Here is a 112,463-nt window from a genome sequence, read left to right as displayed (position 1 = left end):
CGGCATCGCCGGCTCCTACTTCGTCTACATGAAGTACGGAACCGACTGGGACCAGGCCGCACTCGGCTTCACCCGGGACCAGGAGTTCTCGAAGTTCGACGACGTGTTCGACGCCGACACCGAATGGGAGATCACCCTGCAGCCCTCGATCGGCGGCAACGCCTCGACGAGCGACGTCCCCTCGTTCTGATCGAGCCCATCGCACAGCTCGCGTGATTGTGAACTGTGCCATGGTGCGCCCGGTGGACGGGCTCGTCGGCTACCCTGCCGGGAGTCCGTCCCCCGAACGAAGGTGATCCATAGTGACTTCCGTGGCCGAAGCCCCCGATATCGCGTCGAAGGTAGGGCACTACTACCGGGTGGACGACATCTACGAGGTCGGCCGTGAGAAGGTGCGCGAATACGCCCGCGCGGTGCAGGATTTCCATCCCGCGCACTGGGAGGACGAGGCGGCCGCCGCGCTCGGGTACCAGGGTCTGGTCGCCCCGTTGACGTTCGTCTCCATTCCCGCGATGGCGGCCAACCGGCACCTGTTCGAATCGGTGGTCGTCGGCTACGACATGTTCGTGCAGACCGAGCAGGTCTTCGAGCAGCACAAGCCGATCGTCGCCGGTGACCGCCTGACCGTGGACGTGGAGCTGTCCTCGGTGCGCCGTATCGCGGGCAAGGACCTCATCACCGTCACCAACACCTTCGCCGACGAATCCGGCGAGACCGTGCACATCATGCACACCACGGTCGTCGGCATCACCGGTGACGACGGGGTCGATCCCGAGATCACGCGTGCGGTGGAGAACGTGATGGTGCACGGGGTGAAGGTCTTCAGCCAGGACAAGGACGCCGCCGCGTCCGACGTCGAGACCCCGCGCCGCCCCGAGGGCGACATCCACCTGTCCGCCGCCGGGGCCGCCCGGGTGCCGAGCACCACGCTCGCCTTCGAAGACCTCAGCGTCGGCGACGAACTGCCGCTGCGCGACGCGCGTCTGTCGCGCGGCGATCTGGTGAACTACGCCGGTGTGTCCGGCGACAGCAACCCGATCCACTGGGACGAGCGCATCGCCCAGCTGGCCGGGTTGCCCGACATCATCGCCCACGGCATGGTGACCATGGGCCTCGGCGCGGGCTTCCTGTCCGCCTGGTCGGGCGATCCGGGCGCGGTGACCCGCTACGGTGTCCGCCTGTCGAACTACACGATCGTCGGCCGCGAGGGCGGGCAGGTCGAGTACACCGGCCGGGTGAAGTCACTCGACCCGGTCACCCGCACCGCGGTGATCGCGGTTGTCGCCAAGTCGGCGGGTCGCAAGATCTTCGGTCTGGCCACCGCCGACCTGCGTTTCCGCTGACCGTCCGCCGCGGTGACTTCACCGCGGCGCCACGGCCGCCTCGGATCCGGTTGCGCTGCCTGCCTTCTCGACCCGGCCGATCCGCACCCAGGTGTTGTTCACCGCCGACGTGCCCGAGAGCGGGTCGGTGCGGGCCGGGTCGTGCAGCAGGTTGACGTTGGCGCCCGGCAGCGCGGCGGCCACCTGCCAGCCGACGCCGGGTTCGCGGTGGCCGTATCCGTGTGGCACGGCCACCACACCGGCGCGGATATCGGTGCTGATCTCCACCGGAACCTCGATGGCGCCGACCGGGGACTCGACGGTGGCCTGGTCGCCGTCGGCGAGGCCGCGGGCGGCGGCGTCGTCGGGATGCATCAGGATCGTGCAGCGGTCGCGGCCCTTGACCATCGACTCGATGTTGTGCAGCCAGGAGTTGTTGCTGCGCAGGTGCCGTCGGCCGATCAGCTGCAGGTCGTAATCAGCGGTGGGGGAGTCTGTTTCGTCGAGGACCGTGCGGACCGCCGCGAGGAAATCGGCGGGCGCCAGGTGGACCGCCCGGTCGGGAGTGCCGATCAGTTCGGGTAGGCGCGGGCGCAACGGACCGAGGTCGATGCCGCCCGGTGTGTCGCGAATCTTGCCGAGCGTCAAACCTTTTCGGCCGCGCCGCAAGACCCCGTACGGGCCCGCCGCCACCGCGGCCGCGGTCAAGCGCAGGGGGCTGAGTTGTTCGAAGACCGCGTTGAGGATCCGGCCGGTGAGCCGGCGGGCGGGCAGTGGGGTCACCTCGGTGACGAGGCGGGCCAGGATCTGCCAGTCGTCCTTGCCGTCGGCGGGCGGGTCGAACACCTTCGCGTCGTAGCGGGCGTTGTTGCGCACGCTGAAGATGGGGAACAGCAGGTTCAGCTCCTCCCGTTCCAGCGCGGAGACGGGCGGCAGGATGAAGTCGGCGTGCCGGGTGGTCTCGGTGATGTACATGTCGACGGCGACGAAGAAGTCGAGGGCGGCGAGGGCTTCGTCGAGCTTGCCCGCCTGTGGTGTCGAAAGCACCGGGTTGCCCGCGTAGGTGATCATCGCCCGGATCCGGTCCTCGCCTGGTTCGAGGATGTCGTGCGCGAGCGCGGCGACGGGCAATTCGCTGCGGAAAGACCGGTAGGTGCCGGTGCGGTCGGTCCACGCGCCGTGGCCCACGCGCAGGTACTTGGCGTACCGCGCACCGTCGACGACGGGCGTGGCGAACATCTGACCGCCGGGCCGGTCGAGATTGCCGGTGACGGCATTGATCGTGTTCACCAGCCAGTGGGTCAGCGTGCCGGTGACCTGCTGGCACACTCCGATGCGCGCGTACAGCACCGCCGAGGGCGCGGCCGCGTGGTCGCGGGCGAGGGTGCGGATGGTGGCGGCGTCGACCCCGGCGGGCCCGGCCATCCGCTCCGGCGTGGTGTCGGCGACCAGGGCGATCAGCTCGTCCCAGCCGACGCATTGCGCGCGGACCCTGCGTTCGTCGCACAGCCCCTCGCCGAGGAGCACGTGCAGCATGCCGAGCAGCAGATAGACGTCCCCACCGGGCCGCACGGCGATGTGCTCGTCGGCCAGCCGGGCGGTTTCGGTACGGCGCGGGTCGATCACGACCACCGTGCCACCCCGTTTGCGGACGTCCTTGATGCGCTGTTTGGCGCCGGGCATGGTGGTGATCGAGCCGTTCGACACCGCCGGATTGGCCCCGAGGACCACCAGCCGGTGCGTGCGATCGATATCGGCCACCGGCATCAGCACATTCGATCCGAACATCCGCCAGGCGGTGAATTCCTGCGGGAACTGGTCGATCGAGGACGCGGTGAAGAAGTTGCGGGTGAACAGGGCCGCTCGCAACAACCCGCCGTAGAGCACCGACGAACTGTGCGCTGCCGGGTTACCCATGTACATGGCGATCGCGCTCGAGCCGTGCGCAGCGCGCACGGCTCGCAGTCTGGTGCCGATCTCGCGGAACGCCTCGTCCCAGCTCACCGGGACGAATCCGGTTGCGGTGCGTCGCATCGGGGTGCGCAATCGGTCGGGGTCGTGATGCAGGCCGCCCATGGCGGTGGCCTTCGGGCAGATGTAGCCCCGGGAGAGGACGTCGTCGGGATTGCCTTCGATCCGGGTGACGCGGTCCTCCCGCACCGTCACCAGAATTCCGCAGTGCGCCTCGCACAGTGTGCATTGGCGCGCGATCGTCTTGCTGTCCACAGCTTTTCCCGCCTTCCGCAGAACGCCTGGTCCCACGCTAACCGGTCCGGACGCTCCGCAGATCCGACTACGGTCGGAAATCCGCGACCTGGACGCGTGCACGCTCCGCGCAGCGTGAGATCGAGGCCGTGCTCCCGCACCTGCGGGCGCAGCGCTCGGGTCACATCGTCCAGGCCGGGACACTGAAACGGGCGACGCCCACCAGGGGTGCTGGTGGGCGTCGCCGTGGGAGCTAGGTGGTGACCGGCGTGCGGGTGGCGCGGTCGATGAGGTACTCCACCAGGTGGGTGAGCACCGCCTTGGCCGACGGACGGTCACGGGCATCGCACAGGATCACCGGGGTGTTCGGGTCCAGATCCAACGCGTCGCGGACCTCGTCCACGGTGTAGCGGGGAGCACCGTCGAAGCAGTTCACCGCGATCAGGAACGGCAGCCCACGACGTTCGAAGAAGTCGACGGCGGCGAAGGAGTTGCTCAGCCTGCGGGTATCGGCGAGCACGATCGCACCGAGGGCGCCGCGGCACAGCTCGTCCCACAGGAACCAGAAGCGGTCCTGGCCGGGCGTGCCGAACAGGTACAGCACCAGGTCGCGGTCGATGGTGATGCGGCCGAAGTCGAGCGCGACCGTGGTCGTCGACTTCTGTTCCACCCCCGACAGATCGTCGACACCGGTGCTCACCTCGGTGATCAGCTCCTCGGTGCGCAGCGGGGCGATCTCGCTGATCGAGGAGACCATCGTGGTCTTGCCGACGCCGAAGCCGCCGGCGATGAGGATCTTGACCGAGGCGGCGAGGTGCCTGCTCATGGTCGGGTCAAAGTTTTCGGATGCCATCCAGAACCGCTCGCAATACGTTGAGGTCGCCGGCGCCTGCCTCGGCCGCTACCGGAGCCCGGAAGATGAGGTGGCCGTCGCCGATGAGATCACCGACGAGGATCTTGGTCACCGCAAGAGGAAGTTTCAGCACGGCCGACACCTCGGCCACCGACTGCGGACGTTTGCACAGCTGTGCGATCGTGCCGTACTCGGGTTCGGGCCTGCGCAGGGTCGGCGCGGGATGCACCGCGACAACCACTGTCAGCATGTCCAGGTCGTGCGCCGCACCCATGGTGCGGCCGCGGGTCACCGCGTACGGCCGGACCAGGGGTCCGGCCGCGTCGTCGAACCACGGATCGCCGAGTCGAGTCATGGTGTCGCGTCCTATATTTCGGCCAGCCCGTGACGCGGTTCCGCCGACAGGAAGCTGCCGACCCGCTGCACGGTGAGGTTCATCTCGTAGGCGACCATCCCGAGATTGGCCGACTCGGTGGCCTGCAACGCCAGACAGGCGTTGTCACCGGCGGAGGTCACGAACAGGACGGCCCGATCGAGTTCGATCACGGCCTGGCGTACGCCGCCGCCGTCGAACCGGTTGCCCGCGCTGCGCGCCAGCCCGTAGAGCGTGGACGACATCGCCGCGAAATGCTCGGCGTCCTCCCGCTTCATCTGGGTGGAGCGCCCGAGCAGCAGCCCGTCGGTGGACAGCACGACCGCGTAGCGGACCCCTGCCAGCCGGTCGACGAGATCGTCGAGCAGCCAGTTGAGATCACCTGGTTGGGGAGAGTTCACCTCAGCCTTCCTGTTCGTCCTGGTGAGAGTTCGACAGCGGCTTGCGGCCCTGTCGAGTGCCGATCTCGATCGCGGACATCAGGTCGCGGGCCTGCTCGGCGGAGCGGGGACGCGGCGCGGGCGCGGTCGTTTCGGCGGTGGTCGGTTCCTCGGCGAGTTCGGGTCGCAGATTCGTCTGCCGCTGACGGCGGGGCAGCAGGGGCCTGCCGTCGGGGCCGGTCTCCGGCTGCGGCGGGGCTTCGACCTCCACGACGCGGGTGTCCACGATCGGCTCGGCGGCGCGCGGTGCGGGCGGTTCGGCGACGAGGGTGGCCACCGGTGCCTGCTCGAGCGCGGCGGCGGGCGCCTGCTCGTGCGGGCGGGGCAGCCCACGGCGCAGCGGGCCGGTGGTTGCGGGCGAGCTCGGCATCGCCGCGGTCCCGGCGAGCAGGTTCTGCGGGATGAGCACGATGGCGCGGATGCCGCCGTAGTCGGATTCGCTGAGCCGCACCGAAACACCGTGCGCGGTGGACAGTCGCGCGACCACGAACAGGCCGAGACGCGAATCCGAGGACAGCGTGCCCACGCCGAAGTCCGGCGGATCGGCGAGCATGTCGTTGTAGCGGGCCAGGTCCTCGGGGCTCATGCCCATGCCCTGGTCGGTGATCTCGACGACCACACCCTTGCCGACGATGTTGCCGCCCGCCTCCACCCGCGACTGCGGGGGCGAGAAGGCGGTGGCGTTGTCGACCAGCTCGGCGAGCAGGTGTACGAGGTCGGCGACCACGGTGCCGACGACGTCGACCTCGGGCAGCTTGGTGACCCGCACGCGCGCGTAGTCGAGGGTTTCGCCGATGGCGCTGCGCACGATGTCCATCAGCGGAATCGGGTTGCGCCACTGGCGACCCGGGCGGCCACCGCCGAGAATGATGAGGTTCTCGGCGTTGCGGCGTTCGCGGGTGGCCAGGTGGTCGAGCCGGAACAGGGTCTCGAGCAGCGCCGGATCCTCTTGGCTGCGTTCGGCTTCGTCGAGGATCTCGAGCTGACGGTGCACCACGATCTGGCTGCGGTGGGCGATATTGAGGAACACCGCGCGCACACCCTCGCGGGTGCGTGCCTCGTCGACGGCCGCGCGCAGCGCCGCCGCGGCGGCGTGCTCGAAGGCGTCGGCGACCTGACCGATCTCGTCGCGACCGAAGTCGAGCTTCGGGGCGATGTCGGCGGGGTCGACCTCACCGCCCTCGCGCAGGGTGCGCATGGTGGCGGGCAGCTGTTCGTCGGCCAGGGCGAGGGTTTCGGTGCGCAGCCTGCGCAGGCGGCGGATGATCCGGTTGGCCAGGATCACCGCGACCAGGAACGCCAGCAGACTGACCACCACGACGCCGCCACCGGCCATCGCCGCGTTCACCTCGGCGCGCTGCGCGGTCTTCTCGGCCAGCTTCTGGATATGGCTGTTGTGAGCACCGTAGGCCTCGATCATGGCCCGGTTGACTTCGCCTGCGGCGGTGTGCCATTCGGGGATCGACATGGGCAGGGCGGTGACGGCCTGCGTCCGGGTCGACGAGCCGGTCGGCTGCTGCGGCGCGGCGAAACGGCTCACGATCGCCGACTCCATCGCGGCGAGCTGGGCGAAGTGCGGCGAGGACATCATCGCGGCGATCGGGGCGCGCTCGTCCTCGTCGAGCTCGGTGACGATGCCGGCCAATTCGGTGTGGTAGTAACCGATCTGGTTGATGAGCTCCTCGATCGGGATGCCCGTCGGGCCGTCGGCGGTGACCAGCGACAGGGAGATCGCGTTGCTGCGCGACATCGCCTCGGCGGCGTGCAGCAGACGCACGCCCTCGGCCACACCGGAGGCCACCTCCGCGTCGGGGGCGGCGCGCTCGGCCACCTTGGTGCCCTGGGTGAGCACGTCGAGCAGGCGGCTGAAGAAGGTGTAGGCGTCGTTGGCGGGCAGCATCCGCGCGTCGGCGCCCTGGCGCACACCGGTCAGATGCGTCTTGAGAGTGTTGAATCCGCCCTTGTCGTCACCGATTTCGGAATCGTCGACCGCGCGGATATCGGTGGAGATATCGATCAGGCCCTGGACGGCCGCGTCGAGGCGGGTCCTGGCCGGGCCGAGGGCGTCGGCGGCGGTGTCGTCACCGGCCAGATAGGCCAGGGTGAGCTGACGTTCCGACTGCACCGCTTCGATCAGCGCGCGGGTATAGGGGACGGCCGCCTGCATCTCCGTCGCCCAGGTCTTGGCCTTGTTGCTCTCCTCGACCAGGTAGCCCGCCGTGCCGACGCCGACCACCACCAGGGTCAGACTGGGGATGAGAGCGATCGCCAGAATCCGGGTGCGAACACCGAGTCTCGCTAAGAACATCGCCATAACGTAACGGAATTGTTGCAGTGTTGCCGCACGGGTCTCGCTGAGCGAGACGCGATTTGGCATTCGGGACGATTTCGAGCTCGCCCCGCCGGCTGAGCCGCGATGGCCCAGTCGGCGGGGGCTCGCCGTGCCCTGGCGTACCCGGAGGGGTGGGCCAGGTCAGGTCTTCTCCCGCGCCTACAGCGTGCGGTCGGCACCGGTGCGCGGTGGCGGCGCGGCCGCGAGCGCCGCGTTCTCCGCCGCGGTCAACTGCCGCGCGCGCAGGACGAATCGCAGGCCGTGCGAGGCTTCGAGGGACTGCTCGGAGGCGGGCCCACGGGTCACATCGATGGTGAGGTGGGTGTCTTTCCAGCACTCGAATTGTTCCGGGCTGACCCAGAATTCGGTGTGCCAGCTCAACCGGCCGAGCAGGATGTCGCTCTGCTCGATCGGGAACTGCCTGGTGGGTAAGCACATCGGCGCGGAGTTGTCCCCGCAGCAGTCGCCCGCCTGCCGGAACAGCACCGGGCCGTTGTCCTCGATGACGCGGCGCAGCAGGTCCTGGGCGCGTTCGGTGATATCCACGCGGTGGATCGTGTTCTGCATCAGAACATCCCTGGTGTCGTCGTCGAATGGCGCACCAGCAGGTTCTTGGACCGCTGGTAGCGCCCGAGCATCATGGCGGTGTTCTCGCCCGCGGCCTGCGCGGGATAGGGGTGATAGCAGTTGGCCCACACCCGCCGGGTGCCGACCGCGCCCGCGAACCGGTGCGCGGTGCCCAGATCGCGGGTCCACACGCCCGCACCGAGGCGGTGGGCGGTGTCGTCGGTGACCCGCACCGCTTCGTCGAGCGTGTCGAAGCGGGTCACCCCGAGCACCGGGCCGAAGATCTCCTCCTGGAAGATCCGCATCGAGTTGTCGCCTTCGAAGACGGTGGGTTCGATGTAGTACCCACCCGGCAGGCCGTCGACCTTGCGTGCTTCCCCTCCAGTCAGCACGCGGGCGCCTTCGGCTCTGCCGATATCGAAGTAGGACAGGATCCTTTCGTACTGGTCGTTGCCGGCCTGTGCGCCGATCATCGTCTCGGTGTCGAGCGGATGACCGGACACGACGGCCTCGGTGCGGGCGATGCAGCGGGCGAGGAACTCGTCGTAGATCGACGAGTGGATCAGCGCACGCGACGGGCACGTGCCGACCTCACCCTGGTTCAGGACGAACATCACGAATCCCTCGACGGCGCTGTCGAGGAACGTGTCGTCGGCGGCGAGCACGTCGGCGGTGAACACATTGGCGCACTTGCCACCCAGCCGCAGCGACACCGGGACGATGTTCTCGGCGGCGTGCCGCAGGATCAGCCGTGCCGTGGCGGTGTCACCGGTGAAGGTGAGCTTGTCCAGCTGCGGGCTGCGCGCCAGCGGGACGCCCGCCTCCGCCCGGAATCCGTTGACCACGTTGAGTACACCGTCGGGCAGCAGGTCGGCGATCAGCTCCACGACGAGCAGCAGCGAGGCCGGGGTCTGCTCGGCCGGTTCGAGTACGACGCAGTTGCCTGCCGCGAGGGCTGGCGCGAGTTCCCATGCGGCGGTGAGGATCGGGTAGGTCCACGGCAGGATGTGTCCGACGACGCCGAGCGGGCCGGACAGGTGGTAGGCCACGGTCTCGCTGTCGACCGTGGAGATCGTTCCCTCCTGTCCTCGCAGCACCCCGGCGAAATATCGGAAGTGGTCGACGGCGAGGGGCAGATCGGTGTGCAGGGTCTCCCGGACGGGTTTGCCGTTGTCCCAGGTCTCGGCTACCGCCAGCGGTTCGATGCTGTTCTCGATGCGGTCGGCGATGGCCAGCAGGATGCCCGCGCGGGCGGCCGGGGAGGTGGCGGCCCAGCCGGGAGCGGCGCGGCGGGCGGCGGTGAGTGCCAGGTCGATGTCGGCGGCGCCGGAGCGGGCCACGGCGCAGAACGCCTCGCCGTCGACCGGGGAGGTGTTGTCGAAATAGCGGCCTTCGACGGGGGCGACCCATTCGCCTCCGATGAAGTTGTCGTATCGGGCGGCATAGCTGACTATGCCGGTATCCGATCCGGGCTTGCCGTAGATCATGCGTCTCGCTCCTCGCGACCTCGTGCGTGGTGGGACACACTATGGTCGGCGAAGGTTGGTGCGAGGTTGGTCGTACCGTTTGCGCAGGTCAGCCCTGGCGCGCGGTGTACAGGCGGGCGGTGACGACGGCTCGGCGGACATCGTCGCGCGGCAGCAGTCGCAGGGCGTGTTCGTGCACGGCGACATCGGCGGGGCAGCGCTGCCCGAAGGCCACCGCGTGCTCGGGGCGATCGCTGGCCAGCACCGCGTCGCGCAGGCCGACATCGAGGTGGTCGCGCCACTGGTGCACGCCGGGCAGGTCCGAGCCGGGTAGCAGCGGTCCGCGATACAGCCACAGCGCCGAGGTGAGGTCGCCGCCCTCGATGGCCGCGAGCAGTTCCACCGCGTCGCACGACACCGCGCCGGTGAGCATGTACCGGCGGTTGGTGATCTCGCCCCTGGTCGCCCGGCGCAGGTGGGAGACATCGGCTTTGAGCGTGTTCAGCGATACCGCGCGATCGCCGTAGACGGCGGCGTGCAGCTGTTCCGGGGTGTACCCGTCGGGTTCGAGGGCGAGCAGGGCGAGGATCTCGAGCTGGCGCGGCGGCAGCGGGACGGGTCGGCCGTCGCGCAGCAGCCTTGCGGCGCCGAGACATTCGAGACGCACGCCGGGAACGGGGGTGGGTGCCTCGGCGCGCAGCATGGTCTCCACGGCCGTCACGAGGGCGCGCACCGAGGTCATCACCATCGGGTGCGAGCGTTCCCAGGTGGAGGACAGATCGAGGACACCGACGGTGCGGCCGTCTGGTCCGTGGATGGGCGCCGAATAGCAGACCCACCCGTGCAGGGCGGCCACCAGGTGTTCGGCGGAGAACACGGTGCAGGCCCGGTCGTCGTGCAGGGCGAGCGACAGGCCGTTGGTGCCCATATGGCTTTCGTCCCACACCCCGCCGGGGGCGAAGTTCACCTGCTCACCCTGGCGGCGCAGGGTGCGGTCGCCCGCTGTCCACAGGATGGTGCCCGATTCGTCACTGACGACGGCGAGGTAGCCGGAATCCTCGGCGATACCACGCAATTGGCCCGCGAGTTCGGTCACCGGCCTGCGCAGCGGTGACTCACGCCAGCGGCCGCTGATGTCGTCGAGCCCGGGGGCGACGGTCTGGGCTGGGTCGACGGTGTGCAGGGAACGCTGCCAGGATTTGGCCACCTCCCGGCGCACGGGTCCGGTGTCGCGGGGCAGTTGCAGTGGACGCGACGGGGCGGCGAGGCGGTTCCATTGCTTCTCGATCGCGCCGCGATAGTCCGCGAGCCCGTCGGGCCTGGGCGATCCGGGAATCGGATCGTCGGATGCGCCCACGTTCACTCCTGCTCGTCGGTGGCTGTTCCTGTCTATCAGGTGTGCCACCGGCGTGGGCCGGGATCGCTTGCGGACTACCGGGTCACCGGGGTGTGCCCTGTCGCGTCGGCTTGACGCGTGGTCGGTTATTTGTTCAGGAACAGGCCCGCGATATCGGCGTTCTTGATGGGGGTGTCGATATTGCGCTGGCCCGCGCACAGCAGATCGACCTGCACGATCATCGCGTCGACCACGGTGCCCGCCGGTTCGTTGTCGTTGCCCGTCTGCTCTTTGATCGCCTTGGTGATGGTGATCCGCTTGGTGTCCGGCTCCTGGTTGATGTAATCGCGGCAGGGGGTGTCGCCGCCCTGGTTGAGCAGGCGCTCGACATCGGAGCAGCCGGTCATCAGTGCCGCCAGCACCGCGAGTCCGACCGCGACGGCGCCGCTGCGGGTGGCGTGCATGGTTCCTCCTGAAAGGTCGCGCCCGGGACGACTCGCCGGGATCCGCTTCAGACTAGATGCCGATCGCGGCGGGCCCGGAGGCGGTAGCGGAGCGTGTCCACGCAGGGCCCTCGCGGGTCGGCACCATCGAACACAGCGGTCAGCTGCGGTGGATTCGCAACGGCACGAGCAGTTCGTCGGCGGTCAGCGACCCGTGATGGCCGGGCATCTGCGATTGCAGGGGTTCGGCACCGCTGCGGATCACCCCGCTCGTCCCGGTGGCGACCACCACGAGATCGCCGATCCGCGCCGCCACCTCGGGGTGCACGCGCGGGCCGAACCACCCGGCCTCGATGACCTGGGCCTTGGTACGCACCACGAACTCGTCACCGAGCGTGCCCGTCCAGGTGTCGGCGACCGACTCGGTGGCCCCCGCTTCGGTGTAGACGTGGCGGGCGCGCGGTTCGCCGCCGAGCGCGCGCACACCCTCGGACAGGTGCGGGTGGGTGTCGAAGTCGATGCGGTGCACCAGCGGCACCATGCCGTGATCGGCGGTGACGATCAGCGCCGAGCGCGGCGGTAGGTTGCCTGCCAGCTCGGCCGCGATCCGGTCGACGTTGGCCAGTTCGAACCGCCATGCCCTGGTCTGCGGGCCACGCGCGTGCCCGGTGGTGTCGAGATCCGAATGATAGGTGTAGACAAGGCTTTTCGGTGCCGAGCCGAGCGCGGTGAGCACCCCGTCGACCAGGTCGCCCACCGAGAACGCAGTCCGGAAACCGCCACCGCGCCAGCCGGCGCGGGTGAGACCCGAGCCGTCCTGGTAGCTCGGTGCCACCTGGACGGCCGCGATGCCCGCGGCGGTCGCGCGTTCGAAGGTGGTGCGGTGCGGCTGGATTCGCTCAGGGGGGAACTCGGCGATCGCGTCGACCTTCGGACCGTCGCCGGTGAGCTGCCAGCGCAGGCCGTTGAACAGACGGTCCTGCCCCGGCAGGTGGAAGGTGTAGCCGACGGTGCCGTGCTCACCCGGCGGCAGACCCGTGCCGAGGGTGGTCAGGCTGGTCGCCGTCGTACTCGGGAAACCGGCATCGAGGGTGGCCGCAGGCAATCCCGAAAGAAACGGCGCCGCAGCGCTTTCGGCGTCCAGCGCGGTGGCACCGAGACCGTCGACGAGCAGCACGCACACATGGTCGACATCCAGCTCGAGACCGAGGCGGTCGTGCTCGCCGGGCACGCCGAGGCAGGCCAGGATCGAGGGGAGCAGGTCGGCCAGCGACGCGTGGCCGTAACGCGGGAGGAGAAGTTCGTTCACGCCTGTCCGGTCTCGAAGCGGCTGATGAGGCCGTTGCGCACATCGAATCGCCAGGTGGTGCGCATGGAACCCCACCGGCTGTTGGTGTAGTCGGCGGTGAACTCGAGTCCGTCGGCTTCCACCGTGTCGACCTCCAGATGCCCGTTGGCGCTGAAGATCTCGGCCTCGGTCCACTGCGCGAGGTTGCGTTCCACGCCGTCGTCGGACATGGTGGCGTCTTCGGCGAGCACGCCGTAGAAGCGGTCGGTGTCCTGGGCGTTGAGCGCGTCGACGAACGCCTCGACCGCGGGATCGAGTTTCACAGTCTCAGCCATCGGGCCTCCTGCTCGTGTTCGGGCGCACTGGGGTAGAACAGCCTTACCCACTCTAGGGCCGCTGCCACACCCCGCACCGCAAAATTTTCAGGTACGGGTGGCCACGAGCGCGGTGAAGGCGCGCATGATCTCGTCGACGAGGTCGGGCGCGTTGGTTCCCAGCTGCTCACTGCGCTTTTCGAGGTGGCCGTCGAGCCACAGCGATGCCAGTCCGTGCCCGAGACTCCACCACGCCACGGCCAGCGTGTCGGCCTGGTTCGCGGGAAGCTGTCCGGCGGCGACACATTCGGTGACGGTGTCGGCGAGCACGCCGAAGGCGGTATCACCGGCGTGCGCGGCGTCGGGATGCTTGTCCGGTTGCGACAATTCGGGCCGGAACATCAGCCGGAACAGGGCCGGATTCTCGCGGGAGAACCGCACATAGGTGGCGGCGAGTTCGGTGAGCGCGGCCAGTGGGCTGCTCGCCTGCGCCCGCGTGGCGATCAATTCCTCGGCCAGGCGCTGGAAGCCCTCGACCGACAGCGCCGACAGCAGCGCGGCGCGATCGGCGAAGTGGTGGTACGGCGCACCGCTGCTCACCCCGGCCTCGCGCGCGACCCGGCGCAGGCTCACCGCCGCGAGCCCCTCGCTCTCGATCAGGCGCAGGCACGCCGCCATCAGGGTGGCTCGCAGGTCGCCGTGGTGGTAACTGGTGCGCTTCACTCCTCCGAGCCTAGGCGACGCGCCCGGGAAAATAGGCACTGGACAGGATATCTATGCGGTGCTTAGATTATCTGAGCACCGCTCAGATGGGTGGGCTCCTCCGAGGGAACGGAAGAACACCATGACCGCAAGGGTTCTCGTCACCGGCGCCACCGGCTTCGTCGCCGGACACTGCGTCGCCGAACTGCTCGAGCACGGATACGCCGTGCGCGGCACCGTGCGCGATCTGGGCGCCACCGCCAAGCGCGCCCACCTCACCGAGCCGGCCCGCCGCACCGGCGGCGACCTGGAATTCGCCGCCGCGACGCTCGACGACGATGCCGGGTGGGCCGAGGCGGTGGCGGGCTGCGACACGGTGCTGCACGTCGCCTCCCCGTTCCCCGACAGTCCACCGGAAAACGAGCGCGACCTCATCGAGCCCGCCGTGCAGGGCACACTTCGGGTGCTGCGCGCGGCCGCCGCGGCGGGGGTGCGTCGGGTAGTGCTCACGTCGTCGGTGGCGGCGGTCGCCTACGGACACGACAACGGCGACGTGCGGACCGAGAACGACTGGTCGGTCGTCGACCGGATTCCGGCCTACCAGAAGAGCAAGACCCTCGCCGAACGTGCCGCCTGGGAGTACGTCGAATCCCTCGGCGACACCGGCGATCTCGAACTGGTGGTGCTGAACCCGGGCATGATCCTCGGGCCGCTGCTCGAACCACGAACCAGCACCTCGCACGCACCGATCCAGCGCCTGCTCGCCCGCGACGTCCCGGGTTCGGTGCGCACCGGCTGGTCCCCGGTCGACGTGCGCGACCTCGCCACTGCCCACCGCCTCGCGATGGAAGTGCCCGCGGCAGCAGGCAACCGGTACATCTGTGGCGGTGAGCCGCTGTGGATGGGGGAGCTGGCAGGCATGCTCGCCCGCGACTTCGGCCCCCAGGGCTTCCGCGTGCCGACGCGGGTACTGCCCAACGCCCTGGTCCGCCTGGTCGCGCTGTTCGACAAGACCGTCCGCCTCACCGTGCCGGTCCTCGGCCGCGCCGAACGGGTGAGCGCCGAGAAGGCTCGCCGCGAACTCGGCTGGACCATGCGCCCGGTGGAGCAGACGGTCCGCGACACCGCCGACAGCCTGATCGCCTTCGGCGTCGTCACCGCACCGGGCAAGCGTCGATCAGCACCAGCCGTTCCGGCCGGAACACGCTGAGCGGGAGGGGAAGACGATGCTCATCACCGCTCTGATCCTGACCGTCGTCGGTGCGTTCCGACGGACTCGGCGCCGCCGCGCGGGTGGCGAAGAAGGCGCGGGATCTGTGGACACCGCGTCCGTATTCGGGGACCGGCTGCGGTCCGTAGCGCTGGTCGCGGTGTACCGCCGGGCGCGACGCGGGCTGGCCTCGGCCGCGCTGAGTGCTGGTGCGGCGGTGCGCGCCGTGGCGACGGGCGCAGGTGCCCGGCTCAACCGTCTCGGCCGGCGTATGCGGCGACAGGGACGGGCGCTGTCGACTGCGGTGGCGGTGCTGGCCTTGACCATCATGGGAGCCCAATTGGCCTGTGGGTGAGCCGGACCCGACGCCATGCCCCGCGCTGCGCGTCCTGGGTCACGGGGCGTATCAGGAGTAGGACCTCGGTCGGTCCTGGGACTCGGCGTGCGGCTGAACCGGATTCAGTGCCGTCCCGGCGATCCGGCTCACCGGGTTGTCAGGATCAGGACCTCGGTGTCGATGTCAGGAACCCGGCGTGCGGCGGGGCCGGGTTCAGCGCCATTCCTGGCGTTGGAGGTCGAGGATCACCGGGTGCATGAGGGTGGAGACCCCGGGGTCCTTCGGGCGGCGGTCCGGGGGGAAGACGGTGGCGGCGGTGAGGGTTGTCTCGTCCAGGGAGCGTAGGGGAGTGGGGGAGCGCAGGGTGGGGATCGGGGGCTCGTTCCTCGCCGCGAGGACGAACCCCCAGTCGCCGAAGCTCGGGACGTCCACATGGAACGGGGTGGTGTGCAGGCCGGCGGCGTGCAGGGTGGCATCGATGGTCCAGAAGGAGCGGGGCGCGAAGAACGGGGAACCGGACTGCACCACCAGGCGGGCGCCGGGAGCCAGGACGTTCGCGGTCATCGCGTAGAACTCCTGCGAGTACAGCTTGGCGACCGAGGTCTGGTCGGGGTCGGGCAGGTCGACGATCACCGCGTCGAAAAGCCCTGGTGCACCGCGCAACCAGTTGAAGGCGTCCGCGTTCACCACCCGCACGCGCGGATCGTCGAAGGCGTGCCGGTTCAGTTCGGTGAGCCGGTCGTCGGTGCGGGCCAGCTCCACCATCGCCGGATCGAGCTCGACCAGCGTCACCCGCTCCACATCGGGGTAGCGCAGGATCTCACGCAGCGCGAGCCCGTCGCCACCGCCGAGCACCAGCACCGAGCGACGTGACCCGGCGAGCACCGGATGCACCAGCGCCTCGTGGTAGCGGTACTCGTCGACGGAGGAGAACTGCAGGCCGCCGTTGAGGAACAGCCGGGTGTCGGTGGTGGCGAACGGCGAGAACGACTCGGTGAGCACGATCTGCTGATAGGGCGTGCGGGTCTGCCACACGATCGGATGGGCGAACAGCGCCTGCTGCGCGGTTGCCTCGAAACGGTCGGCGTACAGGTAGGCGCTCGACAGGCCGCAGGCGACGACGGCGGTCATGGCGATCAGTGTGTGCCGGGTGGCGCGGGTCATCCGGTCGCGAAAGAAGAAGAACGCCAACGCCAGACCGGCGATCGCGTTCACCACACCCACCACGAGGCTGCCGCGGATCTGCCCGAACACCGGCAGCAGGAGGAACGGGAACGCCAGACCACCCAGCAGCGCGCCGACATAGTCCGCGGCGAACAGATCGGCCACCGCGCTGCTGGCCTCCTGTTTGCGCACCTGCTGCAACAGCTCCATCAGCAGCGGGATCTCGGCGCCGACGAGCATCCCGATCACCGCCGCCGCCACGACGAGCGCGGCGGTGTACACGTTGAGCCAGGCATAGCTGGCGTAGAGCGCCGCCACCGACAACCCGCCGATCACCGCGAGTGCCAGCTCCACCGCGACGAACGCGGCGGCGGCGTACGGGCGCAACGGTTTCGCGACCAGCGCACCGACACCCATCGCGCACACCATCACGCTCAGGGTGATCGAGGCCTGCGCGGCGGTGTCACCGATCAGATAGCTGCCGAGGGTCACCAGCGACAACTCGTACACCAGACCGCAGGCGGCGCAGACGAATACCGTCGCCAGCAGCGCCGCCCGCGCCAGGCGGTGGGTGGGCATCAGGTGAGGCCCGCGGCCACCACCAGCGCGACGGCGACATGGGCCGATGCCGTCACCCAGACCGCCGGGTGCGGTTCGGGATCGGCGACAACGGTCCGGAAATCACCGGGGGTGAGCGCGTCGAGCAGCACGAACGCCAACGCCATCGCGGCCAGCCCGATCACGCCGTACACCGCGCTCGCCAGCAGTGCCTTCACGATCTCCCCGTCGGAGGTCCAGATGGCGGTGGCGACGATGATGCCGGTGCCGAACAGGTTCGAGGCGAGCAGGGTCGCGGCGTTGCGGTTGCGTTCGATCCAGATCTGAGCGCGCAGATCACCGGGGGTGAGCAGGTCGACGAGCCCGAATCCGACGGCCATCAACACGATTCCCACCGCGGAATAGGCGAGCGCGGCGCCCGCGTCCGCCCCCAGTTCGGCGAGCATGAGTGTCCTCCTGTGCTTGTGAGGCGAGATGCCCCGAATGAACTACTTGCCGCCGCTGTCGCTGCCGCCACCGCGGTAGTCACCCGCCGCGGAACCGCTGGTCCAGCCGTAGCTGCTGGTGTGCGAGTGGTGGCGGCGGGTGCCGTTGGCCCAGCTGTCGACCAGCACGAGCGAACCGCCCGCGTGCGGCGACACCGCGACGAGGTCCTTGTCGAACCGCAGATAGTGGTTGTCGCCGGTGTTGCGCCGGTCGCGCGGCTCGGTGGCCTTGGCGATGGCGGCCGCGACCGCGGCTGGCGCGGCGGCCGTGGTGAAGGCGAGGCCGTCGTTGGCCTGGTCGAGCTGGCGGGCACGCTGGTACTTCTCGGCGACGAACTCGCGCGGATCCTTCGGCCCGGTCACCGCGACGACCGTGACCACCGCGACGATCACCGCGACCACGGAGGCCAGGATGCCGACCACGATCCATCTTGTCCGCGTCACCGTGGCACCCCGAAACCGGTGCGCCACAGAACTGTCGGCGTTGTGCTGATGAGAATCCCTCCCCGTCGAAAAACTGGCCGGACTGTATCACCGGGTTCGCGCCGACGCCCGCGGTGAGTTGAGCAACTGCGATTCAGATCACAGCGGGCTACCGGGCCAGGTGCGGTGATCGGGATCGGCGGGTCAGCGGGGTCGTTGCCACAGCAGCGTGTACCGCCACAGCAGGCGGCGGCGAATCCGCGAGCCCGGCAGGAATTCCTCGGCGGCTCGCCGGATCTCGCCGAGCGTTTCCTCCGGATCGCGGATCGTCGCGTTCGGTCCGCCTGCTTCGCGGCGGTGGCGACGGTCGGTGGCCCAGACGACCGGTAGCAGTGGGAGGTAGCCGATGTCGGTGAGCGGGTGCATCTTCCAGAGCCCGACCACCGCGAGCGTGCCGCCGGGAGCGACGAGGTCGCGCAGCGCCGCCATGCCTTCGCGGACGGGGACGTGGTGCAGGGTGGCGACGGCGGTCACCATGTCGAAGGTGTCGTCGAGGTCGCGGAAGTCGGCCTTGTCCAGATGCACGTGGGGCGTCGACGGTGCGTTCGCGATGACCTCGGGGTCGATGTCGATGCCGAGCACCGCATCACAGCGGGTGGCGAGTTTGCGGGCGAGCAGGCCGTCGCCGCAACCGATATCGAGGGCGGTGCGGGCGTGCACGGGCACCTGTTCGAGCAGCCAGGGGTGGTAGTGCGTGTTGTGGTTCCAGTAGGGGTCCGTCGACATGATCGGTCAACGCCCGCGCGACCCGCAGGGTTCCGAAAGGTTCATCGCACAGGCGTTTTCGCGGATCAGGCGGCGGTATGGCCGGCCAGCCAGTCGGCGAAACCGGTGAGACCGTCGAGCACCACATCGGCGCCGGCCGCGCGCAGTCCGTCGGCATCGTAGGGGCCGGTGGTCACACCGACCGCGAACGCACCGGCCGCTTTCGCTCCGCGCATGTCACCGGCGTGATCGCCGACGAAGATCGACGCCGATTCCTCGCGGAGCACCGCCGCTTTCCCGGTGGACCACAGATCACCGGCCACCCGGTCCACGTCCCACCCCAGATGTTCCACATGCAGACGGGCGTGCGGTTCGTATTTGCCGGTGACGACGAGGGCGCGCCCGCCGCCCGCCCGTACCGCTTCGAGCGCGTCGCCCGCGCCGGGCAGAGCCGGGATGCTCGCGATGACATCCGGATACAGCTCGCGGTACCGGGTGACCAGATGCGGGACGAGGTCGTCGGGTGCGCCCGCGTCACCGAGCAGGGTGGCCAGCGGCGGGCCGAGGTGCTCGGCGAAACGCGCGCCGATCATCGGCAGGTCGAACTCCTGCGCGAGCGTGTCGATCGCCACGGCCACGCCCGGCCGCGAGTCGATGAGCGTCATGTCCAGGTCGAAGCCGACGGTGATGGTCACGGCGCCGAGCGTATCGCCGCCGGGCTGGACGACCGTTCAGGCATCGGTGCGAAGCCGCCGGTAGAGCCCTGATTCACGTGGAACCGCCGCTGCACTCGATGCCGAAATCGCTTGGGGGAGTGGGTGTGCGCGGTGCACGGAGTGCGGGCGAGCAGTGACAGCCGGAAAATTTCGAGTACGGCGGGCGTCGTGGTCGTGCAGGTCGGGGCGAATTCGCCCGCGCTGCGCACGCGGAATCCTCAGTTACTCGCATCGGGTGCAGCCGTGCATCGAGTGCAATATTCCGGCCGTGGTCGTGCCTACACCGCGTGATCGGGGTGCTCGATCGGTCTCGGTTCAGCGCACATCGCGGGCCAAGTCGAGGAGGGATTCCGGCGGGCGGACCGAAAAGCCTCGGCGGCCACGGAAAGAGTTCGGACAAAACAATGGCAAGGAGGTCGAACCACTCCCTGCCACTCTCAACATATAGCGCACCCCGGGTCTTGCCACAAGCCCCCGGTCGTCCTGCACAATCGCCTGCCTGAGTGTATGACCAGCGGAAACAGAGGTGGATTGATGATCGACGTGATTGTCGTCGGTGCGGGTCCGACGGGAATGATGCTGGCCGGTGAGCTGCGGTTGCAGGGTGCCGGGGTGGTCGTCCTCGACCGGGATCCGGCGCCGACCCCGGTCGTGCGCGCCCTCGGCCTGCACGCCCGCAGCCTGGAAGTCCTCGCCCAGCGTGGGCTGGTCGACCGGTTCCTCGCGCTCGGCTCGCGCCACCCGCTCGGCGGCTACTTCGCCGGCATCGCCAAACCTCAGCCCGCCGGCCTGGACACCACCTACCCGTTCGTGCTCGGGCTACCACAGCCCGTCACCGAACGCCTGCTCACCGAACACGCCGTGGCGCTGGGCGCCGAGATCCGGCGGGGCACCGAATTGGTCGGCCTCACCCAGGACGAGCACGCGGTGACCGCCGAACTGGCCGACGGCTCCAGTCTCGTCGCGCGCTACCTGGTCGGCTGCGACGGTGGCCGCAGCACGGTGCGCTCGCTGGTCGGCATCGGCTTTCCGGGCGAACCGAGCCGGGCCGACACCCTGCTCGGCGAGATGCGATTGACCGCGCCGCCGGAAACGGTAACCGCCGTGAACACCGAGGTGCGCCGGACCCAGCTGCGGTTCGGCGCCGGGCCGATCGGCGACGGCTTCTATCGCGTGGTCGTGCCCGCCGCCGGTGTAGCGCGGGACCGCACCGTCGCACCCACCTTCGACGAACTGCGGCAGCAGCTCATCGCGATCGCGGGCACCGATCTCGGTGCGCACGCCCCCCGCTGGATTTCGCGGTTCGGCGACTCCACCCGCCTGGCCGACGAGTACCGCCGCGGCCGTGTGCTACTCGCCGGCGATGCCGCGCACATCCATCCGCCGCTCGGCGGCCAGGGCCTGAACTTGGGCATCCAGGACGCGATGAATCTCGGGTGGAAACTCGCCGCCGAGGTCGCCGGCTGGGCACCACCAGGACTGCTCGACAGCTACGCCGCCGAGCGCCGCCCGGTGGCCGCCGACGTCCTGGACAACACCCGCGCCCAGATGGCGCTGATCTCGCTCGATCCCGGCGCCCAGGCGGTTCGCCGGGTGCTGTCCGAACTGATGGACTTCGAGGGGGTCACCCGGCACCTGATCGAGAAGATCATCGCCACCGGCATCCGTTACGACCTGGGCGACGGCCACGACCTGCTCGGCAGGCGGCTACCCGACAGGGAACTGGCCGACGGCCGCCTCTACGACCACCTGCACGCGGGCCGTGGCCTCCTGCTCGACTCGTCCGGCGGGCGGTCGGTGACGGGCTGGGCCGACCGCGTCGATCACCTGATCGACGAGTCCGTCGACCTGCCCGCCGTGCTGCTCCGCCCGGACGGACACGTCGCCTGGGTCGATGACGGCGGGCACGACCTCACGGCGAGCCTCACCCGCTGGTTCGGCGAGGCCACGGCGACGATCGGCTGAAACGTCAGTGGGCCGCCGCGGTGAACGGGGTGACGGCCGGTGGCGCGGAAACCTGGGAAGGGTGCTGCCACAACCCTTTTCGTTCCAGAATCGGCAGCACCCCCTCGCCGAACCAATACGCCTCCTCGAGATGCGGATATCCGGAGAGGATGAAGTGGTCGATGCCGAGTGCGGCGTACTCGAGCAGCCGTTCGGCCACCTCCGCGTGCGAGCCGACCAGTGCCGTGCCCGCCCCGCCGCGCACCAGGCCGACGCCGGCCCACAGGTTCGGGGCGATCTCGAGGTTGTCGGTGCGCCCGTTGTGCAAGCGCGCCATGCGCCGCTGCCCCTCGGACTCGCTGCGGGCCAGGCTCGCCTGCACCCGTTCGATCTCGCCGGGCGCGATGCCCGAGAGCAGCCGGTCGGCCTCGGCCCACGCCTCGGCGGCGGTGTCGCGGGTGATGACGTGCACGCGCAACCCGAAGTCGACCGACCGGCCTTCGAGCGCGGCGAGACCACGAATCCAGTCCAGCTTCTTCGCCACCGCGTCGAGTGGTTCACCCCAGGTCAGGTAGGTATCGGCATAGCGTGCCGCGACCGGACCCGCCGGGCCGGACGATCCACCGAAGAACACCGGCGGGACCGGATCGGGTCGCGCGCTGAGCAGCGCCTCGGTCACCCGTAGATGCTCGCCGGTGAACGTGACCGGCTCGGTCGAATGCCACAGTTCACGCACGATGTGCAGGAATTCCCCGGTGCGCGCGTACCGCTGTTCCTTGTCGAGGAAATCGCCGTAGGCCTGCTGCTCCTTCGGTTCGCCGCCGGTGACCACGTTGAGCAGCAACCGGCCGCCGGAGTGGCGCTGGAAGGTCGCGGCCATCTGCGCGGCCAGGGTCGGGCTGACCAGGCCGGGCCGCAGGGCGACCAGGAATTTGAGCGTCTCGCTGGTCTGCACCAGCATCGCGGTGGTGAGCCAGGCGTCCTCGCACCAAGCCCCGGTGGGGGTCAGTACGCCGGTGAAGCCGTTGTCCTCGGCGGCGGCGGTGAGCTGATTGAGATAGCGCAGGGTGGCCGGCCGGTCACCGGACATGAAACTGCCGTGCCCGCCCGCGACCAACCCCCGCGAATCGCCGTAGGTGGGCAGGAACCAATGGAACGACAGTGGTTGCTTACTCATGGCAACATGCTGACCGGCGCATCCGATGAGGTCACGCATTATGCTCACCGTGCGCACAACTCCCACCCGCCGCACGGAACTAGACGTAACCATGCGAAACACGTAACCTCGTGGCAGGCTCGGGCGACGGTGCCCGGGCGGCGACGACCCTACGAAACGAGTTTCCTCAATGACGCGGCATGTCGACGTACTGATCATCGGCGCTGGCCTGTCCGGAATCGGCACGGCCTGTCACCTCATTCGCGAGCAGACCGGACGCAGCTATGCGATCCTCGAGCGCCGCGAGAACATCGGTGGCACCTGGGACCTGTTCAAGTACCCCGGCATCCGCTCCGACTCCGACATGCTCACCTTCGGCTTCGGTTTCCGCCCCTGGATCGGCACCAAGGTGCTGGCCGACGGCGCGAGCATCCGTCAGTACGTCGAGGACACCGCCAAGGAATACGGCGTCACCGATCACATCAACTTCGGCCGTAAGGTCGTGCACCTGGACTTCGACCGCGACGCCGCGCAGTGGACCGTCACCGCCCTGATCGAGGCCACCGGTGAGACCGAGACCTGGACCGCGAACTTCGTCGTCGGCGCGAGCGGCTACTACAACTACGACAAGGGCTACCAGCCCGAGTTCCCCGGTCAGGACGACTTCAAGGGTCAGATCGTGCACCCGCAGCACTGGCCCGAGGACCTCGACTACACCGGCAAGAAGGTCGTGGTCATCGGATCCGGCGCCACTGCCATCACGCTGATCCCGTCGATGGCCGACAAGGCCGCCCACGTCACCATGCTGCAGCGTTCGCCCACCTGGATCCAGGCGCTGCCGTCGGACGACCCGGTCGCCATCGGGTTCAAGAAGACCCGCGTGCCCGACATGATCGCCTACAAGATCGGCCGCGCCCGCAATATCGCCCTGCAGCGCGCCAGCTTCCAGCTCTCGCGGACCAACCCCGAGCTGGCCAAGAAGCTGATGCTGGCCCAGGTGCGCCTGCAACTCGGCAACAAGGTCGACCTGCGGCACTTCACCCCGTCCTACAACCCGTGGGACCAGCGGCTGTGCGTGGTCCCCAACGGCGACCTGTTCAAGGTGCTCAAGAGCGGTAAGGCCGACATCGTCACCGACCGCATCGCCACCTTCACCGAGAAGGGCATCCGCACCGAATCGGGCCAGGAGCTCGAGGCCGACATCATCGTCACCGCCACCGGCCTCAACGTCCAGATCATGGGCGGCGCGACGATGTCGATCGACGGCAACCCGGTGAAGATGAACGAGACGGTCGCCTACAAGAGCGTGCTGTACTCCGACATCCCGAACTTCCTGATGATCATCGGCTACACCAACGCCTCCTGGACGCTGAAGGCCGACCTGGCCGCCGCCTACCTGTGCCGGGTGCTCAACATCATGCGCGACCGGGGCTACAGCACCTTCGAGGTGCACGCCGATCCGGAGGACTACGCCGACGAGTCGCTGATGGGTGGCGCCCTCACCTCGGGCTACATCCAGCGCGGCAACGGTGAGATGCCGCGCCAGGGCAAGCGTGGTGCCTGGAAGCTGGTGAACAACTACTACCGTGACCGCACGCTCATGCACAAGGCGCCCATCGAGGACGGTGTGCTGCGGTTCAGCAAGACCCGCTCGGCCGCACGACCCGACGAGCAGGTCGCCAGCGCCTGACCGGCCGGCCACACGGGCCCGTCGCACCGGAAGGTGCGGCGGGCCCGTCGCTTTTTGCCTGGTGAATCGGGTTGCGCGAGCGCCTTTCCCGCGCGCGGGCGAATTATCGGCCGCTCCCGTAGGATCGCGATCGAAGACACCGCCCGGGGAGAAGTGAGGAGGACGGTGTGGGATCTCGCCTACCGGCGACCATCCGTGACGCGGGGACGTGGTTGCGGCGGTTCGCCGCGACGACACCGGGGGTGATCGGGGTTGTCCTCGTCCTCACCACCCTGGCCTGTCTGATCGCGGGATCGACTGCGGGACAACAGCTCGACGCCAAGATCGTCCGCTCCGAACAGGTGCTCGATCGCACCGAACCACTGGCCTTCGCCGCGCAGAGCCTCTACGTGTCGCTCTCTGCCGCCGACGCGGGTGCCGCCACCGCCTTCCTGTCCGGTGGCATCGAATCACCGCAGGTGCGCGACACCTACGAGCAGGCGCTCGCCGAGGCCGCCGCCGCCCTCGCCGAGGCGACGGCAGGCGCCACCGACGCCAAGACCAGGGCGATCGTGGCTCGCATCGCCGCCGATCTGCCCACCTACACCGGTCTGGTGGAGACCGCGCGCGCCAACAACCGCCAGGGTTTCCCGGTCGGCTCGGCCTATCTGCGCCAGGCCTCCGATCTCATGCAGACCTCCCTGCTGCCGCACGCCGAACAGCTCAACGAGGCACGCTTCGCCGCCGTCCGCGACGATCAGCAGCGCATCGGTGCCCTGCCGCTGACGTCGATCCTGTTGCTGCTGCTGGTGTTGCTCGCCTGCGCGGTGGCCTCGGTGATCCTGCTGCGCCGCACCAACCGCCTGGTGAACCCAGGTGTGGCCCTGGCGGCCGCGGCGGCCGCGCTCGCCCTGCTGTGGACCGTCGGCTCGACGCTCACCGCCGCCCAGCTGCTCGACACCGGTGACTCCGGTGCGGGCGCGCGGGTGGAGAACCTGGCGGGCGCGCGCATCCTCGCTCAGCAGGCTCGCACCGACGAGACCCTCGCGCTCATCACCCGAGGCGACATCACCGCACCCGAGGCATCCTTCCGCACCCACACCGCCGACCTGGAACAGCGCCTGGCCGCCGCCGGTGCCGCCGACTCCGATGCCGCACGCGCGCTGACGAATTGGAACGCCGGACACAACGCCCAGCGCACCGCCTACGAGAAGGCCGACTTCACGGGCGCGGTCACCCAGGCCATCGGTACCGGCCCCGAGAGCTCGGCCACGAGCTTCACCCGCCTCGACAGCGAACTGCGCGACGCCCTCGCCCAGGCACGCACCGATCTGCGCGACGGCGTCGACGACGCGCGAACGGCCCTGACGCTGAGCCCCTTCGGCACCCTGCTGCTGTTGCTCGCCGCGGCCGGTGCGGTGGTCACGGGCCTGTGGCCACGGTTGAAGGAGTTCCTGTGAGCATTCGTCGTTCCCGGTTCGCGCTGGTTCTCGCCGCGACGGCCGTCCTGCTCGCGGGCTGCGGTGACGCACCCGCGCCGTCATCGATCGAGGCCACCGCCGTCGCGCCACCGCTGCCGGGCGCCGAGGCGATCACCTCGGCACCGACCGCCGAGGGCACCGGCTCCTGCGATACCGAGGCCACCTTGGCGCCGCGCGCACAGCCGCGACCGGGGGCGATGCCCGCCGGATCGGCGATGGCCGCGATCGTCGCCAACGGCAGGTTGCGGGTGGGTGTCGACCAGAACACCTACATGTTCGGGTTCCGCAATCCGTCCACCGGGCGGCTAGAGGGCTTCGACATCGACCTGGCCCGCGAGATCGCCCGCGATCTGTTCGGCGACCCCGATCGCATCGAGTTGCGTTCGGTGACCGCCGCCGACCGCATCCAGCTGCTGCAGGAGCGCAAGGTCGACATGATCGTTCGCACCTTCTCCGCCACCTGCGAACGGCGCCGCGACGTCGACTTCTCGAGTGTGTACTACCGTGCGGCCCAACGCTTCGCGGCACCGCGCGGCGCAGGCATCGCCTCCGGCGCCGACCTGGCGGGCAAACGGGTGTGCGTCACCAAGGGCACCACCGCGGCCGCGCCGCTGTTCACCCTGCCGACCCCGCCGACCGTGCTCGGCGTGACCAACTGGACCGATTGCCTCGTCGCGCTGCAGCAGGGCACCGTCGACGCGATCAGTGGCGACGAACCGATCCTGTCCGGTCTGGTCGCCCAGGACCGCAACCTCGAACTCGTCGGTGCGCCCATCGGTTCGGGGGCCTACGCGGTGGGTGTGCCCAAGGGCAGCGACGAGTTGGTGCGTTTCGTCAACGGCGTGCTCGAACGGATCAGCGGCGACGGCACCTGGGAACGGATCTACGCCCAGCATCTGTCGGCGCTCGGTCCGTCGCCCGGCGCACCCGCGCCGAGGTACGCCGGATGAGTTCGCCGATACTCGGCACCGCCGAGATCGATCGTGAACTGGCCGGGCGCATCGCGGAATTGGCGACGGTGAGCAGCGCCCTGCTCGAACTGGACCGGCACCCCGGCATCGCCCTGGTGCGCCGCTACCCACCGGAGGGGGAGACCGCGCGCCGATGGGCGCCGGTGGAGAAGGCGCTCGGCGAACTCTTCGACGACCTCGCCCGCGTGCGCGCCATCCTCACCGAGGCCGAGACGGTGCGTGGGCGCGGCCGGATCGATGACCGCGCCCGCGCCCGGCTCACCGACCTGCTGCGGGGGCGTCCGCACGAAATCGCCCGTGTTCCGGTGCCGTTGGCACAGCGCGGGCTCACCGGGCCGAGCGAAACCGTGGTGACGGTCGGGATCGCCGACTGCCTCGACCGCATGCGCGCGGCCTTCGCGTTCGTCGCACCGTTCGCCGAGGAGGTCGAGGCCGTCGACCGGCAGGTACTCGGCGCCCTCGCGCCCTTGCAGCAGCGGGTGGAGCGGGCCAACGGCGCCTTGGCCGCGGCCACCGAACCCCTGACCGCCCTGCTGCGCCGCGCGGGCACCGACCCGCTCGGCTTCGCACCCGGTGAGATCACCTCGGCACTGGCCTCGCTCACCGAGCTGATCGAGACCGAAACCGTCCGCAATGCCGAATTCCTCTCGGTGGCAACCGATCTCCCTGCCGCCATTGCGGCACTTCGGGCCCGGCTCATCGACCTGGCCGATGCACAGCGTCGCGCCGACGACACCGCCGCCCGCGCCGAACGCAAGGTCAACACCGGAGCGCTGCCGCCCGGCGGCGCGCCGGTCGCGACCTTGCTCGCCGAGCTGTCGACCCTCGGCGAGGAACCGACCCGCTCGACCGTCGAACACCTGCTCGCCCTGCGCCTACGTGCCGACGACGCGGCCGACAAGACCGCGCGTCGAGCGGAATTGGCGCAGGGGTTGCTCGATCGGCGGGCCGAGCTGCAGGGCAGGCTCGCCGCCTATCGTGCCAAGGCCTCGCGCCTGGGTGTGGCCGAAGAGCGCGATGTGCTCGCCGCCGACCGCATCGCCGCCGGCCTGCTCACACGCACACCGTGCGATCTGGCCGCCGTCACCCGGGCCGTCGCCGACTATCGTTCGATCATCGGGGAGAAAGCGGGGCGGACAGCATGATCTGTAGTGAACCGGGTTGCGGCGGTGTGATCGAGGACGGCTACTGCGCCGTCTGCGGCACCGCGCCCGTGGCGGCCGCCGTCCACGGCGCCGCACCGGCCCCGCCCCGGCGTTCGGGCCACACCACGGCCGTCCGGCGAACACCTGCCCCGACGGTCGGCACCTCGACCGGTGCCGCTCCGAAGGTCACCGCGCCCGGACTCTGTGCCGAAACCGGCTGCGGCGGAACGATCGTCGACGGTTACTGTGACACCTGCGGCACCGCGCCCGCCCCGATCAGCGCCCCCGTGCACAGCCCTTCGGCGGCGACCATCAGCGCCAATCGCACCTCGAGCCGTTCGGTGCGCACCCGCTCGGGCTCGGCGCGATCGGCGGCGCGCGGTCGGCTCGGCGCCGGACTGGTGGAGGTGCCGCCGGTACCGCGCGTGGATCCCGCGTCGGCGGTGCTCACCGACCCCAAGGTCCCCGAATCCGACCGCTACTGCGGCCGGTGCGACAAGCCGGTCGGCCGGACCAACGACGGAATCCCGGGCCGTACCAGCGGTTTCTGCCCGCACTGCGGTACCCGCTACTCGTTCGTGCCGCGCCTGCAACCCGGCGACCTGGTCGGCGGACAGTACAAGGTCGAAGGCGCCCTGGCGCACGGCGGGCTCGGCTGGATCTACCTGGCCACCGACATCCGCGTCAACGACCGCTGGGTGGTGCTCAAGGGCCTCATCGACACCGGCGACAGCGACGCGCAGGCCGCCGCCCTGGCCGAACGGCGCTTCCTCGCCGAGGTCGATCACCCCAATATCGTCAAGATCCACAACTTCACCGAACACGCCGACGCCGACGGCGAACCGGTGGGCTACATCGTGATGGCCTACGTGGGCGGCACCTCGCTCAAGCAGATCCTGCGCGACTACCGCGCCGCGCACAACGCCTACCTGCCACCGGCCAGGGCCATCGCCTATGTGCTGGAAATGCTGCCCGCCCTGGGCTATCTGCACGCGCGTGGCTGGGCCTACTGCGATTTCAAACCCGACAACGTGATGCAGACCGAGGAACGCCTCGAACTCATCGACCTCGGCGCCGTGATCGCCATGGACGACACCACGTCCCCGATCTACGGCACCCTCGGCTACCAGGCACCCGAGATCGCCGAAACGGGCCCGACCGTGGCCACCGAGATCTACACAGCCGGCCGCACCCTCGCGGTGCTGATGATGCGGGTGCCCTCGGTGGACGGCCGCCTCGGACCACTGCCCACGCCCGACACCGAACCGCTGCTGGCCCGCCACGATTCGCTGTACCGGTTCCTGCTGCGTGCCACCGACCCCGATCCGCTGGCCCGGTTCGCCTCGACGAGTGAGATGGCCGACCAGCTCACCGGTGTGCTGCGCGAGGTCCTCGCCGCCGAGGACGGTGTACCGCGCCCCGGTATGTCGGCCGTCTTCGGCCCGGCCCGCGCTGTCTTCGGAATCGAGGGCGCCACACCGGAACCCGCCGCGGTCGTCGCCGCCCTGCCCGCGCCGCTCGTCGACCCGGGCGACAGCGGTGCCGCGCTGCTGGCCACCACCGACGCCGCGACCCCCGCCGAACTCGAGCAGGCACTCACCGCGGGCCTGCGCGCGGTGGTGACCGGCGCCGGGGAATCGGTGGAGATCCCGCTGCGCCTCGTGCGCGCCGAACTCGAGGCAGGCGACGCCGACGCCGCCCTCGCCCGGCTCGCCGGCCTGGATCTGGATTTCGACTGGCGCACGGTGTGGTATCGCGCCCAGGCCGCCCTGCTGAAGGGCGACTACGGCAGCGCCGCAGCGGATTTCGAGGCCGTCTACGCGGCGCTGCCCGGCGAACCGGCGCCCAAACTCGCCCTGGCCGTCGCGCTCGAGCACGGCGACCGGCCCCGCGAGGCGCTCGCCCTCTACGACCTGGTCTGGTGCACCGACCACACCTATCTGTCCGCGGCCTTCGGTGCCGCCCGGTTGCGCCGCGCGGACGGCGACCGCGCCGGTGCGGTGCGGGTGCTCGACCAGGTCGAACGCACCTCGTCGATGTACACCGAGGCCCGCGTGCGCGCCGTGGAGACGCTGCTGGCCGATCGTGGTCCGGCCGAACTGGACGAAGCCACGTTGCGCGAGGCGGGGGAGCGGGTCGAGCACCTGCGCCTCGACTCGCGTGCGCGCACCGCGCGGGTGCGCATGCACGTGCTCGAGGCGGCACTGAACTGGATCCGGTCGGGACATCGGCCGAGTGCACCAGGCAAGCTGTTGGATGTGGAATTCACCGAAGTGGGAGTGCGGACGGGGTTGGAACGATGCTTGCGGACATTGGCGCGCGAAGCCGACGACATGTGGACCCGCTTCGTGCTGGTGGATCAGGCCAACAACGTGCGCCCCAGGACCACGCTGTGACCGCCGCGGGCTGCCCGGACTGCGCGGGCGCGGCCAGAGCGGGATACCGGTACTGCGAGAGCTGCGGTCGCGAACTCGGGGTGCGCAAGGCGGCCCTGCCGGTGCACGATCCGGTCACGGTGCCGCAGTGCCCCACCTGTGGGGAACGACGCTACGAGGCCGGGCTGTGCGTGGTGTGCCGCACCCCGAAACCGGTTCCGGACCGTTTCGAGGAAGACCTCGGCCCGGTGTACATCCTCACCGATCGCGGAATCAGCCACTCCCGCAACGAGGACGCGGTCGCCGCCGCCGTACGCGACGGTGACGGCGTGCGGGTGATCGTCGTCAGCGACGGCGTCTCGACCTCCCAGGACCCCCAGGCCGCCTCCGGCACCGCCGCCCGCACCGGCGTCGACGCGGTGCTGGCCGCGCTCGCCGACGGCCGCCCCGCCCCCGATGCCGTGATGGCCGGACTGGCCACCGCCGTCGCCGCGGTGCGCGGCATGTCACGCACCCCCGAGTACGCGCCCTCGTGCACCTACGTCTCGGCGATCCTGCGCGACACCCCTGAGGGCACCGAGATCACCGTCGCCAATGTCGGTGACAGCCGGGCGTTCTGGCTCGCCGCGGGCGATCCGACGGCCTCGCGCAGGCTCAGCGTCGACGACTCGTGGGCCCAGGCCCTCGTCGACGCGGGCGCCATGGACGAGGAAGCCGCCATGCGCGACCCACGCGCGCACACCCTGCTGCGCTGGCTCGGCGCCGACGGCGGCGAGGCACCGTGGTCGGCGAACTGCCTGCAGAGCATGCTCGTCACCGAACCCGGCACCCTGCTGTTGTGCACCGACGGGCTGTGGAACTACCTGCCCGATCCGGTCGCGCTCGCCGGGTTCACCGTCGAGACCACCCCGCAGGCCGCGGCCCGCGCCCTGGCCGACTTCGCGCTCGACAGCGGCGGCAGCGACAACATCACGGTCGCGCTCGCCCCCGTACCCGCGCGTGCCGCTGTACCCGATCCAGGAGTGTCATGAGTTCCCCTGACAGCGCAGGCATTTCGGTCGCCGTCGACCAGAACGAATTCCTCGCCGAGGGCGCGAGCGTGGTCGACGCGGTGCTCACCGTCACCACCGGCCCCGAACTGGCCGCCGTCGCCACCCCGCCGCCCCGGCTCGAGATCCTCATCATCGACTGCTCCGGGTCGATGGGGCACAAGCGCAAGTTCGAGAACGCGCGCACCGCGACGCGCGCCGCGCTCGACGAGATCCCGGACGGCACCGCCTTCGCCATCATCGAGGGCACCGAGTCGGCGCGGATGATCTACCCCACCGGCGCGCTGTCGGCGCCCGCCGACCACACCCACCGCACCGCCGCCAAGCGGGCCCTCGATCGGTTGCGGCCCGACGGCGGCACCGCCATGGGGTCCTGGCTCGCCCTCGCCCGCCAGGTCGCCGCCGGGCATCCGGGTGCTCAGGCGCACGCCATCCTGCTCACCGACGGTAAGAACGAACACGAGACCCCCGAGCAGCTGGCCACCGAACTCGACCGCGCTGAAGGGCTTTTCGTCTGCGACTGCCGTGGTGTCGGTGCCGACTGGGCGGCGGCCGATCTGCACAAGATCTCCTCGAAGCTGTCCGGCGGCGCCGATATCGTCGCCGATCCCAAGGACCTGGCGGCCGATTTCGCCGCCATGATGCGCTCGTCGGCGGCCCGGGTGATCCCGGAACTCACCCTGCGCGTGTGGACTCCGGCGGGTGCGCGGGTGCGCATGGTCAAGCAGGTCGCGCCCGTGCTGGAGGACCTCACCGGGCGCCGCACCGATTCCGGTGCGCAGGTGGGGGACTACCCGCTGTCGTCGTGGGCGGCCGAGGAACGCGAATACCACCTGCAGATCGAACTGGAACCGGCCGCGCCCGGGCGGGAGAAGCTGGCGGCCCGTCTCAGCGTGCTCGCGGGTGAGGACGTGCTCGGTCAGGGACTGGTTCGGGCGGTGTGGACCACCGACTCCACCCTGTCGACCAGGATCAGCACCCGCGTCGCCCACTACACCGGCCAGGTCGAACTCGCCCAGGCCGTCCAGGAAGGCCTTGCCGCGCGCCGCGAGGGCGACTTGTCCACGGCCACCGCGAAATTGCGCCGCGCGGTGGAACTGGCCGCCGCCTCGGGACACGAGTCCACCGCCAAACTGCTTCGCACCGTCGTCGAAGTCGACGAGAAGGACGGGACGGTGAAGCTGCGCGGTCAGGTCGCGGCCGCCGACGAACTCGCGCTCGACATCCGCTCGACCAAGACCACCCGATTGCGGTCGGAGGGTTCCTGACATGGCGGTGTGCGCGGACGGTCACCAGACGCAGGCCACCGACTACTGCGATGTGTGCGGGTCGGCACTCTCCGGTGCCCCGGCAACCGATCCGGCCGATCTGCGCCTGTGCCCCGCGTGTTCGGTGCCGACCAGCGGACGCTTCTGCGAGAACTGCGGATACGACTCGGCCCTGCCCGCGCCACCGCCATCGCACACCGACGCACCGCCCGTCGGTGCACCCGACGTCGCCGGTGAACGCGCAACCGTGTGGGTGGCCAGGGTTTTCGCCGACCGCGAGTTCTACGACCGGGTGCAGGCCCGCAAAGGTCCCGACGCCGACCGGGTGGCGTTCCCTGGTTTCTACCCCGAACGCCGGATCGAGTTGCGCGGCACCGAGTTCCTGATCGGCAAACGTTCGGCGTCGCAAGGCATCGTGCCCGAGATCGACCTCGGCATCGCCCCGGCCGACCCGGGTGTGTCGCGTGCGCACGCCCTGTTGCGCGTCGGGACCGACGGCTCGCTCACCGTCACCGACCTCGGCTCGACCAACGGGACCAGCCTCGACGGCACCGAGACACCGCTGTCGCCACAAGTTCCGGTGCCGTTGCGGGCGGGTAGCCGCCTGCACGTCGGCGGCTGGACGACCATAACCATCGATACCCTGTCGTAGACGGGAACATCGAGCGAACCGTAGGGTCGGGGCCATGACGAAGTTCGACGGGAAGACCTGTTTGATCACCGGCGCCGCCAGCGGTCTCGGCCGGGCCACCGCCTTCGCGGCCGCCGCCAAGGGCGCGTCGCTGGTGCTCACCGACATCACCGCCGACACACTGGCCGCCACCGCCGAGGAACTGCGCGCCGCCGGTGCCACCGTGCACCTGGCCCATCCCGCCGACGTGAGCGACCATTCGGCCGTCGTCGGGCTGGCCGCACACACCTTCGAGGCCGTCGGGCACGTCGACATCGTGATGAACGTGGCGGGCATCGCCACCTGGGGCACCGTCGACAAACTCACCCATCAGCAGTGGCGGCGCACCATCGACATCAACCTCATGGGCCCCATCCACGTCATCGAGGAGTTCCTGCCACCGATGATCGCCGCGCGGCGTGGCGGTCACCTGGTGAACGTGTCCTCGGCGGCCGGACTGTTCGGGTTGCCGTGGCACGCGCCCTACAGCGCGACGAAGTTCGGGCTGCGCGGTGTGTCGGAGGTGCTGCGGTTCGACCTACGCAGGCACAAGATCGGCGTCAGCCTCGTGCTTCCCGGGGCGATGGCCACCCCGATGGTCGACAGCGTCGACATCGCGGGCGTCGATCGCGACAACGCCGCGCTGCGCAAGGCCATCGGCCTGTTCCTGCGCCATGCCGTCACGCCGGAACAGGCCGCCGACGCGGTGATCCGCGGTGTGGAACGCAACCGCTACTGGGTCTACACCTCCCGCGACATCCACCTCGCCCATTGGGGCCAGCGCTACGTCCCGTATGGCTACACGCTGGCCATGCGCGGCCTCAATGCCGCGATGACCAACTACGCCACCAAGAACGAACTGGTGCGCTGAGCACCCCTCACACCAGGTCCGACGGGTCGGTGTTGGCCCCGCACAGGATGACGCAGACCCGCTCGCCCTCGGCGGGTCGGTAGGCCGCACCGGAACCGGTGTCGCGCAGCGCCGCCAGCGCGGTCGCGGCACCGTTCTCGACGGCGATCCGGTGCTCGTCCCAGAGCTGTCGGCGCGCAGCGCGAATCGTGTCGTCCTCGACGAGTACCGACACCACGTCCGGGTGCTGGGCGGCGGCCAGCGCCATCTCCGACACGTTCGGCGCGCCCAGCGAATCGGCGGCGATCGAGTCGACGCTCACCTGCACCGGACGGCCCGCCTCTAGCGCGGCGTTGAGCGAGCGGCAGCCCACCGGTTCCACCGCGACGGTGCGGATGCCGAAATGCTGTGCGGCGACAGCGGTTCCGGTGAACAGTCCGCCGCCGCCCACCGCGACGACCACCGTGTCGAGATCGGGCACGCGCTGCTGGATCTCGCGCATCAGTGTGCCCGCGCCCGCCGCGATGAGCGGGTGATCGTAGGCGTGCGAGAACAGCGCTCCGCTGTCGGCCGCGAACTCCTGACACGCGGCCAGCGCCTGCTTGTACTCGGGACCGATCAGTCGTACATCGGCGCCCAAGTCACGAAGTCGACGGATTTTGACCGGCGGCGCCGATTCGGGCAGAAACACGGTCGCGGGCACGCCCGCTTCGCGCGCCGACCACGCGCACGCGAGTCCCGCATTGCCGCCTGAGGCGATCGTCACACCGGCGGCGGGCAACTCCCCGGCGGCGCGCAGGAAGTTCTGCGCGCCACGCGCCTTGAAAGTCCCGGTGAACTGCAAGAACTCCAGCGCGAACCAGAGCGGGGAATCCCCAGGTCCAGCGGGTGCAACCGTCACCGGGCGAACCCGGCCCTCGATCCGCGCGGCGGCGGCCTCGATGTCGTCGAAAGTGGGCATCACCCCGTCGACTATGCCACCGCGCGCAGCATCCCGACCGACCTACGGAACCGTACAAATCGGGCACGAATTGTTACGGCGGGTTTACGCGACGAGTGCTCTGGGTAAGTAACGGATTGGTAACAAGCTCGAAAGCGGGATGTCGTGTCGGTCTGGGGACGCGAATTCCCCAGGTGTACCGGCCGCACGCACGAGCGTGTCAGCAAAGGAAGTGCACATGAGCGAGCATTGGCAGAACACAGCCGCATCGGCGGTCACGGTCGCGCCGGGCGGCAGCGAGGTGCGAGGATGACCGCCAACTTGATGATCGTCGACGACGATGTGCAGATGCGGGGCGATCTGCGCCGCGCGATGGAAGACGAGGGCTACGCCGTGGCTGAGGCAGGCGTCCCCGAGGACGCCCTCGACCGGCTCCGCAACGACGGCCCGCCCGACCTGATGATCGTCGACCTGATGCGCGGGGCCACCGACGGCTTCGACTGCATCCGCGAGATCCGCCGCGACCACGACGTGCCGATCATCGTGATCAGCACCAGGTACGACACCCACGACGTGGTCGCCGCCCTGGAAGCCGGTGCCGACGACTTCGTCAGCAAACCGTTCGAGATCAAGGAGATCACCGCCCGGATGCGCGCCCTGCGCCGCCGCGCCAGGATCGCCGCCGAACGCGACGCCACCCCCGAAGTCGTCCTCGACGACGACCCGGTGCGTCCCCTTGTCCTCGCGGCCGACGCGGGCGCGGTGCGCCGTGGCAGCGAGGAACTGCACCTCACGGTCACCGAGTTCCGGTTGCTGTGCGAACTCGCCGAGACCCCCGGCCGCGTGCTCAGCCGCGCGGTGCTGCTCGAAAGAGTCTGGGATCAAGGCTTTTTCGGTGACGAACGCATCGTCGACGTCCACGTGCGCCGGCTGCGCACCAAGATCGAGCGCGACGCCTCGGATCCGCGCATCGTGGTGACCGTGCGCGGGCTGGGCTACCGGCTGGATATCCAGCCGCAGTAAACGATTCGTCATACAACCGCAAAGAGCTCGACACAAAGACCGTAAAGTCTCTTAGTCAAGGTGGAATGTATGCCGAGTCCGACTATGTCCACGGAGCCGACCGATACCGCGGCGGCTCGAGGTTCGGAAATTATTCTCAGACACCCGAGATTGGGTGACGGTGCCCAATTGTGGCGCATCGCGCGCGATTCCCGCGTACTCGACGTGAATACGAGCTACGCCTATCTGCTGTGGTGTCGGGATTTCGAGGCGACCTCCATGGTCGTCGAATGTGGCGGGCAGGCAGTGGGATTCGTGATCGGGTATGTTCGTCCCGATGCGCCGGACACGCTTTTCGTCTGGCAGATCGCCGTCGACGCCGAATTCCGCGGCCGGGGTCTGGCCGCGAAACTCCTGCACGCCCTGCTCGATTCCGTGGCACCCGCCGGGATCAACACCCTGGAAACGACGATCTCTCCCGATAATTCCGCTTCCCAGGCGTTGTTCTCCGCGGTGGCCCGCGAACGCGGCGCGCAATTGCGTACCGAGGAACTATTCGAAGCACATCATTTTCCGGATTCCCACGAAGCCGAGCACCTCTACATTATTTCGCCCGCTCAGCGCCAGGAGGCATGATCATGATCACGACCACCGACACCAGTATTTTCGAAGCGATGGAATCGAACGTGCGTGGCTACTGCCGCGACTGGCCCGCCGTGTTCACCACCGCCGAAGGTGCCTGGATCCGCGATGAGCAGGGCCGCGACTACCTCGACTTCTTCGCAGGCGCAGGCGCGCTGAACTACGGCCACAACAACCCGGTGCTCAAGAAGGCGCTGCTGGAATACATCGGGAGCAACGGCATCACCCACGGTCTCGACATGTCGACCGTGGCCAAGCGTGAACTGCTCGAGACCATCCGCGAAACCCTGCTCACCCCGCGCGGGCTCGATTACAAGGTGCAGTTCCCCGGCCCCACGGGCGCCAACGCGGTCGAGGCGGCGCTGAAGCTGGCCCGCAAGGTCACCGGCCGCAAGACGATCCTGAGCTTCACCAACGCCTTCCACGGCATGACGCTGGGCGCGCTGTCGGTCACCGGCAACGCGGCCAAGCGGGCGGGTGCCGGTGTGCCGCTCGAGCACGCCACCCCGATGCCCTACGACGGCTACTTCGACAACACCATCGAGGACTTCGGCTGGATGCAGCGGGTGCTCGACGACAGCTCCTCGGGTTTCGACCGCCCTGCCGCGGTGATCGTGGAGACCGTGCAGGGTGAGGGCGGTGTGAACCTGGCCCGCGCCGAGTGGCTGCGCCACCTGGCCGGCCTGTGCGCCGCGCGCGACATCCTGCTCATCGTCGACGACGTGCAGATGGGCTGCGGCCGCACCGGTCCGTTCTTCTCCTTCGAGATCGCGGGCATCACCCCCGACATCGTCACCCTGTCCAAGTCGATCGGTGGCTACGGCCTGCCGATGGCGCTGGTGCTGCTCAAGCCCGAGCACGACCAGTGGGCTCCCGGTGAGCACAACGGCACCTTCCGCGGCAACAACCCTGCCTTCGTCACCGCGACCGCCGCGCTGCGCGAGTACTGGTCCGACGACAAGCTGGCCCGGCTCACCGCCGCCAACGGCGAGTACATCGGCCGTACGCTCTCGGCCGTGGCCGAGCGGCACGAGGGCATCACCACGCGCGGTCGCGGCATGGTGCACGGCATCGTCTTCGACGACCCGTCGCAGGCGGGCAAGGTCTGCCGCACCGCGTTCGAGCAGGGTCTGCTGGTGGAGACCTCGGGTTCCATGGACGAGGTCGTGAAACTGCTGCCGCCGTTGACGCTGCGCAGCGACGAGCTCGACCGTGGTCTTTCGGTGCTGTCGGACAGCATCGATACCGTCTGTGGTGGTGCCGCATGATCGTGCGCACCACCGCCGAGATCACCGGAACCGACCGCGATGTGGCCGGTCCCGGGTGGCGAAGCAAACGTATCGTGCTCGCGGGCGACAAGGTCGGGTTCTCGTTCCACGAGACCACGATCGAGGCCGGGACCGTGCACAAGTTCCACTACCAGAACCATGTGGAGGCGGTGTGGCTGGTCGAGGGCGAGGGTGAACTGCTCGACCTCGAGGACCAGACCGTGTACCCGCTCGGTCCCGGTTCGATGTACCTGCTCGACGGCCACGAACGTCATCAGGTCACCGCCCGCACCACGCTGCGGATGTTGTGTGTGTTCAATCCGCCGGTCACCGGCCGCGAGGTACACGACGAGAACGGGGTGTATCCGCTGATTATCGAGGAGGATGCCAGTGTCTGATCGGTCCGACCGCTACCCCACGCGGTTGTCCGAGCCCGCCCCCCACATCGAGCGCACCGATCCGACGGTGTGGGGGCAGGTGCGTACACCCGAGCTGGCCGAGTTCGACGCGAACGGTTTCGCGACGATCCCGGATCTGCTCAGCGCGGACGAGGTGGCGGCTTTCGGGGCCGAGATAGGGCATCTGGCGGCCGACCCGGTGCTCTACGGCGACGAGCGGGTGATCGTGGAACCCGTTGCCGGACAGGTTCGTTCGGTGTTCCAGGTGCACCGGCTCAGCAAGCCGATCGCGGAGCTGCTCGCCGAGTCGCGCATCGTCGGGCTCGCCGAGCAGATCCTCGGTTCGCCGGTGTATCTGCATCAGAGCCGGGTGAACTACATGCCGGGTTTCGGTGGCAGCGGGTTCGGCTGGCACTCCGATTTCGAGACCTGGCACGCCGAGGACGGGATGCCGACCCCGCGTGCGGTGAGTCTGTCGATCGCGTTGACCGACAACTACCCGTTCAACGGGTCGCTGATGGTGATGCCGGGTTCGCATCGCACGTTCGTGCCGTGTCTGGGTGAGACGCCGGAGGGTCATTACCGGGAGTCGTTGCGCGAGCAGCGCATCGGGATCCCGACCAACGACGACATCACCTTCCTCGCCGCGCGCTACGGCATCACCCAGTTCACCGGCAAGGCCGGCTCGGCGCTGCTGTTCGATTCCAACCTGATGCACGGGTCGTCGAACAACATCACGCCGTATGCCAGGTCGAACATCTTCCTGGTGTTCAACAGTGTCGAGAACGCCCTGGTCGAGCCGTTCGCGGCGCCGCAGCGCAGGCCGGAGCACATCGCCGCACGTGATTTCACGCCCGTGCGGTCGTTATCCGCCGAGCGGCACCTGGTGGATCAGGTGCGCTGAGGCAGCTCGGCCAGGCAGGCCGCGGCCCGGGGATCCTCATGGGCCGCGGCCTGCCACCAGGTGCGGGCGGCGCCGATATCACCGACGTGCAGGGCGAGCAGGCCCAGGTCATAGGCGGCGGCGCTGTTTCCGGCCTCGGCGGCTTGTGCCCAGAGCACACGAGCCGAGTCGTGTTCTCCCCGTGCGAACATGGCCGAGCCCAGGTCGTGCAGCGCGCGTCCGACATTCTGCTCCGCGTATGGCTGCCCGGTCGGTTCGGCGGCGACGGCCGGCTGCACACGCGCGGTCGGCCGGGCGTACAGGGGCGGCTCTGCCTGCACGAGGGGCTGGGCGCCCATTCGTGGCAACTGATCGGTCGGTGCGGGATCCGTGTCGGCCCGGGTGAGTTCGACGACGAGTTCGTTGAAGTCGGGGGTACCCGGGCCGGTGCTGCACCACAGCGTCGACGTGCCGTCGGGCAGCAGATCGACGACCATGCCGTAGTTGCCGGTCCACGACTGCTGCGGGCCCGCACCGGCCACCCAGACGGGCGTGAGGGTGAACAAGGCCTCCGGCGCCTCGGCGGTGACGGTGATGTCGATGCCCGCCGCGAGCGCGTCGGACCAGATGTCCACCCCGCCGAGGGTCCGCCCGCCCAGATGCACGTGGCCGTCGGTGACGGTGAGCCCCAGACCGAGACCGGACACGTCGGCGGGTGGCATCACCGACAGCGCGCGCAGCCGTAGCGCGGTCGTGCCGGTCGGTAGTGCCTCGGTGTACATCGGGTACACGTCGGCGCCGCACCAGTCGATGGGATCGGCCCCGGTGTAGCGGTGCTCGAGCGGCACGTCACCGGGGCGTTGTGCGCCAGGACGATTCATCGGTGCAGCCCACCCTTTCCGACGTAGTACCCCCTGCATCGGTCGCGCGCTACACCGTACCCGCGTCCCACCCCGAACGCGGCCGGATTCATGACACGGAATCGGTCATCTCACCTCGTCGTAATCCGCCCGCGGCCCGCCGATCCGGCGCTCCGCTCCCCAGTTCACCGAACCGATCTCGGCCCGCGCTCGCTCGATCGTGGCGCCGTCACCACGGTTCAGACGGCGGCCGATTCGCCGATCTCCTCCTCGACCGCACGCTCGGTGACGGGTTCAGGCGCATGCCGCGCCTCGTACTTGCCCGCGACGGCGACGAGCAGCACGCCGACCGCCAGCCACACGAACAGCCCCCCGAGGCGGGCGCTGAAACCGGCGCCACCGTCGAAGTACAGCAGGCTGCGCAGACCTTCGACGAAATCGGCACCGTTCCAGAACGAATGCAGCGCGCCGAAGAATCCGTTCTGCAGTTCCGGCCGGTAGACACCGCCGGAGGTGGTGAAGTTGAGCATCACGAAAAGGGTGATCAGGGCGAGCGTGGTCCAGCGCTTCAGGAAGGTGTGCAGGCCGACACCGATCAGAATGATGCCCGCGGAATAGAGCCAGGCGATGCCGAACACGCTCGCGAAGTCGCTGTCGATCACCCCGAACACCGGGCCCGCTACGACGACACCGATCAGGCTCACCACCATCGCCGTCACCACGCCGATCGCCGCGCGCACCCGCATCCGCAGCATCGCGCCCGCGGCGCCGATCACCGCGACACTGCCGTAGGAGCCGACACTCAACGCCACCAGCAGGAAGAACAGGCCCTGCCCGGTCGGATCGCCCTCGGCCTTGCTCGTCACGTCGGTGACGACCAGCGGCACGCCCTGATGGTCGGCAACCGAACGAAACGCCACCTCGGCGGCCATCGCGCTGGTGTCCGAACCGGCGGTGGCCACGAGCAGTTCGGGGCGCGCGGCATCGGGCACATAGGCGCCGACGAGGTCGCGCTCGTGCAGCAGGTCCGTCGCGGCCTCTCGGGTGGGCACGGTGATGACGTCGACGCCCTCACCGCCCCGGTCCTGCATCGTCTGGGCGAGCACCATCGCCTGCGGGGAATTACCGACGACGGCCAGCGCCAGATGGTTCGGCGTGGGCTGATGGAAGGCTCCGAGATAGGCCAGGGCCATGCCGAGGCACATCAGCAGGGGAGTGAGCAGGTGGCCGGCGAGGTGCCGCAGCTGGGTGACGGTCATCGAGGGAAGTCTCCAAGAAGGTTGGTAAATGCAACTATAATTGTTGTATCGTACAACCATGAGTGAGTCAGAGGCAAGGGACGATGCCGTCGATGTCATCCAGCGGGAGCTGACCGCCTTCTCCCGCCGCGCCCGTGGCCGCGCCGCCGAACTGCACCCGGAATTGAGCCTGGTCGCCTACAGTATCCTCGACCTCGTCCTCGAACGTGACGGCTGCCAGGCCGCCGACGTGGCCGCACAGTTCCTGCTCGACAAGTCGACCGTCAGCAGGCAGGTCGGGGCGCTCGAGCAGCTCGGTTACCTCGAACGCGAAATCGACCCCGCCAATCGGCGCAACCACATCCTGCGCGCCACCCCCGAGGGTCGCGCCGTCGCACGCAAGGCCGAACGCACCCGCCGAGCCGCCTTCACCGCCCGGTTCGCGGACTGGCCCGACGAGGATGTGCGCACCCTGGCCCGCCTGCTCGTCCGCTACAACCAAGGCTGACCGGGGTGTAGTGCGCGTCACTGTCGCCGAAGGTCGGTGCCCCGACTCGGGCCCTCGGTCGGTATAGTCGCCGCGGATGAGTAGTGACACCACCCACCCCGCGCAACCGACCCCACGCCCGATCAATCGAGCCTGGTGGCTGGTGCCGGTGTTGCTCGGTGTCGTCGCGGTGGTGTGCATGCGCACCCCGCTGTGGCCGTTCGAACCGTACTCCGGCGCCTTCATCGACCTGCAGGTGTATCGCCTCGGGATCGAGGCCATGCGCGACGGCGCCGACATGTACGGCCAGCTCCCCAAGACCAGTGTCGGTATCGGCCTGCCGTTCATCTATCCGCCGTTCGCCGCGATCGCGCTCGCGCCGTTCGCATTGCTGCCGTGGGGTGCGGCCAAAACCCTCTACGTCGCGGTGTCGGTCGCCGCGCTGGCCTGGACCCTGTATCTGGTCGCCCGCCGCTACAACCCCGATCGCAAGCAGGTCGCCCTGCTGATCACCGCCTGCGCGCTGCCGGTCGCGATGCTGCTCGAACCGGTGCGCGCCACCATCGACTTCGGCCAGGTGAACCTGCTGCTGATGGTCCTGGTCGCCACCGACTGCCTGCTGCCCAAGACCCGCTACCCGCGCGGCATGCTCATCGGCCTGGCCGCCGCCGTCAAGCTCACGCCCGCCGCGTTCGTGCTGTTCTTCCTCGTCCGCAAGGACTACAAGGCCGCCGCCACCGCGGCCGCGACCGGTGCGATCGCCACTCTCGCCTCGTTCGCGATCCTGCCGACGGAGTCCGTGCGCTATTGGTTCGGCGGCCTCGGCAATGTCTCGGGGCTGAGCGGTTCGGCCTTCCACACGAACCAGTCGATTCAGGCGGTGCTGGCCCGCCTGCACGTCACGGGCCTGCCGTTCGACGCCCTGTGGTTGTTCTTCGGCGGCCTGCTGCTCGCCCTCGTCGTGGTCGCCATGCGCAAGGCCGCGGACGCTCCCGCGATCGCCCTCGCCCTCAACGCCGTCTTCACCCTGCTGCTGTCGCCGATCTCGTGGTCGCACCACTGGGTGTGGATCGCCCCCGCGCTGCTCGCCATCGTCTGCCACGCCCGCACCCTGCCCGCCGCGAGCGCGCGCGGCTGGTATGCCACGGCCGTCGTGGTCGCCGCCGTCTTCGTCATCGCGCCGCACAGTTTCCTGCCCGACGGCGAACACCGGGAAACGTCGTGGACCTGGGATCAGCACCTCATCGGCGATACCTATGTGTGGTTGGCGGTGGCGCTGGTGGTGCTGTTCCTCGTCACCGGCAGGCGCGCGGATCGCAAGTCCGTCGCCGTGGAGCCGGCCCGCCCGGAAGTCATCCCCGCCGCCTGAGGACCGCCCTGTTTGAGGCCGGTCCGCCCGGGTATTTCGGCAGCCGTTCGAGGAAACTGACGAAGGTCGCTTCGGCGCCCGGAAAGGTTCCGTGATGGTGACTACCGATGTGCAGCGGGTCGAGCGAGCGTTGTCGGAGGTGGATTTCCCGGCGAACAAGGACGACCTGGTGCGGTGCGCGACCGACGCGAAAGCCGACCAGGACACGGTGCGCGCCCTGCGCGCCATCCCGCCGGTGGCCTACGCGAACATGACCGAGGTCCTGCAGTCGGTGACCCTCGACGACGGACGATCCGAGGCGCAGCGAATGGCACAGAGCCGCGATCACGCCCACCCCGGTGTGGCGGAGCGCGATCGCGAGGTACCGCCGAACCCGATCGTCGAGGAACTGGGGGAGAACCGCGACAGCTGACGCGGGCGTTACTCCCCGGCGCCGGGCGGGATCCTTCGCGCATCCGCCAGCCCGGTGCCCGTCACCAGCGGTAGGTCGAGCGTGGTGCGGATGCCCGGCGGTGCGGCGACGACGGCGGGGATGGCGTTGACCAGGCGCATCGCGGTGCCGACGAGGCTGGCGTGGTTGTGGTCGCCGTGGTCGCTAAACATGGCCAGATCGAGGGTGTAGTTCGGCTCGCCGGTGACCTCCACCCGATAGGAACCACCGGTCCGGGCGGGCTGCGGCCAGCCGGGCGCGAGATCGGCGCGCAACCGGGTGACGTGCTCGAGCACCGTGACAGCGCGATCACCCACCATGCCGCGCACTTCGAACCGCAGCGCCGCCGCCGTACCCGCCTCGATGGTGCCGGAGTCGATGTCGAAGGTCTCCGGGGCGGGCAACCGCTGGTACTCCTGGGTGACGGCGTCGAGTTCGATGCCGAGCCCGGCCGCGAGCTGCCGCACGACGCTGCCCCACGCCAAGGACAGCACCCCCGGCTGCAACAGCAGCGGCGTCTCGGTCATCGGCTTACCGAACCCCATGATGTCGAACATGACCGCCGGGTTGTCGTAGGTCGAGTAGTCGACGATCTCGAGGCAGCGCACCTGCTCGACGTACCGGCAGGTGCCGAGCAGGGCGAGGGGGAGCAGATCATTGGCGAACCCGGGATCGATCCCGTTCACGAACAGCGACGAAGCACCTTGTGCCGCGGCCTGTTCGATGGGATCGAGCAGTTCTGCCGGGAGTACACCCCACGGGTACTGCAGGAACACCGGCGCGCTCGCCACCACATTGATGCCCGCGGCGAGCAGCCTGCGCAGGTCTTCGAGCGCCTCGGGTAGCCGGTTGTCGGTCATCGCGGTGTAGACGACACAGTCGGGACGGCGAGCCAGTACCTCCTCGATGCCGGTGGTGGCCCGCACGCCGGACGGGGTGGCGAGTCCTGCCAGTTCGGCCGCGTCGAGGCCGACCTTGTCAGGTCCGGAAACATGGACCCCGATCAGCTCGAACCGCGGGTCGGCGAGCACGCCCGTCAACGCGTGCCGCCCGACATTGCCTGTACCCCAGTGGATTACGCGAAAAGTCATGGTGTGGTCCTCACAGATCGGGAAGCGGAATCGTCAGATTGGGTGCGATGAGCCCGCCGTCGACCTCGAGCACCTTGCCGGTGAGGAACGACCCGGCAGGGGAGGCGAGATACACCGCTGCCGCCGCGATATCGGCGGGCTCTCCGAGGCGCCGCAGCGGCGTCGCCTGTTCCATCTGGCCGCGCATCTGCTCGTTGCCCGCGACGATCGCCAGCGCCGAGGTGAGGATGGAACCGGGTGCGATCGCGTTGACCCGCACCCGCGGGCTCAGATCGGCCGCGGCGGTGCGCGTGTAGTGCGCCAGCGCGGCCTTGGCCGTCGCGTACGCGGCGAACGCGCGTCCCGGCAACCGGCCCATGGTCGAGGTGATGTTGATGATCGAGCCGCCCTCGGCCGTGGCGAGCATCCTCGGCACCGCGGCCCGCACCAGGGCGTGCGCGGTGCCGACATTGAAGGTGAAGGCCTCGGCCAGGTCCTCGGGAGTGGTGTCGAGCAACGGTTTCGGCAGGGCCCCGCCCACATTGTTGACGGCGATATCGAGGCGCCCGAACCGCTCGACCGCCACCTCGGCGAGCGCGGCGGCGGCCGCCGGGTCGGCGAGGTCGGCGACGACGATCTCTGCCCGCCGGCCGGTGGCCGCCACCTGTTCGGCGACCGCACGCAGATCTGACTCGGTCCGCGCCGCGATCACCACATCGGCGCCCGCCTCCGCGAATCCGACGGCGATCGCGGCCCCGAGTCCGCGTCCTGCTCCGGTGACGACGGCGACCCGGTCGTCGAGCCGGAAGTGATCGAGAATCATGAAAGCCCCTCAGGCGTCGAATATTCGACTAATGTGTGGCGAATAGTCGAAGCAGTGTAGGGCGGGGTGACCCCGCGGACAAGGGGTTGTCATGGCGCAGTCGGCATCGCCGCCGACCCGGCGGGTCATCGAGGTGATGGAGTTGCTCGCGAGTGTGGGCAAGCCGCTCACGGCCTCGGAGATCGCGACGGCGCTGTCGCTGGCGCGCGCCACGGTCACCGCCGTACTCACCGAACTCGCCGCGGCCGGCTGGGTGCGCCGGGACGGGGAACGCCGCTTCCGCCCCGGCCCGGCCTTGGCGGCGCTGTCCCCAGCGGAATCCGAACTGCCCGAGGCGGCCGTGCGGGCCGAACTGCGGGCGCTCGCGGTCGCGGCGGGCTGCGGGGTGACCCTGAGCAGAATCGAACGCACCACCCTGACCGTCGTCGCCAAGGAGTACGCACCGGACGCCCGTGTGGTTCCGGGACTCGCTGTGGGTCAATCGATTCCGCTGGCCTACCCGGCGGGCGCGGCCGTGATGCCGTGGCGCGCAGAGGCCGAGCGTGCCGCGTGGTCGAAGACCGCTGCTGGCGAGGCCGCGGCGCTACTGAGGTTCGTGCGAGCCAACGGGTGCGCGGTCTTCCGTCCCGACTCCGACGACGCGGGCGTGGTCGACGTGCTCGCCGACCTGCTCGGCGCCGTCGGCGCGGAACTCCTGCAACCCGACCTGCGCGCCCGCGTCCTGCGCCAGCTCGCCCGTCTCACCGCCCGCCCGTATCGCGACACCGAATTCACCGGCGACGATCCGCTGCCCGTGAGCTACCTGTCGGCCCCCGTGTTCGCCGGTGGCGCCGCACCCTACGAACTGCAGCTCGGCCCGCTGCGCCCGGCCGTCGGCCGCGCCGAGCGAATGGTCTATGTCGAGGCGATAACCGCAGGGGCCCAGGCGATGTCGGTCGTACTGGGAAGGTAGTTCTCAGGCAGGCCGAGGCGTCAGGATCACCACCGGTATCCGGCGTTCGGTCCACGCCTGATAGGTGTCGAAATCGGCGTACAGGTCGACCAGCGCCGGCCACAGCCGAGCCCGCTGCTCGTCATCGGCGACCACCGCCCGCACGGCCCGGCGCTCACGTCCGATCTGCACGTGCGTGTCCGGGTGTGCGCATAGGTTCCGGTACCACTGCGGATGATTCGCCAACCCGCCCTGGGAGGCGACGACCACGATGTCGGCGCCGTCGACGAGGTAGAGCAGCGGAACAGTGAACTGCTTGCCCGACTTACGGCCGCGATGCTCGAGCAGCAGGGTGGGCACCGGCTTGCGGAAACCCGCGCCGATGCGCCAAGTGCCGCCGATGCGTCCGCCGGTGCGCCGGTAGATCGCCACCTGTGCGCGGCCGACGATCCGGAAGATCTTGGGCAGTACCGGATGATCGAGCTGACGCGGTCGCGGCGGTGTGGTCACGCGCCAACCATACATAGCGCTGCCTGATTGTATGGTCTGTTTCTCGTGCCCCGCCGCGAGTCGGCGCGGGATCCGCGGCTGCTGCCGGTGAATAATCACCACGGAAGCCCGGTAGGTCCGGACGGCGGCGAGAGGTGCGACGATGACCGCGATCGGTTTGATCTTCACCGGGGTGGCGGTGCTCCTGCACGCCTACATCTTCGTGATGGAGTCGCTGCGGTGGACGGCGGCGAGCACCCGGCGGACCTTCGGGATGTCGGCCGCCGAGGCCGAGTCCACCAAGGAGATGGCCTTCAACCAGGGCTTCTACAACCTCTTCCTGGCTGTCGTCGCGGCCACCGGAATGGGGTTCACCGCCTTCGGTGACAAGGGCATCGGGCTCGCGCTCGTGCTCGCGGGAGCCGGTTCGATGGTCGCGGCGGGTGTCGTGTTGCTCGCGTCCTCGCCGAGCAAGGCGCGCCCGGCCCTGATCCAGTTGGTCCCGCCGCTCATCGGCTGCGTCGCGCTGGTGATCGCCCGCTTCTGAACTGGGCGGGTAACCACACCTTCCGCTTGGGTAGTAACAGTGTTACTCTTCCCCGCGGCGCAGGTGTGACGGGCCTCATGGTTCCTTCCCCCTGCGGCGTGAATCACTCCGGCGACGTCGCCGGGCGGTGGAAGGAAAGGTTCTCGATGGATCAGCAGGGTATCGGGCGACGACGGCCGAAGACAGGCCGCGTAGTCCTGGGAGTAGCCGTGGCCTGTGCGATGGCGGCCACCGTCATGGTCGCGCAGACCGATGCCTCGTCGGCCGAGCCGGTCGGCTCGTTCTACACCCCGCCCGCGCAGATCCCGCAGGAACCCGGCGCCATCGTCAAGACCGCTCCGATGACCCTGCTCGCCACCCCGCCCACCGAGAAGGGCTGGCCGGGCGCGGCCCAGCACGTCATGTACACCTCGCGCCTGCAGGACGGGTCCCCCGTCGCGGTGTCTGGTACCTACATCGAACCGACCGGCCCCTGGCTGGGTGCGGGCCCCCGCCCGACCGTCGTCATCGCGCCCGGCACCTCGGGCCAGGCCGACCGGTGCGCCATGTCGCAGGCGTTCTCCACGGGCCTGAGCGTGCACACCGACCCGGCGCTCGGCTTGTCGGCGAACCAGGAACTGCCGTCCTCGGCGGTGTGGAGCCAGCTCGGCGCGCGCGTGCTCGTCACCGACTACATCGGCCTCGGCACACCCGGCATCCACACCTACGCCAATCGCATCGAGAGCGCCCACGCGGTGCTCGACGGCGCCCGCGCGGCACATCGCCTGGCGGGTGTCGGCCCGGAGACGCCGGTGGTGCTGTGGGGCTACTCGCAGGGCGGCGGTTCGACCGCGGCGGCCGCGGAGATGGCGCCGGACTACGCACCGGAACTCACGGTGAAGGGCACCTGGGCGGGTGGCCCCGTCGCCGACCTGTCCGCGATCCTCGCCAAGATCGACGGCGCCCTGATCAGTGGTGCCATCGGCTTCGCGGTGAACGGCATGGTCGCCCGCTACCCGGAGCTGAACGCGGCCATCGACCGGGTCATCAGCCCGTCGGGCCGCGACATGCTCGCCACCCTGAGCGACTCGTGCATCGCCGACCTCATCACCCGCCACCCGTTCCTGAAGACCACGACGCTGACCAAGGACGGTCGCACGCTGACCGAGCACCTGGCCGAAATGCCCGAAGCCACAGCGGCTCTGGAAGAACTGCGGGTCGGGTCGATGACCCCGGCCACGCCGGTGCTCATCACCAGCGGGCTCAACGACGACACCGTCCCCTACGGCCAGGCGCGCGCGCTCGCCGAGACCTGGTGCGCCAAGGGCGCAACGGTCACCTTCCGCACCAACGAGCTGCCGCCGATCCTGCCCGGGACCACCATCCCGAACCATTTCGGCCCCGAGATGATCGACGGTTTCGGTCCCGACAACGCGATCACCTATCTGCTCGATCGCCTCGCGGACAAGCCGGTCACCGGCTGCACCTTCGACTGACTTCTTGCGAGGAAATCCCCGTGAATACGTTCTCTCGCCGCAGCATGCTCGCGGCCGGGGCGGCGCTTGGCGGCATGCTGCTCGGCGCCCGCCCGGGCCTCGCCGCGCCGATCCCGGTGCGCACCGGCACCATCCCCCTGACCCGTGAGGACCATCGGGTCGTCGTCGTCGGCTCCGGATTCGGTGGCGGTGTCAGCGCTCTGCGGCTGGCGCAGGCGGGCGTGCCGGTCACCGTGCTCGAACGCGGGCTGCGCTGGCCGACCGGCCCGAACGCCGAAACCTTCCCGCGCGCGTCCGCGCCGGACAAGCGGATGCTGTGGTGCCGATCGAGCCCGAACCTGTTCGGGCGCCCCCTGCTCGTCGAGCCCTATGCCGGGTTGGTCGAGGCGGTGCCCGGTGAGAACATGACCGCCCTGTGTGCCGCCGGTGTCGGTGGCGGTTCGCTGGTCTACCAGGGCATGTCGCTGCAGCCGGCCCAGGAGGTGTTCGAGGCGCACTTCCCGCAGGAGCTGGATTGGGCGCGGATGAACCGGGTCCACTACCCGAGGGTGGCGGCGATGCTCGGCCTCGCCGAGGCACCCGACGAGTTGGTGAACACCGAGAACTACCGTGTCGCGCGGATTTTCGCCGAACGGGTGCGCCAGGCCGGGCTGCCGCTGTCGAAGATCCCGATGCCCATCGACTGGAACTTCGCCCTCGCCGAACTGCGCGGGGAGATGAAGGCCTCCTACACCAACGGCGACGGCGCGATGGGAGTCAACAACGGCGGCAAGCATTCCGTCGACGTCACCTATATCGCCGCCGCCGAGGCCACCGGCAACTGCCGGGTGGAAACGCTGCACGAGGTCACCGACGTCGAGCGCGCGGCCGACGGCCGCTGGATCGTGCACGTGCAACGGCTCGACACCACGGGCGCCGTCGTCGAGCACAAGATCCTTTCCACCGGCGCGCTCATCATGGCCGCGGGCAGCCTCAACACCACCCGTCTGCTGGTCCGTGCCGGCGCCAAGGGACTGATCCCGGACCTGCCCGACGACCTCGGCCGAGGCTGGGGAACCAACGCCGACCGCATCTACGTCTGGCGCGATCCGGCCGCGAATTTCGGTGCGGCACAGGGTGGTCCGGTGGTCTACGGCAGCAAGAACTGGGACGACCCGCACACCGCGCACACGGTGATCCAGGCGTCCATCCCGCCCGTGTCCTTCGACGCGGGCAGCACGATGCTCGTCGGCTACGGCGTGAGCGACAGCCGTGGCGCCTTCACCTACGATGCCGCACGCGACGAGGCCGTACTGCGCTGGCCCGCCGACGGCGACCGGACCATTCAGGACAACCACATCGGACCGACGGTCGCGCGCATCGCGGGCACGGGCGCCACACTGCTCGACACCAACACCCTGTTCCCCTCCACCTGGCATCCGCTCGGCGGGGCCAATATGGGTGCGGTGTGCGACCTGAACGGCCGCGTACACGGCCAGCCGGGGCTGTACGTACTCGACGGCGCATTGCTGCCGGGCAGCGCCGCCGCGTGTAATCCGTCCATGACCATCGCCGCCGTGGCCGAACGGGCCATGGACACCGTGGTCGTCGAAGACATCGGGACTCGCATCTGACCTCCGTGCACTACCCTGTCCGGGTGGCACGAAGGGGCGAAGGCGGTCCGGCGCGCAGGATCACCGAGGTGACCCTCACGCTGCTCGAGACCGAAGGGTACGAGGCGGTGCAGTTGCGCACCGTCGCCCGGCTCGCCCACGCGTCGCTGAGCACCGTCTACAAGCTCTACGCCACTCGCGACGAGCTCGTCCTCGCCGCCGTCGCGCAATGGATGGCCACCAACACCTACACCGAACTCGAGCCGCCGCGCCCGGGGGAGTCGCTCGCCGAAGTGCTCATCCGGGTGATCCGGTACGTATTCGAACCGTGGGAGCGTCATCCACGGATGCTGGCCGCCTACCATCACGCCAGGTCGGGTCCCGGCGGCCAGCGCCTCGACAACCAGGGCTTCGCCGCCATCCTGCCCGTGGTCGCCCCGATGTTCGCCACCCTCGACAAGGACTACGCCGCCGATCTCGCGCTCGTCCTGTCGAACATGGTCTTCGCCTTGCTCGCCCGCTTCGCGCACGGCGATCTCGACATCACCGACATCGTGCCCGCCCTCGAGCGCGCCATCACCCGGCTCACCGGAGACAACACGCCGCTGGCCGCCGCCGCGCTCCGGGTGACCACCGCCGACAGCGGTGATTTCGCCTGGAACTCCGGTTTCGGTTCGCCCTACTCGCCCGGCACCGCGGCCGACGAGTCGTAACTCCACCTTCCGCACCCCTTCACGCACACCGATGGACCATTGCTGTCCGCGCGCGTCGATGATACTGTCCAGACAGGTGTCCAGCTCGGTGTCTCGAAGCTGAGAACACCTGGGCGACAGGGGAAGGCGGGCGACGAGATGAGCAGACGCATCGTCGTTGATCTGGATCTGTGTCAGGGGCACGCCGCGTGCCAGGAGGAAGCGCCGGAGGTGTTCACGGTGCCCAAACGCGGGAAGGTCGAAATCCTCGTCGAACGGCCGTCGAGCGCGCAGCACGCGGCCGTCGCCGACGCGGTGACCTACTGCCCCACGCGGGCGCTGTCGATCGTGGACGACAGCACGGCCGACGACGAAGGAGAATGACATGACCGGTTTTTCGCGCGGCGAACTGGAAGAGATGGTCCAGCGCTGGCTGGACGCGAACAAGCGCTGTGAGGCCGAAGGCGACTGGCGGCCGCTGGCCGACATGTACACCGAGGACGCCACCTACGGCTGGAACTACGGACCGAACCACGAGTTCATGGCGGTGGGTCGCGAGGAGATCCGCGAGATCGCGGTCGGCCAGGAGATGGACGGCCTGGACGGCTGGACCTATCCCTACCAGCACGTGGTGATCGACGAGAAGACCGGTGACGTGGTCGGCTTCTGGAAGCAGACCTCCAGCGCGACCCGCCCGGACGGCAGCAACTATCAGGTGCAGGGCATCGGTGGCAGCTGGTTCCGTTACGGCGGGGACTTCCAATGGTCCTGGCAGCGCGACTTCTTCGACTACGGCAACGTCGGCGCCCTGTTCATGGAGATGATGACGAACAAGGCGATGACCCCCGGCATGCTCACCCGCATCAAGAAGGCGACGACCGAGCAGCCGCTGCCGGGGTGGTACCCGATCGGGAAAGCGCCGGTTCCGCTGTGGTGACACCGGATTCGCGACGGTCCTACGCCGGGCTGTCGCGCGCGCAACTGGCCACGCTCGTCCCGGAACTGCTGCTGTGCGGTCACCTGATCGACCGGTCGGGTATGCCGCACACGATCGGCGCGTTCGGTCGCGAGGGCATGACCGAGGTCGCCATCGACGAGTGGCAGGTCGCCAGTCCCGTGTACACCCGGCGAATGCAGGCCGCGCTCGGCTTCGCCGGTGACAGCGTCGAGACGATCTTCAAAGGCCTGCAGCTCGATATCGGTGCGCCGCCACAGTTTCTCGACTTCCGCTTCCGCGTCGACGATCACGATCACGGCGAGTTCTGGCTCGACCACTGTGGCGCGCTGGCCGATGTGGAACCGCTCGGCGACCAGTTCGTGCGGGCGATGTGTCACGACATCGAGGACCCGACCTTCGACGCGACCGCCCTGGCCACCAACCCGCACGCCCAGGTCCGCCCGATCCACCGCCCACCGCGTGCGCCCGCGGACCGCAAGCCGGTGTGCGCCTGGCGGGTGAGTATCGACCCGGCCAACGAACCGCCACCGATCCCGCGCAATGCGGGGCTGGTGGCCGGGTCGGTCGCGGCGATGGTGGCGTTGTCACCGATCGACCCGGCCGACGACGGCACCGCCGACTACCGTGGCCCGTTGCTGAGCGATCTGCGGTTCGCCGACTTCTCGCGTTCGGCGCTGATCCGCATCGCCGAGGAGGTCGCGCTGCAACAGCACCTGCTGGTCGCCGGTTTCCTCGTCGCGATCCGCGAACGGGTCGACGCCGAGCGTGCCGCCGAGATCGGCCGCAAGCAGTTCGCCGGCGTGGCCGGTGTGGCCGCGGAACGGATCAGATCGGCCATGGGTCTTGGCGGTGACCCGGAGTCGCTCGCGCGCGTGCTCGACCTGCATCCGGCGCTCAATCCGCAGCAGTACGTCGGCGCGCGAGTCGAAACCTCCGGCGCGAAAGTGACTCTCGTGCTCGAGCGCGGGTGCGGTGCGATCACCGACGGCGTGTGGCCCGCTCTGCTCGACCCGGACCATCTCGCACCGCTCGACGCGCTGGTGCGCGGGGTTGACCCGCACTACACCTGCCACACCTCGAAGATGACCGACACCGAACTCGTCGTCGATGTCGTGCGTGCCGAAGAGCCGGCCGTCGAGGCGGTGGAGGTGGCGCTGACCAGGATCAGCACCGGTGCCGCCTTCACCTTCGCCGATCGTGGAATCCCGTTGCCGTTGACCGTCGTAGATTCAACTGGAGTGCGCAGTGACCGTTGACATGGAGACCTCGATCCCGTTCGACCCGTACGACTACTCCTTCCACGAGGACCCGTACCCCACCTACGCCCGGCTGCGGGCGGAGGCACCGGTGTACCGCAACGCGTCGATGGACTTCTGGGCGCTGTCGCGGCACCGCGATGTGCGGGCGGCGCTGCGCGACAGCGCCCGCCTGTCCAACAGCTGGGGTGTCTCGCTCGACCCCACCGCCTACGGTCCCGAAGCGCACCGGTCCATGTCGTTCCTGGCGATGGACGACCCCAAGCACGCGCGCATCCGCAAACTGGTGTCCAAGGGTTTCACCCCGCGCAGGCTCGCCGACCTGAGCGAACGGATCGCCGAACTCACCCGCAGCCACTGGGATCGGTGCCTGCAACTGGGCGAGTTCGACTACATCCGCGACTTCGCCGGGCTGCTGCCGATGGACGTGGTCTCGGAGATGCTCGGCGTCCCCGAATCGGACCGCGCCCATCTGCGCATCCAGTCGGATCTGCTGCTGCATCGTGAGGAAGGCGTGCTCGACGTGCCGCAGGGCGCGATCATGGCCTATCTCGAACTCACCGGTTACTACCGCGACCTGCTCGAAGGGCGCCGCAAGAACCCCGGTGAAGATCTGGTGTCGGTACTGATGGACGCCGAGATCACCGACGGCGACGCGGGCACCACCCGCCTGTCCGACGCCGAGATCATCGGCTTCCTGATCCTGATGGTCGTCGCGGGCAACGAGACGACGACCAAACTGCTCGGCAACGCCATGTTCTGGGGTTCACGCTTCCCCGACGAGATCGCCAAACCACTGGCCGACCCGTCGCTCGTGCCGGACTGGACCGAAGAGACGCTGCGCTACGACAATTCGACCCAGATCCTGGTGCGCCGTGTCCTCGCGGATGTCGAATTCGGTGAACACACCATCGCGGCGGGGGAGCGGGTGCTGTTGCTGCTCGGCTCCGCCAACCGCGACGAGGACGTCTTCGACAACGCCGCCGAGTACCGTATCGGCCGCGACAGCTCCCAGACCCTGCTGAGTTTCGGTCTCGGTGTGCACTTCTGCCTCGGCGCGCACCTGGCGCGGATGGAGGCCAATATCGGCCTCGGGCAGATCGCCGCCTCCATCCGCGGCTACGAGATCGACACCGCCGCCGCCGAACGGGTGCACTCGGTGAGTGTGCGCGGCTTCGCCACGCTGCCGATGTCGGTGCGGGCGAGGTAGGTCACTTCAGCGGCAGGGCGTTCTGCAGCCCACCGACATCGGCGATTTGCCAGTCCGCATTGCGGTCGACCGTGAGCGAGTAGGCCACGGTGGTGAGGGTGCCGGTGGGATTCTGCACGCTGGTGGAGTTGACGGTGAGATAGGCGTTCACCTTGTATACCCCGCCGGATTCGGACACGACGCCCGCCGACAACGGTGTCGCCGTCGAGGTCCACTGCAGCGGCAGCAGGATCTGCTCGAGTTGCGGTGCTGTCGCGTCGAACTTGCCCGAAAGCTGCGGTGTGGTCCCGGTTTTGAGCCGGGCCAGCCACGCCTTGGCGTCGCGGTAGTCGATGGTCGATGCCCCGAGTGCGTAGTCGAGGGCGACCTGTTCGACCCGGCGATCCTCGGCGGTGCGCCGGTCGTGGTCGGCGATGGTGGTGCGCGCGGACAGATACAGCATCCCGAAGGTGGCGGTCGCGACCACGAGCACTGCGACGGCGCACCCGGTGAGCACGCTCGACAGCCGGATCGACACGGTACGTGGCCGGGGTTCGCCGGTGGCCGGGGTGTTCTGGCGGTTCTCGAGGTCAACAGTCATGGGGTGCCGGTCCTTTCGTGCCTATTTGATGCCGATGCGCAGATGCACCGTGTCGTCGCCGAGGCCGTGCAGGGCCTGGTCGAGCAGGGCGCCGAGGTCGAGATCGGGTGCGGTGGCCACCGCGTCGCGCACCACCGGTTGCAGCATCGGGCCCAAGGCCGCGGCGCTCGGCCCGATCTTCGCGAGCAGGGCCTCGAGTTCGCGTACGAACACCAGCACCCCGCTGCCGGAGAAGTAGTCGGCGACCGGGCGGCTGTCGACCAGCGCCGACCCGGACTGCACGATGGCACTGAGGGTGATGCCGAACTCGCCGAACAGCGGGCCCGCTGTGCCGAGTGACGGCCCCATCCAGTCGATATCGGCGCCGAGGAATTGCAGGTCGGCGAACAGCTGACGCAGCCGATCGGTGCGGCTGAGCAGCGTCGCCGCCAGCAACGTGGTGGAGCGGCGCAGGGTCTGCATGGTCGCCTCGGTGTCGGCGAGGGCGCGGTCGAAGGTGTCGACCAGGCCTGCCATCACCTCGGGGCGGATCTGATCGAGCAGGTCGATCAGCCGGGTGGACAGGGTGGTGATGGTCATCGGCGCGGGCACCCGGTGCGCCGGAATGTGTTGTCCGTCGGTGAGATACGGCCCGGCGTCGTCGATGGGGTCGAAACCGATGTAGGGCTCGCCGAGTGCCGAGAGCTGTTCCACGCGGATCCGGCTCGACACGGGAATCGGGTACCGCTCGTCGATCCGCAAGGCGACGAGCACCCCGCTCGCCTGTTTGCGCACCGACTCGGCCCGGCCCACCGCGATCCCGTTCAGCAGCACCGGCGCGCCGGGACCGAGTCCACCCGAGGTGCTCAGCTCCAGCTCGACGGCGAGGTAGTCGCGGCGCGGATCGATGTTCAGTACCCCGAACGTCATGTACGCGACGCCGAGGACCAGCACGGCCGCGATGGCCGACAGCGACAGTGCGGCACGGGTATTCATCGGACGGCTCCGATCATCCGCAGCAGATCGACGATCCGCGCGGTCTGCTCGTCGGTACCCATCGCCCCCGTGACCCCGATGTCGACCACGTCGACCTTCGGCCCGCGTTGGGCGAAGGGCAGCACCTTGGTGTGGATCAGGTCGACCAGCGTCTTCAGGTTCGACGGTGACGAAGTGTCGAGTGGCCTGCTGCCGAACAGCATCGGCACCACCGCGGCGGTCGTGGCGTCGAGCGAACCGAGCAGCGGCCCGAGCCAGGCGGCGCTCGGCGCGACCGGGCCGAGCGCGGTGAGGACGAAGATGACGCCGATCTGGGCGTTGATCGCATCGGTGGTCTGGGTGACGCCGTAGGGCGTGAGCAGCTCGGCCAGCACCGGGGCGTTGTCGAGGACGCCGTCGTCGAGGGTGGCACCGAGACCGTCGAGGACCGCGTCGACCGAGTCGAGGTGGTCGGCCAGGTCCGACAGGTCTGTCCCGAGGGTTTCGGAGAGGCGGGCGGTGTCGCGCGGATCGGCGGGCAGCACCCCGTTCATCGTGGTGACGATGTCCTGCAGATCGGTGACCGCGCCGGTGCCGATGAACACCGACAGGGTGGCGAGAATGTCCTCGATGGCCGGGGCGCGGGCGGTGTCGGCCAGCGGGATCGTCGCGCCCGGTCCCAGTGTGCCGGTGGTGGGTTCGCGCGGTTCGGTGAGCGCGATGTGCACGTCGCCAAGCGGGGTGTTCTGGCGTAGCTCGGCCGTGGTGCCAACCGGCAGTCGAACCGCGTCGTCGATGTCGACTTCCGCTGTGGCATAGCCCTTCTCGCTGAGAGTGACCGAAGAGAGCTTGCCCACGCGGACACCGTCGGCGATCACCTTCGCGCCCTGCGGCAGGTTGAGGACACTGGCGAATTCGATGTGCAGCCGATAGGTGGGTTCGCCGGTGCCCGGCAGAGCCGTTCCGCATCCGAGCAGGGTGCAGGTTACGACGATCAGGAGCAGGTGTCGGAGCCGACCGCGCCTCCTGAGTGGAAGCTGGTTCCGCACCCGGCACGTCGTCGACTTCATCGCGCACTCACCGCCGCGAGCAGGGCCGGAAGCGCGGGCAGGGCGACCGTGCCGTCCGGCGCGAGAGCACACGGTCGCCCGGTGACCGCCTGGATTGCCGCACAGACGTGTGGTGAGTCCGCTTGGGGCACAGCCAGTTTCGGGGGCGCGTATCCGATGGTGGGGCGCCCGCTGTCCGGATCGATACTCGCGGCGAAGCCCGAGGTGAGAGCGGGGGTGAGCCGGATGACCTCGGCAACCGAGCCGAATCCCGCCGTCAGCAGTGCGGGTAGGTCGGCGATCTTGTCGAGCGCACGGACCGCCGGCGTGCCGATCATCATCATCACGTCGTTGAGCTGGGGCAGCACCTGGATCAGGTACGTGACGATGTCGATGATCGGCGGGAACGCGATGGTGACGATGTCGTTGAACGTCCGCGGCAGTTCGATCGTCATCGCCCGCACGGTGTCCCACCCGTTGCGGGCGTGTCGTACCAGCTCGGTGAGGGCATCGATGAGACTGCCGAGATGCCCGATCGCGGCATCGGGGGCGGCCAGTGCCCGGCCGAGCTGGTGCAGGACCGCGTTGATGTCGTCGCCGGTGCCCGCGGTCGCCCGATCGAGCGCCGACAACCCCGAGCCGAGAGCGGTGCGCTGCGCGGGATCGTCGGTGGCGTTCAGTTCGTCGGCCAGCCCGGCGAGCGCGTCGAAAGTTTCCGAAAGACTCAGCGGTGTCAGTGTTCTGGTGATGCACGTGCCCGGCTCCCAGCCGCCGGTAGCCGGTTCGTCGCCGACGAGAGCGAGATGGCGATCGGCCACCAGGGTGTCGCTGACGGTCACCGCGCCCACATCCAGGGGCAGCCGGCGATCGGCGCGCACCGTGAACCGCACCCGCGCCGAGGCGCCGTGTGGCTCGATGCCGGTGACCTCACCGACCGGGATGCCGAGCACGGTGACGGAGCTGCCCCGGTAGAGCCCGATGCTGTCGGGCATGTCCGCGCAGTAGGTGTGCACCGGCGGCGCGGGTCGTGACAGCTGTAGTGCCGCCGCGCCCGCGAGGACGACGACAAGCACCACCGCCGTGGACATGAACCCGCGCGAACCGAGCAGGCGGGTCACCATCAGCACCCACCTCCCGGCACCGGCACACAGATACGCTCCGGCACGATCGTCACCGCCGAATGGTCGACGCTCACCCCGTCGCCACCGGCGAGCAGCGGCGTCAATCGCTGTTCCAGCGCCACCAGTGCTTCGAAGAGCGAACCCAGGTGCGTGCCGAGGTTTTCCAGACCCGCGACGGCGTCGGCGAGCGGTTGCGCACGGGCCCGCAGGTCGCGGTCCCAGGCCCGGCCGAGCGGGGACGCCTTGCGCAGCACATCGGACAGGTCGCCCAGAGCCTGGCTCACGATGGCCTTGTTGGTCTGCACCAGCGTTTCCAGGGTGTGCAGGTTGCGCACCAATTGGGCGAGCACCTGTGAACTCCCGTTCAGCGCGGTGAGGTACTCGTCGGCGAAGGCGAGCGCGCGGGAGATGTCGGCGTTCTGGGTGTTCAGCACTGCCACGAGGTCACCGGCTGCCCGCAGCGCCGCGCGGAAAGCGTCGGGACTGTCGTCGAACGAGGTGGACAGGGCGGCCAGGTTCTGTCGCAGCACCGCGCCGTCGATCTCGCGCACGGGTCGCACCGCGTCCTGGAAGACCTCGGTGAGGTTGTAGGGCAGGATCACTCGCTCCCGGGGGATCACGGCCGAACCGAGCGCAGTGGTGCCCGCCGGTCGCAGGGCGACGTAGTAGCCGCCGACCACCGTCAGCATGCGGATCTCCAGGATCGTCTGATCGCCGACGGCGACGTCCTCGCGCACGGTGAACGTCATCCGCACCCGATCCGCCAGCAGGTCCAGGGTCCGTACCCGGCCGACACCGATCCCCGCGATCCGCACATCGTCGCCCGCACGCAGGGCCCCCGCGTCGGCCAGTTCGGCGTGGTACACCCGTTCAGCCTCCGTCCCGACTACCGCGACCACACCCAGCGCGATCATGAGCAGCACGGCACCGCACACCCCGGCCAGCCCCCAGCGCAGGTCACCGGCCCTCCCGTCGGTGGGCCGACCGAACAAGGCCCGCAGTCGTGTCATCGGGTGCGGCACAGCGTCACCCCCTGCCCGTCGAACAGCACACGCAACGGCTCCGGCGCCTCCGCGACCCCATGGGTGCACGTGCCTACCCGCCCGTTCGCGGGCACGGTGGCCGCCATGGTCCGGAGCAGCCCCGGCAGCCCGGCGAAGACCTCGGCCGCCACCTGTGGGTCGGGAAAAGCATTGCGCAACACCAGGTCCAGATCGCTGCCCTCGTCACCGGTGATGCCCGCCGCGGTCAGCATCGACCGGATCGGTTGCAGCACCGGGGGAATGGCGACGGAGAAATCGACCAGACCCGGCAGCTTCTCGGCGATGGCCGTGAACAAGCCCGTGAGGTTGGTCAGCATCCGCACCGCCTGCGCCGACTTACCGCCCAGGCGCTCCGCGATCACGGCCAGATTGCGCACCAGCGTCGACAGCACGACCTGCCGGTCGGAGGCGTAGCGGCTGAGGGTGTCGACCGCATCGAGCGCGGGACCCAGACCGGCGCCGTCACCCTGGATCACAGCGAGCAGACTGGTGGTGAACCGGTTGATCTCCTCGGTGGACAGCTGCGCGAGCACCGGCTGCAAACCCTTGAACAGCGTGGTGATGTCGAACGAGGAAACGGTTTCGGCGGTCCCGAACACCTGCTCGGGCGCGCGCGGTGTGCTCGGCCGCTGCGGCGCGACGAGCTCGAGATAGCGGAAGCCGGTGAGGTTCTGGTACCGGACGGCGATCGTGGCGGCGGTGTCGACCGGGTGCGCACGCAGCACGGTGAACCGGACGCGGGCCAGGGCGCCGTCGAGCTCGATCCCCGACACCTTGCCGACCGTGACACCGTGCAACCGCACATCGTCGCCCGTGCGCAATCCGTTGGCATCGGTGAACAGCGCGGTGAAGGACTCGGTGTCGCCGCGCACCGGTCGCTCGATCAACCGGAAGATCCCGGCCAGCGCGACGGCGGTGAGCGTCAGTGCGATCGCCACCCGCACGGCGAGTCCGCGAGTTCTCATCAGCGGCCTCCGTTCGGCAGCAGGGCGGCCAGCGGTCCGGCCAGCCCGGGCACGGTGTCGAGTTCGACCGAAACCCGGAGCACGGGGCCGTCGGGGGTGTCCCGGAACGCGGCGCCGAGGCGTTCGAGCAGCGTGGCGAGCTGATCCGCCGAACGTCCCGGTGGACCCATGGTCGCGGTCACCTCGTCGAGCAGGAGCGTGGCCATCGGCATCATGTCGCCGAAATGTGTTCGCGCGGTGGTCATCAGCGCGGTGACGGCAGGCAGGAGCTGATATTGCATATCGCCCCAGAACTGCCCGAATCGTGCGATGTTCGCCGGTGAGCGCAGGTACTCGTTGGTGTAGGCGGCTTCGAGCACGTCGACGGCGCCGGTCAGCATCGGCGGCATACCGGCCAGCACCGAACCGAAGGAACTCGCCAGCTCCGACGGCGGCAGTTCGCGGGTGTCGGCGTAGGCGCGCAGAGTGGCACCGAGCGCCTCCAGCAGCGGGGTGAACGCACGCAGGTCGCCCGCGATGGTGTGCAGCAGCTCGGCCAGTTTCGGGGTGAGTACCTGCTCGACGAGTCCGCCGGTCGAGCGCAGCAGCGCCGCCAGCGTGGCGTCGCGGACGCGTCCGTCGTCGAGGTCGACCGAGGCACCGTTCCCGAGCTCGGTGCCACCGGGCCGCGCGACGAGATTCAGCGCGCTGATGCCGAACAGATTGCCGGGCGCGAACTCGACATCGACGGTGTCGGTGAGCCCGAACAACTGCGGCCGGTCGAGCACCAGGGTGAGGTGCTCGCGCCCCCGCCCGGCCGGCGTGATGGCCTCGACCGTGCCGATCCGCACCCCGTCGAGACGGACATCGGTGCCGGGGGCGATGCCCGCACCGACCCGCTCGGTCCGCAACGTCACCCGGATCTGCTCGGCGGCAAGAGATTCCGGCCACACCTGCCAGGCCAGCGTGCTCGCCAGCGCGACCAGGATCGCGCAGATACCGAGGACGCGGGCACGCAACGGCCCCACCTCGGTCCCGGGAAGTGTGTACGGAGGCATCCGCGTCACCCCGTGAACGTGATCGGGGAGCGCCAGCCCCACAGGACGACGGTGGCCACCATGTCGAGCGCGATGATCGCCACCAGGCTGGCGCGGATGGCCCGCCCCGAACCGATACCGACACCTTCGGGCCCGCCGACCGCGAAATAGCCCTGGTAGCAATGGATCAGGACCACCGCGACGGCGAACACCACCACCTTCACGGTCGCGGCGAACACATCCCAGCCGAGGACGAACTGGTCGAAGTAGTGGTCGTAGGTGCCGGTCGGCACATCGTGGATCGATGTCACGATCAGCTGACACGACAGATAGCTCAGGATCAGGGCCACCACGAAAGCCGGTGCCACCGCGACGATCCCGGCCACCACCCGGGTGGTCACCACGAACGGCACCGACCGGATCCCCATCGATTCGAGCGCGTCGATCTCCTCCGAGATCCGCATCGACCCGATCTCCGCCGTCATCCGGCAGCCCGCCTGCGCGGCGAAACCCACCCCGGCCGCGATCGGTGCCAGCTCCCGGGTCACCCCGAACGCGGAGATGAGCCCGCTGAGCTGACCGAGTGCCAGCGCGTCGAGGGCGTGATGGGCCTCGATGCCGATGGAGGCACCCATAGCCGCGCCCATGAGCAACATCAGCGGCACCACCCCGCCGCCGACGATCACCGAACCACGCCCCCAGGTCATATCGGTGATCGCGGTGAGTGTCTGGCGCCGGTAGTGCGCGAGGGTGTACGGCACCGACGACACCACCTGCCAGCAGAACCCGATCACGAACCCGAGCGACTCCACGGGGCGCACCGGGCCGATGCGGCGGCGCAGCCGGCCGATCCAGCGCACTCCGAACGGCAGATACGGGCTCGCGGTCATCAGGCCGCCCGCAGTGGAACGAAGACCGTGACCACCTGGGTGACAACGGTATTGAGCACAGTGATCGCCGCGACCGACATCACCACCGCGGCGTTGACACCGTCGGCCACCCCGCGTGGTCCACCCCGTGCCTCCAGCCCGCGCTGACAGGCGATCACCACCACGAGGAACCCGAACATCAGCGACTTCACCAGCGACACCCACACATCGAGCGAGGTGGTGAACGCGCCGAAGGAGTCCCAATAGCTGCCCGGCGTCACGTCGAGGGCCGTGACCGCTACGCCGTATCCGGCGGCGATCCCGACGACGATGATGAGCACGTCGAGCAGCGGCGCGATCAGCATCATGGCGGCGATGCGCGGAACGACCAGGCGCTGTACCGGATCCACGCCCATCACGCGCATGGCGTCGACCTCCTCGCGCACGGTGCGCGCACCGAGGTCGGCGGCGATCGCGGCGGCGCCCGCCCCACCGAGCAGAATGCCCGCGGCCATCGGCGCGCCCTGTTTGATCACCCCCAACCCGCCCGCGGCGCCGATCATCGAGTCGGCGCCGAGTTGGGAGACGATATTGCCGACCTGGGTGGACAGGATCACCCCGAACGGCACGGCCATCAGCACGGCCGGAATCGCGGTCACCTTCACCAGGAACCAGGCCTGTTCCAAGGCCTCGTGCACCGGAAACCGCAGGCGCACGGCATCGTTCGCACCGATCCGAACGGCCGAGGTGCCCATGCGCAGGGCGCGGCCGAAGGTGGCCAGCGCCGACAGCACCGTGTCGGCGAAGTTGCGGCGCAGCACCGCGCCCGCTGTGCGTGGCTGCGCGGGTGGCTCGGCGTCGGTGGAATGGCCGTGCCCGGCTCGCGATGTGGTCCGCCCGAACAATGCACACCCCCTTGGTGTTCGAATGCCCGTTCAATTGCCTGGACACCAGTCTGGACGGTACTACACACACCTTCGGCGGAAGGTCGCAATCGCGAATCACCCCGAACGAGCGGGATTCTCCGTATCATGGACACCTGTCCGGACAGAAATTCAGAAATAGCGAACCGGCATCGAGTTGCGAGGCACTGCATGGTTGGTTTCAGTTTGTCGAACGTATTCGCGACCGTGGCCGCGGCCATTCCGGAGCGCGAATTCCTCGTGCACGGTGACCGCCGGATCTCCTATGCCGAAACCGACCGCCGGGTAACGGGATTCGCTCGGTTCCTGGCCACGCGGGGGATCGGCGCCGAGGTCGAGCGGACCGCCCGGCATTTGTCCGGGCAGGACCATTTGGGCGTCTATTTGCGCAACGGCACCGAGTACCCGGAGATCTTGATCGGTGCCTACCGAGCGCGCGCGGTGCCGTTCAATATCAACTACCGCTACGTCGAAGAGGAATTGCTGTACCTGCTCCACGACGCCCGGGCGCGGGTGCTGGTGTACCACGCCGAATTCGCCCCACGCGTGGCCGCGGTACTGCCCACGCTGACCGACCCGCCACTCCTGATCCAGGTCGCCGACGGCAGCGGCAACGACTTGTTGCCGGGCTCGATCGACTACGAGACCGCCGTCGCCACCGCCGAGGGCGAGCTGCCGGAACCCGACGGCGACGATCTGTACCTGCTCTACACCGGCGGCACCACCGGGATGCCCAAGGGTGTGCTGTGGCGTCAGGACGACATCTACCTCGCCGCCATGGGCGGCACCCGCTTCGGCACCGGCGTGCAACTGAGTTCCTATGCGGAACTGGCCGATTCGGCCACGGTCACCGGCGGCGCCTACCGCTTGGTCGTCGCCGCGCCGTTCATGCACGGCGCCGCCCAGTGGTTGCTGTTCCAATGCGTCACCAACGGCGGAACCCTCGTGCTGCCCACCGTGGTCGACCGCTTCGACGCTACCTCGGTACTCGAGGCCGTGGCCCGGGAGAACGTGATCGCCCTTCCACTGGTCGGTGACGCCATGGCGCGACCGATCGTCGCCGAACTCGAGCGGCGCCACTACGATCTGCCGTCGCTGGCGGCCGTGCACAACGCAGGCGCCCCGCTCACCCCGGCCGTGCGACAGCGATTGATCGCGGCCTTCGGCAAACCCGTACTCGTCGTCGACTCGGTGGGCTCCTCGGAGTCCGGCATCCAGATGACCCAGGTCTACGACGCCGACGCCCGAACCACAGCGGGCAGCTTCGTCCCCGCCGATACCGACACCGCCGTGATCGACGAGGACCTCACCCGGCTGCTCGACGAACCGGGCGCCTCGGGCTGGCTGGCACGCAAGGGCCGCATCCCGCTGGGCTATCTGGGTGACGAGGAGAAGACACGGCGAACCTTCCCGGTCGTCGACGGTGTGCGCTGGTCGATCGCGGGTGATCGCGCGAAGGTGCTGGGCGAGGGGCGGATCGAACTGCTCGGCCGCGACAACCTGACGATCAATTCCGGCGGCGAGAAGATCTTCGTCGAAGAGGTCGAGCGCGCCGTGGCCGCCCACGCGAGCGTGCTCGACGTGGTCGTGGTCGGCAGACCGTCACAGCGCTGGGGTAGCGAGGTCGTCGCCCTCGTCCAGGTGGACGACGAGACCGTCACCGATGCCGAACTGCTCGACGAATGCGCCAAGCACATCGCCCGCTACAAACTGCCCAAAGCCATCCTGCGCTGTCGCGAAATCCTGCGCTCACCCACCGGCAAGGCCGACTACCGGTGGGCGCGCGGCGTCGCGACGCGGATGTGAGGAGATCCCGATGCCCCCACTCACCCTGCCCGCCGGCCTCGACTTCTCCGACCCGGGACTCTGGGCACAGCGCACGCCCGTCGAGGAATTCGCGATGTTGCGCAAGGCCGCCCCGGTGTGGTGGAACGCGCAGTCCGACGACATGTGCGTGCCCCACGACGACGGCGGATTCTGGGTCGTGAGCCGTCACGAGGACGTGCGAACGATCTCCCGCAACCCCGCCCTGTTCTCCGCGAGCACCAAGGGTTCGGTGATCCGCTTCCCTGGAACCGTCACCGCCGATACCTTCAAGGCGACGAAATCCATGCTCCTCAACATGGATCCACCCAAGCACTCGGCCGTGCGCCGCATCATCTCGCGCGGGTTCACCCCACGCGCGGTCGAGGCGCTGCGCGCCGCGCTGGCCGAGCGCGCCGAGGCCATCGTGCACGCCGCCCGCGCGACCGGCGGCGGCGACTTCGTCCACCAGGTCGCGCGCGAGCTGCCGCTGCAGGCCATCGCCGAACTGTTCGGCATCCCGCAACCGGATCGGCTGCGCCTGTTCGACTGGTCCAACCAGATGCTCAACTTCGACGACCCCGAATACGGTGACCCCATCGGCGCCACCGCGGATCTGCTCGGCTACGCCTGGCAGCTGGCCGAATCGCGACGCCTCGACCCCGCCGACGACCTGGTGTCGAAACTGGTCACCGCCGATATCGACGGCGGCTCACTGACACCCGACGAATTCGGGTTCTTCATGATCCTGCTGACCGTCGCGGGTAACGAGACCACCCGCAATGCCACCACCCACGGCATGAAGGCCTTCGTGGACCATCCCGAGCAGTGGGAACTGTTCCGCGCACAGCGCCCACGCACCGCCGCCGACGAGATCGTCCGCTGGGCCACCCCGGTGATCGCGTTCCAGCGCACCGCCACCGAGGACACCGAACTGAGCGGTCAGCCGATCGGCGCCGGACAGCGGGTGGCGATGTTCTACAGCTCGGCCAATTTCGACGAATCGGCCTTCGGCAACCCGTTCACCTTCGACATCCTGCGAGACCCCAACCCGCACTTGGGATTCGGTGGGACCGGCCCGCACTACTGCGTGGGCGCGAATCTGGCACGGCTGCAACTGGAGCTGATCTTCGGAGCCATTGCCGACGCCATGCCCCGGCTGCGGCAGGTGGCCGAGCCGACCAGATTGCGGTCGAGCTTCGTCAATGGGATCAAGCACTGGCAGGTTGCCTACGAGTGAGGCGGATCGCCGGTCGGCACGACTGATTCGTAGTAATGTCCAGACAGGTGTCCAGGTACCGTCTGGACGGAAGGAAGGTGTGGCCATGCCACGATTCGAACCCCACCCACCGGTGCGACCCGCCGTGGTCACCGGCGGCTCGTCCGGCATCGGCGCCGCCACCGCGAAAGCCCTTGCCGAACTGGGTCATCCGGTCGCGCTCGGCGCACGGCGCGAGGCCGAGTGCGAGGCCGTCGCGGCGGCCATCCGGGAGAAGGGCGGCACCGCGTTCGCCCACCGGCTCGATGTCACCGACGACGACTCGGTCGAGGAGTTCGTGGCCGCCGCGCAGCGCGAACTCGGCGATATCGAGATCCTGGTTTCGGCCGCCGGGGTGGTGAAATTCGGGTGCGTGCACGAACTGTCCTCGGCCGACTTCGTCCGCCAGCTCGACGTGCATCTCGCGGGCCCACAGCGCCTGCTCCGCCTGCTCGTGCCCGGCATGATCGAACGGCGGCGCGGCGACGTGGTGCTCATCGGCTCGGACTGCTCGGTGACCCCACGGCCGCGCACCGGTGCCTACAGCGCCGCCAAAGCGGGCATCGAAACGCTGGCCACCCAGATGCGCATGGAGCTCGAGGGCACCGGGGTTCGTGTGTCGCTGGTCCGGCCCGGTCCCACCGCCACCGAGATGGGCACCGATGCGACGGTCGAGGACATCGAGCCGCTGCTGAAGGACTGGTCGCGCTGGGGTTTCGCGCGCCACCCCTACATGCTGCGTGCCTCGGACCTGGCCGACGCCGTCACCGCCGTGGTGAGCACACCGCGGGGTGCCCACGTGATCGTCAGCGAGGTCCAGCCCGAATCCCCGTTGCGCTGACCCACGACGCCGAACGCCGCCCCGAACTTCGGGGCGGCGTTCGTGTGTGTGTGTTCTCAGCGTCGCCTGCGGTAACGCACCCGGCACGGCTGCTGCAGCTGCACCACCATCTTGGAGTGATCGTTGCGATAGCTCTCCGACGGCTGCGCCATCTCGAACTCCCAGTCGCGCAACAGGATCGAGAAGATCGCCTTCATCTGCATGAGCGCGAACGCGGCGCCGACGCAGCGGTGCCTGCCCGCGCCGAACGGGATCCAGGTCCAGCGGTTGACGATATCGGCCTGTTCGGGGTCGATATAGCGGCCGGGATCGAAGGTATCGGGGTCGGGGAAACATTCGGGCAGCCGGTTGGACACCGCCGGGGTGGCCGCCACCAGGTCGCCCGGCGCGATGCGGTGCCCACACACCTCGAACTCGTCCCTGGCCACCCGCATCAGGATGATGAGCGGCGGATGTAGTCGCAGCGTCTCCTTCAGCGCCGCCTCCAGTCGCGGAATCTGGCGCAGCGCACGGAAACTCACCTCGGTGTCGCCGGCGAAGAGGCTGTCGAGTTCGCCGACCACGTCGGCGAGAGTGTCGGGGTGGCGCAGCAGTTCGATCATCGTCCACGCCGAGGTCCCCGAGGTGGTGTGGTGACCGGCGAACATCATCGAGATGAAGATGCCGGTGACCACCGACGCCGAAAACCGCGGGGCGCCCTGTTCGTCGCGCACCGACACCAGCACATCGAGCAGATCGCGTTCCTCCTTGCCCTGGGGAGGTGCGGCGATGCGACGGTCCATGATCTCGCCGACCAATTCGACGAGTTCGCGCCGCGATTCGTCGCGTTTACGGAAACTCTCGATCGGCATATACGGGTCGACATAGGCCAGCGCGTCGGTGCCGCGCTCGAGATCGTGATAGAGCTCGGCGAAACGGCTGTCGAGTTCGTTGCGGAATTTGGTGCCGATCAGACAGGCCGAGGATGTGTAGATGGTGAGCTCGGCGAAGAAGTCGAGCAGATCTATTTCGCCGGATTCGCCCCAGTCCGCGATCATCCGGTCCACCTCGTGCGAAATCGTCGCCGCGTGGCCGCGCATGTAATCGGCGCGCAACGCCTGATTGTGCAGCATCTCTTTGCGCCGCTCCGGGCTGGCGTCGAAGACGACGCCCTCACCGAAGATCGGCTTCATGAAGGGGTAGGCGGCCTCCTGGTCGAGGTCCTCGTCGCCGGCGCGGAAGAAGAATTCATTGGCCTCGGCGCCCGAGAGCAACACCACGTCGCGCCCGGCCAACTCGAAAACGCCCACGTCGCCACATTCCTCGCGCACCCGCCGCATGAGGGCGATCGGATCGGAACGCAATTCCTCGAGGTGACCGTGCTCGTGTTCGCCGCCGGAGACCCGTCGCGGTTTCAGAAGCGTCATCGAAGACCTCTCAATCTCTGGGTCATATAGACACGTGTCCAGACGGTACTACAGTTCTCGGGCGTGGCGCAATGCGCGAAAAAGCCGCCACCCGGCTATCCGGATGACGGCTTCTGTTGTCGCGCAGACTATTCCAGGATCAGATAGACCGATTTCTCGATCCGGTCCGCCATTTCGTCGTAGGTCCCGTATCCCATCCCGGCACGCACCAGCGCGCCCGCGTAGAGCAATTCGAACGCCTCGAGCACATCCGGATCGTGGTCGGGGCCGAGCGCCCGCGCGATCCGCTGCCGGATCTCCAGGCCGATCCGCACCCGCAGATGCGACACGTCGGGATCCTGGCCGAGCAGGGCGCTGGTCACCGCACCCGCCAGCTCGTTCTCCCCGCCGACCATCAGCGACACCTGCCGCAGCGTCTCGACGACCCGCTCGGCCGCCGACTTGTCGTCGTCGTGGTCGAGCTGCGGCGTCTGCAGCAGGCGACGCCAGAACACCTCGGCGACGAGGTGTTCCTTCGACGAGAAATAGGTGTAGGCGGTCGCGGTTCCGACACCCGCGGCGGCGGCCACCTGGCGCACGGTGAGTCCGGAATAACCCTGCTCGGTGATGACGTCGACGGCGGCGCGGGTGAGCCGGTCGACCGTATCGGCCTGTTTCTCGGTCAGGCGCCTGCGCGTGGCCTCGAGAATCGCGGGATCAGAATGGTTTTCGGACACAATTCCATATTAGTCGCAGGTACATGGGATACCTATTTGGGCCTGCGCATGCGCGGTTCGCCGCCCCCGCGCGCCCGTTCGGAAACGGTGCTGATCGCGGTATCGAGCCGGGTCCCGTTGGGCCAGCCGACATAGTGGCACAGGAACAGGGCGATTTCGCGGAGCTGTTCCTCGGTGAGCTCCTTGTTGTGCAGGGCGGCGTGGATCTGGATTTCGGCGGTTTCCATGCGGCCCTGGGCGGTGAGCGCGCCGAGCAGCAGCAGGCGGCGGTCGCGGTCGGTGAGGCCGGGGCGCGACCAGATCTCGGCGAAGAGGTGATCGACGGTGGTGGCGAAGAACGCGCCGTCGATCTCCGGCGGTTGCCAGCCGTAGACCTCTTTCATGCGGGCCAGGCCGCGGGCGCGGGCGTCGTCGGTCATGTGCTGCTCCTGTCGGATGTGGGGACCCGAAGGCCGAGGCCTTCGGCGAGATGCTCGAAACCCATTCGGGCGAGCGGTAATTCGACGCCGAGCCGGGCGCCGAGGCCGAGGGCCAGCGCCAGATCCTTCTCGCCGAGGTCGCGCACGTGCGACATGATCGGCAGCCACGGATCACCGTCGACGAGGCGAGCGGTGCTCTCGCGCCACAGGATCGCACCGGGTCCGCCGGTGACGGCGTCGGAATGGCGCACCACCTCACCGAGGCGGCGGATGTCGAGCCCGGCCGACTCGGCCAGGCGCGAGGCCTCGGCGGCGGCGGCGAAGGCGACGAAATGCACCAGATTGCGGGCGAGCTTCATCCGGGTACCCGCACCCACCGGGCCCGCGTGGACCACGAGATCAGCGAAGCGGGTGAACGGGGCTCGCACCGCCTCGAACGCGGTCTCACTGCCGCCGACCATCACCGCGAGGCGCCCCTGTTTCGCGCCGGGCGCACCGCCGCTGACGGGTGCGTCGACCAGCTCCACCTCGTGGCGCGCGCATTCCTCGGCCAATTCTGTTGCCGTGCTGTCGGCGATGGTCGAATGCACGGCGACCACCGTGCCCGCGGCGGCAGTCGACAGAATTCCCTGCGGACCCGTCAGTACGTCGCGGACCTGGGCATCGTCGAGGACGGTCACCGAGATCACCGCCGCGCGGGCCGCGACCTCGGCCGGTGTCGCGGCCACCGCCACGCCCGCGGCGGCGAACTTCTCGGTGGCATCGGCCCGCGCGTCGCACACCACCAGCCCGCCCGGCCAGTCGACGAGCCTGCGCGCCATGGGCGCACCCATATTGCCCAGCCCGATGTAGCCGAGGCGTGGCGCGTTCTCGGTGGTCATGAGCGGATCACCTGACCGCCGTCGACATTGAAGATCTGCCCGGTCACCCAGGCGGCGTCGTCGGAGAGCAGATACAGGCAGGCGCCGACGAGATCCTGCGGTGTGCCCATCCGCTTGAGCGGCAACCGCTTCACCATGTCGTCGACGATGACCGACGGCGTGATCGTCTTGGTCGCCTCGGTGTCGATGGGGCCGGGAGCGATGGCGTTGATCCGGATGCCGGAACTGCCGAGCTCGTGGGCCAGCTGCTGGGTGAGACCGTTCACGCCGACCTTGGCCAGCCCGTAGAAGCTCGAATAGGTCCATGCGGCGGTGGAGGACTGGTTCACGATGGACCCACCACTGGCGCGCATCGTCGGCCAGACCGCGCGGGTCACGTTCAGCGCTCCGTCGAAGTTCACGCTCATGAAGTGCTTGTAGTAGTCCCACGGCACCGTGAGCAGCAGGTTCAGCTTCATGGTCCCGTAGATGGCCGCGTTGTTCACCAGATGGTCGATGCCGCCGAACTTCTCGACGGTGAACGCGGCGAGCGCGGCCGCGGAATCCGGGTCGGCGACGTCGACCTCGCGGAACGCGGCGACACCGCCTGCCGCGGTGATCTCCTTGGTGACCGATTCACCCGCCTCGGCATTGATGTCGGCCACCACCACGCGGGCGCCCTCGGCGGCGAGCGCCTTGGCGTAGGCCGCGCCGATTCCCTGTGCCGCGCCGGTGACGATCGCGGTCCGGTCGGTGAAACGTGTCATGTCTGTTCTCCTTCAGGCCGGGTAGGCCACGAGTTTGGTTTCGAGGTATTCCTCGAAACCGGCGACGCCCATCTCGCGTCCGATGCCGGATTGCTTGTAGCCGCCGAAGGGCGCGTCGACCGAGTACCAGGTGCCGCCGTTCACGCCGAGCGTTCCGGTGCGGACGGCGGAGACGACCTTGTCGATACGGGCGGGATCGGTGCCCCACACCGAGCCAGAGAGGCCGTAGGGGGAGTCGTTGGCGATGCGGATCGCGTCGTCGTCGCCGTCGTGGGGCAGGATCACCAGCACGGGCCCGAAGATCTCCTCCCTGGCCACCCGGGACTGGTTCGTCAGCCCGGCGATCAGGGTCGGCTCGACGAAGTAGCCCGCGTCGCGTCCGGTCGGACGACCGCCGCCGACGACCACCTCACCGCCTTCGCTGCGAGCCAGCGAGATGTAGCCCTCCACGCGTTCGCGCTGTCGCTCGGAGATGAGCGGACCGCACACGGTGCGTCGATCGTCCGGGTCACCTGCGCGGATGCCGGACATGGTCCTGGCTGTCGCTTCGAGAGCCGCCTCGTAAGCGCTGCGCGGCACCAGCAACCGGGTGGACAGCGCACAGCCCTGACCGGCGTGCACACACACCGAGAAGGCGGCCATCGCGCAGGCCGCCGCGATATCGGCGTCGTCGAGGACGACGAACGCGGACTTGCCGCCGAGCTCGAGGAACACCTTCTTCACCGTGGCCGCCGCCGCGGCCATCACCGACTTCCCGGTGCGGGTGGAACCGGTGAACGACACCAGATCCACGTCCGGGTCCTCGGCGAGCTGGGCGCCGATCCGGTGGTCGGAGCCGGTCACCACATTGAACACACCCGCGGGGATATCGGTGTGCTCGGCGGCCAGAATCCCCAGCGCCGCACCGCACCACGGGGTATCGGGGGCCGGTTTGAGCACCACGGTATTGCCCGCCGCCAAGGCGGGCCCGATCTTGGCGAGGTTGATCTGATGCGGGAAGTTCCACGGCGTGATCGCCCCGACGACGCCCATCGCCTCGCGCCGCAACTCCCTGCGGGTACGCATCCCCATCGGTTCGGCGATCGGCATCTCGGTGCGCCAGGAATAGGATTCGGCGAGATCGGCGAAGTAGCCGAGATCGTTCACCGGCCCTTCCAGATGTGGTCCCGCCGTGAGCATCCGGGGGGCGCCCGCCTCCTCGATGGTGATCTCACGCAGTTCCTCGATGTGCTCGCGCATCGCCTCGCGCAACTGGCGCAGGCAGCGCGCCCGGAACGCGGGATCGGTCGACCACCCGGTGGTGTCGAAGGCGGTGCGGGCCGCGGTGACGGCCGCGCGCATGTCCTCGGTCGTGGCATCGGCCGCCCAGCCGAGGCGCTCGCCGGTGGCGGGGTTGCCGGTCGCGAACACCCCGCCCGATCCCCGGCTCAGTTTTCCGTCGATCAGCAGCGTGCAGCCGTCCTCAGGACGCAGATTGCTCGGCACCGTGTCTCCCTCACTGTCTGGACAGGTGTCTAGACTGTATTTCACCGTACCGTCGGTGAGCAAGGGCGCATCGGTCGGAACCGTTGCCCGCGAGAGGAAATGCCATGAAGACCAGACTGCGATGCCCCTGTGGAGACCTCATCGTCGGCGCCGACGAGGACGACCTGGTCGAGCACGCGAACGCGCACCTGGCGGCGAACCATCCCGACCACGACTACACCCGCGAGGAGATCCTGCTGTTCGCCTACTGACACGACAGCGGGCCCGCACCGTGTGCCGGTGCGGGCCCGCTGTCGTGGTCGGTTCAGGGTTTGCGGGCGACCCCGCCGTACGCGGAGATCGGCTGGACCTCGCCAACCTGGGCATCCTCGGGACGCCACTGGGTGATCGAGGTGAAGCCGGGCTCCACGAACTCCAGGCCGTCGAACACCGCCTGGATCTGGGCCTGCGTGCGCGGAATGTAGGGGGTGCCGCCGGTGCCGGTGTAGTTCTCGCACAGCGTCACATAGGCCTGGCTGTCGTCGGTGCCGTCCCACATGATGAGGTAGCTGCCCGACGGGACCGCCGCCAGCACGGTGCCGACGATGCGGAGCAGGTCCTCGTAGGTCTTGGCGTGGCCGAGAACGCCCATGAACATCACCGCGATGGGTTCGTTGAAGTTCAGCACGTTGCGGGCGTCGGCGACGATCTTCTCGGGCTCGTGGAAGTCGGCGTCGATGTAGGTGGTGACACCCTCGGGGGTGGTGCTGGTGAGCAGGGCCCGCGCGTGGGTGAGCACCAGCGGATCGTTGTCGACGTACACCACGCGGGCGTCGGGGGTGACGCCCTGGGCGACCTCGTGGGTGTTCTGCATGGTCGGCAGGCCCGTGCCGATGTCGAGGAACTGCCGGATACCGCGCTCACGGGCCAGGAACCGGACCGCCCGGATCAGGAACTGCCGCGACTGCACCGCCATGGTCGAGATGTCCGGGTCGACGGCCAAGCCCGCGTCACCGGCGATCTTGTCGATGTCATAGTGGTCTTTGCCCCCCATCCAGTAGTTCCAGATCCGCGCCGAATGCGGGATGTCGGTCCTGATCTGTGGGGTGTCTACGTCGGCCATGGGTCTCGTTCCTCTGCGAATCGACTGCGAATTGGCCGGCCCGCCGGTCCACACCGCCGGCGCGGCACAGCATCTGATCTGGTTGCGACAGTACAAGATTGATGCCGTGCTCGAGCAGATTCGTGGTTCACCTGTTCGGGCCGATCGAAACCGTTCCTCGCACTGCGGATCTCGGGTCCGACAAGGCGGTGCCGGACGGGAACGGTCAGGTCGTTTTCCCGCCGGTAACCCGATTCGCGGCTCCCTACGGTCGGTCGAGTGAACCCTGATACCTGGGCAGAGACCCCTGTGGCCGACCGGCTCCACCGTCCCCTGATCCTGTTCATGGCACTCGCGGCTGCCGTCGGTACATCGACGATCTATCCGATGCAGCCCGCCATCGCGGACGTGGCGGATTCGCTGGGCACCCAGATCACCGCTGTCGGATTCGCCCTGGCTTGCGGGCCGATCGGCTACATGCTGGGACTCGGTCTGCTGGTGCCGCTGGTCGACCGCTTCGCTCCCGGCCGTGTCCTCGCCGCTCAGTTCGGGGTACTCGCGTGTGCGCTCGCGGCCAGTGCCGCCGCGGGCAGCGCCACCGTGCTGGCTCCGATGATCGGTCTGGTCGGCGCCTGCTCGGCGGTCGGGGCCGGGCTGAGCTCCGTCGCCGGTCGGTTGGCGGACCCGCACCGGCGCGCGACGGTCCTTGGGATGGTGACCGCCGGCATCTCCGTCGGCATCCTCGCCGGCCGGATCGTGGGTGGGTGGCTCGCGGACGAGATCGGCTGGCGCGCGATGCTGCTCGTCTTCGCGGCCGGCTGCGCCCTGCTCGCCGTCTGCTGCCTCGCCGCGCTGCCCGCCGTGACCGGCACCGCTGAGCGCGGCTACTTCTCGACATTGCGGTCCCTGCCCGGATTGTTCGTCCACCACGCGACGCTTCGTGTCGCCGCTGTGCGTGGCTTCCTGTGGTTCTTCGCCTTCTGCGCGGTCTGGGCGGGCATCGCCGTGGCACTCTCGGAGCCCCCGTACTCCTACTCGGCCGAACGGATCGGCCTCTACGCGCTGGCGGGTCTCTCGGGCGTCCTGGCCACCCGGATCGCCGGCACACGGACCGACCGCGACGGTGCTCGCCGGGTGATCCTCGCCGGCCTCGTCCTCGCCGGGACCGCCACCGTCGTCATGGGTTTCAGCCTCGCGAACACACTCGTGACGCTGGTCTGCCTGGCGGCCTTCGACGCCGGGCTCTTCGCTGCCCAGGTGGCCAACCAGAGCACGGTCCTGGCAATCGAACCCGACGCACCGGCACGCTTCAACAGCGCGTACATGCTGGTCTACTTCATCGGCGGCAGCCTCGGGACCGCCTTCGGCGCCGCGGCGGTCGAGTGGTTCGGGTGGTCGGCCACCGCCCTGATCGCGGCGACAACCATCGTCGTCGCCGCGATCAGCACAGCACGATCGCCGCGCGTATAATATGAAACTCGTATGGTTGTTCGGTGAGTAGGAGAAGAGGGCGCTGATGGCGGCGGACGGAGCGGCTCGGCGACGCAAGCTCACGGTGGAGGTCAAAGACGCCCTGCGTGACTTGAATATCGAAATGTCGCTGCTCAATCGGCGATTCGGTGGGCAGGTGGAGCTGCGGGAAGTGGACTTCACCTGCCTCGATCTGATCAACCGGCACGGGCCGATGTCGCCGAAGGAACTGTCGCGCCGGGCCGGCCTGCACCCGGCCACGCTGACCGGGATTCTCGACCGCTTGCAGAACGGTGGATGGGTCGTGCGCGAACGCGACCCGGACTCGGCCGACCGCAGGGCGGTCACCGTCCGTGCTGTGCGCGAACGCAATTCGGCGCTCTACGAGGTGTTTTCCGGCATGAACAACCGGATGGACGCGCTGTGTGCCGACTACACCGACGACGAGCTCACGGTGATCGCCGACTTCCTCCGGCGCACCGGTGGTGCCGGGCAGCAATCCGCCGAGGAACTCGCCCGCTGAACGGTTGCCGCTGGGTTCGAGGTCATCGGCAAGTCCTCCGGTCAGCGGGTGAAGACGGCGGCATGGTCGGTGACCCAGGTGGCGAAATCCTGTGCGGGACGGCCCAGGATGTCGGCGACCGTGGTGGTCGTCGGGCCGGGGACGCGGGCGTAGTCCGCGAGCGAGCCGAGCAGCCGGGCCGGGATGTCTTCGGGGAGTCCCTGTGCCGTCATCGCGGCCCGCACCTGGTCGGGGGTGAGTTCGAGGAACGAGAGGTCGCGACCGGTCACCTCGCCGAGAATGCGGACCTTGTCGGGATGGGTCAGCGACAGGGGACCGGTGAGGACATAGGAGCGGTTTCCGTGTCCGTCCTCGGTCAGTGCGCGCACGGCGACGGCGGCGATATCGCGTTCGTGGATCGGTGAGGTGGCCGCATCCCGATACGCACCGCGCACCACGTCACCGGCGCGTAGCTGCGGCGCCCAGGCCAGGGTGTTGGCGGCGAAATCGCTGCAGCGCAAGGCGGTCCACGCCATGCCTGAACTCTCGGCGGCGGCTTCGAGGGCTCGGAACCCCGCCATGAAGCGCGGTTCCCCGGCGGGGTACTCGACGGTCGCCGCCGAGATGACCACGACCCGCTCGACCCCGTGATCCGCTGCGGCGGCGAGGATCTCGGCCGCGGAGTCGAGGGCGCCACGCGAGCTCAACAGCACTGCCTCCGCGCCCTTCCACACGTCGTCCGGAATGCGCGCACCCGCCGGATCGCCTTGCGCGACAACAACTCCGCTGGGCAGATCGGCATCGCGATCGCGGGTGACCGCCGTGACGGGTGCGCCTGCGGCTACCAAGTGGGAGATGACTTCCCGGCCGACGATCCCGGTGGCTCCGATGACGACGAACATGATCTACTTCCCTTCCCTTTCGGTACCAACAAGTACCGAGTACGTATGATATGAGAAGAATATCAACTAGCAGGGGAGAGATATAGTACGGAAACCGAACTACTTCGCCGTGATGCTCGTCACCGAGGCAAGGGCTGATCTGTCGCGGCCGGACACACACTTCGCCCGCACGTTCCAGCTCATCGCTCGTCTGTCGCGTACACGCTGAAACTCTCACCGTCGGCGATCCGGCGCATCGCCGCCACCTGATAGGCGATCGCGTCACTCGGAATCTCGCTCATCTCCCGCCATGTCAGCTCGGAGCACTTGTGCGGTTCGCGGTTGACCACGTCGTCGTCCCACCGCTCGGCGCGGAAGAAGAACCCCACCCTGTGCGGCTGATTCCCGTACCGGTGCTGCATGACGTGCACACACGTCAGATCCTCGGGGCGCAGCCGGATCCCCACTTCCTCCTCGGCCTCCCGAATGGCCGTCTCGACCACGTCCTCGCCCTCCTCGAGGTGTCCGGCCACCAATCCCAGTTCCCCGTCGGCGAATCCGGTGTTCGACCGCCGTGACCACAACAACTTCCCGTCACGCACCAAGACCAGATGCACATCCACCACGCTCCGAAACCGTTCGACCACGCTTGTCTCCCAACAGCTCCCGGCATCGCACCCCGGTGGACGCGACCGAGCACGATCGTATTTCCCGCAGGCGCCGGGCGGTCCGGGAACGCACGTCAATTCATGGGTCGTCGGTCAGCGGTACTCGGGCGCCCATCCGACGAACCGGTGCACGACCGAAGGTCGATCGCGCCCCCACACCTTCGCTGACGTGTCATCATTCCCGCTGGTCAACCCCCACGCCGCCGCTGATCGGGACGACACCCCGACTCGACCGCTACACGCCTGATCCAGGGTAGCGATTGCTGGATGATTGCGGTTGCGCGCGCCGGACGGAGAGCAAACTCCGGACCCGGAGGCAGGCGATCAGTGTTCGGCTGTGTCCGGAGTCATGGAGGAGTCCGACGGTATGGGTGTGCTCAATTCTACTGCCCCGAAGGGCATTCCGTGTGGCCGTGGGCCGCCGGTGCGGTCGGTCGTTCGTGTACGGGACCGGGGCCGCGCCGTTGTGCTGGTGCGGATTCTCCCCGGACATCGGATCGGGTGTCTCCCCGCGAGCACGGGGAGACACCCGAAAGAGCTCTGCGTGGCGGTCGCCACCGCCGCGCGGAGCAACGCAGACACTGGGAGAGCGCTGCTGTGACCACACTAGATGTTCCTGTTGTTCCCGTGTGCCCGGATTCGGCCCATCGGCCGCTCACGGCACCGGCCGACCTGACGGTCGAGTCGTTGCGAACGGCGATTCTCGGCGATTCGCGTGCGACGCACCGCCGGGTGCGTGCCACGACCATCGCCCTGAACGACCGGCCGCGATCGGGGCTCACCTCGTCGGCCGAGGCCGCGCTGGCACCGGATCTGCTGCGCGCGACGATCGCGGCCCTCGGTGGATCGGCGACCGCCATCGCCGCCGACTCCGAGTTGCGCGGTGCGCTGTGCGAGTGGGCGGCGGTCTACGCCCCGCACCTGTTGCCCGTGCTCACCGGCCATCTCGACCTGGCGATCGGGGCGATCACCGCACTCGGCAACGGTTCGGCGTACCAGCGGGAACTCCTCGCCGAGCTCGACACCGGGGAGGCGATCGGCCTGCTGCTGCTGACCGAGCTCGGTGGCACCAACGGCGCCGACCAGCAGACCACCGCCACCTGGGACGGCGCCCGTGGTGGGTTCTGGCTCGACTCGCCCGATACCGACAGCTGGAAGTTCATGCCGAACATGGCCGATCCGACCACCCGCAAGACGGGTGTGGTCACCGCCCGCCTGATCGCCGACGGTCGCGACGAAGGCGTGCTGCCTTTCCTGCTGAGGTTGCGTACCGGGCAGGGGCTCGTGCCCGGGCTGAACGTCGCGCCGCTGCCCGACAAGGGCTGGGCGCCGATGGATCACGCGCTGATCCGGTTCGACGCGGTGTTCGTCCCGGTCGACGCACTGCTCGGCGGTCGGTGGGCGGTGCTGGGCGCTGGTGGATTCGAATCGGAAGTTCCGGTGCGGCAACGCTTTCACCGCGCGATCACGGCCTTGGGGGAGGGCAGGCTCGACTTGGCCGGTGCGGCTGCCGCCGGTGCGCGTGCGGCGTTGGCGGTGACGGTGAACTACGCCGGTCAGCGCCGGCCGGGTGGCCGGACCTCGATGGCCGCCCGGGGAACGGTTCGCCGTGATCTTGTCTCCGCACTGGCCTCCACCTACGCCACCAGCATCCTCGGCCGCCGCATCCAGGACCTGCGCGTGGCCGCCGCCGAACCGTTCTCCGCGCTGTGGTCGATGCTGGCCAAACCGTTGCTGGCCTACACCGCCCACGACGTGCTGCTGACTTGCCGTCAGCGCAGTGCGGCGCAGGGGTCGCTGCGCACCAACTGGATCGTCGACTGGATCGGCAACACCGAAGGCATCATCACCGCCGAGGGTGAGTCCCAGCTGCTCTGGAAGCAGGCCGGGCACCTCATCGCCCGCGCGGAATCGGCCTTAACGCTGCCGGCCACGCCGGACCTTCTGCCCTGGTACATCCGCATGCTCGCCGAGCGGGAGTCGGCGCTCGCCGCCGCACTGCGCCGTGGTGACATCGCCGTCGCGAGCACCGCGGTCGACTGCGACACCGCCGCCGTCGAGCTCGCCGCCGCTACCAGCGAAAGGCTTGCCGCCACCGCGTTGTTCCAGGCCTGTGTCACGGCCGACGACGCATCGGCCCGCCACCTGCTCGAGTCCGCCTGCGTTGTGTACTCGCTGGAGCGAATCCGCGCGCACGGCAGCTGGTTCGCCGCCCACGGGCAGCTGCCGCCCCGGCACGCCCACCGTGTCCACGAGGAATTGCGTTGTGGCATCGACCATCTCGGTGCGTACCTGAGTGTTCTGGTCGACGGCTTCGACATCGAACTCGATCCCTTCGACGCGCCGATGGCATCCCCGGACTATCTGCGGTGGTGGGAGACCTGGGCGGGCGGGCAGGCAGCCCCGTTCGGCGAGGTGCTGCGCTCGATCGCCGGGCAGGTGCGGCCATGACCGGACACAGTGTCGAATACGACGTCGTCGTTGTAGGGGCCGGGTTTGGCGGGCTCACCATGGCGTGGGAACTCAAAGAGGCGGGCGTGCAGAACTTCCTGATCCTCGAGGAGGGTTCCGAGGTCGGCGGTGTGTGGCGGGAGAACACCTACCCGGGCTGTTCCTGCGACGTGCCCGCGCACCTGTATTCGCTCGCCTTCGACCCCTACCGTGACCCTCGGGTGCGTTACCCCGACGCGCAAGCGATCCTGTCCTATCTGGGTGCGGTCACCGACCGGCACGGGTTGCGTCCCCATCTGCGCTGTGACACCGCGGTGGTGAGCGCCGATTACCGCGACGACGACCGCACCTGGTCGCTCACCACGTCGGCGGGCGAGCTGATCCGCACCAGAGCGGTGGTGTGGGCGGTCGGCCAGCTGCACCGGCCCGCTGTCGCACAGCTGCGCGGAGCCGACACCTTCGGTGGCCCGATGTTCCACTCCGCGCGCTGGGATCACACCGCCGACCGCACCGGACACATCGCGGTGGTCGGCACCGGATCCTCGGCGGCACAGATGATTCCGGAGCTGGCGCGCACCGCTTCCTCGGTCACCGTCTATCAGCGGAGCCCGTCGTGGGTACTGCCCAAGCCCGCCGCGTCGTTCGGAACGGTGTCGCGGTGGGCGCTGACCCATGTACCCGGCCTGCACGGCTTGTACCGCGCCGGACTGTACCGCGCCGCCGACCTTGTCCTGGCCCCGACCACTCATGCCGGATGGTCGGCCAGATCGCTGGAATTGGTTGCCCGGGAACATCTTCGATGCCAGGTACGCGATCCGGAGCTGCGCCGAAAGCTCACCCCGGACCACCGGATCGGGGAAAAACGCATCCTCATCGACAGCGGGTACTACCGGGCGCTCACCGAGCCCCACGTAGAACTCGTCACCGATCCGATCGACCGGATCGTCCCGGGCGGCATCCGCACCGTCGACGGCATCGAACGCCGCGCCGACCTCATCGTCCTGGCCACCGGATTCCGCGCCCGGGAGTTCCTCGACGGCGTCCGGGTCAGTGGGCGCGGTGGGGTCGAGCTGCACGACCGGTGGCGAACGGAGGGCCGCCCGACCGCCTTCTACGGACTTGCGGTGCCAGGCTTTCCCAACCTCTATCTCATCGCGGGACCGCACTCGTTCACCCCCACCAACAGCAATCCCGCCGTCAAACAGCACCAGGTCCGCTACATCATGCGTTGCCTGGCACTCAGTGCCCGGCTTCGCGAACCGATCGAGGTCACCGACCAGGCGATGGCGACCTACCTGGACCACCTCGACGACGCGCTCGACCGGACCGTCTGGCGCGACGGCAAGGCAACGACCTGGTGGAAAACGGCCGACGGCACCGTCACCAACGCCTGGCCGGGAACGGTGGCAGCTTTCGGAAAGGCGCTTGCCGGAAACAACCCGGCCCTCTCGTTCACGGTGCCGGACTCGCAGGGACGACTCTCGGGCGGCCCGCAGCCACGTCCACACGACGAACCGTGCCGAACGGGATAGTGGCCTCGATTCGCGGAACCAGCACCGAGCGGATCTGATCGCCCGGTGCATGCCCTCGAGGAGATCGACTCCTCCTCGAGGGCATCGCCCGATCACTCTTCGGCAGCTCCGGATCGTGCATGCTGTGAACCGATGTTCGCGACCGTCCACATGACGTCGTCCAACGGTTTACGCCGACGATCCGTACCAGTGGCGTCGGCGCCCGGCCGCCCGACGGCCGCCATCGTCGCGATCTCCCAATGATCAGGCAGCTCGAACTCCTGGTGCAGTCCGTCCCGGTCGAATGCCCGGAACTGATGCACCTGGAGTCCGAGTGCGTTGGCCTGAAAGGTCAGGTGCGCCACAGCCTGTCCGAGGTCGTAGTCGGCGAACTCGGAGTACTCGAAGTCCGTGTCCTCCACCCGCCGCTGCACGAGGTTGGCGACGAGGAGGCTCGCATCCGATGCCCACGCCGCGGAACTTCGCGCGAGGAAACCGGTGAGCCGCCGATGGACAGCGTCACCGCGCATACCGGCGATGAACCGCCACGGTTGCGAATTGCCTGCCGAAGGCGCGCGTCGAGCAGCCTCGAAAAGGGAGTGGACTTCGGCCGACGACAGTGTGTGCTCTCGACGGAAACCCGTGGGGCTGTAGCGCTCGAGGACGAAAGGGTGCAGGGCGGTGGCGTGGACAGTCACACGAAGGGCAACCACTCGAGCAGGCCCGACCTTCCCGGGCACGCTCGCGGTTCGGACGGTCCGACCGTCCTGGGCCGCGGGGGACCGGGCGGGCATGCGACCATACAGGGGTTGTCGGAGGTCGTCGCTATGCTCGGTGTCACCACGGCTCGAAGCCACTCCCAGGGGGAATCCATGACCGACCTACACCCGCGCACGTCCGGCCGTCCTCCGGAACCCGCCCGAACCGACGAGGTCGAGCTCACCGTGTCTTCGAACGCCGTCCCGTTGTTCAGTACCCCCCACCACAACGAACCCACGGCGGCAACGCCGATCACCACCGGTCACCAGTTCCCGACCTTCCTCGCCCCCGCGCACCACCAGTCCGACGACGACCCGCAACGCTAGAGTCTTTCCCGGCTCGCGTCGGCCGTACCTGAGCGGGACCAGCGGTGCTGTCATAGTTGCGGGCGGCCGAGTGCTTCACCCAGCGCAAGCCCGTATCGAGCGGCGAAGACCTTCCGTGCTCGCACCTGGGCACGAGTGCGTGGCCGGAACTTCGGTTCACGCCCGCACCCGCACGGCTCGAACCCTTCGTATCGCAGTCCTGCACCGACCACGACGCCGACGACGGACCACCCGTCGACATCACGGCGCGCAGGAGCGGCAAAGTCACGCCCCGCGCACGACATCGGCCGGGTACACCGTGGGCAACGATGCGGCACACCGTCTTCCGATGGATGACGCTTGAACGACAACCGGCACGCGACGCATACCCAGTGCAGCTTGTAGTGCACGAACGCATAGGTACACATGCCGTCGATGGTATCCGTCCAGCAGGGCGCTCGGGCCCTGCTATCAGAGCACGGCGTCGGCGAGACGGTCGACCTGATCGGGATCGGTGCCGTAGCAATACAGCATGACTTCGTCGGCGCCTAGGTCCTCGAATTGCCTGATGGCGGAACCGATCTGCGCCGCGGTGGTGAGTATGCCGCCGGCCATGTAGTCGGCACGGCCGCTGAACTCGTAGTAGTCGAGGACAGCGGTGCGGGCCTGGTCGACCACCGGCTGCGGACCGAGGACTACGTTGAGCTGGGCGACGATGCGTGGTGAGCCGTAACGACCGTGGTTGCTCCAGGACTCGCGGGCCAGGTCGAAGAGGCCGCCCGCCCAGGACGGCGCGGCAGCGGCGAGAAACCCGCCGCCCCAGCGGCCGACGCGGTCGATCGCGGCGGGCTGGAAGCCACCGAACAGCAGTTCAGGGCCTGCCGGTGTGGTCGGCGAGGGACCGATGGGCCCGCAGCTGTCACTGAATCGGTCACCGGCCCACAGCCGGCGCATGAGGCGGAGCTGTTCGTCCATACGGCGGCCGCGGCTGCGGATATCGGTGGCGCTCGCCTCGTGATCGTCGTCGCGACCGCCGACACCGAGGCCGAGCACGAAGCGACCGCCGGACATCCGATCCAGCGTCGCGACCTGTTTGGCGAGCAGCGCGGGCTCGCGCAGCGGTGCGATGAGTACCTCGGTCTGCAACCGGATACGAGTGGTGCGACCAGCGAGCACCGCCAGGGTGACCAGCGGTTCGGGGTTGTCGTAGACCAGGCGGTCGAGCAGTCCGAGGGTGGCGAAACCGGCGGCTTCGGCACGGACAGCCCATTCGGGCAGCGTGCTGGGGTCGGCGATGGGAAGGCCGAGTCCGATATGCATGAAATCCTCCGTTGGAGATGGGCGTGCGTCATTACGCCGCCCACTCCACGCCTGCTCAGATGAGGCGGGGCTCCCACACTGCGACTGTATTCCTGGAGAGCACCGATCGGATTGCGGCCACGATACGACGCCCGCCACGAAACCCGCAAGTCGATATTCGTCCGAGCCGACCCTCGCCCGAGCGCCTTCCTCGTCCGATCATCTGATGCCGCCTCCCCTGTACCGGCGAGACACTGTGACGAGGTGAAATAGGCTGTGGGACAGCAGGATAAGTAACTTGTCCGCCGGTGCGGGTACTGTCTGGCCCTTATGGGGTATGACGTCAGTTTTCATGCGATCGACATGCGGATGGTCGAGAATCGGGTACTTCCGTATATCGCCGGGTACGGCACCGACGAGGATCTGCATGATCTGATCCGCTTCGGCGTGGAACAGACGAAGGTCCGGTTCCGGGCCAATGCGTGGGGTCTGGGCGCGCTGGAAGAACTGGGCGGCAACGCCGACTTCGACCCGCAGCTGTATGTGTGGGGCAGGCCCTACTTCGTCACCGCGCAGACGCCCGAGGAAGTCGCGGAGACGGTGCTGCAATACAACCGGTGCACCCCGGAACAAGTGGATCACCTCGCGGTTCAGCAACTGTCGCTGCTCGACCGCACACTGGTTGGTCGTGTGCGGCCGAACATGGAGGGCACACTCCCGCCGGATCGGTATGTCGCCGAAGCGATCTCGGGCAAGGTCGTCCTGCTGCGCCAAGCGGTGCGAGCTTTGCGGGCACGGCAGTCGTTCACCACACCCGACGGCGAAACCGCGGATCCGGGCGAGATACTCGCCGGGAACCTGCAGTTCGTTCTGGTGGAGTTCCTCGCGCACATTCTGCCGGGCTGGATCCAGCGCGGCCGGGTATGGCCGACGCTGCTCGAGCGCACGGCCGGATCGGACGGCTATTCGGGCCTGGTCGACAACTCGGCCTTGCTCGGCCTGATGCGCTCGGAGTTCCCCGCACTGGAATGGGCGGTCAACTACACCATTCCGAGCAACTACGAGGTCGGCGGATACGCGGCCCCCGCCGCCGTACCGGTGACCCGGCACTGGCTGGCGCGCAAGGCCGACGAGCTGGTGGCTGCGGGCGACGAGGACGACGAAGGCGACGTGATTCGCACCGCGATCCGCAAGACGGACGAGGCACTGGCCCTGGCCGCACGGATCGGTGGCGCGTTCGTCGAGGCATCGGAGATCTACATCCCCATGGAAGGCACGATGAACTGACCCGATCGGGCCGGGCCGAAGGTAGCGGGTAGGCTCACCAGGTGAAGCAACTGTGAAAGACCTGACCGTCGGCGTCGTCGCGACCTCCCGCAAGGAAAACGAGCATCGGCTGGCCATCCATCCGGCCCACCTCGACCGCATCGACCCGGGACTGCGCGGGCAGATCTTTCTCGAACGTGGCTATGGTGATCGTTTCGGTTACTCCGACGAGGCACTCGCTCCGCTGGTCGCCGGTTTCCGCACCCGCGAAGAGCTGTTCGCCGAATGCGATGTGCTGCTGCTGGCCAAACCGCTGGCCGAAGACCTCGAGCAGATGCGGCCCGGCACGATCGTGTGGGGCTGGCCGCACTGTGTGCAGGACGCGCGAATCACCCAGCTGGCCATCGATCGGGAGTTGACCCTGATCGCGTGGGAGGCGATGAACCACTGGACGAAGGCAGGCGTGTTCAGCGTCCACGTCTTCCACAAGAACAACGAGCTCGCCGGCTACTGTTCGGTGCTGCACGCACTCCAATTGCGTGGTGTCACCGGCGATTACGGTCGCCGGATGCGAGCCGCGGTGATCAGCTTCGGTGCTACCGCGCGCGGTGCCGTGCGGGCGCTGTCGGCGCTCGGCATCAGCGATGTCACGGTGCTGACCCAGCGCAGCGTGTCCGCGGTGGCCTCGCCCTTCGCTTCGGTGCGGATGCAGCACTTCGAGCGCGATCCGGCCACCCCGAGTCGTACGTTGGCACTGAAGGCACCGGAACCGGGCCCGCTCGCGGAGATGCTGGCCGGCTACGACGTGGTCGTGAACTGCATGTTCCAGGACACCGAGGCACCACTGACATTCGTGACCAACGACGACCTCGACCTCTTCTCACGCGGCACGCTGTTCATCGACGTCTCCTGCGACGAGGGGATGGGTTTCGAATGGGCGCGCCCCACCTCGTTCGCCGACCCCATGTTCGCCGTGGGTACCGAGCTGCACTACTACGGTGTCGACCACAGCCCGTCCTTCCTGTGGGACTCGGCGACCTGGGAGAACTCCGAGGCCCTGCTCGAATACCTGCCGGTCGTGCTCGCCGGCCCCGGCGCGTGGGACGCCAGCGACACGATTCGCCGCGCCATCGAGATCCGAGGCGGTCGCGTGCAGAACCCCCGGATCCTGTCGTTCCAGGACCGTTCCGACGCCTACCCCTACGCGGTGAACTGACGCAGGCCACCATCTCCATCGTGCACGTCGCGTAGCTCGAGGAGACACAGTTCAGCCGGCTTTCCGCCGGTACTGGGCGTGACGACCTCGTAGGTACCGACGTGTGGGCCCGTCCCGAAACCGATGTGGTGCCGGTGCTCGCCGAGCTCAGGATTCGCGTGGTGGTCTGCGAGGCGTCTACCTCGTTGTCGTTGCTGGTGACGACGTGGACGGTGGGCGCGCGAGGGATGGAGTCGGGCGTGCGCGCTTCGTCGCAGTCGGCGTCGTAGTCGCGGGATGGGGCCGCGTCGTTGTGGTCGTCGGTGGCGCGGCGGTGGTCGAGCTCGGTGGGACTGTGGTGCGGGGTGTTGTCGTCGTGGTGGTCGGCGCAGCGGTGGTCGTGGTGGTGGATGTGACGGTGACGGTCGGGGGATCAGCCGTTACCGTCACTGTGCTCGGACTGACGGTCGAGGTGTCCGGGGGAATCGCGGTGACGGGCACTGTGGATTCCGGGACCGACGCGACACCCGGATCTTGTGGCGGCGGTGTGGCCTGCACCGAAAGGCTTGCCGTGACAGACAAACTCACGCTGACCGAGGTATCCGGCGAATCCGCAGGCAAGGGATCGGTGGTCACGATGGTCGTCGTTTCCGGTGCGGGGGCGGTACTCGGCGGTTCGGTGTCCGGTTGGTCGAATCCGGCATCGGTAGCCGGGTCGGTACCCGAGGCGACATCAGGAACGGCGACCTCGCTCGGTGCGTCGGCTACCGAGCCGGAATCGACCACAGCGGGACTGTCGTCGACGGCGCAGTAGCCGGAAGTCTGTACGGACGGTTCGCCCGAGAATATCGCCGCATTGCTCGTCGACAGGCTCGAATCCGCCCGCACTATCAGCGATATCCCGATTCCCGTGCCGACGACCGCGGCCGCGACGCCCGCACGCGACATCCGCCGCCGGAACCGATCGGCGGGTGCCGTCGAGGCGTGCCGCCCGTATCGATGCTGAACCCGAGGCCGACTCCCGGGATCGATTTCGCTGTGGTCGACGGATTCCATCCTGGCTTCTCCCTCGAGGTACGCCTACCGTGCGAACCGGTGGCAACAATGCGGACGTCGCGGCCATTTCAGGGTTTCGAGTAGGGATGTACCTCACGTAGCCGTTGCCGGTGTATTTGTTGCAGTTCGCCCGCGCGGGTCAGAAAGTCGGCGATTATTTCGAGTTCGGCGGTGTTGTAATAGCTCAGCAACATCTTGTAACTCTCGACGATCATGGGTACGACAATTTCCCGTACCCGGTGGGCCGCGAGTTCGGTGGCCATCACTATCACCCGGCGACGATCGGTCGGGTGCAGCGAGCGGACGATATAGCCCTGTTTCTCCAGCCGGTTGAGCATGATCGTGACGCCCGCCGCGGTGAGGCCGAGCCGTTCGGCCAGCCTGCCCGGAGTGGTGGATTTCTCGTCCTCGAGCAGCACGATTTCGAGGGCGCGTCGATCGGTCTCGTTCACGCCGAGCACTCTGATCAATTCGCGAATCAGATCCTCGACGGATCCGTGATAGAACTCCAGCGCCCTTTTGAGCTCGACCGAGATCCGGGCGGGTTCGCTAGTAGTGGGGCACACGAGCTTTCCCATCAGCAGTCACCGATCAGAGCTTCCCTACGGGCGGAAGGATCGCCGCCGGGCGTTCGAAGGGGGCATGGTGGCTCCTGTCGATCGAACCTCACGAGATCGGCACCACCGCGGCCACCGAAGTGAACCGTGGCTGTGTCGGACATGCAGCGTACGACACGATGGCGGGCGCGATACGCCCATCGGACTTTTCGGTCGAATATGGTTACTCTGCACCAAACCGCAAGGGGGGCAACCATTGTCGATAGTGATGTATATGGTCTCGCCGGGTCCGGACCGGGCCGCTCGCGCGGCCCGGTCCGGACATCTTCACCACGGATTGTCGGCGCGGGCGTGGGTCATCGTGCCGTAGCGCCTGTCCATGGGCCTAGGTGACGGTGGTTGTGGTCAGGGTCGGGGAGGGGTTCGGGTAGCACGAAGTCGCTACGTTGCCGACGAACGAGACGTTGGTCGTCATGGTCATACCGGGACTTGTGTAGCTGGTTCCCGCGTACTTGCTGGTGATCGACGTTCCAGCGGCACCCGCGGTGACATTGATGGTCACCGCGGGCGGAGTGAAGCTGGTACCACCGGCGATCGGCCCGGGAATGGTCAGCACGACGTTCCCACCGGACGTCGCGACCGTGCCCGCCACGCTACCTCCGGAGGCGCTGGCCGAGACCAGGGTCGAGTTCGCCGGGGTGGGAATGGTCATCTTCAGGTTGCTGATGTTGTTCACCGTGAAGCCGGAAGCCGAACTCGGCACCGACGACGCACCGGGTGTGATGGTGATGGCCACCGCGGATCCCGATGCCGCCGAGCCCGGCGCCGTACCGGTGACCGTCGTGTTCATGTTCGAGGTCTGGCTGATCCCGAGGACGGTGCCCCGGCATGCCCAGTTCACGCTGACCGGCGCCGCGTTGACGGGTGCGGCCAGACAAAAGACGGTAGCGACAGCCACCGGAGCGATAAAGCCTGCGCGAAACAGGGAAGTGGTCGATATCATGGCGATCTCCAGAAAATGTCGAGCAGTGGAGTGGCGGTATGCCCAACTACAAAGTGGGTGTTTTAAAAATATAGCTCGCCATCTTCTTTTCGTGGCTGAAATCGCGAATCGATACGCCCTGAATATCGTTATCCGCTATTAGTTATTTTCTCCGGATAGTTAATTGTGGAAAGGTTTCCACTTCTTTCGGAACTGCGGAATGAACTGGTGGTCCAGGGGGCACCGGCGGCGATGGCCGCCCGCGCCGCGCGGAGTTCCCGAGGCCTGGCCACCGCGACGGCGCCGACGGGCAGGCCGTCGCGGACGGCCACGGCGAGGAAGTCCCGGGATGCCACGGTGCCTTCGACGACGAGGTCGTCGTGCGGGTGGACCCAGCCGGCGAATTGCAGGGAGAGTCCGTGCTGATCGGTCCAGCCCCAAGGGATTTCGACGGGGGCGGCCGGGCGGCCCAGGATGGCCCTCGCCGCGGCGGCGCCCGCGGACATCGCCGAGTTCCACTGCCGGCCGCTCTCGAACTCGCCGCGGTGGGAGTTGAAGGCGGTGGTCGCGTCGCCCGCGGCGAACACTCCCGGTGCCGATGTGCGGTAGTGCTGATCGATGACGATGCCCTCGTTGACGGCCAGGCCGGCGGCTTCGGCCAAGGCGGTGTCGGGCGCCGCTCCGATGGCGACCAGAGCGGCCCCGGCCGACCGGCTGCGCCCGTCGGCCGCCGTGGCTGTCACGGCGTCGGCGGTGTCGCCGAGATACGTTGTGCTGAACTCTGTCTCGACGACGACGCCGTGCTCCTGATGGAGGTCGCGCAGCAGGTCCGACACCGCCTGCGGCACCACCCGGTCGAGCAGCGCGGGGCCCGCGTGCAACAGCGTCACATCGGCACCGAGGCCGCGGGCGGTAGCGGCCACCTCGCAGCCGATCAGCCCGCCGCCGACGATCAGCAGTGACCCGCCGGCATCGATCGCCGCTCGCAGCGCCGTGATGTCGGACAGCGTCCGCAAGGTGTGCACGCGGGTGGACGCGGTGTCGATGTGGCGTGCCCGCGCGCCGGTCGCGAGCAGCAAGCTGTCGTAGCCGAGGTCTTCACCCGTGCTCAATCGCACCGACGCACGGTCGGTGTCGATCGCGTCGACCCTGGTCGCCGCCCGCAGATCGATGGCATTGTCGGCCCAGAACTTCACCGGCTTCAGCAGGGTGCGTTCCACCGAGGCGGTGCCCGCGAGTAGTTCCTTCGAGACCGCGGGCCGACGATAGGGCATCGTCGGTTCCGCGCCGGCGAGCACGATCTCGCCGGTATACCCCTCGCGGCGCAAGGTGTGTGCCGCGGTGGCGCCGGCGACACCGGCGCCGACGATCACGATCCGCCCGCTCATCCGCGACTCACCTCACGCATGTCGAAGTCGACCTTCTCGCGGACACCGCAGTCCGGACAGCACCACTGTTCGGGAATCAACGACCAGGCGGTGCCTGCGGCGAAACCTTCACGGGGAGCGCCGAAGCGCTCGTCGTAGACGTAGTCGCACACGGGGCAGAGGTAGGCGGCCATCAGTTCGCTCCGTACTGCGCGAGGATCTTCGCGCGCTTGCTCGGCTGGATATTGACCCGGGTGATGTCGCCGTTGTAGTGCGCGAGCACACGATGGTCCATCACCTTGCGCCACAAAGGGGTCAGGTAGGCCAGGCCGATCAGGCTCGCGTACCCGCTCGGCAGTTCGGGCGCGCCGTCCATATGGCGCAGGATCTGGTAGCGCCGGGTGGGATTGGCGTGGTGGTCGCTGTGGCGTTGCAGGTGGTAGAGGAAGATATTGGTGACGATGTGGTCGGAGTTCCAGCTGTGCTCGGGGGTGCAGCGCTCGTAGCGACCCGAGGCGGTCTTGCTCCGCAGCAGACCGTAGTGCTCGAGGTAGTTCACCGTCTCGAGCAGGGAGAACCCGTAGACGGCCTGGATCACCAGGAACGGCAGGATCGTGGGGCCGAACACCGCGACCAGCGCCGCCCACAGCACCACCGACATCGACCACGCGTTGAGCACGTCGTTGTGCGGCGAGAACGGCCTCTTGTCCAGCCGGCGCAGGCGGGTGGCTTCCAGTTCCCACGCGGACTTCAGGCTGCCCCACACACTGCGCGGCAGGAAACTCCAGAACGATTCGCCCAAGCGGGCGCTGGCCGGGTCCTCCGGCGTCGCGACACGCACGTGGTGGCCGCGGTTGTGCTCGATGTAGAAGTGCCCGTAGAAGGTCTGGGCCAGCGTGATCTTCGACAGCCAGCGCTCGAGTTCGTCCTTCTTGTGGCCGAGTTCGTGGGCGGTGTTGATACCGACACCGCCCATCGCCCCGATGGTGAAGGCCAAACCGATCTTCGAGGCCAGGCCCAGACCGCCGTCGATTCCGAGCCAGGAGAGGTTGTCCGCGGTCCAGAGGTAACAAGCGAAAACCAGGCTGATCAGCTGTAGCGGAATGTAGGCGTAGGTGCAGTAGCGGTAGTACCTGTCGTTCTCCAGCTGTGCCATCACCTCCTCCGGTGGGTTCGCACCGTCGGGCCCGAAGAAGCGGTCGAGGGTCGGCAGCAGGACGTACACCAGGATCGGGCCGAGCCACCACCACACCGGCGCCACCACCTGCCAGCCCAGCTGGTTGAACACCCAGACGAGCGCCGTGGCCAGCATTGCCGCACTGGGGGCGACGAGGCCGAACAACCACAGATAGCGCTTGGAATCACGCCATTGCAGGGCCGTGGCCGGTTCTTCGTGGTTTCGCGATGTCGTCATCTCGTTCTCCTGATCACCGAGACATTTCCCGGGCATTGTCGAGCTCGTTTACAACTGATGCCGATGTGTTCTCAGTAAATACATAGAGTCATGGGTTGTCAACGAAGCTGTCACTTCGGGCCACATGTACGATGGCTGGGTGGCCGAATCGCCGAACTTCCAGTCCGAGATGCGTCAGCTGTTGCGCGATCGCATGCTCGACGCTGCCCGCACCATGGTCGTTTCCGAAGGCTGGGGCGCGGTCAACATGTCGCGTATCGCGAAGGAGGTCGGCATCAGCAGACCGGTCCTCTACAAGGAGATCGGCACCAAGCAGGCTTTGGCGGATGCCCTCATCGAGCGCGAGACCGGCATCTACCTGAGCGGGGTGGCCGACACGTTGGGCGAGCATCCGGCCGACCCCCTCGCCGGGATCACCGCCGCCGCCGAATACACCCTGCGCACCGCCGGTGACAACACGTTGATCAAGGCGGTCCTCTCCGCTCGTCAGGATGCCGACACCGCCCTGCTGCCCGCCTTGGTGAGCGACGCGCAGCCGGTGCTCGTCCGGGCGGTCGACGCGCTCACGATCACGGTCCGCGACCGCTACCAGTTGCCTCAGCTGTCCGACGAGGAGATCACCTCGATCGTCGAGATCATGGTGCGGCTCACCCTGAGTCACCTGTTCCAGCCCACCGGCAGTGTCGACCGCGCGGTGGTGCAGATCGGTGCTGTGCTGGCCGGTGTGTTCCCGGACTGAGTCGAACGCCGTGCTGCGGGCGTGCCGCTGCGGAGCAATAATTCCTGACTGATTGGTTTGAAAACTAATTAGTTCAAACTGTGTGCTAAGCAACGAGTTTCGTTGATACGGTCACCTGGCTGGGCTGTTACGCCCGGTGCGTCTCGCGGCACGACGGTCTGGTCGGTCGCCCGACGCGTTCTCTGGCTTGATGAATCGAGACCACTATGTTCGGAATGCGCACCAGCCACCTTCTGGCAGCGATCACCGTGGCCGCACCCTTGCTCGCGACCGCCGCGCTCTCGGCGCCCGCACACGCGGCAACCACTACCTGGACAGTCGTCAACCCCAACAGCAACGGCGCGTTCTCGGCGGTGTCGGGACCGCTGGTCGTGAAGAACAAAAGCGGCACAACGATATTCACCTGTCCGAGCCTGTCCTCGTCGGGCTCCCTGCCCGCAGGTACCCGGACGACCTCCGGGCTCGGTGCCATCAAGTACACGGACCTGATCAACTGCACCGCTCCCGACGGCACGGCGTGGCGAGGGCAGTTCACCGCAGCGGCGGGCGCCTCGAACTTCACGGGCAAGTCTTACAATGCGGCCACAGGGACGACCTCGCTGGTCAATGGCGACCTGTTCAACTCGATCAACCTGGTCTTCACTACGGTCGTCGGAAACTCGTGCGGGTTCTGGACTCATCACACCGCGATGACGTACACGAACGCCACCTCCACCCTCAAAGCGACCACGGCCGTGGTGAAGTTGGCCACGGCCGAGGGGACGCCGACGTGTCAGGGACTCCTGACGCAGGGTGAGACGATCACCTTCGCCACCGAGTACAAGGTCACGCCGGCGGTCAAGATCACCGCAACGGTCAGTTGACCTGGCACCAGGCTGCCCTGACTATCGGCTCAGCTGTGCTCTCGGCGCCGGGATGTCGTGAATTCCATCCCGGCGCCGATCGTCCGAGTACGGCATCGACCGCGAAGTCACCGGCAGAGTGCGCGTAAGCCCGGTCCCGCGCTGTGTCGGATGAAATCGCAGTCGGCGAGGCGCTCGGCCGAGCCGAAAGTGACTGTCAGGCTGGCAGATTCGGCGATCCGATAGGGTCGGCTCGCCACCACCGAACCGAGCGTCCGCCGCAATCGGGAAATCTCGGCCCGGACCGCGACGGCGTGGTCCGCATCGCCGAACAGCGCTTCGCTGAGCCGTCCGACCGTCATGCCCTGTCGGCCGTGCAGGTGCAACAGCAGCAGGATCTCGGCATGGCGTGCCGACAGCGCACAGCACCAGGCGGATTCGCCGCCGAGCGCGCGCAGGGTCGGCGGACCGGACAGGTCGAGCGCCAAGCGGGTGAGCCGGGAGCCGGAGTCCGGACGGATCAGCCATCCGTCGGCGAGCTGCTCGGCGGTGCACAGACCTAGCCCGGGGACGGTGATCGGGCGGTCGGGTCTCGGCACGGCCACCCGGTGCGTGGCGCCGACACCGACGGCCTGGGCCACCCAGCCGTTGTCGTCGACGACCAAGGCGGGTCCGGACAACCCGGCCAGGGCGGGGCCCGCCGCCGAACGCAGCCGGTCGAGCCGGGTCTCGTGATGACGCCACAGTTGCGCTTCGGCGAGCCGCACGCCGGTACTCACCAGCGCGGTGACCGCCGGATGCAGGGCCAGCGCGGGACCACTGATGTCGACGATTCCGAGCAGGGTACCGGTGCGCGGGTCGTGGATCGGGGCCGCCGTGCAGAACCAGGGGTGCTGGAACTGCTCGAAGTGCTCACCGGAGAACAACTGGACCGGATTGGCCTCGGCCAGCGCGGTGCCGATCGCGTTGGTGCCGACCGCGTCCTCGGTCCAGCGCGCGCCCTCGCGGAATCCCAGGGTGTCGGCCCGGTGGCGCACCTTCGCCGAACCGTGTCGCCACAGGATCACGCCCTCGGCGTCGGCGACCACCAGCATCAGCTGAGAAGCGGTGTCGGTGAGATCGGACAGTGCCTGCGTGAGGTCGTCGATCACCGCGGTGAGCGAGGATTCGCGGCGCCTGCGTTCGACATCGTCGACGGCCAGCACCGAGCGAGCCCTCGGCTGGTCGGGCACCAGCCCCGCCGCCAGCACCCGCGACCACGACCGGGCGACGAGGGGGCGAGGTCGCAGCGGCGAACGCCCACCGGCGATCACGGCGTCGTGCATGCGGATCAGCTCACGCGCGTACCCGGAGAGGTCGGTGCCGGGTACGAACGCGCCGAAATCGCCCACGCCTGCGCCCTTCATCGGTGCCGTCTGTCAGCGCTGCAACGCGCTGCAACGATTGTGCCACCCCTCCCGCATGACGTGTGCTTCATGTCACAGATTGTGGAGGAGGATTCGATGACCCAGACACTCGATCCCGTCGTCGACGGATCGGACGTAGCCGGACCCCAGCAGCGGGTGGACGCCTGGCTGACGGCGTTCGAGGCGGCCTTGTCCGCGCGCGATGTCGACACCGCGGCGGGCATGTTCGCCACCGACAGCTTCTGGCGCGACCTGATCGCGTTCACCTGGAACATCAAGACCGTCGAGGGCCGGGCGGGCGTCGCCGACATGCTGGCAGCCCAGCTAGCCGACACCGACCCGTCCGGTTTCCACACCACCGAGACGCCGACCGAGGCCGACGGGGTGATCAGCGCGTGGATCGGTTTCGAGACCGGGGCCGGACGCGGTGTCGGGCACCTGCGGCTCACCGACGAGGGCGCGTGGACCCTGCTCACCACCCTGCAGGAGTTGAAGGGCTTCGAGGAGAGCAAAGGCCCACGGCGGCCGAGGGGCGTGCGTCACGGTGCCGACCGCGCCCGGGTGACCTGGTCCGAGCAACGCGAACGCGAACAGCACGAACTCGGCTACACGCGACAGCCGTTCGTGCTCGTCGTCGGTGGGGGACAGGGTGGTATCGCCCTCGGTGCGCGGCTGCGCCAGCTCGGCGTGCCCGCCCTCGTCGTCGACAAGCACGACCGCCCCGGTGACCAGTGGCGCAAGCGGTACAAGTCGCTGTGTCTGCACGATCCGGTCTGGTACGACCACCTGCCGTATCTGCCGTTTCCCGACAACTGGCCGGTGTTCGCGCCGAAGGACAAGATCGGCGACTGGCTCGAGATGTACACCAAGGTGATGGAGGTGCCGTACTGGTCCAAGACCACCTGCACCTCGGCACGCTACGACGAGGCCGGCGAAACCTGGGTGGTGGAGGTGGAACGCGACGGTGATCCGCTCGTCTTGCGCCCGCACCACCTGGTGCTCGCGACCGGCATGTCGGGCAAACCGAACATCCCGGATTTCCCTGGGATGGACCGCTTTCGGGGCGACCAGCACCACTCCAGCCGGCACCCCGGGCCTGACCGTTACGCGGGCAAACGTGCCGTGGTGATCGGGGCCAACAACTCCGCCCACGACATCTGCGGTGCCCTGTGGGAGGCGGGTGCCGAGGTCACCATGGTGCAGCGGTCGTCCACCCACATCGTGAAGTCGGATTCGCTGATGGAACTCGGCCTCGGTGACCTGTACTCCGAGCGCGCCCTTGCTGCCGGAATGACCACGCAGAAAGCCGATCTCACCTTCGCGTCGCTGCCGTACCGGATCATGCCCGAATTCCAGATCCCGGTCTACGACGCGATCCGCGAGCGCGACGCCGACTTCTACGCACGCCTGGAACGCGCCGGATTCGAACTCGACTGGGGCGACGACGGCTCCGGATTGTTCATGAAATACCTGCGCCGAGGTTCGGGCTACTACATCGATGTGGGCGCCGCCGAACTCGTCGCCAACGGCGACATCCGCTTGGCGCACGGGCAGGTCCGCGAACTCACCGAGGACAGCGTGATCCTGTCCGACGGCACCGAACTACCCGCCGATCTCGTCGTCTACGCGACCGGCTACGGGTCGATGAACGGCTGGGCGGCCGACCTCATCGGCCAGGACGTGGCCGACGCGGTGGGCAAATGCTGGGGATACGGCTCGGGCACCACCAAAGACCCGGGCCCCTGGGAAGGCGAGCTGCGCAATATGTGGAAGCCGACCCAGCAGCCCGGCCTGTGGTTCCACGGCGGCAACCTGCACCAATCCCGCCACTATTCGCTGTACCTTGCCTTGCAGCTGAAGGCCCGGTTCGAAGGGGTGCCGACCCCGGTCTACGGAAAGCAGGAGGTGCACCACCTGAGCTGACCTGGCACACCCGGCGAGCAGTCGGGTGGCTGATCCTCAGGCCGGTGGGATCAGGTCGCTTTCGCTGACGGTGTAGGTCAGCGGCGGGTAGACGAAGTCTGTTTCGTTGTTCTCACGTCGTCGCAGGCGGTAGAACTCTCGTCGCTGATCGTCGTCGGCCGAGGTGAGACGTGCGCCCTGCGGCAGGTACGGCCGACCCTCACGGAACTGGACGAAGGTCTTCGACTTGCGGAAAGTCACGCCGAGCCAGTCGTTTTCGACCGACCGCGCGGACGGCTCGAGCACGATCTTGTGCTTGAACCGCCGATTCGCGGCGACGGAGAACACGACGACGCTGTGGTGGGCAAGGGGGATCGCGAACTTCTCAGCGGTCCCCTTCCTTTCGAAGATCAGCGTCCTCGGTGGTGCCTCGGGGTGGCGATAGCAGGAGAAGACGGCGACGAAGGACTGATCGGCGAGGTCGAGAGCTTGGTCGGAATGGCTGCCCATCGTGGCGTAGGCGTTCGTGTAGCTCTCGATGAGCGCGTTGTCGAAGCCGACCGCCAGTCCCGCGCGGGCTCGGATCTGCTGTGCCAGGCGGTGATGCACCGGTTGGATGCACTGTGTCGGGTGGGTATAGCGAGTGGTGGTTCGGACGAGCGGCACGCGACCCGCCGTATCGGGGTCGGTGAGAGTCGCGCCGCGCCGGCCGTTTCCCATTTCCTCCAGGAGAGCCGAACCGGAAAGCTCCGTGAAGAGGTTGCGCTCGAACGGCAAAGCATACGAGGCTATTTCGTCGGAGATGTCAGACTCGGGGAGCATCGTAGTCTCCGGTGTTCATGCTGAAACGGAACCGGTCGCCGTAGTCGATGAAGGACGTGGTCCTGTTCTCTTGGGCGTAGAGTCCGCGCAATTCGTCGACACCCTCGGCGGTCGGCGGATCCAGCTTCACCAAGCCGTCGGCTCGCTTCAGGAAGGTCTGGCCGTCCTTGTGCACGGCTTCGGCGCTCGAGCAGCGCACCACGTAGCCCAGACGGGTCGGCAGCGACCCGACGTCCGGCGCCGGGGGGCGGATCTCGTGGGTGTAGAGGCGGTTGGTCGACAACGGCATGAAGAACACGGAACCCGGATACAGGGTCAGATCGAATCGTACGGGGACCCCGTCGCGTGCGTCGGCCGAATCCTTCAGGCGGAAGCGAAGTTCGGTCAGGCCGCTGGTATTCCGCACGCCGTAGTCGAAGGGGTCGGCGGCCATGGGTCCCAGCATGTCGAGCCCGTCGTAGAAGGTGCAGAAGGCCATGGTGCCGCCGACTGGCATGTCCTTGGTCTTGTCGGCATGAGCCGAGATCTTGGCCTTGGCCTGTTTGCGCCCGGCCGTGGCCGGGGTGTTGTGATAGATCTGGGCCAGAACGTGATTGAGCGGCGCGTGGCCACGGAACACGGTGGCGGCCTCGTTGTTCAGGGCGTCGACGATGCTCGTGTCGGTCGCGCCGAAGCCCTCGGTCGGCCCCGAGAGATTCGTCGAGCAGCGCAGCAGGCGGAAATGCAGTTCGTCACCTCTTCGCGTGACAGGTGTCAGGTAGATACCGCTGCGGTGGGCCGAACCCGGTTTGGTGGACTCGGTCAGGGACTGGAAAGTGTGCTCGGCGCTGATCCGTCCGAAGTGGTTGTCTTCGAGGGCGAAGAAGCGGCGGTAGTACACGCCGACGCGATGCACACGAACCGGGACACGACCGAGGTCGATGAGAGCCGGCAGTTCGTGATCGCGGTAGCCGTGTGACAGCTTTCGGACGAGGAAAACCCGTGCGGCCGAACGTAACCGATGCTCATCGATCGCTGCGATATCGCCACACAGGTAGACGGTCTTCTGTGTGAGATCCGCCGATCCGGCGGCAAGATCCGCCGGGGTGATCGTGGATCCGAAGAAGTCCGTGATCGCGGTGTCGCGCAATCTCGTCGGTGCGATCAAGACGTTGCCCGTGTCGTCCAAGCGGGCTTCCGTCTCGGTGTGCGTCATACGGTCACGGCTTCCTGATTCGGGTGGAGCGGTAGTCGCTCGGCGCGCTACCGGTCCACCGGTGAAACGCCCGGCGAAAGGCACTGGCCTCCGAATAGCCCAGGCGGGCGGCGAGGTCGGCGATCGACTCGTCTCCGTGGACCAGCGCTTCGACGGCGCGGTCGCGAAGGATCTCCTCCTGGATTCGCCGCTGGCTGGTGCCTTCGGAACGCAGCAGCCGCCGCAGGTGCGGCGCGCTGATCGATAAGCGACGGGCGAGCTCGTCGGCGCCGAGCCAGGAACCGTTCTGGTTGCGCTCCATGATCGCGCGCACCCGCGCCGTAGTGGTCGCGGCCTGCTCCTGCGCGTAGAACAGCACACCGGGGGAGTCGCGGAGGAACCGCTTGAGGTCGGCTTCGTCGCGCACCACCGGCATGGCCAGCAACGCCGCGTCGAACGACATCGCCAACCGCGACGCGCGGAAGGTGGGCCGGACCCCGAAGATCGTCGTGTACTCCTCGGCCAGATGCTCGGCATCGAACGGGAAATCCACGGAAAGCAACGCGATGGGCGCTCCGATCAGCCAACCGGCGAACCGGTGCACCCCACCGGTCATCGCGAATGCGACGAACGGATCGAGGCGCACGTCGGGATCGGCGATGCTGATCGTGGCACGGCCCGCGTCGTCGGCCCGCAACGCCCAGCGGATGCCGGTGGTCACGGCGGACAGTTCGAACATGCGGCCCAGCGCACCGCGCAGATCCCGGGTGTGGATGACGGTGAGTCCGGCCAGTCGCAAGGTGCCGCGCGCTACCGGCCGGGGCCCGAGGCCCAGGAGTTCGTCGTCGGTTTGCTCCCACAGGGCGCGGATCACCCCGGTCGTCTGCTCCGGTGTCATCCGGGCACGGTCCTCGGCGTAGAGCCGCCAGTCGAGTCCCGCTCCGCGCAGCGCGCGCTCCACATCGAGGCCGCGTTTCACCATCGACTCGACTGTCGCCCGGAAGAACCGCATCGGAATCGTATGCGCCACTTGGCTCCTTCGACGTCGGGCGAGGCGATTCGTACGGTACCCCAGCGGCGATGATCGTTTCGGTCCCCCGAACGGCCCGCTGCGGTCCTCGTCGGGCAGCAGCCGAACTCATAGCGTCATAGGTGACAGCCGCACGGCTGATCTATCGAGAGGACTGTCCTGTGACGCAACGGGTATTCGTCGTCGGTGTCGGTATGACGAAATTCGAGAAGCCGGGTCGGCGATTCAACGAAGACGGCAGCATCTGGGACTACCCGGATATGGCACGGGAATCGGGCACCAACGCCCTCAACGATGCGGGTATTTCCTATGCCGAGGTGAAGCAGGCCTACGTCGGCTATGTGTACGGCGAGTCCACCTCCGGGCAGCGCGCTGTCTACGAACTCGGAATGACCGGAATTCCGGTCGTCAACGTGAACAACAACTGCTCGACCGGATCGACCGCCTTGTATCTGGCGGCGCAGGCGATTCGCGGCGGCCTGGCCGACTGCACGCTCGCGCTCGGTTTCGAGAAGATGCAGCCCGGCTCGCTCGGCACCACCTTCGACGACCGCGAGCAGCCGATGGCCAAACACATGCAGGCCCTCGCCGAAATCTCCGAGGTGCTCTTTCCGCCCGCGCCGTGGATGTTCGGCGCCGCAGGGCGGGAGCACATGAAGGAATACGGCACCACCGCCGAGCATTTCGCGAAAATCGGTTACAAGAACCACAAGCATTCGGTGAACAACCCGTATTCGCAATTCCGTGACGAATACACCATGGACCAGATCCTCGATTCGCGAATGATCTACGACCCGCTCACCAAGCTCCAATGCTCGCCGACCTCCGACGGTTCCGGCGCGGCGATCCTGGCGAGCGAAGATTTCGTGAACAAACACGACCTCGCCGGCCAGGCGGTCGAAATCGTGGGTCAGGCCATGACCACCGACTTCGCCTCGACCTTCGACGGCACGGCCAAGAACATCATCGGCTACGACATGAATGTCGCCGCCGCGGCCGAGGTGTACAAGCAGGCCGGACTCGGCGCCGAGGACTTCCAGGTCATCGAGTTGCACGACTGCTTCTCGGCCAACGAACTGCTGCTCTATGAAGCCCTCGGCCTGTGCGCCCCCGGCGAGGCCGGCCGGTTGCTCGACGACAACCAGACCACCTACGGCGGCAAGTGGGTCGTCAACCCCTCCGGCGGCCTGATCTCGAAGGGGCACCCGCTCGGCGCCACCGGATTGGCGCAGTGTGCCGAGCTCACCTGGCAGCTGCGCGGCACCGCCGACGCCCGTCAGGTCGACAACGTGACCGCTGCCCTGCAGCACAACATCGGCTTGGGCGGCGCCGCCGTCGTCACCGCGTACCAGCGCGCCGACCGCTGACCGGCCTTCCACTACACCACCATTCGCAGGAGAACACTCATGGGTCACATCGAGCAGACCGCCACCCTCAACGCCCCCGCCGAGAAACTGATGGGCGTGATCACCGACCCGTCCACCTGGGGCGACTGGTTCACCATCCACGAGCGCTGGATGGTCGAGCCGCCGGCCACCCTGACCGAAGGCGCGGCGCTGACCGCCAAGATCTTCATGCTCGGCATGGCCAACAAGATGGAATGGGTCGTCGGCGAGGTCGCCCCGACCAAGCTGGTCATGACGGGCACCGGGATGGCCGGGGTGAAGGCCACCTTCTCCTTCGACCTGACCCCCGACGGCGACCAGACCGAGGTCCAGGTCGCAGGGGAATTCGAGGGCTCGCTGATCAAGGGCGCGCTCGGCAAGGCGGTCGAGAAGGACGGCACCAAGCAGCTGCAGACCTCGCTGGACAAGCTCGCCGCCCTCGCCGCCGGGGCCTGATCATGGGTGACGTCTTCGAGTTCGACCGTGCCGGACTGAACCTGTGGTCGGACGAAGAGCGGTTCGAGGTGACCAGGGAGCGGCTGGCCGAGTACGCGGCCGCGACCAACGACCCGATCCCCGCGCATCGCCGCGGCGACGTGGGCTCGCCGGTGTTCGCCATCGTCCCGGCCTTCGACGCGCTGATGGCGCCGGCCGTCGACGTGGTGCCGATGGACATCTTCGGCCGGATCACCCACGGCGAGCAGGACTTCCACTTCCACCGCCCGATCAAGCCCGGTGACAAGCTGGTCTCGAGGGGGCGGGTGATCGGCTGGGAGACCAAGTCCACCGGTTCGCTGGTCTACATCCACCTCACCTGCGCCGACGAGGTGACCGGTGAGCTCGTCAACGAGCAGTACCTGTCCGGCTTCTTCCGCGGCGTGGACGCCGGCGACAGAGTCGGCGAGGCGATCCCGGTGATCGAGCCGTGTACCGAGCTCAAACAGTCCCCGCCGCAGGCGAAGATCGCCCACCACGTGGACCACGACCAGACGTTCCGGTACGCGCCCGCCTCGGGCGACCCGGTGCCGCTGCACCTGGACGAGGAAGTCGCCAAGGACGCCGGTCTGCCCGGCATCATCGCGCACGGTCTGTGCACGATGGCGATGGCCGGGTGGGGTGTCCTCGCCGAAGTCGCCGATTCCGACGTTTCGCGGGTGCAGCGCTTGGCCGTGCGTTTCTCCAAGTTCGTCTTCCCTGGTGACGACCTCGAGACGCGAATCTGGAATGCGGGCACCGACAACGGTGTCACCACGTACGCGTTCGAGACGGTGCGAGGGACCGATGTCGTGCTGAGCAACGGCATCGCCGAAATCGCGGGAACGAAGGAGTAGGACATGGGTGCCTTGGAAGGACGCATCGCCGTCATCACCGGCGCCGGTCGCGGTATCGGACGTGAGCACGCGCTGCTGTTCGCCCGCGAAGGTGCCGCAGTCGTTGTCAACGACCTGGGCGGCAGCAACAGCGGTGACGGCGTCGACGTCGGCCCGGCACAGGAAGTGGCGAACGAGATCGTCGCCGCCGGTGGCCGGGCAGTAGCCAACACCGACGACATCGCCACCTGGGCGGGCGCCGAAGCGCTGGTCGCGCAAGCGATCTCGGAATTCGGTGGCCTCGACGTGGTCGTCAACAACGCCGGCATCCTGCGCGACGGCTTCATCCCCAGCCTCTCGGAGTCGGACTGGGACGCCGTTGTCGCGGTGCATCTCAAAGGCCATTTCGCGGTCGTCCACCACGCCTCGGCGTACTGGAAGGCAGAGTCGAAGGCGGGCCGTCGACCCAACGCGGCCATCATCAACACCGCCTCGGCGTCCGGGGTGACTGTGCCCAACGCGGGCCAAGCGAATTACGGTGCCGCCAAGGCCGGTATCGCCGCGCTGACCCAGGTCGCGGCCGACGAGCTCGAGCGCTACGGCGTACGGGCCAACGCGATCGCCCCGATCGCCCGCACCCGCCTGACCCTGGCCACCCCGGGAATGGGCGCGCTGATGGCGGCCGAGGCGGCCGACGCCGAAGCCGAGGGAAGCTTCGACGCTTTCAGCCCGGCCAACATCTCACCGCTGGTCGCCTACCTCGCAGGCGAGAAATGCCCGATCACCGGCAAGGTGTTCGCGGTACAGGGCGGTGCGATCAGCGAACTCGCCGGCTGGCACGACATCAAGACCATCGAGACCGACGAGGCGTGGTCGATCGACGACATCGCCGCCCGATTGCCCTGAACCACGAATCCTGGAGTGAACAACGATGTTCGAATGGTCCGAGACCGACGAGATGATCCGCGAATCCGTGCGCGCGTTCATCGACAAGGAAGTTCGTCCCCACATCGACGAACTCGAACACGGCGAGCTGCCGCCCTACGACATCATGCGCACCCTGTTCAGCCAGTTCGGGCTCGATGTGATGGCCGGTGAGGCTGTCGACAAGATGCTGGCCAAGGAACAGGCCAGGGCCGCCCGGATCGCGGCGGGTGAGCCCGCGCCGGAGAAGCCGGACAAGAAGTCCGCATCGAATCCGCTTGCGGCGCAGGGCAGTATGGCTGCGGTTCTCGTCAGCGAACTGACCGGAGTGACTCTGGGTAGCGTCGCGGCGGTTGGTGTCAGCCTGGGTCTCGGTGCGGCGACCATCGCCGCGCGCGGCACGCTCGCGCAGAAGCAGCGGTGGCTCAAAGACATCGTCACCCTGAAAAAGGTGGCGGCGTGGGCGATCACCGAGCCCGACTCCGGTTCCGACGCGTTCGGCGGCATGAAGACCTACGTTCGTCGCGATGGTGAGGACTACATCCTCAACGGGCAGAAGACCTTCATCACCAATGGCCCGTTCGCCGACACCGTGGTCGTCTACGCCAAGCTCGACGAAGGCGACGGCGGCGACAAACGCGACCGCAAGGTGCTCACCTTCGTGCTCGACAAGGGCATGGAGGGGTTCACTCAGGGCAAACCGTTCAAGAAGATGGGCATGCACTCCTCGCCGACCGGTGAGTTGTTCTTCGACAATGTGCGGCTGAGCAAGGACCGGTTGCTGGGTGAGACCGAGGATCACCAGGGCGGTGACGGCCGGGAGAGCGCGCGGGCCAGTTTCATCGTCGAACGGGTCGGCTGCGCCATCTTGTCGATGGGCATCATCAACGAATGCCACCGGCTGTGCATCGAATACGCCAAATCGCGCAAGCTGTGGGGGCAGGAGATCGGCCGTTTCCAGCTGGTCCAGTTGAAGCTGGCCGAAATGGAGATCGCGCGTCTGAACGTCGAGAACATGGTGTTCCGGGCGTTGGAGAGCTCGGCGGCGGGCAAGATGCCGACGCTGGCACAGGCCTCGGCGATGAAGCTGTATTCCACCAGGGCCGCCACCGATGTCGCGATGGAAGCGGTGCAGCTGTTCGGCGGCAACGGATATATGGCCGAGTACCGGGTCGAGCAGCTGGCCCGCGACGCGAAGTCGCTGATGATCTACGCGGGCAGCAACGAGATCCAGGTGACCCACGTCGCCAAGGGTTTGCTCGCGCAGTGATCGGTGCGCTCGCCGACCGCCCGCACCGGGCGGTCGGCGAGTCGGCCGTGGGTCAGCTGGAACCGCTCGGCAGCCCCGCCGAGCCGCTGCCCAGCTGGGGGTCACCGGTGACCTCGACGACGAGGGTCTTGGTGGAGGAGCCCTGGGTGGCCACGATCGTGTACGTGCCCTTGGCAGGCGGGCGCCAGGTGCCGCGGACCGCGCTGCGCTGCCGGTCCGGGTAGTCCAGGCGCTCGGGCGAAGTGAGCTCGCTGCCGTTGATCGTGACGGTGGCGGGCAGTGCGTAGTCGGCGCCGAACATCCGGGCCATGACCGTGCAGTTGGCACCCACATAATCGCAGGCGACGGGCACTTCGCTGTTGCCCCAGGCGTAGATGGTGATGTCCTCCACCTCCGCCGAGGCCGCGGGAGCCAGGGTGGCCGGGAGGATCAGTGCGCCCGCCGCGAGGGCGGTCAGTCCTGCGATTCGCATGGGTAAGGTGGTCCTTCGCATCGGTGTAGTCGGTCCCGGTGTTCGATCGGGACCGCGTGAAGCGGAAGAGTTCCACAATTCTCACAGGGCCGGTACCCCGAAAACCCACGGCTTGACCCTGGCTGCGCGCTGATCGCCGGATCCGGTGCCTCGCGCCGGCCGAGCTCCTCTTGCGAATCGTGTGTGACGGGACTTTACGGTGTCCGCTCGGTCCGCTCGCGGCGCGGCACGCCGCGTGCCCGTACTCTGTTGAGTGCCTGCGTGTTTGGCGGCCAAAGCCCGTAGAATGGAGCCCGATGGACCACTCGGACCGTTTCCCTCGTCCTGTTCCAGTGACGGTCCCGAAGCTACTGGTCGGTTTAGGGGCGGTACTGGTTGTCGCCGCGGCGATCGCCTCCTTCACCTTCACCTCGACCCTCGCCGGGGTGGCGGGGGTTCCGGAGCACCTGACGTGGTTGTGGCCGCTTGTCGTCGGTCTGACGGTCGCGTTGGTCGCCTGCACGTTCATCACGCTGGTCGGCATCCGTGACGAGAAGGCCACCTCCCTTGTCCGGTTCTACGAGTTGCTGCTCCTCGTCACCGTGCTGGCCAGCATCTGCGGCAATGTCCTGTCCATCTCGCGCGATCCGATCCGGATGGGGACACTCGCGACCGCGATCGTTGTCTCGGTTCCCCCGATCTGTCTGATGGTCTGCGTCGGAAACTGCCTGCTGCTCACGGCGGTCGTCCCCGTGCGCATCGTGGCCGCCATCCCGCAGGACGACTGGCGGCTCAGGGTCCTCGGCATACCGAGTACACCGGCGCCGTCCAAGGACCAGGAGACCGCCCAGCAGGAAAGCGCGTCCTGGTGGGACCAGCACCGCAACGAGGCACGGACTCCACCCGCGACCCCGAAAACCCGCACCTAGGCAGAGCGACCGCGGTGCGCTGCTCGGCTGAGTAGGGTCGGCGCAAAGTGACCAGGACCGGAAGGTGGCCAGTAGTGGGGATCGATCAGCGAGCCGTAGTGCGGATGAATGCGCTGGAAATCGCGGAGTTTCTCGACAGCACGAGGGTGCTCACACTGGCCACCCTCGACCGTTCCGGAAAACCACACCTCACCGCCATGTGGTTCGGCCACATCGACGGTGTCGTCTACTTCGAGACCAAGTCGAAATCGCAGAAGGCGGTGAACCTGCGCCGCGATCCGACCATCGCCTGCATGGCCGAAGCGGGCGACACCTACGACCAGCTGCGTGGCGTGTCGATCGAGGGCACCGCCCACTTGATCGAGGACACGCAGGACGAGGAGTACTGGCGGGCCGCCATCGACATCTACGAACGCTACGTCGGCCCGTATAGCCCCGAGGTCCATCCGTTCGTCGAGACGATGATGAACAAGCGCATCGTGATTCGGGTCGACCAGACCAGGGTCAGGTCCTGGGACCACCGCAAGCTCGGCCTGCCCGCGATGCCGCTGTCGGGTCGCACCGCCGAGGCCTGAGCTCATGTAGTTGCAGTTTCTGAAAAATTGCAGTTTGTGCTAACTTGGCGGCATGTCTTCCGCGTCGGCCAAGCAGCCCTCGATCGGTCTGCGTGAACAGAAGAAGCAGCGGACCCTGATCGAACTGTGCCTTGCCGCACGGCGATTGGCGGTCGAGCACGGGCTGGACGCGACCAATGTCGACGACATCGCCAAGGCGGTCGGCGTCTCGCCGCGCACCTTCTTCAACTACTACGACACCAAGCTCGACGCGGTGGTCGGCCCGGTCGGCGACATCGGCACGCCCGAAGCGCGGCAGGAGTTCGTCGCGGGCGGTCCGACCGGGGTGCTGATCGAGGACCTCACCTGGTTGCACGCCGCCGGATTCCAGCCCGAAAACGAAGTGCGCGAAGGTATCTCGTTGGTCACCGAGCTGATCACCGCCGAGCCGAGAGTGCTCGCCGCCTTCATCGCCTCGGGCGCCCGTTTGGAAGCCGCCACCGCCGAACTCCTCTCGGCGCGGCTCGGTGCCGAGGTCGATCCCGAATTCGCCTCGCTCACCGCGGGAATCATGACGACCATCACCACGCGGGCGGCGATGTCGCTGGCCGCGGACCCGAACGGGTCGCTCGCCGCAGCGCTGCACGCGCACTGCGCCATGGCCGCCCGGCTGTTCGACCGGCCGGACGATACGACAAGGGAGACGCACCGATGACCACGACGGCCGACTCGCCGCCGCCGATCGTCCTGACGCAGAAGCGGATCTGGCTGATCTTCTCCGCGCTGATCGCGGGTATGTTCCTGGCCAGCCTCGACCAGATGATCGTCGGCACCGCCATGCCGACCATCGTCGGCGAACTCGGTGGGGTCTCCCACATGGCCTGGACCGCCACCTCGTATCTACTCGCCACCACCATCGTGATGCCGATCTACGGAAAACTCGGCGACATGTTCGGCAGGCGCTGGTTGTTCCTGTTCGCGATCACCGTCTTCACCGCGGCCTCCGTCGGCGCCGCCGCGTCGACGGGATTCTGGGAGTTCATCGCCTTCCGCGGCCTGCAGGGCGTCGGCGGCGGTGGCCTGATGATCCTGGCGCAGGCCATCATCGCCGATGTGGTGCCTGCCAAGGACCGCGGAAAGTACATGGCGCCGATGGGCGCTGTCTTCGGAATCACCTCGGTCGCCGGGCCGCTGCTCGGCGGTCTGTTCGCCGACCATCTCGACTGGCGCTGGTGCTTCTGGATCAATGTGCCGATCGGGATCGCGGCGCTGTTCATCGCCTTCCGCTACCTGAGCATCCCCAGCCACCGCCCCAAGTTCCGGCCCGACTATCTGGGCATCGTGCTCATGTCGGCCGCGACCACCCTGCTGATCCTGATCACCGACTGGGGCGGCAAGCAGTACGAGTGGGGTTCGACGGTGATGCTGTCGATGATCGCGGCGTTCGTCGTCGTGGTCGCGGCGTTCGTGTTCGTCGAGTCGCGCGCCGAGGAGCCGATGCTGCCGCTGTGGCTGTTCCGCAATCGCACCTTCGTGCTCACCTCGGTGATCGGATTCCTGGTCGGCCTGGTGATGTTCGCGGCGATCGGTTTCATCCCGACCTACCTGCAGATGGCCAGCGGTACTTCCGCCTCGGTGTCGGGTCTGCTGCTGATCCCGATGATGATCGGCATGATGCTCACGCTCATCACCTCGATGAACGTGATCACCAAGACCGGTCGCTACCGGGTGTATCCGCCGATCGGCGCCGCACTCATCGCCGTCGACATGCTGTGGTTGACCCGGCTGGACGCGAACACCTCGATGTGGGTGGTCTCGGCCATGCTGTTCGTGATGGGCGCGGGCCTCGGCCTGATCATGCAGATCATCGTGCTCGTGGTGCAGAACGCGGTGGCCCCCGACCAGATCGGCACGGCGACCAGTGCCAACAACTACTTCCGTGAGATGGGTGGCGCGCTCGGTATCGCGATCTTCGGTTCCATCTTCACCGGCAGGCTGACCGAGAATCTGACCGGTGCGTTCCAGGCGAACTGGCAGGAAGCGGCGGCGGCGAACATCGACCCGAGCGCGCTGATCCCGTCGGTGGTCAAGAATCTGCCGGACAAGCTGCACGACGCCATCGTCGGCGCCTACGTCGACGCGCTGGTTCCCGGCTTCTGGTACCTGATTCCCGGTGCGATCCTCGCGTTCGCGCTCGCGTTGTTCATCCCGCACCTGACGCTGTCCGACGAGGCGGGCATGGTCGCGCGCGGTGAGGCCGTGATGGCCGAGGAAGAGCCGGAGCTGGTCAAGGAGGGCTGAGCGTCCGGGCCGCGTTTCAGTCGTCGATGTGCAGTTCGGCGCCGAGGGCGGTGAAGGCAGTGGGAGTCATGCCGAACATGGCCCGGAACGTGTCGCTGAAATGCGAGGGAGAGGCGAAGCCCGCATCGGTGGCGGCTCGGGTCAGGTCGTGACCCTCGGTGAGGGCTTTCGCCACTCGCAGCATTCGCGCCCATTGGACATAGCGGCGGAAACTGGTGCCGGTCTGCTCGGCGAAGGTGCGCAGGAAGTACGAGGTGGAAAGTCCTGCGGCCAGGGCCTTTTCGGCCGCACGTTGCTGCTGGGTCGGGTCGGCGCGGATCTGCGCGGCCACGGCGGCGATGCGTGGATCGCCGATCGTCGGGACCGGGACGCTGGCCAGCTCGAGTACTCGGTCGATATCGGGGTCGGGGGAGTTGCCCAGGTCGATCAGGGCGGCCTCGTTGCGCTGATCGGCGCTGAAACCGCCGACGTCGCGCGACATCCCGCCGAGACAGCGGGTCATCCGGGACGAGGTCGGGTCGAAGAAGCAGAACAGTCTTCGTCCGTCCGTGTCGAGAATGTGGTGGGTGACCCGGGCGCGGAACAGGAAGCTGCGGGCGGTGACATCGGGAACACCCGCCGCGCGGACCCGGAACGGCCCGTCCAAACCGACCCCGAGACTCGCCACGGCGGTCGAATGCGGCCCCAGCGCCATACCGGGTCCGATATAGACCGCGTGTCCGAGACGTAGCCACAGCCGTGCCGGAGCGGTGGCGGTCGCTGGATCGGAAGCGCACGTTTCTGGAAGTGCGGGCAACGCCATGCACGCGACCATACATCCACCGATCGTGACCACCGTGCGAGATGTGGAGCAGAGATGACGACAACCTACGAACTGAACGAGGTCGGCGTCGACGGCGCGCGCCTGGCCTATGTCGATGTGGGAGAAGGTGATCCGCTGGTCCTGCTGCACGGCTGGCCGGAGAGTCACGCCGCATGGCGCCATCAGATCGGGCCCCTGTCCCAGCCGCGCCGGGTGATCGCCCCGGACTGGCAAGGCTGGGGCGCTTCGGCTCGTGACCTGCGGCTGAGCTGCGACTACGACACCGAGGTCGACCGGATCGCGCGGCTGTTCGACGCACTGGGCCTGGACCGTGTCGATCTGGCCTGTCACGACTACGGCGGTTTCCTCGGACTCGGGTTCGTGCAGCGATACCCCGACCGGGTCCAGCGCTTCGCGATCCTCAATTCCCGGGCTCATCGCACCTTCACCACGCCGTACTACCAACTGTTCGGGCTGTTCTCCGCCGCGGCGCGACGCCCGCTGTTGCGTCCGCTTCTCACCGCGCGAACGATCGGGCTCGTCCACCGCCTGGGATTGGCACAGTTCGTCCGCAACGGCTCGTTCGACACCCAGCGCCTGGCCGACTACCTCGATTTCCTGAACACCCGCGAAGGACGCCGGTGGTACGCCCATTTCTGGGCGGGCTACAGCGTCCGGCTGCGCCCGGAACTCGCGGCCGGACTCGGCGCCATCGGCTGCCCCACCTCGGTGATCTGGGGCGACAAGGACCCGGCGATCCCGTTCCGCTACGCCGAAGACCTCGCCGCACACATCCCGAACGCGAGTCTCGTCCGGATCGACGGCGGGCATTTCATCATGGAACAGCGCCCTACCGAAGTCACCGAGGCATTGCAGGCTTGGTTGCGCCGGCCCACCGAAGGCGACAGTTCCATACGTTCAGGTACGGAAGACTATTCGACATAGTATGGTCGACTGCGATCGCAGTCAGCGGATGGATGCTCACGTCAGGAGGCCCGCGGTGGCCGAATCCGTCGAAGGTCAGGTCGACTACCTTCACGCCGGGGCAACGGTGAAGTGCCCCAGCGCGTTTCGCTACTGGGAGGCGCGTGCCACCCCGCTCGGGCGGCGCATCGAACGCGTCTTCACGGCCGTGACCAGGCAACGGCTGTTCCCGACAGACGAGCAGGCGATCGCTCTGTGCGAAGACCTGTTCACCGGTGACCCGGTGGCCGAGCGGTTCGTCGCGGAGGTGATGCACGGCCAGATCGGACCGAAAGCCGGGCGCAGGATGCTGGAGCAGGCCCTGCGCGAGGGCATCGAGGCGGTCCCGGAGGCACCGGAATCGATGCGCGAACTGTTCGCCGAATTCGAGACGGTGCCCGACTGGGTGGTGCCCGAACTCGTCGAACAGGGCGCCGCGATCTGGCGGCGCTGGGGCACCATGCTGTTCAGTTTCGCCGGGGCCGAGACCCTCGAGATGTACACCGAGGCAGCGGTCGCCACGCCACTGTCGCTGGCCGGTGGGTACGCGGGTGACAGCGCGCTGCGCCGGTTCCTCGAGACCTGCCGATTCTGGATGGACGTCTCCGAGCGCGGCGCGCTGCTCACCGCCGGTTCGGCGGGCCGGGCCACCGCGCTGAAGGTACGGGTCATGCACGTGTCGGTGCGCGCGAAGGTCGCCGGCCATCCCGAATGGGACATCGAACGGTGGGGGCTGCCGATCAGCCAGACCTACCAGATGCTCACCCTGCTGGCGGGCAGCGTGACGCCCGGCCTCGGCCTGTGGGCGCTGGGCTACCAGACGACACCGTCGGAAATCCGTGCGCTGCTGCACTTCCAGAAGTACATGGGCCACCTGCTCGGTGTCCGGCTGCGCTGGTATCCCGACACGGTTCTCGACGCGTTGCGCGTGCTGGCGATGACCATCGCGTCACGGTCCTACGACGCCGGACAGCACGGGACCGAACTGATCGAGTCGTATCCGGCGGCATTCGCGCCCCGCGACGGTCACCGCGGCCTGACCCGCCTGCGCGAGATGTACAACTTCCGGATCAACTCGGTCTACGCCGCGATGTACATGGCCCCCGGTACGCGCCGGCACTACACCATGCCACCGGCATTCCCATGGATCCTCGTCCCGATCCTGCGCTTCCCGCTGATCACCGTGACGGAACTCGTGCGCCGGTTCTGCCCGCCGTTCGCGCGGGCACACGAGAAACTCATGCTCGCCCATCGCGAGAACTGGTACCGGGCACAGATGCGGGGGCGCGAAGCGGCCTTCGACGCAGGCGGAGCCCTGCGCCGATGAACGGACGGAAAGCGACCACGACTGCCACCGACATCGTCGAAGCATGGAACGGGCCCGGCCGCGGCGACGGCGAGCTGACGCCGATCGAGCCGCGCCACAACGCTTTTCACCCCGCGTCGAGCAGGCTTGCCTTCGAACACTGGTATTTCGACGCGCACCTCGACACCGGCCACGTGGTGATCGGCTTCCTGATCAAACGTCGCCCCGAGGACCTGCCGCTGTCACGACCCTGGGTGGAGATGATCATCTACGCGCCCGACGGCACGCGCCGCCAGGTGTCACGGCGGTATCCGCCCTCGGCGGCCTCGTTCTCGCCGGACGCCTGCGATGTGCGTATCGGTGCCAACACCGCCCGCACCGAACCGCACGACAACGGTCTGCCCACCCACCATCTGCGAATGGCCGAGGACGGCTTGGTCTTCGACCTGCGGTTCCACAACGAGGTCCCCGGCTGGATGCCCGGCAAGGGCGAAACCCGTTTCGGCGGTAAGGATTCTTTCGGCTGGATGGTCGCCGCTCCCCGCGCGCGAGTGACCGGGGCGATCGAGCTCGACGGCGTACGGCACGAGGTCACCGGACGTGGCTACCACGACCACAACTGGGGCGTCGGCGACATGAAGAAGATCATCGAGCGCTGGCATTGGGGCCGGTTGTACGTGGAGGACTACTCGCTGCTGTTCGCCTCGGTGCTCACCCAGCAGCGCAAGGGCGGCCACGAGATCAACCCGCTGATGCTGGCCAACCACGCCGACACCGTGCTGTCCACCGGCGAGACAGTCCTCACCGAGGGCCCCGCCCGCTTCGACGCCACCGCGGGCCGCACCTACCCCGAATGGGTCGAACTGCGGGTGCCGGGGCGACTCGAACTGCGCCTGGACGTCACCCGGGTCATCCACGCCCACGATCTACTCGATGATCTGCCGGTTGTGCGCTCACGCCTGGTCAAGCCGCTGGTACACCGGCTCGTCGGGCATCCGGGCTACTTCCGGTTCGAGTCCACCTTCGAACTGAGCGTGCACACCGGCGACGGCACCGCCCATCGTGCCGGAACGACGC

114 protein-coding genes (2 of these 114 running past the window's edge) are annotated in these 112,463 nt (G+C 68.2%); 59 read left to right on the top strand and 55 right to left on the bottom strand.

Features of this window, described 5'->3' with window-relative positions:
* Positions 1–190: the final stretch of a hypothetical protein gene (locus LDL21_RS13355; protein WP_181696327.1), read on the top strand. The gene continues 311 nt to the left of window position 1, outside the view; the window shows 190 of its 501 coding nt (coding positions 312–501); its start codon lies off the left edge, out of view; it ends in the stop codon at positions 188–190.
* A 112-nt stretch (positions 191–302) separates the two neighbouring features.
* Entirely contained in the window at positions 303–1,343 is a 1,041-nt protein-coding gene (locus LDL21_RS13350; RefSeq protein ID WP_225280285.1) for a fused (3R)-hydroxyacyl-ACP dehydratase subunits HadA/HadB, read from the top strand.
* Between the two features lie 18 nt (positions 1,344–1,361).
* On the opposite strand, the gene LDL21_RS13345 is transcribed toward LDL21_RS13350, so the two are convergent.
* The 12 genes from LDL21_RS13345 to LDL21_RS13290 form a co-directional block, all read right to left on the bottom strand.
* On the bottom strand, positions 1,362–3,548 hold the full coding sequence (locus LDL21_RS13345) for a molybdopterin oxidoreductase family protein (protein ID WP_225280284.1): 2,187 nt from the start codon (positions 3,546–3,548) through the stop codon (positions 1,362–1,364).
* A gap of 232 nt (positions 3,549–3,780) precedes the next feature.
* Positions 3,781–4,380, bottom strand: coding sequence for a GTP-binding protein (locus LDL21_RS13340; protein ID WP_067492229.1), 600 nt, complete (start codon positions 4,378–4,380; stop codon positions 3,781–3,783).
* Positions 4,361–4,735 (bottom strand): DUF742 domain-containing protein, encoded by a 375-nt coding sequence (locus LDL21_RS13335; protein ID WP_067492230.1) that lies wholly within the window; start codon positions 4,733–4,735, stop codon positions 4,361–4,363. Before LDL21_RS13335 ends, LDL21_RS13340 begins: the two co-directional genes overlap by 20 nt.
* Positions 4,736–4,746: 11 nt before the next feature.
* Complete coding sequence (locus LDL21_RS13330; protein ID WP_067492231.1) at positions 4,747–5,154, bottom strand: roadblock/LC7 domain-containing protein; 408 nt, start codon at positions 5,152–5,154, stop codon at positions 4,747–4,749.
* Between the two features lies 1 nt (position 5,155).
* Entirely contained in the window at positions 5,156–7,501 is a 2,346-nt protein-coding gene (locus LDL21_RS13325; RefSeq protein ID WP_225280282.1) for a sensor histidine kinase, read from the bottom strand.
* Positions 7,502–7,684: 183 nt separating this feature from the next.
* Positions 7,685–8,092, bottom strand: coding sequence for a DUF779 domain-containing protein (locus LDL21_RS13320; RefSeq protein ID WP_225280281.1), 408 nt, complete (start codon positions 8,090–8,092; stop codon positions 7,685–7,687).
* The gene (locus LDL21_RS13315; RefSeq protein WP_225280280.1) at positions 8,092–9,579 is read right to left on the bottom strand and encodes an aldehyde dehydrogenase family protein; all 1,488 of its coding nucleotides are present in this window, start codon (positions 9,577–9,579) and stop codon (positions 8,092–8,094) included. The genes LDL21_RS13320 and LDL21_RS13315 overlap by 1 nt, the downstream gene beginning before the upstream one ends.
* Positions 9,580–9,667: 88 nt before the next feature.
* Positions 9,668–10,921 carry a transcriptional regulator gene (locus LDL21_RS13310; RefSeq protein ID WP_225280279.1) on the bottom strand — a complete coding sequence of 418 codons (1,254 nt, stop codon included), beginning with the start codon at positions 10,919–10,921 and terminating at the stop codon, positions 9,668–9,670.
* 119 nt (positions 10,922–11,040) lie between these two features.
* The gene (locus tag LDL21_RS13305; RefSeq protein WP_225280278.1) at positions 11,041–11,358 is read right to left on the bottom strand and encodes a hypothetical protein; all 318 of its coding nucleotides are present in this window, start codon (positions 11,356–11,358) and stop codon (positions 11,041–11,043) included.
* 139 nt (positions 11,359–11,497) lie between these two features.
* Positions 11,498–12,646: an alkaline phosphatase family protein gene (locus LDL21_RS13300; RefSeq protein WP_225280277.1), complete on the bottom strand. Its 1,149-nt coding sequence runs from the start codon at positions 12,644–12,646 to the stop codon at positions 11,498–11,500.
* Positions 12,643–12,960: a nuclear transport factor 2 family protein gene (locus tag LDL21_RS13295; RefSeq protein ID WP_181696320.1), complete on the bottom strand. Its 318-nt coding sequence runs from the start codon at positions 12,958–12,960 to the stop codon at positions 12,643–12,645. Before LDL21_RS13295 ends, LDL21_RS13300 begins: the two co-directional genes overlap by 4 nt.
* 87 nt (positions 12,961–13,047) lie before the next feature.
* Positions 13,048–13,662 (bottom strand): TetR/AcrR family transcriptional regulator, encoded by a 615-nt coding sequence (locus tag LDL21_RS13290; protein ID WP_225280276.1) that lies wholly within the window; start codon positions 13,660–13,662, stop codon positions 13,048–13,050.
* Between the two features lie 121 nt (positions 13,663–13,783).
* Between LDL21_RS13290 and LDL21_RS13285 the strand changes: the two genes are divergently transcribed.
* Together LDL21_RS13285 and LDL21_RS13280 are read left to right on the top strand one after the other, a co-directional pair.
* Positions 13,784–14,851, top strand: a complete 1,068-nt coding sequence (locus LDL21_RS13285; RefSeq protein ID WP_225280275.1) for an NAD-dependent epimerase/dehydratase family protein — start codon at positions 13,784–13,786, stop codon at positions 14,849–14,851.
* 16 nt (positions 14,852–14,867) lie between these two features.
* Positions 14,868–15,206, top strand: a complete 339-nt coding sequence (locus tag LDL21_RS13280; RefSeq protein WP_225280274.1) for a hypothetical protein — start codon at positions 14,868–14,870, stop codon at positions 15,204–15,206.
* A gap of 195 nt (positions 15,207–15,401) precedes the next feature.
* Here the strand turns inward: LDL21_RS13280 and LDL21_RS13275 are convergent, their stop codons facing one another.
* The 5 genes from LDL21_RS13275 to LDL21_RS13255 all read right to left on the bottom strand — a co-directional run bounded on the left by LDL21_RS13275 (position 15,402) and on the right by LDL21_RS13255 (position 19,278).
* On the bottom strand, positions 15,402–16,931 hold the full coding sequence (locus LDL21_RS13275; RefSeq protein ID WP_225280273.1) for a polyamine aminopropyltransferase: 1,530 nt from the start codon (positions 16,929–16,931) through the stop codon (positions 15,402–15,404).
* On the bottom strand, positions 16,931–17,356 hold the full coding sequence (locus LDL21_RS13270; RefSeq protein WP_067492240.1) for a DUF350 domain-containing protein: 426 nt from the start codon (positions 17,354–17,356) through the stop codon (positions 16,931–16,933). The genes LDL21_RS13275 and LDL21_RS13270 overlap by 1 nt, the downstream gene beginning before the upstream one ends.
* A 42-nt stretch (positions 17,357–17,398) precedes the next feature.
* Positions 17,399–17,839 (bottom strand): DUF4247 domain-containing protein, encoded by a 441-nt coding sequence (locus tag LDL21_RS13265; RefSeq protein ID WP_181696315.1) that lies wholly within the window; start codon positions 17,837–17,839, stop codon positions 17,399–17,401.
* Positions 17,840–18,022: 183 nt separating this feature from the next.
* Positions 18,023–18,604: a class I SAM-dependent methyltransferase gene (locus tag LDL21_RS13260; RefSeq protein WP_225280272.1), complete on the bottom strand. Its 582-nt coding sequence runs from the start codon at positions 18,602–18,604 to the stop codon at positions 18,023–18,025.
* A gap of 65 nt (positions 18,605–18,669) precedes the next feature.
* Positions 18,670–19,278: an HAD family hydrolase gene (locus tag LDL21_RS13255; RefSeq protein ID WP_225280271.1), complete on the bottom strand. Its 609-nt coding sequence runs from the start codon at positions 19,276–19,278 to the stop codon at positions 18,670–18,672.
* A gap of 555 nt (positions 19,279–19,833) precedes the next feature.
* On the opposite strand from LDL21_RS13255, the gene rox reads away from it, so the two are divergent.
* Positions 19,834–21,264 (top strand): rifampin monooxygenase, encoded by a 1,431-nt coding sequence (gene rox / locus LDL21_RS13250; protein ID WP_225280270.1) that lies wholly within the window; start codon positions 19,834–19,836, stop codon positions 21,262–21,264.
* A 4-nt stretch (positions 21,265–21,268) separates the two neighbouring features.
* Here rox and LDL21_RS13245 read toward each other — a convergent pair whose 3' ends face one another.
* On the bottom strand, positions 21,269–22,420 hold the full coding sequence (locus tag LDL21_RS13245; RefSeq protein WP_225280269.1) for an LLM class flavin-dependent oxidoreductase: 1,152 nt from the start codon (positions 22,418–22,420) through the stop codon (positions 21,269–21,271).
* A gap of 169 nt (positions 22,421–22,589) precedes the next feature.
* Between LDL21_RS13245 and LDL21_RS13240 the strand changes: the two genes are divergently transcribed.
* From LDL21_RS13240 to LDL21_RS13200, 9 genes are all read left to right on the top strand, one after another.
* Entirely contained in the window at positions 22,590–24,089 is a 1,500-nt protein-coding gene (locus LDL21_RS13240) for a flavin-containing monooxygenase (protein WP_225280268.1), read from the top strand.
* Positions 24,090–24,256: 167 nt separating this feature from the next.
* Positions 24,257–25,528 carry a GlnX family signal transduction membrane protein gene (locus LDL21_RS13235; protein ID WP_225280267.1) on the top strand — a complete coding sequence of 424 codons (1,272 nt, stop codon included), beginning with the start codon at positions 24,257–24,259 and terminating at the stop codon, positions 25,526–25,528.
* Positions 25,525–26,499 carry a glutamate ABC transporter substrate-binding protein gene (locus tag LDL21_RS13230; RefSeq protein ID WP_372462166.1) on the top strand — a complete coding sequence of 325 codons (975 nt, stop codon included), beginning with the start codon at positions 25,525–25,527 and terminating at the stop codon, positions 26,497–26,499. Before LDL21_RS13235 ends, LDL21_RS13230 begins: the two co-directional genes overlap by 4 nt.
* Positions 26,496–27,665: a hypothetical protein gene (locus tag LDL21_RS13225; protein WP_225280266.1), complete on the top strand. Its 1,170-nt coding sequence runs from the start codon at positions 26,496–26,498 to the stop codon at positions 27,663–27,665. The genes LDL21_RS13230 and LDL21_RS13225 overlap by 4 nt, the downstream gene beginning before the upstream one ends.
* On the top strand, positions 27,662–30,061 hold the full coding sequence (locus LDL21_RS13220; protein WP_225280265.1) for a serine/threonine-protein kinase: 2,400 nt from the start codon (positions 27,662–27,664) through the stop codon (positions 30,059–30,061). The genes LDL21_RS13225 and LDL21_RS13220 overlap by 4 nt, the downstream gene beginning before the upstream one ends.
* Positions 30,058–31,071, top strand: a complete 1,014-nt coding sequence (locus LDL21_RS13215; protein WP_225280264.1) for a PP2C family protein-serine/threonine phosphatase — start codon at positions 30,058–30,060, stop codon at positions 31,069–31,071. The genes LDL21_RS13220 and LDL21_RS13215 overlap by 4 nt, the downstream gene beginning before the upstream one ends.
* Positions 31,068–32,357 (top strand): VWA domain-containing protein, encoded by a 1,290-nt coding sequence (locus LDL21_RS13210; protein WP_225280263.1) that lies wholly within the window; start codon positions 31,068–31,070, stop codon positions 32,355–32,357. The genes LDL21_RS13215 and LDL21_RS13210 overlap by 4 nt, the downstream gene beginning before the upstream one ends.
* 1 nt (position 32,358) lies before the next feature.
* A complete protein-coding gene (locus tag LDL21_RS13205; RefSeq protein ID WP_225280262.1) occupies positions 32,359–33,009 on the top strand; it encodes a double zinc ribbon and FHA domain-containing protein in 651 nt (216 codons plus the stop codon).
* 34 nt (positions 33,010–33,043) lie between these two features.
* On the top strand, positions 33,044–33,898 hold the full coding sequence (locus LDL21_RS13200) for an SDR family oxidoreductase (protein ID WP_181696305.1): 855 nt from the start codon (positions 33,044–33,046) through the stop codon (positions 33,896–33,898).
* Between the two features lie 7 nt (positions 33,899–33,905).
* On the opposite strand, the gene LDL21_RS13195 is transcribed toward LDL21_RS13200, so the two are convergent.
* Positions 33,906–34,838, bottom strand: coding sequence for a threonine/serine dehydratase (locus LDL21_RS13195; protein ID WP_225280261.1), 933 nt, complete (start codon positions 34,836–34,838; stop codon positions 33,906–33,908).
* Positions 34,839–35,126: 288 nt separating this feature from the next.
* Between LDL21_RS13195 and LDL21_RS13190 the strand changes: the two genes are divergently transcribed.
* The 5 genes from LDL21_RS13190 to thpD all read left to right on the top strand — a co-directional run bounded on the left by LDL21_RS13190 (position 35,127) and on the right by thpD (position 39,031).
* On the top strand, positions 35,127–35,840 hold the full coding sequence (locus LDL21_RS13190; RefSeq protein WP_067635442.1) for a response regulator transcription factor: 714 nt from the start codon (positions 35,127–35,129) through the stop codon (positions 35,838–35,840).
* 84 nt (positions 35,841–35,924) lie between these two features.
* Positions 35,925–36,455 carry a diaminobutyrate acetyltransferase gene (gene ectA / locus LDL21_RS13185; protein WP_225280350.1) on the top strand — a complete coding sequence of 177 codons (531 nt, stop codon included), beginning with the start codon at positions 35,925–35,927 and terminating at the stop codon, positions 36,453–36,455.
* A 5-nt stretch (positions 36,456–36,460) separates the two neighbouring features.
* Positions 36,461–37,729 (top strand): diaminobutyrate--2-oxoglutarate transaminase, encoded by a 1,269-nt coding sequence (ectB, locus tag LDL21_RS13180; protein ID WP_181696483.1) that lies wholly within the window; start codon positions 36,461–36,463, stop codon positions 37,727–37,729.
* The gene (locus LDL21_RS13175) at positions 37,726–38,127 is read left to right on the top strand and encodes an ectoine synthase (protein ID WP_181696303.1); all 402 of its coding nucleotides are present in this window, start codon (positions 37,726–37,728) and stop codon (positions 38,125–38,127) included. The genes ectB and LDL21_RS13175 overlap by 4 nt, the downstream gene beginning before the upstream one ends.
* On the top strand, positions 38,114–39,031 hold the full coding sequence (gene thpD, locus LDL21_RS13170) for an ectoine hydroxylase (protein WP_181696302.1): 918 nt from the start codon (positions 38,114–38,116) through the stop codon (positions 39,029–39,031). Before LDL21_RS13175 ends, thpD begins: the two co-directional genes overlap by 14 nt.
* On the opposite strand, the gene LDL21_RS13165 is transcribed toward thpD, so the two are convergent.
* Both LDL21_RS13165 and LDL21_RS13160 read right to left on the bottom strand, forming a co-directional pair.
* Positions 39,019–39,891 carry a tetratricopeptide repeat protein gene (locus tag LDL21_RS13165; protein WP_225280260.1) on the bottom strand — a complete coding sequence of 291 codons (873 nt, stop codon included), beginning with the start codon at positions 39,889–39,891 and terminating at the stop codon, positions 39,019–39,021. The two genes, thpD and LDL21_RS13165, sit on opposite strands and share 13 nt — an antisense overlap.
* A 218-nt stretch (positions 39,892–40,109) precedes the next feature.
* Positions 40,110–41,129, bottom strand: coding sequence for an ABC-2 transporter permease (locus LDL21_RS13160; protein WP_225280259.1), 1,020 nt, complete (start codon positions 41,127–41,129; stop codon positions 40,110–40,112).
* A gap of 58 nt (positions 41,130–41,187) precedes the next feature.
* Here LDL21_RS13160 and LDL21_RS13155 point away from each other — a divergent pair, with 58 nt between their 5' ends.
* The 3 genes from LDL21_RS13155 (at position 41,188) to LDL21_RS13145 (ending at position 43,376) form a co-directional block, all read left to right on the top strand.
* Positions 41,188–41,616, top strand: a complete 429-nt coding sequence (locus LDL21_RS13155; RefSeq protein ID WP_181696299.1) for a MarR family winged helix-turn-helix transcriptional regulator — start codon at positions 41,188–41,190, stop codon at positions 41,614–41,616.
* Between the two features lie 76 nt (positions 41,617–41,692).
* Complete coding sequence (locus tag LDL21_RS13150; RefSeq protein WP_225280258.1) at positions 41,693–42,964, top strand: glycosyltransferase 87 family protein; 1,272 nt, start codon at positions 41,693–41,695, stop codon at positions 42,962–42,964.
* A gap of 94 nt (positions 42,965–43,058) precedes the next feature.
* Entirely contained in the window at positions 43,059–43,376 is a 318-nt protein-coding gene (locus LDL21_RS13145; protein ID WP_220138924.1) for a DUF2795 domain-containing protein, read from the top strand.
* A gap of 8 nt (positions 43,377–43,384) precedes the next feature.
* Here the strand turns inward: LDL21_RS13145 and LDL21_RS13140 are convergent, their stop codons facing one another.
* A complete protein-coding gene (locus LDL21_RS13140; RefSeq protein WP_225280257.1) occupies positions 43,385–44,485 on the bottom strand; it encodes an NAD(P)H-dependent amine dehydrogenase family protein in 1,101 nt (366 codons plus the stop codon).
* Positions 44,486–44,495: 10 nt separating this feature from the next.
* The gene (locus tag LDL21_RS13135; RefSeq protein ID WP_225280256.1) at positions 44,496–45,287 is read right to left on the bottom strand and encodes an SDR family oxidoreductase; all 792 of its coding nucleotides are present in this window, start codon (positions 45,285–45,287) and stop codon (positions 44,496–44,498) included.
* Positions 45,288–45,378: 91 nt separating this feature from the next.
* On the opposite strand from LDL21_RS13135, the gene LDL21_RS13130 reads away from it, so the two are divergent.
* Positions 45,379–46,239, top strand: a complete 861-nt coding sequence (locus LDL21_RS13130) for a helix-turn-helix domain-containing protein (protein WP_225280255.1) — start codon at positions 45,379–45,381, stop codon at positions 46,237–46,239.
* Between the two features lie 3 nt (positions 46,240–46,242).
* On the opposite strand, the gene LDL21_RS13125 is transcribed toward LDL21_RS13130, so the two are convergent.
* Positions 46,243–46,728, bottom strand: a complete 486-nt coding sequence (locus tag LDL21_RS13125; protein ID WP_225280254.1) for a nitroreductase family deazaflavin-dependent oxidoreductase — start codon at positions 46,726–46,728, stop codon at positions 46,243–46,245.
* 142 nt (positions 46,729–46,870) lie between these two features.
* Between LDL21_RS13125 and LDL21_RS13120 the strand changes: the two genes are divergently transcribed.
* The 8 genes from LDL21_RS13120 to LDL21_RS13085 all read left to right on the top strand — a co-directional run bounded on the left by LDL21_RS13120 (position 46,871) and on the right by LDL21_RS13085 (position 54,437).
* Positions 46,871–47,254, top strand: a complete 384-nt coding sequence (locus LDL21_RS13120; RefSeq protein ID WP_225280253.1) for a DUF1304 domain-containing protein — start codon at positions 46,871–46,873, stop codon at positions 47,252–47,254.
* 146 nt (positions 47,255–47,400) lie between these two features.
* Positions 47,401–48,729, top strand: coding sequence for a lipase family protein (locus LDL21_RS13115; RefSeq protein ID WP_372462165.1), 1,329 nt, complete (start codon positions 47,401–47,403; stop codon positions 48,727–48,729).
* A gap of 20 nt (positions 48,730–48,749) precedes the next feature.
* Positions 48,750–50,342: a GMC oxidoreductase gene (locus tag LDL21_RS13110; protein WP_225280252.1), complete on the top strand. Its 1,593-nt coding sequence runs from the start codon at positions 48,750–48,752 to the stop codon at positions 50,340–50,342.
* Positions 50,343–50,365: 23 nt separating this feature from the next.
* Positions 50,366–51,034, top strand: coding sequence for a TetR family transcriptional regulator (locus LDL21_RS13105; protein ID WP_225280251.1), 669 nt, complete (start codon positions 50,366–50,368; stop codon positions 51,032–51,034).
* Positions 51,035–51,172: 138 nt separating this feature from the next.
* Positions 51,173–51,397, top strand: a complete 225-nt coding sequence (locus LDL21_RS13100) for a ferredoxin (RefSeq protein WP_181696290.1) — start codon at positions 51,173–51,175, stop codon at positions 51,395–51,397.
* A gap of 1 nt (position 51,398) precedes the next feature.
* Positions 51,399–51,950 (top strand): nuclear transport factor 2 family protein, encoded by a 552-nt coding sequence (locus LDL21_RS13095; RefSeq protein ID WP_181696289.1) that lies wholly within the window; start codon positions 51,399–51,401, stop codon positions 51,948–51,950.
* Positions 51,944–53,227, top strand: a complete 1,284-nt coding sequence (locus tag LDL21_RS13090) for a hypothetical protein (RefSeq protein ID WP_225280250.1) — start codon at positions 51,944–51,946, stop codon at positions 53,225–53,227. Before LDL21_RS13095 ends, LDL21_RS13090 begins: the two co-directional genes overlap by 7 nt.
* Before the next feature lies 1 nt (position 53,228).
* The gene (locus LDL21_RS13085; protein ID WP_225280348.1) at positions 53,229–54,437 is read left to right on the top strand and encodes a cytochrome P450; all 1,209 of its coding nucleotides are present in this window, start codon (positions 53,229–53,231) and stop codon (positions 54,435–54,437) included.
* 1 nt (position 54,438) lies between these two features.
* Here the strand turns inward: LDL21_RS13085 and LDL21_RS13080 are convergent, their stop codons facing one another.
* From LDL21_RS13080 to LDL21_RS13040, 9 genes are read right to left on the bottom strand one after another with little or no spacing between them, the layout of a single operon-like run.
* Complete coding sequence (locus LDL21_RS13080; RefSeq protein ID WP_225280249.1) at positions 54,439–55,017, bottom strand: hypothetical protein; 579 nt, start codon at positions 55,015–55,017, stop codon at positions 54,439–54,441.
* Positions 55,018–55,038: 21 nt separating this feature from the next.
* Complete coding sequence (locus tag LDL21_RS13075; protein ID WP_225280248.1) at positions 55,039–55,992, bottom strand: MlaD family protein; 954 nt, start codon at positions 55,990–55,992, stop codon at positions 55,039–55,041.
* Positions 55,989–57,041, bottom strand: coding sequence for an MlaD family protein (locus LDL21_RS13070; RefSeq protein ID WP_225280247.1), 1,053 nt, complete (start codon positions 57,039–57,041; stop codon positions 55,989–55,991). Before LDL21_RS13070 ends, LDL21_RS13075 begins: the two co-directional genes overlap by 4 nt.
* Positions 57,038–58,141 (bottom strand): MlaD family protein, encoded by a 1,104-nt coding sequence (locus tag LDL21_RS13065; RefSeq protein ID WP_225280246.1) that lies wholly within the window; start codon positions 58,139–58,141, stop codon positions 57,038–57,040. Before LDL21_RS13065 ends, LDL21_RS13070 begins: the two co-directional genes overlap by 4 nt.
* On the bottom strand, positions 58,141–59,151 hold the full coding sequence (locus tag LDL21_RS13060; RefSeq protein WP_225280245.1) for an MlaD family protein: 1,011 nt from the start codon (positions 59,149–59,151) through the stop codon (positions 58,141–58,143). The genes LDL21_RS13065 and LDL21_RS13060 overlap by 1 nt, the downstream gene beginning before the upstream one ends.
* On the bottom strand, positions 59,148–60,149 hold the full coding sequence (locus LDL21_RS13055) for an MlaD family protein (protein WP_225280244.1): 1,002 nt from the start codon (positions 60,147–60,149) through the stop codon (positions 59,148–59,150). Before LDL21_RS13055 ends, LDL21_RS13060 begins: the two co-directional genes overlap by 4 nt.
* Positions 60,149–61,186, bottom strand: coding sequence for an MlaD family protein (locus tag LDL21_RS13050; protein WP_225280243.1), 1,038 nt, complete (start codon positions 61,184–61,186; stop codon positions 60,149–60,151). Before LDL21_RS13050 ends, LDL21_RS13055 begins: the two co-directional genes overlap by 1 nt.
* Positions 61,187–61,191: 5 nt before the next feature.
* Positions 61,192–62,055 carry an ABC transporter permease gene (locus LDL21_RS13045; protein WP_225280242.1) on the bottom strand — a complete coding sequence of 288 codons (864 nt, stop codon included), beginning with the start codon at positions 62,053–62,055 and terminating at the stop codon, positions 61,192–61,194.
* Positions 62,055–62,789 carry an ABC transporter permease gene (locus LDL21_RS13040; protein WP_312032647.1) on the bottom strand — a complete coding sequence of 245 codons (735 nt, stop codon included), beginning with the start codon at positions 62,787–62,789 and terminating at the stop codon, positions 62,055–62,057. The genes LDL21_RS13045 and LDL21_RS13040 overlap by 1 nt, the downstream gene beginning before the upstream one ends.
* Before the next feature lie 339 nt (positions 62,790–63,128).
* Here LDL21_RS13040 and LDL21_RS13035 point away from each other — a divergent pair, with 339 nt between their 5' ends.
* The 3 genes from LDL21_RS13035 to LDL21_RS13025 all read left to right on the top strand — a co-directional run bounded on the left by LDL21_RS13035 (position 63,129) and on the right by LDL21_RS13025 (position 66,859).
* Positions 63,129–64,763 carry an acyl-CoA synthetase gene (locus tag LDL21_RS13035; RefSeq protein ID WP_225280241.1) on the top strand — a complete coding sequence of 545 codons (1,635 nt, stop codon included), beginning with the start codon at positions 63,129–63,131 and terminating at the stop codon, positions 64,761–64,763.
* Positions 64,764–64,773: 10 nt separating this feature from the next.
* Positions 64,774–66,000, top strand: coding sequence for a cytochrome P450 (locus tag LDL21_RS13030; RefSeq protein ID WP_225280240.1), 1,227 nt, complete (start codon positions 64,774–64,776; stop codon positions 65,998–66,000).
* 85 nt (positions 66,001–66,085) lie between these two features.
* Positions 66,086–66,859: an SDR family oxidoreductase gene (locus LDL21_RS13025; protein ID WP_181696279.1), complete on the top strand. Its 774-nt coding sequence runs from the start codon at positions 66,086–66,088 to the stop codon at positions 66,857–66,859.
* A gap of 56 nt (positions 66,860–66,915) precedes the next feature.
* Here LDL21_RS13025 and cyp51 read toward each other — a convergent pair whose 3' ends face one another.
* From cyp51 to LDL21_RS12995, 6 genes are all read right to left on the bottom strand, one after another.
* Entirely contained in the window at positions 66,916–68,265 is a 1,350-nt protein-coding gene (cyp51, locus tag LDL21_RS13020) for a lanosterol 14-alpha demethylase (protein ID WP_225280239.1), read from the bottom strand.
* A 128-nt stretch (positions 68,266–68,393) separates the two neighbouring features.
* Positions 68,394–68,981 (bottom strand): TetR/AcrR family transcriptional regulator, encoded by a 588-nt coding sequence (locus LDL21_RS13015; RefSeq protein ID WP_225280238.1) that lies wholly within the window; start codon positions 68,979–68,981, stop codon positions 68,394–68,396.
* A gap of 32 nt (positions 68,982–69,013) precedes the next feature.
* Positions 69,014–69,400, bottom strand: a complete 387-nt coding sequence (locus tag LDL21_RS13010; protein ID WP_067635398.1) for a carboxymuconolactone decarboxylase family protein — start codon at positions 69,398–69,400, stop codon at positions 69,014–69,016.
* The gene (locus LDL21_RS13005; RefSeq protein ID WP_225280237.1) at positions 69,397–70,281 is read right to left on the bottom strand and encodes an NAD(P)-dependent oxidoreductase; all 885 of its coding nucleotides are present in this window, start codon (positions 70,279–70,281) and stop codon (positions 69,397–69,399) included. The genes LDL21_RS13010 and LDL21_RS13005 overlap by 4 nt, the downstream gene beginning before the upstream one ends.
* Positions 70,278–71,027 (bottom strand): SDR family oxidoreductase, encoded by a 750-nt coding sequence (locus tag LDL21_RS13000; protein ID WP_181696275.1) that lies wholly within the window; start codon positions 71,025–71,027, stop codon positions 70,278–70,280. The genes LDL21_RS13005 and LDL21_RS13000 overlap by 4 nt, the downstream gene beginning before the upstream one ends.
* A gap of 12 nt (positions 71,028–71,039) precedes the next feature.
* A complete protein-coding gene (locus LDL21_RS12995; protein WP_225280236.1) occupies positions 71,040–72,512 on the bottom strand; it encodes an aldehyde dehydrogenase in 1,473 nt (490 codons plus the stop codon).
* A 104-nt stretch (positions 72,513–72,616) separates the two neighbouring features.
* Between LDL21_RS12995 and LDL21_RS12990 the strand changes: the two genes are divergently transcribed.
* Positions 72,617–72,763 carry a DUF1059 domain-containing protein gene (locus LDL21_RS12990; protein ID WP_181696274.1) on the top strand — a complete coding sequence of 49 codons (147 nt, stop codon included), beginning with the start codon at positions 72,617–72,619 and terminating at the stop codon, positions 72,761–72,763.
* A 53-nt stretch (positions 72,764–72,816) separates the two neighbouring features.
* Here LDL21_RS12990 and LDL21_RS12985 read toward each other — a convergent pair whose 3' ends face one another.
* Positions 72,817–73,614, bottom strand: coding sequence for an SAM-dependent methyltransferase (locus LDL21_RS12985; RefSeq protein WP_067635394.1), 798 nt, complete (start codon positions 73,612–73,614; stop codon positions 72,817–72,819).
* Positions 73,615–73,872: 258 nt separating this feature from the next.
* On the opposite strand from LDL21_RS12985, the gene LDL21_RS12980 reads away from it, so the two are divergent.
* Positions 73,873–75,063 (top strand): MFS transporter, encoded by a 1,191-nt coding sequence (locus LDL21_RS12980; RefSeq protein ID WP_225280235.1) that lies wholly within the window; start codon positions 73,873–73,875, stop codon positions 75,061–75,063.
* Between the two features lie 46 nt (positions 75,064–75,109).
* Positions 75,110–75,586 carry a MarR family transcriptional regulator gene (locus tag LDL21_RS12975; RefSeq protein WP_225280234.1) on the top strand — a complete coding sequence of 159 codons (477 nt, stop codon included), beginning with the start codon at positions 75,110–75,112 and terminating at the stop codon, positions 75,584–75,586.
* Positions 75,587–75,627: 41 nt separating this feature from the next.
* Here LDL21_RS12975 and LDL21_RS12970 read toward each other — a convergent pair whose 3' ends face one another.
* Positions 75,628–76,467 carry an NAD(P)H-binding protein gene (locus LDL21_RS12970; protein ID WP_225280233.1) on the bottom strand — a complete coding sequence of 280 codons (840 nt, stop codon included), beginning with the start codon at positions 76,465–76,467 and terminating at the stop codon, positions 75,628–75,630.
* 179 nt (positions 76,468–76,646) lie between these two features.
* On the bottom strand, positions 76,647–77,072 hold the full coding sequence (locus LDL21_RS12965) for an NUDIX hydrolase (RefSeq protein WP_225280232.1): 426 nt from the start codon (positions 77,070–77,072) through the stop codon (positions 76,647–76,649).
* A gap of 639 nt (positions 77,073–77,711) precedes the next feature.
* Here LDL21_RS12965 and LDL21_RS30045 point away from each other — a divergent pair.
* Together LDL21_RS30045 and LDL21_RS12955 are read left to right on the top strand one after the other, a co-directional pair.
* A complete protein-coding gene (locus tag LDL21_RS30045; RefSeq protein ID WP_225280231.1) occupies positions 77,712–79,565 on the top strand; it encodes an acyl-CoA dehydrogenase family protein in 1,854 nt (617 codons plus the stop codon).
* Positions 79,562–81,097, top strand: a complete 1,536-nt coding sequence (locus LDL21_RS12955; protein WP_225280230.1) for a flavin-containing monooxygenase — start codon at positions 79,562–79,564, stop codon at positions 81,095–81,097. Before LDL21_RS30045 ends, LDL21_RS12955 begins: the two co-directional genes overlap by 4 nt.
* Before the next feature lie 92 nt (positions 81,098–81,189).
* Here LDL21_RS12955 and LDL21_RS12950 read toward each other — a convergent pair whose 3' ends face one another.
* The gene (locus LDL21_RS12950; protein ID WP_225280229.1) at positions 81,190–81,774 is read right to left on the bottom strand and encodes a nitroreductase family protein; all 585 of its coding nucleotides are present in this window, start codon (positions 81,772–81,774) and stop codon (positions 81,190–81,192) included.
* 174 nt (positions 81,775–81,948) lie between these two features.
* Between LDL21_RS12950 and LDL21_RS12945 the strand changes: the two genes are divergently transcribed.
* Positions 81,949–82,161: a hypothetical protein gene (locus tag LDL21_RS12945; protein ID WP_181696266.1), complete on the top strand. Its 213-nt coding sequence runs from the start codon at positions 81,949–81,951 to the stop codon at positions 82,159–82,161.
* Positions 82,162–82,611: 450 nt separating this feature from the next.
* Here the strand turns inward: LDL21_RS12945 and LDL21_RS12940 are convergent, their stop codons facing one another.
* A complete protein-coding gene (locus LDL21_RS12940) occupies positions 82,612–83,460 on the bottom strand; it encodes an LLM class flavin-dependent oxidoreductase (protein WP_225280228.1) in 849 nt (282 codons plus the stop codon).
* 309 nt (positions 83,461–83,769) lie between these two features.
* Between LDL21_RS12940 and LDL21_RS12935 the strand changes: the two genes are divergently transcribed.
* From LDL21_RS12935 to LDL21_RS12925, 3 genes are all read left to right on the top strand, one after another.
* Positions 83,770–84,726, top strand: coding sequence for a hypothetical protein (locus tag LDL21_RS12935; RefSeq protein ID WP_225280227.1), 957 nt, complete (start codon positions 83,770–83,772; stop codon positions 84,724–84,726).
* Between the two features lie 52 nt (positions 84,727–84,778).
* Entirely contained in the window at positions 84,779–85,921 is a 1,143-nt protein-coding gene (locus LDL21_RS12930) for a N(5)-(carboxyethyl)ornithine synthase (protein WP_181696263.1), read from the top strand.
* A 205-nt stretch (positions 85,922–86,126) separates the two neighbouring features.
* The gene (locus tag LDL21_RS12925; protein ID WP_225280226.1) at positions 86,127–86,714 is read left to right on the top strand and encodes a hypothetical protein; all 588 of its coding nucleotides are present in this window, start codon (positions 86,127–86,129) and stop codon (positions 86,712–86,714) included.
* A gap of 310 nt (positions 86,715–87,024) precedes the next feature.
* On the opposite strand, the gene LDL21_RS12920 is transcribed toward LDL21_RS12925, so the two are convergent.
* Complete coding sequence (locus tag LDL21_RS12920) at positions 87,025–87,534, bottom strand: MarR family winged helix-turn-helix transcriptional regulator (RefSeq protein ID WP_220138920.1); 510 nt, start codon at positions 87,532–87,534, stop codon at positions 87,025–87,027.
* A gap of 364 nt (positions 87,535–87,898) precedes the next feature.
* Positions 87,899–88,225, bottom strand: a complete 327-nt coding sequence (locus LDL21_RS12915) for a hypothetical protein (RefSeq protein ID WP_220138919.1) — start codon at positions 88,223–88,225, stop codon at positions 87,899–87,901.
* On the opposite strand from LDL21_RS12915, the gene LDL21_RS12910 reads away from it, so the two are divergent.
* Positions 88,218–88,658, top strand: a complete 441-nt coding sequence (locus LDL21_RS12910; protein WP_225280225.1) for a hypothetical protein — start codon at positions 88,218–88,220, stop codon at positions 88,656–88,658. The genes LDL21_RS12915 and LDL21_RS12910 overlap by 8 nt on opposite strands.
* Here the strand turns inward: LDL21_RS12910 and LDL21_RS12905 are convergent.
* The 3 genes from LDL21_RS12905 to LDL21_RS12895 are packed head-to-tail and all read right to left on the bottom strand — an operon-like array spanning position 88,645 to position 91,276.
* Positions 88,645–89,883 (bottom strand): NAD(P)/FAD-dependent oxidoreductase, encoded by a 1,239-nt coding sequence (locus tag LDL21_RS12905; protein WP_225280224.1) that lies wholly within the window; start codon positions 89,881–89,883, stop codon positions 88,645–88,647. The genes LDL21_RS12910 and LDL21_RS12905 overlap by 14 nt on opposite strands.
* Positions 89,880–90,056 (bottom strand): rubredoxin, encoded by a 177-nt coding sequence (locus tag LDL21_RS12900; RefSeq protein ID WP_181696259.1) that lies wholly within the window; start codon positions 90,054–90,056, stop codon positions 89,880–89,882. Before LDL21_RS12900 ends, LDL21_RS12905 begins: the two co-directional genes overlap by 4 nt.
* Positions 90,056–91,276, bottom strand: a complete 1,221-nt coding sequence (locus tag LDL21_RS12895) for an alkane 1-monooxygenase (protein ID WP_225280223.1) — start codon at positions 91,274–91,276, stop codon at positions 90,056–90,058. The genes LDL21_RS12900 and LDL21_RS12895 overlap by 1 nt, the downstream gene beginning before the upstream one ends.
* Before the next feature lie 139 nt (positions 91,277–91,415).
* Here LDL21_RS12895 and LDL21_RS12890 point away from each other — a divergent pair, with 139 nt between their 5' ends.
* Positions 91,416–92,015 carry a TetR/AcrR family transcriptional regulator gene (locus LDL21_RS12890; protein WP_225280222.1) on the top strand — a complete coding sequence of 200 codons (600 nt, stop codon included), beginning with the start codon at positions 91,416–91,418 and terminating at the stop codon, positions 92,013–92,015.
* 215 nt (positions 92,016–92,230) lie between these two features.
* The gene (locus tag LDL21_RS12885; protein ID WP_225280221.1) at positions 92,231–92,878 is read left to right on the top strand and encodes a hypothetical protein; all 648 of its coding nucleotides are present in this window, start codon (positions 92,231–92,233) and stop codon (positions 92,876–92,878) included.
* A gap of 107 nt (positions 92,879–92,985) precedes the next feature.
* Here LDL21_RS12885 and LDL21_RS12880 read toward each other — a convergent pair whose 3' ends face one another.
* Positions 92,986–94,248: a helix-turn-helix domain-containing protein gene (locus tag LDL21_RS12880; RefSeq protein WP_372462177.1), complete on the bottom strand. Its 1,263-nt coding sequence runs from the start codon at positions 94,246–94,248 to the stop codon at positions 92,986–92,988.
* 111 nt (positions 94,249–94,359) lie between these two features.
* On the opposite strand from LDL21_RS12880, the gene LDL21_RS12875 reads away from it, so the two are divergent.
* On the top strand, positions 94,360–96,186 hold the full coding sequence (locus tag LDL21_RS12875; protein WP_225280219.1) for an NAD(P)/FAD-dependent oxidoreductase: 1,827 nt from the start codon (positions 94,360–94,362) through the stop codon (positions 96,184–96,186).
* A gap of 36 nt (positions 96,187–96,222) precedes the next feature.
* Here the strand turns inward: LDL21_RS12875 and LDL21_RS12870 are convergent, their stop codons facing one another.
* From LDL21_RS12870 to LDL21_RS12860, 3 genes are read right to left on the bottom strand one after another with little or no spacing between them, the layout of a single operon-like run.
* Positions 96,223–96,987: an alpha-ketoglutarate-dependent dioxygenase AlkB family protein gene (locus LDL21_RS12870; protein ID WP_225280218.1), complete on the bottom strand. Its 765-nt coding sequence runs from the start codon at positions 96,985–96,987 to the stop codon at positions 96,223–96,225.
* A complete protein-coding gene (locus LDL21_RS12865; RefSeq protein WP_225280217.1) occupies positions 96,971–98,182 on the bottom strand; it encodes a hypothetical protein in 1,212 nt (403 codons plus the stop codon). Before LDL21_RS12865 ends, LDL21_RS12870 begins: the two co-directional genes overlap by 17 nt.
* 4 nt (positions 98,183–98,186) lie before the next feature.
* Positions 98,187–99,191, bottom strand: coding sequence for an AraC family transcriptional regulator (locus LDL21_RS12860; RefSeq protein ID WP_225280216.1), 1,005 nt, complete (start codon positions 99,189–99,191; stop codon positions 98,187–98,189).
* A 161-nt stretch (positions 99,192–99,352) separates the two neighbouring features.
* Between LDL21_RS12860 and LDL21_RS12855 the strand changes: the two genes are divergently transcribed.
* Genes LDL21_RS12855 through LDL21_RS12835 form a run of 5 tightly spaced genes read left to right on the top strand, consistent with a single transcriptional unit; the run spans position 99,353 to position 104,080 of the window.
* Positions 99,353–100,558, top strand: a complete 1,206-nt coding sequence (locus LDL21_RS12855; RefSeq protein WP_225280215.1) for a lipid-transfer protein — start codon at positions 99,353–99,355, stop codon at positions 100,556–100,558.
* Positions 100,559–100,597: 39 nt separating this feature from the next.
* The gene (locus tag LDL21_RS12850) at positions 100,598–101,032 is read left to right on the top strand and encodes a type II toxin-antitoxin system Rv0910 family toxin (RefSeq protein WP_181696251.1); all 435 of its coding nucleotides are present in this window, start codon (positions 100,598–100,600) and stop codon (positions 101,030–101,032) included.
* 2 nt (positions 101,033–101,034) lie between these two features.
* Complete coding sequence (locus tag LDL21_RS12845) at positions 101,035–101,907, top strand: MaoC/PaaZ C-terminal domain-containing protein (protein WP_225280214.1); 873 nt, start codon at positions 101,035–101,037, stop codon at positions 101,905–101,907.
* A 3-nt stretch (positions 101,908–101,910) separates the two neighbouring features.
* A complete protein-coding gene (locus tag LDL21_RS12840) occupies positions 101,911–102,792 on the top strand; it encodes an SDR family oxidoreductase (RefSeq protein WP_225280213.1) in 882 nt (293 codons plus the stop codon).
* Between the two features lie 25 nt (positions 102,793–102,817).
* Positions 102,818–104,080 (top strand): acyl-CoA dehydrogenase family protein, encoded by a 1,263-nt coding sequence (locus LDL21_RS12835; RefSeq protein ID WP_225280212.1) that lies wholly within the window; start codon positions 102,818–102,820, stop codon positions 104,078–104,080.
* Positions 104,081–104,132: 52 nt separating this feature from the next.
* On the opposite strand, the gene LDL21_RS12830 is transcribed toward LDL21_RS12835, so the two are convergent.
* Positions 104,133–104,552 (bottom strand): hypothetical protein, encoded by a 420-nt coding sequence (locus LDL21_RS12830; RefSeq protein WP_225280211.1) that lies wholly within the window; start codon positions 104,550–104,552, stop codon positions 104,133–104,135.
* A gap of 296 nt (positions 104,553–104,848) precedes the next feature.
* Here LDL21_RS12830 and LDL21_RS12825 point away from each other — a divergent pair, with 296 nt between their 5' ends.
* The 4 genes from LDL21_RS12825 to LDL21_RS12810 all read left to right on the top strand — a co-directional run bounded on the left by LDL21_RS12825 (position 104,849) and on the right by LDL21_RS12810 (position 108,315).
* Complete coding sequence (locus tag LDL21_RS12825; protein WP_225280210.1) at positions 104,849–105,460, top strand: hypothetical protein; 612 nt, start codon at positions 104,849–104,851, stop codon at positions 105,458–105,460.
* Between the two features lie 74 nt (positions 105,461–105,534).
* Positions 105,535–106,035 carry a pyridoxamine 5'-phosphate oxidase family protein gene (locus LDL21_RS12820; protein WP_225280209.1) on the top strand — a complete coding sequence of 167 codons (501 nt, stop codon included), beginning with the start codon at positions 105,535–105,537 and terminating at the stop codon, positions 106,033–106,035.
* Positions 106,036–106,087: 52 nt separating this feature from the next.
* On the top strand, positions 106,088–106,729 hold the full coding sequence (locus tag LDL21_RS12815) for a TetR/AcrR family transcriptional regulator (RefSeq protein WP_225280208.1): 642 nt from the start codon (positions 106,088–106,090) through the stop codon (positions 106,727–106,729).
* Positions 106,726–108,315, top strand: coding sequence for an MDR family MFS transporter (locus LDL21_RS12810; RefSeq protein WP_225280207.1), 1,590 nt, complete (start codon positions 106,726–106,728; stop codon positions 108,313–108,315). Before LDL21_RS12815 ends, LDL21_RS12810 begins: the two co-directional genes overlap by 4 nt.
* Positions 108,316–108,331: 16 nt before the next feature.
* On the opposite strand, the gene LDL21_RS12805 is transcribed toward LDL21_RS12810, so the two are convergent.
* Positions 108,332–109,117, bottom strand: a complete 786-nt coding sequence (locus LDL21_RS12805; protein ID WP_225280206.1) for an AraC family transcriptional regulator — start codon at positions 109,115–109,117, stop codon at positions 108,332–108,334.
* A gap of 54 nt (positions 109,118–109,171) precedes the next feature.
* Between LDL21_RS12805 and LDL21_RS12800 the strand changes: the two genes are divergently transcribed.
* The 3 genes from LDL21_RS12800 to LDL21_RS12790 form a co-directional block, all read left to right on the top strand.
* Positions 109,172–110,062: an alpha/beta fold hydrolase gene (locus tag LDL21_RS12800; RefSeq protein WP_225280205.1), complete on the top strand. Its 891-nt coding sequence runs from the start codon at positions 109,172–109,174 to the stop codon at positions 110,060–110,062.
* A gap of 106 nt (positions 110,063–110,168) precedes the next feature.
* Positions 110,169–111,407, top strand: coding sequence for an oxygenase MpaB family protein (locus LDL21_RS12795; protein ID WP_372462176.1), 1,239 nt, complete (start codon positions 110,169–110,171; stop codon positions 111,405–111,407).
* Positions 111,404–112,463: the 5' portion of a lipocalin-like domain-containing protein gene (locus LDL21_RS12790; RefSeq protein ID WP_225280203.1), read on the top strand. 26 nt of this gene lie beyond the right edge of the window; 1,060 of the gene's 1,086 nt are visible here — the first part of the coding sequence; the start codon lies at positions 111,404–111,406; the stop codon falls past the right edge of the window. The genes LDL21_RS12795 and LDL21_RS12790 overlap by 4 nt, the downstream gene beginning before the upstream one ends.

The organism is Nocardia rosealba (genome assembly GCF_020216065.1).
In the GTDB taxonomy this organism is placed as follows: Bacteria; Actinomycetota; Actinomycetes; order Mycobacteriales; family Mycobacteriaceae; genus Nocardia; species Nocardia rosealba.
The sequence above is the reverse complement of the archived record's forward strand: the minus strand, read 5'-3'. Positions and strand labels throughout refer to the sequence as shown.

Bases quoted from the DNA above. Each gene is read 5' to 3' on its own strand.
- LDL21_RS13340 (WP_067492229.1), bottom strand. From the start codon at position 4,380: ATGGCATCCGAAAACTTTGACCCGACCATGAGCAGGCACCTCGCCGCC.
- LDL21_RS13335 (WP_067492230.1), bottom strand. From the start codon at position 4,735: ATGACTCGACTCGGCGATCCGTGGTTCGACGACGCGGCCGGACCCCTG.
- LDL21_RS13325 (WP_225280282.1), bottom strand. From the start codon at position 7,501: ATGTTCTTAGCGAGACTCGGTGTTCGCACCCGGATTCTGGCGATCGCT.
- LDL21_RS13320 (WP_225280281.1), bottom strand. From the start codon at position 8,092: ATGCAGAACACGATCCACCGCGTGGATATCACCGAACGCGCCCAGGAC.
- LDL21_RS13315 (WP_225280280.1), bottom strand. From the start codon at position 9,579: ATGATCTACGGCAAGCCCGGATCGGATACCGGCATAGTCAGCTATGCC.
- LDL21_RS13305 (WP_225280278.1), bottom strand. From the start codon at position 11,358: ATGCACGCCACCCGCAGCGGCGCCGTCGCGGTCGGACTCGCGGTGCTG.
- LDL21_RS13295 (WP_181696320.1), bottom strand. From the start codon at position 12,960: ATGGCTGAGACTGTGAAACTCGATCCCGCGGTCGAGGCGTTCGTCGAC.
- LDL21_RS13285 (WP_225280275.1), top strand. From the start codon at position 13,784: ATGACCGCAAGGGTTCTCGTCACCGGCGCCACCGGCTTCGTCGCCGGA.
- LDL21_RS13280 (WP_225280274.1), top strand. From the start codon at position 14,868: ATGCTCATCACCGCTCTGATCCTGACCGTCGTCGGTGCGTTCCGACGG.
- LDL21_RS13275 (WP_225280273.1), bottom strand. From the start codon at position 16,931: ATGCCCACCCACCGCCTGGCGCGGGCGGCGCTGCTGGCGACGGTATTC.
- LDL21_RS13270 (WP_067492240.1), bottom strand. From the start codon at position 17,356: ATGCTCGCCGAACTGGGGGCGGACGCGGGCGCCGCGCTCGCCTATTCC.
- LDL21_RS13260 (WP_225280272.1), bottom strand. From the start codon at position 18,604: ATGTCGACGGACCCCTACTGGAACCACAACACGCACTACCACCCCTGG.
- rox (WP_225280270.1), top strand. From the start codon at position 19,834: ATGATCGACGTGATTGTCGTCGGTGCGGGTCCGACGGGAATGATGCTG.
- LDL21_RS13245 (WP_225280269.1), bottom strand. From the start codon at position 22,420: ATGAGTAAGCAACCACTGTCGTTCCATTGGTTCCTGCCCACCTACGGC.
- LDL21_RS13240 (WP_225280268.1), top strand. From the start codon at position 22,590: ATGACGCGGCATGTCGACGTACTGATCATCGGCGCTGGCCTGTCCGGA.
- LDL21_RS13225 (WP_225280266.1), top strand. From the start codon at position 26,496: ATGAGTTCGCCGATACTCGGCACCGCCGAGATCGATCGTGAACTGGCC.
- LDL21_RS13220 (WP_225280265.1), top strand. From the start codon at position 27,662: ATGATCTGTAGTGAACCGGGTTGCGGCGGTGTGATCGAGGACGGCTAC.
- LDL21_RS13210 (WP_225280263.1), top strand. From the start codon at position 31,068: ATGAGTTCCCCTGACAGCGCAGGCATTTCGGTCGCCGTCGACCAGAAC.
- LDL21_RS13205 (WP_225280262.1), top strand. From the start codon at position 32,359: ATGGCGGTGTGCGCGGACGGTCACCAGACGCAGGCCACCGACTACTGC.
- LDL21_RS13200 (WP_181696305.1), top strand. From the start codon at position 33,044: ATGACGAAGTTCGACGGGAAGACCTGTTTGATCACCGGCGCCGCCAGC.
- LDL21_RS13195 (WP_225280261.1), bottom strand. From the start codon at position 34,838: ATGCCCACTTTCGACGACATCGAGGCCGCCGCCGCGCGGATCGAGGGC.
- LDL21_RS13190 (WP_067635442.1), top strand. From the start codon at position 35,127: ATGACCGCCAACTTGATGATCGTCGACGACGATGTGCAGATGCGGGGC.
- ectA (WP_225280350.1), top strand. From the start codon at position 35,925: ATGTCCACGGAGCCGACCGATACCGCGGCGGCTCGAGGTTCGGAAATT.
- LDL21_RS13175 (WP_181696303.1), top strand. From the start codon at position 37,726: ATGATCGTGCGCACCACCGCCGAGATCACCGGAACCGACCGCGATGTG.
- thpD (WP_181696302.1), top strand. From the start codon at position 38,114: ATGCCAGTGTCTGATCGGTCCGACCGCTACCCCACGCGGTTGTCCGAG.
- LDL21_RS13165 (WP_225280260.1), bottom strand. From the start codon at position 39,891: ATGAATCGTCCTGGCGCACAACGCCCCGGTGACGTGCCGCTCGAGCAC.
- LDL21_RS13160 (WP_225280259.1), bottom strand. From the start codon at position 41,129: ATGACCGTCACCCAGCTGCGGCACCTCGCCGGCCACCTGCTCACTCCC.
- LDL21_RS13155 (WP_181696299.1), top strand. From the start codon at position 41,188: ATGAGTGAGTCAGAGGCAAGGGACGATGCCGTCGATGTCATCCAGCGG.
- LDL21_RS13150 (WP_225280258.1), top strand. From the start codon at position 41,693: ATGAGTAGTGACACCACCCACCCCGCGCAACCGACCCCACGCCCGATC.
- LDL21_RS13145 (WP_220138924.1), top strand. From the start codon at position 43,059: ATGGTGACTACCGATGTGCAGCGGGTCGAGCGAGCGTTGTCGGAGGTG.
- LDL21_RS13140 (WP_225280257.1), bottom strand. From the start codon at position 44,485: ATGACTTTTCGCGTAATCCACTGGGGTACAGGCAATGTCGGGCGGCAC.
- LDL21_RS13135 (WP_225280256.1), bottom strand. From the start codon at position 45,287: ATGATTCTCGATCACTTCCGGCTCGACGACCGGGTCGCCGTCGTCACC.
- LDL21_RS13130 (WP_225280255.1), top strand. From the start codon at position 45,379: ATGGCGCAGTCGGCATCGCCGCCGACCCGGCGGGTCATCGAGGTGATG.
- LDL21_RS13120 (WP_225280253.1), top strand. From the start codon at position 46,871: ATGACCGCGATCGGTTTGATCTTCACCGGGGTGGCGGTGCTCCTGCAC.
- LDL21_RS13115 (WP_372462165.1), top strand. From the start codon at position 47,401: ATGGATCAGCAGGGTATCGGGCGACGACGGCCGAAGACAGGCCGCGTA.
- LDL21_RS13100 (WP_181696290.1), top strand. From the start codon at position 51,173: ATGAGCAGACGCATCGTCGTTGATCTGGATCTGTGTCAGGGGCACGCC.
- LDL21_RS13095 (WP_181696289.1), top strand. From the start codon at position 51,399: ATGACCGGTTTTTCGCGCGGCGAACTGGAAGAGATGGTCCAGCGCTGG.
- LDL21_RS13085 (WP_225280348.1), top strand. From the start codon at position 53,229: ATGGAGACCTCGATCCCGTTCGACCCGTACGACTACTCCTTCCACGAG.
- LDL21_RS13080 (WP_225280249.1), bottom strand. From the start codon at position 55,017: ATGACTGTTGACCTCGAGAACCGCCAGAACACCCCGGCCACCGGCGAA.
- LDL21_RS13075 (WP_225280248.1), bottom strand. From the start codon at position 55,992: ATGAATACCCGTGCCGCACTGTCGCTGTCGGCCATCGCGGCCGTGCTG.
- LDL21_RS13070 (WP_225280247.1), bottom strand. From the start codon at position 57,041: ATGAAGTCGACGACGTGCCGGGTGCGGAACCAGCTTCCACTCAGGAGG.
- LDL21_RS13065 (WP_225280246.1), bottom strand. From the start codon at position 58,141: ATGGTGACCCGCCTGCTCGGTTCGCGCGGGTTCATGTCCACGGCGGTG.
- LDL21_RS13060 (WP_225280245.1), bottom strand. From the start codon at position 59,151: ATGACACGACTGCGGGCCTTGTTCGGTCGGCCCACCGACGGGAGGGCC.
- LDL21_RS13055 (WP_225280244.1), bottom strand. From the start codon at position 60,149: ATGAGAACTCGCGGACTCGCCGTGCGGGTGGCGATCGCACTGACGCTC.
- LDL21_RS13050 (WP_225280243.1), bottom strand. From the start codon at position 61,186: ATGCCTCCGTACACACTTCCCGGGACCGAGGTGGGGCCGTTGCGTGCC.
- LDL21_RS13045 (WP_225280242.1), bottom strand. From the start codon at position 62,055: ATGACCGCGAGCCCGTATCTGCCGTTCGGAGTGCGCTGGATCGGCCGG.
- LDL21_RS13040 (WP_312032647.1), bottom strand. From the start codon at position 62,789: ATGGGCACCTCGGCCGTTCGGATCGGTGCGAACGATGCCGTGCGCCTG.
- LDL21_RS13035 (WP_225280241.1), top strand. From the start codon at position 63,129: ATGGTTGGTTTCAGTTTGTCGAACGTATTCGCGACCGTGGCCGCGGCC.
- LDL21_RS13030 (WP_225280240.1), top strand. From the start codon at position 64,774: ATGCCCCCACTCACCCTGCCCGCCGGCCTCGACTTCTCCGACCCGGGA.
- LDL21_RS13025 (WP_181696279.1), top strand. From the start codon at position 66,086: ATGCCACGATTCGAACCCCACCCACCGGTGCGACCCGCCGTGGTCACC.
- cyp51 (WP_225280239.1), bottom strand. From the start codon at position 68,265: ATGACGCTTCTGAAACCGCGACGGGTCTCCGGCGGCGAACACGAGCAC.
- LDL21_RS13010 (WP_067635398.1), bottom strand. From the start codon at position 69,400: ATGACCGACGACGCCCGCGCCCGCGGCCTGGCCCGCATGAAAGAGGTC.
- LDL21_RS13005 (WP_225280237.1), bottom strand. From the start codon at position 70,281: ATGACCACCGAGAACGCGCCACGCCTCGGCTACATCGGGCTGGGCAAT.
- LDL21_RS13000 (WP_181696275.1), bottom strand. From the start codon at position 71,027: ATGACACGTTTCACCGACCGGACCGCGATCGTCACCGGCGCGGCACAG.
- LDL21_RS12990 (WP_181696274.1), top strand. From the start codon at position 72,617: ATGAAGACCAGACTGCGATGCCCCTGTGGAGACCTCATCGTCGGCGCC.
- LDL21_RS12985 (WP_067635394.1), bottom strand. From the start codon at position 73,614: ATGGCCGACGTAGACACCCCACAGATCAGGACCGACATCCCGCATTCG.
- LDL21_RS12975 (WP_225280234.1), top strand. From the start codon at position 75,110: ATGGCGGCGGACGGAGCGGCTCGGCGACGCAAGCTCACGGTGGAGGTC.
- LDL21_RS12970 (WP_225280233.1), bottom strand. From the start codon at position 76,467: ATGTTCGTCGTCATCGGAGCCACCGGGATCGTCGGCCGGGAAGTCATC.
- LDL21_RS12955 (WP_225280230.1), top strand. From the start codon at position 79,562: ATGACCGGACACAGTGTCGAATACGACGTCGTCGTTGTAGGGGCCGGG.
- LDL21_RS12945 (WP_181696266.1), top strand. From the start codon at position 81,949: ATGACCGACCTACACCCGCGCACGTCCGGCCGTCCTCCGGAACCCGCC.
- LDL21_RS12940 (WP_225280228.1), bottom strand. From the start codon at position 83,460: ATGCATATCGGACTCGGCCTTCCCATCGCCGACCCCAGCACGCTGCCC.
- LDL21_RS12935 (WP_225280227.1), top strand. From the start codon at position 83,770: ATGGGGTATGACGTCAGTTTTCATGCGATCGACATGCGGATGGTCGAG.
- LDL21_RS12920 (WP_220138920.1), bottom strand. From the start codon at position 87,534: ATGGGAAAGCTCGTGTGCCCCACTACTAGCGAACCCGCCCGGATCTCG.
- LDL21_RS12910 (WP_225280225.1), top strand. From the start codon at position 88,218: ATGGTCATCTTCAGGTTGCTGATGTTGTTCACCGTGAAGCCGGAAGCC.
- LDL21_RS12915 (WP_220138919.1), bottom strand. From the start codon at position 88,225: ATGACCATTCCCACCCCGGCGAACTCGACCCTGGTCTCGGCCAGCGCC.
- LDL21_RS12905 (WP_225280224.1), bottom strand. From the start codon at position 89,883: ATGAGCGGGCGGATCGTGATCGTCGGCGCCGGTGTCGCCGGCGCCACC.
- LDL21_RS12900 (WP_181696259.1), bottom strand. From the start codon at position 90,056: ATGGCCGCCTACCTCTGCCCCGTGTGCGACTACGTCTACGACGAGCGC.
- LDL21_RS12895 (WP_225280223.1), bottom strand. From the start codon at position 91,276: ATGACGACATCGCGAAACCACGAAGAACCGGCCACGGCCCTGCAATGG.
- LDL21_RS12885 (WP_225280221.1), top strand. From the start codon at position 92,231: ATGCGCACCAGCCACCTTCTGGCAGCGATCACCGTGGCCGCACCCTTG.
- LDL21_RS12875 (WP_225280219.1), top strand. From the start codon at position 94,360: ATGACCCAGACACTCGATCCCGTCGTCGACGGATCGGACGTAGCCGGA.
- LDL21_RS12870 (WP_225280218.1), bottom strand. From the start codon at position 96,987: ATGCTCCCCGAGTCTGACATCTCCGACGAAATAGCCTCGTATGCTTTG.
- LDL21_RS12865 (WP_225280217.1), bottom strand. From the start codon at position 98,182: ATGACGCACACCGAGACGGAAGCCCGCTTGGACGACACGGGCAACGTC.
- LDL21_RS12850 (WP_181696251.1), top strand. From the start codon at position 100,598: ATGGGTCACATCGAGCAGACCGCCACCCTCAACGCCCCCGCCGAGAAA.
- LDL21_RS12845 (WP_225280214.1), top strand. From the start codon at position 101,035: ATGGGTGACGTCTTCGAGTTCGACCGTGCCGGACTGAACCTGTGGTCG.
- LDL21_RS12840 (WP_225280213.1), top strand. From the start codon at position 101,911: ATGGGTGCCTTGGAAGGACGCATCGCCGTCATCACCGGCGCCGGTCGC.
- LDL21_RS12835 (WP_225280212.1), top strand. From the start codon at position 102,818: ATGTTCGAATGGTCCGAGACCGACGAGATGATCCGCGAATCCGTGCGC.
- LDL21_RS12830 (WP_225280211.1), bottom strand. From the start codon at position 104,552: ATGCGAATCGCAGGACTGACCGCCCTCGCGGCGGGCGCACTGATCCTC.
- LDL21_RS12825 (WP_225280210.1), top strand. From the start codon at position 104,849: ATGGACCACTCGGACCGTTTCCCTCGTCCTGTTCCAGTGACGGTCCCG.
- LDL21_RS12815 (WP_225280208.1), top strand. From the start codon at position 106,088: ATGTCTTCCGCGTCGGCCAAGCAGCCCTCGATCGGTCTGCGTGAACAG.
- LDL21_RS12810 (WP_225280207.1), top strand. From the start codon at position 106,726: ATGACCACGACGGCCGACTCGCCGCCGCCGATCGTCCTGACGCAGAAG.
- LDL21_RS12805 (WP_225280206.1), bottom strand. From the start codon at position 109,117: ATGGCGTTGCCCGCACTTCCAGAAACGTGCGCTTCCGATCCAGCGACC.
- LDL21_RS12800 (WP_225280205.1), top strand. From the start codon at position 109,172: ATGACGACAACCTACGAACTGAACGAGGTCGGCGTCGACGGCGCGCGC.